Raw genomic sequence first — 115343 nt, forward strand, 5'->3', positions numbered from 1 at the left:
TTCCAGCTCCACATATCCTCCCTGATGAGGCCCATTCACAGAGGAAGATCCCTGATGCATCACAATTCGATCCTCATATGGCCCAAATACCTGTTGGGAACGCAAAACCGTCTGCCACCCCGGCTTTACACCACCAGCCGGAGCAAAGATATAATAATACCCATTGCGCTTGTAGAACTTAGGTCCTTCAATGGTCGGATGATGTTCGGTCCCATCGAAGACGATCATGCCTTCGTCCAGAAGCTTCCTGCCATTCGTAGCCATCCGGCACACTTGGATTTTGCTCTTGATTCCACTGCGACTATGGGCAAAAGCATGCACAAGATAGGCTTGGCCATCCTCATCCCATAAGGGACAAGGGTCGATCCAGCCCTTCACTTCATGAACCAGATGCAGCGGTGACCACTCGGCTTCAGGGTGATCCGCCGTAGTCATGAAGATGCCCTCATCCGGTGTGCTGAAGAAAATCCAATACTTTCCGTCATGATACCGAATGCTGGGTGCCCATACGCCTTTGCCATGAAGAGGTACATCGTATCCTGGCAGTTCAAGCCGTTCTATGGCATATCGGACAAGTTTCCAATTCACCAGATCCTTCGAATGTAGAATAGGTAGGCCCGGTGTATGCGAGAAACTGGAGGCCGTCATATAGAAGTCATCTCCTACACGAATCACATCCGGGTCCGAATAATCTGCATGCAGAATCGGATTGCGGTATGTACCGTCACCCTGATCTGCGACCCAGACCGGGTCCAGTCTTTGTTGGTCAGATTGAGCTGTATTCATACTTCCACTCCTTCATCTGAATTCTTCAACAGGTACATGACCTGCATCCTGTAATCGATGATGTTCCGAATCAAAATACGTACCTTCCAGCAGGCCGATCAATGTGTTGGTAATCCGCACTTCAATGTCGTTGTCTCCCAGACGCAACCAGGAGGGCTCTCCCTTCCAGCGATACGGAGACCAGCATCTTACACCCAGGCTATGTCCGTTTACCCGCACTTCCACCACATCCTGCACACGCCAATCGCCAAATTCCAGTTCAAACGAGGCAACACCTTCCTCTGGTTCATCCAGCCAGAACGTGCGTTTATAACTCATTTCCCCGGCATAATGGGGATACAGAGGCTGAGGTTCAGGCCCGATACGAAGGGCCGTATCCGACTCTCGCACAAGCGAAACCATGCCTTCATGATGGAATTCCACACCGAATCTTCCCTGTAGATACAAGGGATCCACGATGCCATCCTCATCTTTCGTCACCTGCACAATCACCGTCATTTCGTTGAGACCGCTGTGCAGCAACTCCGTGATATCACAAGCGATGTTATTGTGGTCGGTTATTTCGATTGGATCGAATTGTTCTTTTTCAAGCAAATGCCCATTAATCTCCATCGACCAAATGCCTGAGATCGCCGCTCTGTCCATGAATAGAAGGCATGCAGGCAATACCGTTCTCAGCTCAAATGTGGTCGTATATCGGCATTCGATGGGATAGGCTACGGATGCTTTCTTGGGTGTGCCAAATACCTGATTAAACTGGACTGGCAGATGCTGCTGCTCCGATAATTCTGCCGCCTGATCAATAAACGGTTTTACAGCTACATGCTGACTCTCCAGAATCACTCCATTAGCATTGGAAGCCTGAAGATGGAATTGTCCCATTCGCAAAATGTTAGACTGCACCGTTTCCAGTCGCCATGGCCCTTCCGAAGGAACTTTGATCTTACAGGCTTGATTCGCCCCTGCCGAAACATCCGCTCTGAACGTCGAACCCGTTTTGTCTGCTACATCCACCTTCGTTGGTACTGCCTCTTTCTTCGCAGCTTGTAAAGTAAGGCGTACAGCATGCGCTTCATAAGGCGCCAGCGTTAGTGAAATGCACCATTCCCCGCCACTGCTCGTATACGGTAATGCCTGAAGCTGCCCTGTCTCCAGATCGAGTCGTTCTGCCACGAGACAAGTGTTCTCTGTCAGCTCCGTTCCATCCCACAGCTGTCTGGCGACCAGCTTTAATTGGCCCTTTAGGTCCTGCCCCTCCTGATTGGTCAAAAAAACCATACGCTCCCCATCGGACAATTGACGGGTGTGCATCAGCAGGGATGCACTTTCTTCCTCCATGATCCAGCAGATGGGTTCCGGCAATACCTGATCGAGCAGGAGGGAGATTAGCTCCAGCGAAAAGTCATCTCCCTGCCCCGTTCCTGCGGGTAGAAAATAGGCATTCCCCTCACCCTGATGCCACATGGTTTCACGGTTATCATGATCTGTTGACCCGCTACGGCCCCAGTACACCTCTTGCGGCTGCTCGCCTGCACCAAAGAACTGGGCAGCTTCATCCCCCTCCGGACTTCCCGGCTGGATCGCAATATACGGAGGCATCCCAACAGAGATGACAGTTCCTCCCTGCCGAACAAATCGCTTCACCTGTTCCCAGGCCGCGGCCTCCAGATTCAGCATCGGTGGCAGAATCAGTACGTCATAACGGGCAACGCCGATCTGAATGATGCCATCCGTTAAGTCAGCTTCAGCCAACAATTCGGGGTCAAGGTGATCATAGTCACGTCTGTTTTCGAGCAGATGTGTCGTAATCCTCATCCAGTCCTTCGTTAGACGATCCAATTGTCCCCGTTCTGCTTCGTCTTCGCCGCTATATTCAAATCCATGCAGCGGATTACCCATCAGACTCCAGAATGTCGTCGTTGGGTCAAGCACGGCAATACGAATGTCTGCTGCTCCGGTGCTCATGAGATAGCTCAAACGTCCGGTGTAATCCCCCAACTGCCCGAAATGCTTCCAATAGGGATTCTGCAAAAATTGAGATGGCGGTGCATCATGCTTTGCCAGCCCACCAATCGTATAGAAAAAGGCGTGAAAGTTATAAAAATTGGTACCCATGGCGGCCATTCGATCGATCATCCACTTGGCATCCTGTAGCGTCATCGACCAGCCCACACTGTGAAAACATTCAATCAGATTGCGGCTTCGGCCCAATTGCCGGGCAAGCGAACTGACCATCTTGGGATTGTCACGCATCTTTTGACCGTATCGTTCCAGAATCCACGATAAGGATCGTCCGATTTTCTCATGTGCCGAATCCCCCCCTGGCATATGGCTGAACAACTGGGTCGTCATCCGTACGCCAGGCACTTCAGCCGCATATTGGATTCCTGCTTCCTCACACCAATCATGCACCTGTTTGTGATAGGACTCCCGGAGAAGCAGGTGCAGCGACTGGTAATAGTCATACCGAATTCGATGCGCGTCCGGAACATCACCATACAGCAGGGCCGGTAGCGAATCGATCAGACTATAACCACAACGCTCATTGAAATAACGGGGAAGCTGTCGTGACCAGGGGATACGGCCCAGCGGTGCGATCTCATCCGAAAACATACCTTTGATTACGCTTTCAAATCGATCTCCAACCGCTGACTTATAACGCTCATGTGTCAGTTCAATAAAACGGCTCATCGCTTCCTTGTGGCAAGGATCAACAAAGTTGCCGTAATATTTGAAATCATCGATCTCTTTTTCCTGAAATATAATCAACTCCCAATCACCTGCCGGAACTTCCCACAACATATGGAACGCTGTGCGATAGGTGAAGAAACGCTTACGATTATACGAAGTGAGTCCGGTCTCCTGATAGACTTGATCGGTCTGGATATTGCCGATTTTACTGCGCAAGTCAATGGATTCATGCCATAACCGTTTGCCCTGCGCATCCTTGGGAATCGCCTTGGCAACCAACACTCGTCCCCATGGCAACTGCAGATCCACAGCTTCTCCACCCTGAACCACCAGTTGATGATGCACGAGCTGTCGCTGCTTCGCTTCAGGGAAATCAAGGGTCACTTCTCCGCCAGCCATCCCGCTTGGATATGGATATTCGTCATATAACCATACCTGCATGCCGTGAGCAGCCGCCGCTTCCACTGCAATCCGCACCTTATCAAACCATGCTTCAGAGAGATAGGGAATCTGTAGTCCCTGACGCGGACAGATGAAGAATCCGCCTACACCTTGCGTGGCCATCTCAGCCACCTGCCGCTTAACCTGCTCTTCTTCCATATCCCCGTTCCAGAACCAAAAGGGATGGACCCTGTACTGCGCCTCGGGATTTTCAAAAGCATCCCCGTTCCACATATTGCCTTCCTCCCTGCATGTTCAAGAGTGGTCGTTTAACTTTACCAATAACGTTCATTTCAGTTCATATAGGTTTGTTTCGTTATGATTATACATCAAAAACCATATTCAGGAAGTCATAATTTCCAACTACTTCAGTGCTGCGTACAGTTCATTGACTTCTTTCACATAATCGTCTCCGCCGTTGTTCTTCCACAGAGCAACAGCATCTTCAAATCCTTTCTCATCAATCTGACCTACGATATATTTGATTCGTGCATCGTTAATGATATTGTCCAGCTGCGGTCCTTTCTGAGCATAAACATCAGAGATCAGCGGTTCGCCAGGATTGGCGATGACAATCTCTTCGTTGGCTTTCTGCACTTGTGCAACCTTTTCACGGACAGGTGTCTGTTGTACACGAAGCGTTCTGTCTTCCGGCACAAACATCAAAATCTGATTTAAGCCCTGCAGGTCGCGGAGCGCAAGCTTGTCAGTGCTCGGTACGATGTAGTCTTCTTTTTTCTCGTATTGCTTACCTTCCAGTCCGTTGTACAACAATGCCTGCAATTCCGGTTCATTCAGCTGATCCAGGAAGCTCAGTACCTTCTTTAGGTCTTCTTCCGTTTTGACACTGCTTTTGGAGATCGCAATCAGGCCGGAGTAGCCAGACGTTGGCATATCACGCAATCCCTTTGGACCTTCCATCGCTTGCAGCACGTCTACACGTCCTGTCGCATTTGGGTCTTTATCGAGTATTTTCTGATCCATGCGCTGGGCATTATCTGCTACATCCACCATGACACCGGCTTGCCCATTCACAAATGGATCAGGCAGTTTGGTCGCATCCATCACGGCAAAGTCCTTGTTGACCAGACCCTCACTATAAATTTGACGGAAAAATTTCAGGGCTTCCATGTATTCTGGTGTCTCATGCGCCGGGATCAGGCCTCCACTGCCATCATCTCCCCATTTGTTCGGTGCACCGAACCATACCTGCATGTTATCCCACGGGCCTGTGAATTTGCTGGCAACCAGACCATAGGTATCATCCTTGCCGTTACCGTCTGGATCATCCTTCGTGAACGCTTTCAATACATTGTAAAATTCGTCAATCGTCTTTGGCTCTTCCAGCCCCAACTTCTCCAGCCAATCTTTGCGGATTGTGACCCCATTACGTCCTAAGGCGCGTGCCCGATAGATCCCATAGGTTTTGCCATCGATTGACGCATTGTTGGTGATGATCTCATTCATTTGACTCAGATTCGGATAGTCTTTCAGATAAGGACCAAGCTCCCAGAATGCTCCGGTTCGTGCCGCATTAATGAAACTTGGGGACTTCCCTAACACCACCATAATCTGAGGCAGCTTTCCCGAGGCCAGTGTAATGTTGAATTTGTCTTCGTACGAGCTGCTCGGCACCCATTGCAGATTCACATCCACCTTGGTCAATTCCTCAAGCTTCTGGATGACTGGGCTATTCTCCGGCGGATTCTCCGCTTCAAAGTTCGGCAGCATGATTGTAATCTGATCAGTGCCACCCGCAGCGGTTCCTGAACCTTCTTTGTCGGTGGAGCATGCGCCCAGAATTGTACTTAGTACCAGTGAAGCAGAGAGTAGCAGTGCACCTTTTTTGAATCCCGTTTTTTGTCCCATACGTTCTCCCCCTTGGCTTTAGCCTTTGATTGAACCTAACATGACACCTTTGGCAAAATGCTTCTGCAAAAACGGATACACTAGCAAAATCGGAATGGTACCCACAACGATCACCGCCATTTTGATCGACTGCTCTGGTGGCTGTACAAAATTGGGGTCCATGTTAGCCATATCTCCGACACTGGCCTGCGAGAGTAATACGATCTGTCTCAACATGACTTGCAGCGGCCATTTGTCACTGTCGGAAATGTACAGCAGTGCCGAGAAAAAGTTGTTCCAGTGTCCTACGGCGTAAAACAAGGCAAATGTGGCGATGACCGGCTTCGATAAAGGCAGAACGATTCGCCACAGCACCCCAAGATCCGAACAGCCGTCGATGCGGGCCGCTTCCTCCAGCCCGGGCGGCATTTGCTGAAAAAAGTTTTTGACAACTATTAAGTTAAAAGCGCTGATCGCGCCAGGAAGCATAAGGGCCCAGTAAGAATCGAGCAGTCCCAGTCCACGAATAACGAGATACGTTGGAATCATGCCACCACCGAATAACATCGAGAAAATCACCATGTTCATCATGACATTACGGCCCCAGAAGTCACTTCTGGATAGTGGATAGGCCATCGTTAGTGTGAAGAACAGATTAACCAATGTACCTGCCACCGTGATGAAAATGGAAACACCAATGCTGCGAAAGATCGTGGACGAGGAGAAAATATACTCATACGCACTGAAGGAGAACACCTTCGGAATGAGGAAAAAACTGCGTTCGGTGATCTCGGCTTCCGTTGCGAAAGAATTCCCTATAATATACAGGAACGGAAGGACGGTTAATATGCCCAGAATCCCCAGCATGACGTAATTGAAGATATCAAATACCTTGCCGGCAGGGCTGTTGTATAGACGGCTGTTCATGGGCGCTCCTCCTTAATAAATTCCGGGATGGCCGAATTTTTTCGCAAGTTTATTACTGCCAAGCACCAGAATGATCCCCACCACAGACTTGAATAGTCCCACAGCGGTACTGTAACTGAATGCACCTTGCGTAATCCCTACCGTGTACACATACGTATCAAATACGTCGGCCACATCCCGGTTGAGGGAGTTGGTCATCAGATAGATCTGTTCAAAGCCGGTATCGAGGAAGTTCCCCAGTCTGAGAATGAGCAAAATGACTATCGTCGTACGAATGGCTGGAAGCGTGATATGCCACATCCGCCGTAATCGTCCAGCGCCATCCACAATGGAGGCTTCATATTGTTCCGTATCGACACCTGCGAGGGCTGCCAAGAAAATGATTGTGCCCCAACCCATCTCCTTCCACATCATCTGAACAATAATGAGCGGGCGGAACGAACCCGGGCTGGAGAGTACATCAATAGGCTTGCCTGTAATCCAGGCGATCAGGTCGTATAACACCCCGCCCTGCGGGGTCAGGAACACGTACGTGATACTCGCGATAATAACCATCGATACAAAATGGGGTACATAGACCAGCGTTTGAATCGTTCTTTTGAAGAAAGCGACCCGAATTTCATTTAATAACAAAGCGATAATGATTGGTGCCGGGAAAAAGAAGATAAGATCATACAGGGCAAGGACCAGCGTATTGCGTAATAGTCGATAGAAGTCTGGATTGGAGAAAAAGTTCGTAAAGTTCTCTAGCCCTACCCAGTTACTCTCCCGGATGCCCAGGAAAGGCTGGTAGTCCTGAAAGGCAATGATGATCCCCCACATGGGCAAGTATTTAAAGATGACAAAGTACAAAAAGCCGGGAAGCACAAGCACATATAACCACTTGTTTCGTTTAATCTGCCTTTTCCAATTGGACTCCTGTTTTAATGGTCTTGTTGCCATATCCGCTTGAGCAGTTGCAGTGCCGTTGGTATTCCAGTCCGTCTTCCCGTTCATCATGTCTCCCCTCCCTCAATGATGTAAGCGTTATCAATTAACCTGATACTCAGACTATACAGCCGATCTTTTTCCGGCAACCTTCATTTTTTGCATTGCTGTGGCATGATGACCGAAAATCCCGCTATAACGCCATTTTCACAAGAAATTGCACATAACGTAGCAGGTAGAATTGCACATTTTTGCGGGTTTATCCTTCTTTGTATCACGGTAAAAAAAGAAAAAACCGGACATCCATTAAAGCTGAATGCCGGTCTGCAAATGACAAAGATATAAACGGTTATTGTCCAAACCATTGATCGCGATACTGACTCGGTGTAACTCCCTCCTGTTTCTTGAAAATCCGATTAAAATAACTATGCTGATATCCCACAGCCGCCGCAACATCATTGATTTTCATCGTTGTCTCCCGTAACAATTGCTTCGCCGCATCCATTCTCACACGTGTCAGATAATCAATAAAATTGATGCCCGATACCTGTTTGAAAGCCTTACTCAGTGCATAGGGTGTCATCTGTTCCTCGTCAGCACAGTTTTCCAGCGAAATGTCGCTGCGGTAATGTGTATCGATATACAACATCGTTCGTTCCACCACCAGTTTCAGCGGTTCCTGCGATCGGACTTCAACCTCTTGTATATAAGGTATGAATACCTCATTCATCATCCATTGCCTCATCTGTACAGGTTCACGAATACCGGATAGTTGCTCATACATGTTGTAACCACCAAACAGTTTATAAGGTGTGACACCCGTTTGCAGCATCATGTGCTGAATACTGCCGAGCAATTGAAGCATCATTTGCTGAACTTGGAATTCGGTACTGCCCGTCCGTGTAATCTCACTCATGAATTGTTCCAGCACACGTTCCGCTTCGGCTTGTTTGCCCAGCCTGACCGCCTGTAACAACTCCCGTTCCAGCCCAAGCGGATAGGAAGCTGCTTCATTTCTGCGGAAACACTCCTCATCCTCCAGATCGAGGATCTGACTTCCTTCCTCCACACTGCGATAAGCCACGGCCTGTTCCATCTCGAAGAATCGTCCGGGCAGTTCCTGAAGTGAAGCTGCCGGGCGACTGACCATCAAGGTCACCTTCATTTTGAGCGTACGTCCAATGACTTCCACCAGTTCCTGTCCCCATAACAGCGCTTGTGACTTCACAGGTTCGTCCTGAGGAGCGATCACAAGCATGGCGGAAGACAGGTCATGAAAGTTCATGACACTGATCTGCCTGAAATAATTTTTCGCCACTTCCTGAGTGATATTCACGGCTGCAAAGGTGACTAATCCTGTGTCCTGGCTTCCAAATCTGCCTTGCAGCTGCTCGTACCCCGTAAAATACATCTGCACCAGCAGATACTGCTGACCCTCCAGCTCAAATCCGAGATGACGCATCCGCTGCTGAAGATCCTGCTCGTTATAGGCATATAGATGCCCCTGCACAAGTTGTAAGACAAAACTGTCACGCAGATGGGGAAGCTGCTCCTGCAATTGGCGATGTGCCGTAACACTGCGGGAGGTCAGTTCGTTCCACTGTTGCTCCAGCAGCTCAAACTCGTCCAGTTTGGCATCCGTTGGTGTTGTTTCGTTTCTGCCAGGCGTAAGCAGATGCAGCATCCGCGCTACAGGCGAATAGATTCGGCGTGAAGCAAACCAGGATAACAATAATCCCAGGATGAGACTGCCTGCACTGGCAATGACGATGATTTTGGATACCAGTTTTACTGGCGAAGTGACTGAGGTCAAAGGTGCTGCGGAGACGTAAGTCCAGTCTGAATCGATCCGACTCAATGAGCCGTATGAGACAGAATAGGTCTGATCCTCATATCGGAACAGGAATGAGCGGCTGCCCGCATGCAGGGCTACTTCTTCTTTTAGCTGCTGCTCAAAAGCAGAAGTCTCTCCCGCCGTTCCCGGATTCCCGGTAACCAGTGTGTTTCCTTCCTGATCCATAAGGAACGTTAAACCTTCGTCATACGGAGTAAGCGTTTTCAATAAACTGGCGACTTTCTCGTTATCCAGCGTGATGATCAGTGCACCAAACGGATTAATGCTCTCCCCCGGTATCTTATGTACTAGAACAAGTGCATTGCCTGCATCCGTATGCAGTGGACTATCGTTGGTCGAAGGTTCGGTATCACTGTTGATGCTGGAAACCCAGTCTGTCCAGTACACGTGGTTCCCCATGGAAAGGTAACGATCATAGGCTTGTACTTTCGCTTCATCGTTCAATTCGGTATAATCCCGATTAAACAAGATTGGCTTCGGTTCCTGCAAATACAGCTGTGCTGACTTGATCAGTGGATGGGAACCTTGTAACACGTATAAGGTAGTCACAATCTCCTGTGTTTCATTAAAATAATACACAAAATCCAGCGTTCGTAGTGCATTGCCAAACCTCGGCTCAAAAGCCCAATGGGATAAGTTCATCTCCAGATAAGCCAGCTGGTCATCCACATTGCGTGCCCGGTTCTCGATCTGGTTCTGATGCATCTGATTGAACTCGGTTTCCATCCGGCCAACAACCTGTTGATACATGACGATACCTGTGATTAGTCCGGGAATGCTGGCAATGAGTAAAATAAGCATGAGGCTGTTTCGATAAAATCGTCCTTTATGCCTTCCAGCCTTCAAATCGGATAACCGCTTGAATCTGCCAAATATTCGATCGCTCCTAGTCGGTTCCATCGCTGCTCACCTGCCTGCTTGCATCGGGTCTGACTGTCATGGAAACTTCCTCAACTCCCCTGAGAATATATGGATGAAATCCTTTTCTTGTATTATACGCACAATCCTCAGGTGAATGAAACGATCTGTAACCGATCATTTTTTTAACCAATGTTTTATTAACATGACAAAATGGATTACAATGAGATATAGCAAACATGAAGGAGGCCTTTTTAATGAAAGAACAGACTTATTTTGAACAAAATAGAGAAAAACACCTGGCAGAACTGAATGAATGGTTGTCCATTCCAAGTATCTCTGCCATTTCAGAGCATAAAGAGGATATTAATCGTGCAGCACAATGGGCAGCAGATGCGCTCACACGTGCAGGCATGGAAAACGTTGAGGTCATTCAAACGGCTGGACATCCGATTGTCTATGCAGATCACCTGCATGCACCCGGCAAACCAACGGCTCTGATCTATGGACACTATGATGTACAACCTGTTGATCCGCTTAACCTGTGGGAGACGCCTCCGTTCGAACCTACCGTTCGTGATGGCAAGCTGTATGCCCGCGGCGCGACGGATGACAAAGGACAGATCTTCCTACATATCAAGGCAGTTGAAGCCATTCTCGCCGAAAACAAGGAACTTCCAGTTAATATCAAGTTCTGTATCGAAGGTGAAGAGGAAATCTCCAGCCCGAACCTGCCCATCTATCTGAATGAACATACAGACAAGCTGCGTGCAGACATGGTACTGATCTCGGATACGTCCCTGCTTGAAAAAGGAAAACCGGCAATCTCCACTGGCCTGCGCGGCCTATGTTCCATGCATGTGGATCTGAACACAGCCAATACCGACTTGCACTCCGGTTCATTTGGTGGCGGTGTACCCAACGCACTGCATGCACTCGTGTCCCTGCTCGCTTCGTTGCATGATGAGCAAGGCCGTGTAAGTGTAGATGGTTTCTACGACGGCGTACTGCCACTGTCTCCTGAGATGAGAGAAGAATTTGTAAAACAGGGCTTCAATGAAGAACAGCTTCGTCAAGACCTCGGGCTGGAGCAATTGTACGGCGAAGAAGGTTACTCGTTCGTGGAACGTGTTGGCGCTCGTCCAACATTGGAATTGAACGGCGTATGGGGTGGTTTCCAAGGCGAAGGTAGCAAAACGGTTATTCCAAAGGAAGCTCATGCCAAAATCACCTGCCGCCTCGTGGCGGATCAAGATCCACAACATGTATTGGATCGTATCGAAGCACATCTGCGCGCTCACGTTCAACCGGGTGCAACGCTGCATGTGAAACAGATCGAGAAAGCTTTCGCTTTCAATACCGATCCTTCGAATCCAATTCTGCAAAAAGCGGCAGATGCGTATGAGCACGTGTATGGCGTTCGTGCCCTCTTTACCAAAGATGGCGGCTCCATTCCGATTGTTGAGAAGCTCTCCCGTGTACTCGAAATCCCTGCTGTTATGATGGGCTTTGGTTTACCGGATGAGAACCTGCATGCACCGAACGAGCACTTCAACCTGGAGAACTTTGATAAAGGGTTGTTGACGATTGTTCAGTTCTTGAAGAGTTTGTAATCATCGTGTTTAAAACCAGTTCATGAGAGCGTGCTGAGTGGACGTTCCGGGGCCGAATCGTTCTTTAGATCGCTGTTATCGTCGGATTTTTTGGATTCCCCTTCTCAAAGGGTAAAATCCGACGATAAAGGCGAACGCTCCGCTTCTTCAGAATCGATTTCGTCCCCTCCACTACGTTGCAGCTTCTCGCATGACTGATTTTAAAGATTGAGCCTAACTATTGATTGGTTAGTGTAATGGGGAAAACAAAGAACGGCCTTCGGGTCGTTTTTTTGTTATTTATTTTGTTTCTTTATTCTTTGTTCTTTGGTTCTTTGGTGAAATTGTAGTTTTTTTTCATGGTCTCTTTTTATGATGGAGACGATGGAGACTTACTTTTAAATGGGTTAGTGTATTAGTGATAACAACATGGCAGCCCTATAGGACGTTTCTTGATTTTGTCTCGATCATTACGTACAGCTTGCTTTATCATGGCTGCTTCGAAGGATTGAGTCTCACTTTGATGGGTTAGTGTGATAGATTACCTTAACGATGGGCTACTGAACACTTTTTCGATTTTTTTCTCGATAACTTCGTTATCGTTGTTCCTATGACTGATTTTATAGACGGGGTCTCGGTTTTAATGGTTTAGTATATTAGAGATAACATAAGCGACCTTATAGTCCTTTTTTTTTGATTCGGTCTCCTTCACTAGGTTTCAGGCTCTTACCGTGGTTGCTTTATTGTGACTGGTTTTTGACGACGATTAATTTTTAAGGATTTGTGATAGAGATAACTCAAGCGGTGCTCTTCCGCTGTTTGGTTGAATCGATTGATACTCAATATTTAGAATGCACCCTTATGGAGTATGATGTGGATCGGGTACGAAGATGTTGATAGCTACAAGGGTATATCTGGATGGGGGGTCTTTCGGGATTCCTGCGTTTTGACTTGTTTGTGCTTAGCGACTTCGGCGCAGGGCTTTTGCCATGAGTGTTTACGTGCTGTTGCGCCCCGGCAAGCTAATCCAAAATGATGAGGTGAATGTTGTGTCTGCTTCTCACCTGACCAAAAATGCGCTGGCTCACTCGCTTAAATTACTAATGGAGCATACTCCACTGAACAAGATTACGGTCAAACATCTGGTTGACCATTGCGGCGTGAACCGGCAAACCTTTTATTATCATTTTCAGGATATTTACGCGCTGCTTGGGTGGATCTATCAGACTGAAGCGGTGGAGAGTCTTACGGAGTACCGAAGCTACAGCACATGGACGGACGGATTCTATAAAATCTTTTGTTACATCGAGAACAACAAAACGTTCTGCTGCAACACGCTCAACTCGCTCGGGCGCACCCACTTGGATGTATACCTCTATGAAGTAACTCATGATCTGATCATGGGTGTTATTGATGAGCTGGCCTGTGGGATTAAGGTCCGCAGTGAAGACAAAGAGTTTGTCGCCAACTTCTATACCCTGGCCTTTACTGGGCTGATCATTCAGTGGATGAGAGGCGACATGCAAGAACCGCCAAAACAGATTATTGAGAAGCTCAGCGAGCTGATCGAAGGCAATGTCCTGAGGGCACTGCACAAGTATGAGAATAAGCTGCCATCTGATTAGGATGCGCGGCTTTTTTCGTATGTGATCTAAGCCTAGGTTTTAGACACTTTTCCAAAAGTGACCAAAAACTGGACACTCCCTTTCTTTTGATCATACCTTACGGGACCTGCAAGGTTTACATTAGGGATGTGATTACAGTAACTTTTGGAGGCGAATGATCGTGAAGAAAGAACATGGTAATAAACAGGTCTATTTTGTAGGCGGCGGCATTGCATCTTTGGCGGGTGCAGCTTATCTGGTTAGAGATTGTGACTTTCCCGGAGAACATATTCACATTATCGAAGAAATGCCGATTCTTGGCGGCAGCAATGACGGAGCTGGTAATCCCGATCAAGGATATATCATCCGTGGCGGACGGATGCTCAATGACGAGGCCTATGAGAATCTGTGGGAGTTGCTGGCTTCCATCCCTTCCATCGACCGTCCGGGCATATCTGTCCGACAGGAAATTACCGAATTTGACGATGCCAATCCCACACATTCCAATGCGCGGCTCATTAACCGTGACGGTAAGGTCGAAGATGTGCTCTCCATGGGTTTTGATATGGCGGACAGGTTGGCGATGGGCAAACTGATTATTACTCCTGAAGACACGCTGGGGAAATTGCGAATTAACGACTGGTTTGGCCCTCATTTTTTCAAAACGAACTTCTGGTATATGTGGGCGACCACCTTCGCCTTCCAACCTTGGCATAGCGCCGTGGAATTCAAAAGATACATGCTTCGCTTTTTTCACGAATTCCCGAGAATCCAAACGCTGGAAGGTGTTACCCGCACGCCCTTCAACCAATATGACTCAATCATCCTCCCATTGCATAACTACCTTGAGCCGTTTGGCGTAGATTTCACGCTGAAATGCACGGTTACTGATCTGGATTTCAAAGACGGCGAGGGCATTACGGTAAGTCGGATGCATGTAAGACGTGACGGTACCGAGGAGATCATCGACATTCATGAAGGCGATCTGGTCATTGTCACGAACGGTTCGATGACCGAAGGTGCCGACCTCGGCTCCATGACTTCAGCTCCACAACTGAAAGGCAAGGGCAGCTCATGGAAGCTGTGGGAGAACATTGCCGCCAAGAAACCGTTGCTAGGCAACCCTTCTTCTTTTAATGATCATGTGGATGAGTCCAAATGGGAATCGTTTACGGTCACCTTCCAGGATTCGGTTTTCTTTGATCTGATGGAGAAATTCACACGCAACCGGGCAGGTACTGGTGCTCTGGTTACTTTCAAGGATTCCAGCTGGTTCATGTCTGTCGTTCTGGCCTTTCAACCGCACTTCCGCGGTCAGCCTGAGCATGTCAACGTATTCTGGGGATACGGATTATTCCCGGATAACGTGGGCGACTACGTGAAAAAAAGAATGTGCGATTGTACCGGGGAAGAGATTATGCAGGAGTTGATCGGCCATCTTCATTTCCAGGAACATCAAGAGGCCATCATGGCTACCGCCAACTGTATTCCATGCATGATGCCTTACATTACAGCGCAATTCATGCCAAGACTGAACAGCGATCGACCAAAGGTTGTGCCTGATGGCTCCACTAACCTGGCCTTCATTAGCCAATTCTGCGAAATTCCCGATGACGTGGTATTCACCGAAGAATATTCAGTCCGGGCAGCACGGATCGCCGTCTACACTCTTCTCGGAGAGAACCGGCCGATTGAGCCGATCAACAAGTATCAGTATGATGTTCGGACGCTGTTCAGCAGTTTTGTAACTTCGTTTAGATAACTGCTTTTAATGACGATTCAGACATAAGATGAATGAAGGAATGTTGGATGGATCTGTGGATGCGGATAGATCTTTGGAGATATCTGTAGGATTCGGTGAGTAACTTTGTGATCTTTTAGGAAGCTTTGTTATCATAATTCTATTGATTGTGCCAAACTAGTAAGATAAGAGTTAATACATGAGTTAGCTTCAGAAGCTTGCATCCCCGTTGAACGATTCCATGAGTGAATATGGTTGTTGCTGAACTGAAGAGTCGTTGTATAAAGAAAATAAAGAGAGTTCCGTCAGCGATGACAGGACTCTCTCTTTCATTTACTGTTTACTATCTAGGACTGACACATAACACACATAACCTTAATCGAGAATGCACAACAGTCGTCTAAAAAACCTCACAAGCCTTATTACTTGAAATTTCGCAGGTTTGAAAATCTAACGAATCATAGACACTTTATTTGTGCTGTAAGCATGTTTGGGTAGCAGAATATCACTAAATTGTACTAAATGCGTATCTGAGATTCGTTACATTTTGTATGACAGCAAAATCATTGGAAATAAGGCTTCACAGGTTCGTTAGCGCTACTCACGCCACTTATGTGCGGAAACTCGTAAATTTCAGCATGTGCACAAGCTTGGATAAATGCGCGATCTCCTGCTGGACTCCAGAGGTGTCCGTGCCCGCCATTGCCTGGTTCGCTCGCAGAATTCTGCGCGTGTTCAGCATACCTTCGATCAGTTTCATGACCGTGTTGCGTCCACGATGGTCCACAATCATATACTTTTTGCGTGCATCCAGCTCTACCCATACGATGTTGCTGAATGATGTGAACAGATGCCTGCGGTACTGCTCCATATCGGTCTCATTGTAATGCTCGCCATAAAAGGCATAATATCCGTGTATGTGCAACTTCTCCGCCAACACTGTGATGAACGGATCATGTTCGAGCATAGCGTTACGTTCCATGTTTCACGCCTCCGTTATGCGTGATCCGCAGATCCCGTCTTTTTGAGATCTATTTTAACATATTGTGCAAGGGGTTGTCTGTTATCAGCAGTATGTTCAGAGTCAAGTCTACACAATAATAAGCTACTTGTTCTTCTTACCAATTCTATTAAAACATACATCAATGATAATTATTTAAAATAGTTCAACGCTCTAGTGACGATCCCACTCAGCTAGAACAGATTGAGCTTGCATGGAATACAACTCCATTAAATTATCGAAAGTATCCATTGCTCGATTCTGAAGTTCTTCATCAGATAATGGATCAGTATAAATATTTAAAACTGCATACACCAAGTCTTTAATATTCATAATTCCTCTTTCCTCTTTATTTCGAACATGTTCATTCATTAACAACTTTTTAATGACGGTCAATGCCCACTCTGGATAATCAAGTGCACTCTCCCATATAATTTTACCCAATTGATATCCGATGTGAGTCACGGATTTTGATTGAACCAAGACCAAAATCAAATCACGAAGAGTTTTACTAAGATTTCGATTTTTCTTCTTAATGTCATACAAGAAAAAAGTTGCCTGACGACGTACCTCTTCGTCTTCATCATTCATAAACTTGTATAACCCATTTATAAGAAACTCATCTGGTGAATCATCTAGTACATTATAAGAAAATATCCTAGCAACCCCTCGACGGTGAGCAACATTCCCAACGATTACTTGTTTCAATAATTTTTCCATTTGTTTATTAATCAATTGACTCTCGAACAAATCATTTGAAATATAAGATAAAGCAACGAGTTCCGCTCCTCGTTGTTGGCTATCCTCATTCTCTTCAACTAGGAATCCATTCAGAAACGGAATCAAACGTTCAAACGGTTTTCCCATTGCCCAGTAAACGAATTCGTGTGTATCTGACATCTGATATAATTGAGTGTATCCATCAACAGTTTGCTCAAATAAATCTATTGTACGCTCACGATCATAACGAATCATATAGGGTAATTCTTCAATAGCACCAGCCCTTAAAGATATATCGCTACTACGAGCTGCATAATTAAGGATACCCCACTTCTCACATTCCTGATCTTTGTAAATCTTCATTAAAGCATACATTGCAGAACCTCGAACTGTATTAAGATATGCTGATGAAGGTTTTTTAATATATTCAGTTTCTGTTAATGTCTCATCATACAAATATTTGTTCATCAGTTTTATGGTTAAACTCGGCACATTTTGATTTGTGTGTTTTTGGACAGCCCATGCAATGGTGCGTTGTACATTTCTATCATTATGATCTTCAAAACGAACAATTGCTTGAAATAACAAGTTAGAGGAACTACTTGATTCTGCAAAACCATTTATGAAGGCAATTACATAGTGCTGGTCAAGATCAATTTCTATCAAATTAAATAATTCAAAAAATCGCTGAGGTTCCTCTTTCACAAACTCTTGTAGCACTGATGACAAGGACCCTGCCCCACCTTTTAACCATTCCGAGTGTCTAACCTTTCCTTGATATTTAGACATTGCTCTCATCCATTGTAGGTCAGTCATTTTCCGAGCCGACTCTCTGTTAATTGGAGAACCTATTGCTCCACTTCTCATTCGACGAGGGTTATCGTTTATAGAGTAATCAGGAAATTTCCTTCCCAGTTCCTGAAATCGTTTTTTACCTTTAGAACTAAGTTTCTCCCAAGACATAGCCTCCAGTAATCCCAATTGGCTACGATCATGAAACCGATATCCATCTCGTTTCCATTCCTTTATTATAGGCAATCTGGTTAATATAAAATTCTCTAAAGCTCGACACTCAGATTCTTTTAAATACGGAACTATAGCTATAATTAAATGTCTACTCTCAAAATCCTCATGACCAATGCTTAACCTACGAGGATCACCTAACAGAAATTGCAGTGAAAGAGCTAGATATTGACCTGGTACTTGACGCAATATATGAGCAACTAAAAACTGTATTGATTCATAAGGCATTTCGGACAAGGATTCGATTCTTTCAATAAATGCTTGAGGCGCATCATGTGCTACTTTTAATAACGCTTTTACACATACATCCTGCAGTACACTATCGAATTCGACTAAAACCCTATCATACCAATGCCTAAATAGTGAATCTGAAATGAAAGTTTCATTGAATACCGGACGATCATAGTAATCTACTTTAACCGCTTCATTAAGCCAAGGAATGAAGCTGTCTAAAAAATATAACGCCTCCTTATTCACTACAACTTGAAAAGCCTCCTCAAGTGTCGTTGAAACCAGTTTGTTCATTTCTCCCTTTAGAGAAATAAAACTGAACTCATGAGTGGAACTCTGCGCTTGCTTACGTTCGTGTCTCTTCTTTTTATAAGCTTCTAAAGCCCCAAACATAAAATTGCGAATAATCCGGCATACTGCTTTTGGATCATAATGTACAAGTTCCTCCCAACCAAAGTATGAATAATTGTTATCCAGCTCTATCTTTTTCATGATTACAGTTTCCAAAAATTTCACAGCTTCAGGACTCTTCCATACGCGAATTTGTAGGATAATATCACAAACAATCTTCTCCAAATGCTGACACTTTGTATAATAAGGATGTAGAAACTTCATGACCTCTTCTTGTCTTATGTTCACCATCGAACATAGATAATGGAAGGCTTCAATTTCTTTATCTTCTTCATTACTATCCAATAACTCCGATAGTACGTCGACCCTCCAATAATCAAACCATCCTGGGTTTCCATATGAAAATTGTAATAATTGGGAGCGTATGCTCAAATCAACAGACATTCGCTTGAGTAATCTCCATTCCTGTTCCGTTGGATTAGAAATACTTGCAAACCATCGATACAAATGATTTTTTAGATGATAGCGTAAATTATCAGTCTTCAGAAGCTCGTTAAGTTGTAAAAGGTAAGGGCGTTGGTTCTGCTGTCCTCGTAGGTACGATAACACTTGTACCAACTGAGGGCGCTGAAACAAGCCTTGAGGGGATGCTATTAAAGTGTCCACCAACGAACAACCCTGCTGATTAAAATCTCTTGCATAGCAGTAATCAAAGAAAGTTTGATGAAAAAAACTAAGTAGGTTTCCTTCGCTAAATATTATGCCTTCACTTAGCAACCAGTTGAGAGCGCCTTCCAACTCATTTGTCTCCCTCTGAGTGAAAAAAGATTTGGGCATAGTAATCTTCTGTTCACGATCCATATATTGTGCCATATGAGTTAGAACTTGTTCTCGCTCCCAAGAACGTGGTGAATCAGATTGTTGCTTCATAATAACCTGTTCCCACAATAGCTGATACAGCTCTTGAAGACTTGACAAGCCTCTATCTTGTAGTACTAATTTATCTTCTACAGTTTCATAGGCCATAAGAAAAAGATTTAAATGTAACGGGATCTTTAACAACTTTTGGGTTGAAGGCAGCAATAAAGTGTACTCTAAACCTACTTTGCCGAGAGCTACCTTGACCTCATTTTCGGAAAATTCTCCAATAGAGAATACTTTGTTATTCTCTATATTTTTCAATCTAGGATCACTCTCAAAATCGAATTTTCGACAACTAATGAGAATTCGTACGTTTGGAATCGAACGCAATCTTGAAATTAGGTCTAACGTCATATTTAATGCCTGCTGATCATGAGCAATGGACAAAGAAAGGGCATCAATTTGGTCTATCAACACAACAAATGGTTTACTGACCGATAGATTACTTACAAGCCGTTCTACACGAAAAGGGAGATCAAGCTTGGTCTGTATATCTTCCATACTTTTTACACCTGAGAGCTGCTGGTCTGCTTTAATTGCGAGAACATTTACTTCTTGATTTTGCATTTCCATAAGGATTTCTTGAAGGAGTACGCTTTTTCCAGTACCGGCCAGATCCAGAAGAACCCCGAGAGGATTCTCATCAGTTGTTTTAAGAAGCCATTCAGAAATATCTTTGTGAATCTCCCTCGAAACAGTTATACCCGTTTTCCCTAACGTGTTTTTTTGATATCTCAAAATAGAACTACATGAATAAATGGAAGAACGTAACTCTGCATGAGACACTGGTTCTGATATTAAAATATTGTTTTCTCCAAGCCAATCCTTCAGGTTTTCAGATGTGTGTGTACCGCGAATTCGAGCAACATCTCCCACTCTGTCTCGTAAGAGTGAGAACAATACAGAAGCCGTATGGTTAGACTCTGGCATCCGAAGCAATATTAAATCGGCTTCTACAACCTCTCTAGTGTAAATGCTTACATCTATACTCGAAAAGAACAGAAGTAAGAGGTCGTTGTTATTGTTTAATTCAGTTGACAGAAAGGCTCTCAAGTGGTCAAGTAATGCTACATCTGCTCCGTTAAGTCTACCTTGCCACTCCTCAAAGCTTTTGCATGAGCATGCTCGTTTAGCCAGATGCTGAGTTAAAACAATCTCATCCTTGTGTAAACCACAGTATAGAATTAATTTGTCTCTTCCTTTTGAAAAAGAACTACTATTAAATTGGGCTTCAAAATCAGTCCACATCTTACCCCAAGGGCTATCTATTTTATTACTCTTCTTTACTGACTCTTTTACTTGAATATATCTCTTTGTACCATTCGCATAGGTAATAACAATATCATCCACATGTTCAGGAGCTTCTACTCTAACTTCGACAATTTTTTTAGACGTTTTACCCCGTCTTGAATCAAGCATTTTCCCAATGTACAAAGCAGCTATTCCATTTTGATACAAAATTCCAGATTGGGTTGTTGGACCTCCCGATTCAGCGATAGCCATATAGATTTCCCCCATAAAATTTCTACTGTTTATTCCTAATACAGTCTCTACATAATTTGATTATACTATGTGGGAAACAATGCTGAAATTATAAATAGCCCATGTACGCATTCATTTATAATGAAAGTTCGTAGATAACAAACATTCATACAAAATAAAGCACCATGAGCTTTTAACATCTTAGCATGAGTACACGTCCAATGGAAAAATTTAAGCCTAACAACAAATATTATTCTAACACTAAAAAATTATCTTTTCCTTATTCCTCACATCTTAAACAAATTAGCTTACTCACTAATCCGTCTGCCCTTCACCCACACACCTTCAATATCCAGCTCCGCATTCAGCAAAATAATATCTGCCTGCTTTCCTTGAGCCAGGGAACCTGTCCGGTGATCAATACCCAGCAGTCGTGCCGGGGTCAGACTTGCTGCGCGTGATGCAGCGTTCAGACTCAAGCCCACTTCCTGCACCAGGTAACGGAAACCGCGAATCATCGTCAGTGTACTTCCCGCCAGTGCGCCGCCGTCCTTCAGTCTGGCTTCGCCATGCTTGACGATGACGGGTAGATCGCCGATTTTGTACTCCCCATTATCCAATCCCGCAGCAGACATGGCATCTGTGATCAACACGAGCTGATGGTCATGTTGCTTCAACTGAGCGAGGATCGAGATCGCCGCAGGGTGTACGTGAATACCATCGGCAATCACCTCGGCACTGATGCGTGGATCACTCAGCACGGCTCCCGTAGCCCCGGGTAACCGGTGATGCAGCGGTGTCATGGCATTGAACGTATGTACCGCATGATGCAGTCCGGCTTCCACTGCCCGCTCCACTTCTTCATAGGTCGCATCGGTGTGGCCGAGTGCCGCTGTAATCCGCTGTTCCCGCAGCCATGAGATGACTTCCAGTGCTCCCTCACGTTCCGGTGCCAACGTAACTTGACGGATTAGGCCCGGATATTGCTTTTCCCATGCTTCAAGCCAGGATACATCAGGCAGCATGATATGTTCCGGATTTTGCGCACCAGGCCATTTCGGACTGAAAAAGGGACCTTCCAGGTGCACACCCTCAAGCTGTGCATATGGCATGTCAACAGAACGGTAGCGGTTAACCTCAGCAAGTACGTTATCCAGTCTCTCTTTCGGAGCCGTCATCGAAGTCGCAAGCATCGCTGTCGTGCCCTGCGTACTATGAAAAGATGTGATCTTGTCCAGCACCTCCGGGCTTGCATCCATAAAGTCTTCTCCGTTCCCACCATGCACATGGATATCGATGAATCCAGGCACAATGAGGCCGCGTTCCGGTACAGGTATAGACACTGCCTCTCTCCGAATCTGTTCGGGCAGACCTTCTGGTACTCCAGCATAGAGGATTTTGCCATCCCTCCAGGCTAATAAACCGTCTTCCAATATCTCATCTGCAAGGAGCAGTCTGCCTCGGAGAAGCGAAATATTTTCATCATGCTGGCTCACAGGTTCACGGCTATTCGTTCCGATCATCTCACCAGCCTCCCAGCGGCACGATCCAGCAATACCACCACATTCGGATGACATTGCAAAAGTGATGCAGGACAGGCCGTTGTGATTGGACCCATAAACGCCTCGCGAATAATCTCGGCTTTTTCCTCGCCACGGGCAATGAGCAGAATCTGTTTGGCTTTCAAAATGGTACCGACGCCCATCGTGATCGCCTGAGCCGGAACCTCATCGATGCTATCGAAGAAACGTGCATTTGCTTTTCGCGTTTCTTCTTTCAGGTCCACAACATGTGTGCGTCCAGTTAATTCAGTTCCCGGTTCATTGAAACCAATATGACCATTATGTCCAATGCCCAATAGTTGTAAGTCTACCGGTCCACGATCGTCCAGCCGCTGTTCATAGGATTTACATTCCTGTTCCAGATCGGCAGCCTGACCATCAGGCACATGCGTTCTGGCCAGATCCATATCAATATGATGGAATAATTGTTCGTTCATAAAACTGCGGTAACTTTCGCGATGCTCTGTTGGAAGCCCTACATACTCATCCAGATTGAATGAAGAAGCCTGCGAGAAGCTGACCAGTCCCTTTTGATACAACGTTATAAGCTGTTTATATATGCCTACAGGCGAACTTCCCGTTGCAAGTCCGAGGACTGCACGTGGTTTGGTCTGCAATAAACTGGCGATGACTCCTGCACCCGTGGCATTCAAATCTTCTTCATTTTCAAAAATACGTATATTCATCTGTTTAAGCACCTCCGTTGTGTTGTACGCGATAGGACTGCACGTTGTGATAGGATTGTTCCAATCTGGGGATAAAACGGTCGAAGTCGGCACTTACCATGCCTGTGAACAAAATATCGACTACATGCAGCAGTGCAATGCGTGAAGCCATATCTCCACGTCTCATGCCTTCCTCCAGAGAAGAGGTGAACAGTGGAATGTCGGATTCCGTTGCGAGCGTGTTACTGCCATAGGAAGTCAGTGAAATCGTAGAAGCTCCGGCCTGTTTGGCACAATGCAGAGCATCGATGGTTTCGGGTGTTTCGCCTGAATAGGATACGGCCATCGCCACATCTCCCTCGGCGAGCGAAGATGCGGATGTAATCTGCATATGGGAGTCTGAGAAAGCAGTACAATTTTTTCCAATCCGCACCAATTTCTGATAGAAATCCTGTGTAACAATCGACGAGGTAGCCACACCGTACAGATCAATGCGGCGAGCCTGGCACAATAATTGCACTGCGTGCTCCAATCTGCCCAGATCCAGCAAACGGGTCGTATCTGCAATAGACGCGAGGTGATTGGCTTCAATAGCTTCGACAATTTTGGAGAGCGGGTTGCCCGCGACAATATCCTGATACGCCGTTTCCTCTGAAGCGTGGGACAATTCTGCCGCGAGCTTCATTTTGAAATCGGGAAAACCTTTGAAATGAAACGACTTGCAAAAGCGGGTAACCGTCGCCGCACTCGTTCCACTCTGCTCTGCCAGATGACTAATCGTCCAGCCGGGAATATCCGATGGAGATTGCATAATGACTTCCGCAATACGGCGCTCCTGAGACGGAAGATTATTCAGTTCTTGCTGCAACGCACGTAATATAGCTGCCATAAGGACCTCACTTGCATGAAAATTATTTTTATTTATTTTAAATAAATCAAGAAAATTATTTTTATATCTTCATTTTAATGAAGACGATCCTGCAAATCAAGAGGAATTTCACACGACTTTTTGCAATTATGCTGAACGTGTATAGACACTCAACCTGCTTGATACATATAGTGGGTATCCTTTATATTAAGAATCGAGATATGATCGTGTTCAAAGAAGGAGCCATTCGATGAATCGAAGACAACGGGAAAAGCTTATTCCTTCCATCTGGATTATTGCTACCAAACAAACAGAAGCACATGCTTATTATGCCCTCTATGCCATCGACTGGAAACGCGGAGGTAGGCTCAGTTGGGAAGGCTGGAATCAGCTCGAAGATCTGCTGCAATTTCATATTCCAATCAAACGAAAAGCTGGAGGACGGAAATCTTCTTCCACGCCTGCCGCCAAAATAGCGAAAAGAGCGCTCCATCTCCATCTGAATGAAGCACAGTTCGAGGAATTGGAGCAGCTCTTTTATCAGCCATTTTCGAAAAAAAGATGGAGGACGTTCCTTCAAATGCATAGGAATCCACAAGTGATAAAGTGATAGGAATTCGTTATTTCATTTTTTCACGCTAAAAAAAGCCTCTTCTCTTCTTTGGATAAAGAAAAGGAACGACTTCCGCGGTATTAAAATTCAATTCGTTTTCATTCAATTTGCAATTAACTCAAATCTCAACTCAAGTTAACTCGTTCTTATTCATGTCATCATATCGTGTTAAAAACTTGCTGGCCAAGCTGGGAACAGTCATTTGATGAACCGATTGATTTTCGATCTCCTCCGCCAGATCGTCATCTGTGAGAGAAACGAAGAACGTAATGTCTGCTTTGGATAGTCCATACCGGGCAAAAACGTCATCTGTTGTCTCATTCACAACTTTGGCGATGATTCGAATGATCTCATCTTTATACTCCCGGACCTCTTCTGTTGCATACAACAATCGGCTGATGTGGTTAAAGTGTGTATCCTCGCCATATTGATATTCGGAGCAGCCCCATCTGTAATAGATCTCATCCTCCTCACTATCACACAGTCCTTGCTCTTTCATATTCGAAATATGCCTCGCCAGGGATTCTTCTGTATTTACCGCCATAAACAGCGTTACCCAATCACTGTCCGTTCCAAATGCACAAGCATATACTTTTTCATGCTGAACCTTAGTCAGCGTTTGTTCCAAATCGGGGAGAAATCCTGCTCTAAAGTGTTCTTCGAATTCATTTAAGAAACGGTCCATTCAGTTCGTCCTTTCATTATTAATGCAGATTTAATTGGTTGGTACTATGTAGTCTCTCAATAACTATAAGGTACCACATAATTACAATTAATGCGCTTACTTCCTACATTCTTAAACAACTATGCTATAATAAAAATACGACTATCCAAGCGAGGTGATGCCGATGAAATGGGAAGAGATTACTGAATTACACCCAGATCGTTTTGTACTTGTGGAAGCAATCAAGGCAAGCTCCAGCAACCATGTACGTCAACTAGAGGATATCGCTGTAATTCAAAATTATGATAATCCTCAAGAAGCCTGGAGCGGTTATAAAGAATTGCACAAGCTCCATCCGACACGCGAGTTATACGTATTTCATACGAGCAGAAACGATGTTGAGGTAGTAGAGGAATTTTTCTCAGGAGCCCCATGCAAAATTGACTTTGAATTAATGAATGTTCAATTCTCAACATAAGCCATGTCATGATAACCTTTGGATGGTTGTCATTACGTGGCTTATTTTTGTACAAGATGGTTAGGTGACTCAATCCCGTAACAGCAGATCATTTGATGTAATAAACTATAAATCAACAACAAAAAAGCCTTGCCCCATTCTTCATGACAAAGAATAGAGAAAGGCTTTCATGCTGTTACTTCATCCTAACTGCAATTCGCAACTAAATCTTCAGTTCTCCAAGCTTAATCAGCTCGACAACTGCCTGCGAACGACCCTTAACATTGAGTTTCTGCATCACATTGGAGATGTGGTTTGAAGTACGTCGGTTTTATACTTATTGTACTTCAGTGTTCATCATATCAATCAGTCCTTAGCTTCCTAAACGTACTTTATCTGTTTCAATTTCAGTGATTACATTGTTCATGTTTAGTTTGTCTTTAATTAAATCCTTTACAGATTCAATGATACAGTTTAATAAGGCTGATGCGTGTTCTAGATCAAACTGTTTATTTTTAAAATACGTATAATATATTGTACCTTGTTCAGAAAACTTAATCGTTTCTTTACAAGCATTTTCATAATAGATTCTAGGTATTCGTTTTTTCGTAACCCCACTGCTCCAAAAATTATAAGCATCCCACTTAGACAATAACCCCAAAGTATCATAAAACACATTCTTTAGTATAAACAAATATTCAGATAGATTAATATCTGATAAATTATTTCTATTCTCCCGAACCTCTGTGATTGCATCTTCAATCAAGTTAGCAGCTTCGTAAGTCACAATATTACAAATGTATTCGTTCTCTATCCAATCCGAGGAATTCGAGTAAAAAAACAAGTTCTCAATATGACTAGTTATTTTACCGCTTTGAGGCTTTGGTGTTAAGTGACCCCCTGCTCCTAACACAGCGTTATAACATCTTTCACCATATTTTTTGAAGAGATTTAAATCTCTACCTAAAACAACTGAATCAATTAATGTTTTCTTATAATCAGGGTTTTTACTTTGTTCAATAATATATTTAATTGATTCTTCCTCTTTACTTTTCAAGTCAAGCACTTTGTTAAAAAGCATAAAAATAATATCATCGTATTTATCATTATTATTTTTATCTTCCTCAACTGTAAGCTCATTATCTTCTCTAATAGGTATTTCAGGCAAAATTGTACCTATGTTTTCACGTAATCTTATATTAAACGGAGTTTCACCTTCAAGAACATTCTTAGAATTTAACTGTTCCAAAATTGTTTGAAATTTACTTGAGAATGATTTATGTTGACTCGGGTTAATACAATTTTCAACTGTCGCACTTTTTGCACCTACATGTGTTGCGGTCCGGATACAAATTTCAAATGATTTACCAAACATAGGTCCTATTTCTTTAAAAACTTGCTCAAATAAGTGATCTGTCATACCCTTTTCATTAAACATCAAAATATTAATATCAGGTATGTAATCTTCTGTAAATGTTCGTTTTAGCTTATCGGTATTATCAAATACCCCTCTTGTATCTATTAAAATCAAATAATCCAAATTATATTTAGCTAGGACCTTCTTAATTTTATCAGAACCATCTAGTTCAATATATAAATCAAATAGATCATTATAACTTAGATCACTCTCAAATTTATTACAAATATCTATGAGTATATCTGTATTTGTTTTTCCAACTGATTCTTCTAAATTAGAAATTATATCTTTCTTAACTTCTATTTGAAATCTACTTACCCACTCTTTTAAATCACTAATTTTATCCATTTCCTGATTAAAAGAGTAAATACCATCAAAACCAATTGTTGCAGCAATCGATTTAAAATGGTTTTGAAACTCAATAAAATTGAAAATATATTTTATTTCTCCATCAATTTCTTTCTTTTTCAAAAAAGTGGATAAAAAGTCTTTTTCTTTCAATGAATAACTGTTTCCTTGATGTGCGTTTATTCGATATATAATATTTGTTTTTGTTTTCCCAATTTTGTTACCATGATGGATGTAATTTGCAAGTTCTTCACTAGCAATACATGCACTTATTAATCGCGATTTCCCAATTGTCGATGGTCCCATAAATCCAATGTTATAATGATTTTTCTCCACACTCAATTTCTCCTCTATCCATATATTTTCAATATAAACCACCTGAATAGAATAAGAATAATTCTACTAAGTAACGTCCATTCTTTTTCTAAGCAGATTCTCTAGAAAATAGTTTGTCGATATTTTTAACTCTAACCTTAAAGGAAGTATCTTGTCCATTTGATTTATCATCCCTTGCAGTACCATAAACACTAAAATCCCATTCACCCTTTACATACTTAATTTTTATGCTTTGCGTTTTATACTTGCGTTCCCTATGAATATCTATACACCGTAATGCAATATCTGCGGGAATAACTGCTATTTTACTGTTTTTCAACTCAGATTGCCCGCATACAAAGGCAAAGTACAGCTGCTTATTTGTAACATAAAGTGTTCTCAATTCATCTATTTGAGCATCTGTGAATGGAAAATTCCATATGGAACTGTTTTTCATATCACTTTTACTTGCTGGATTTTCACTACTTTTAACATACACACGAAAGTCACCCTTATCAGTGGTAAAATCATATACTTTTCTGTTTAATGCTGCTCGGTCTTCAAATAATGCTGGTACGATACCATTGTTAAGAAGATATGAGAGAAAAGCACCACAATAGAAATCTTCTTGAGTTAGTTTCATTTTAATTTTACCTCCTGTAGAAATTTTTGTATAAATGATGCTTTCGACATTTTCTCTTAATTTTCCTCCATTTTCAATCTCAAGTTGTTACTTGCACATGTTTAAGAGCTAAGATTAAGTAAAGAAGTTTCTTATTTTTAGACTTCCATAAGAAAATAACTCTTGGCTTGGTTCATTTGGTCAACTGTTATTTTTATTTATTATTTTTATGCACAGTAAAAAGCTTGATCATTGCTAATGAAATAGAAACTAATTGGCATCTGTGCATTAAAGCGATAAACCAAACTTTCTGTATCGTACTATAAGTTATTCATCATGCTCTTTGCTTGTTGTTTCCAACTCCTGCAACGACAACCCAAATGTAACGGTATTCTCTGCCTTCACGGTCTGTCTTCTTACTTTTCAATAACTCCAGATTGTAGTGCTTGACTTTACGTTTAATTTCTCTTGAGCCTTCAGTTTGAACTTGTAAGTATTCCTTACAAGTTGATTCAGATGCTAGCTCACTTTCCTGATAAATGTTTCTGATATGAAGAGTGATATTCTGAGGGGTTGTCTGGAACAACTCAGCAATAGCTTTCTGACTCATCCATACCGTTCCATTCTCCAGCTTAACGTCAATTTTGGTATTCCCATCCTGAGTTTGATACATTAAGATATCTGTAAGATTATCCATTTTATCATATCTCGATCCTTCTCCTTAGTCTTTCCAGGCTTATCAAATGCCATATAAACCACAGCAAAAAAGCCTTGCCCCATTCTTTATCACAAAGAATAGAGAAAGGCTTTCATGCTGCTACTTAATCCTAACTGTAATTCGCAACTAAATCTTCAGTTCTCCAAGCTTAATCAGCTCGACAACTGCCTGCGAACGACCCTTAACATTGAGTTTCTGCATCACATTCGAAATATGGTTACGCACCGTTTTCTCGCTGATGAATAACTGCCCTGCGATGTCACGCGTTGTTTTGTCTTGAACCAGTAATTCGAATACTTCGCGTTCACGGTGGGTCAACAAAAATTTGCTTTTATGATCGATACCCTTCAATGTTCACCCCTCCTTGCTCGGGTTGTGTTGGTGTAACAAGGTTAAGGGGATACAGTCAACTCATCTTATGTCAGGTCAAGGGCGTTGGTTCAGTTTTATAAGAAAAATGGGCAGGATATTATGTGATTCATTGTCCAAATAGAACTTGTGCAGTTGTATATGTAATAGATCATGTAAAACAAACACGCCTTTGCAGCTGGTGTTGCCACCCGCGCAAAGGCACATTGGTTCATTTGTTGATTCTAAACTACCGATTCATTCGGTTCATCATGCCATCGTTATTATTACGGTTCATCAGGCCATCGTCAAGGATTCCATCACGGTGATTCGTATCTGTTCCGTTCGTTGGGAAAATGCGCTCCACCATCGATTGGAACGTGTCGATCATGCCACTAACCGGCTTACCGTTACGAATATCTGTGGCATAGTTCTCGACATGCTCCACAAACTCCGGATTGGCTGATACATATACATTCTCGATGTTTGGTGCAAACTGCTTGATTTTGGCTGAAATCTTACCCTTTATCTCAGCTGATGTGTTATCGTCCGTGCTATCTACACGTTGTCCTTCACTTTTCATACCATAATGCCCATCGTCCGTCCCACGTGCTTTGCCGCTATTTGTCAGACCACGCATCATGCCAATCGTGCCTGTGCCCATGGTTCCATAAATGCTACGGTCATTCCCCATATGGCTGCGATCCGTTGCTGAATTTGTGTTCAATCCTGGAGCAATTCCGCTAGTGCTGTACGGAGACATTGTGCCCGTACCGCCATTCACACGCATACCACCCATATCGTGATTCATGTTGCCCCCACGCATGGTATCACTGGCATGATTACGCATCGTTCCATTCAGCATGCTCGTACGACCATTGGACTTGCTTTCCAACTTACCTGCATGACCATCTGCCAAACGAACCGCCACATAAGCATTACGATCCGTTAACATGACACGGGCGGATTTAACTTCCTTCATCTCCGTGATGCGTTTTGCCAGTTCTTCACTGGATTTCAGGTCAGTGACATTATGCATGCGATAACTTTTCGCACGGATGCCATCCATGCCATTTGTTTCCACACCATAACGGTTAATCCCGTTGGCTTGCTGACGAACACTTTGCGTATGCATATTGTTGGTATCCCGATTCGTGCCACAACCTGTCAAACCGGCCATTACAAAGATTGCAGTAGATAATGATAACGTAATAGCTGTTGCCTTTTTGACTGCTGGCATGTACTCATCCTCCAATGTTTGTTGGTTTTGGTCACAAAGATAGGATGCGCTTCTATACGTACCGATATGCTGAAAGGATATGGTACCTTACCCTGTAAATTTGGGTTTTCTTGTTTTGTTCTTGGGCTTGCTTATTGATCTTTGGTTTTGATCAGTGGACCGAGTTTCTTCGCTATTTAAAATAAAAAAAAACAGTGCTGCTTGTTCACAGCACTGCCTCGAAATAATATTTGCATCTCAACACAATAATATCACTTATCTTGCGCCCCGCTCATTTCCCGTCTGTTGATGAGGTTGTCGTTGCGTCATTTGCAGAACTCGATGACTCTTCCGAAGAAGTTGTGGATGCTTTAATTGTATCCGGCAATTTCTCTGTTTCCGTTAAACTGGTTGCATCCATGCTATATGCCCATTGACCATCCGGGGTAATGACCCAGATCTGATCCGGTTCGGATGGCACCGTAATTCCTCGATACACATCTCGAACTTGTTGCCCATTGACCGTCTGTTCAACAGACAGGGTGAATCGGGGAACGGAATTCTTCAGCTCGGACGCTTTACGAACATCATCTGCTGTCGACAGGTTTTTGATTTTGCCGATAAGAGATATGGCATCTGTGGCTTCAATCGTTTTTCCATTCAATGTCCAAGTCTGCTCTGCCGCATCGTTCTTCGATGTCGATGTTAACATCCAGGTAGCTGCTTCACCTTCCCACTCCAGAGACCCAACATTTGTCTCATCCATGTTAAAAGGTGTAGTGTCCAACAAATCACGACGAGACAAAGCTATGCTGGTAATCGCCTCTGTTTGCACAGCAACCACAGGACCCGAATCCACACGCACATAACGTGCATCATCTGCTGGAAGCTGGCCGCCAATAGCCAGTTTGATCTCCCGATTATCTTTGAGTTTGATATCCATACGTGTAGCATCTGTTCCCAATCCGTACTTATCCAGATCCGTCGGCGCTTCTTCCACTACCAGTTCCTGATTCGCACCACTCAGAGCATCCAGCCAACTGCTAACACTGTAACCGTTCAGGGGATAGGCTTTTGGCTCAACCATCTGCCATACACCATTTTCAAGCGTCAGGGTTGAAGATGCTGCTGTACCGGATGTCTCCTCCGTTGTGTCATGAATTGTAATAGATTGGATATCCCCGGATTGAATACCGAGCAATTTGGCTTGTACCGCTTCTTCTTCTCGAAAATAATTTTGACTGGCCGCGTACACCCAGCCCACAATCAGTACGATGACCACCAGAATTGTTGGGACCCATTTTCTCATACTCGTCTGCGCCTCCACCATAAGAGTACACCAATGATAACAAAGAGAAGTGGGAATGCTACAATAGCCATGAAGAAAATCGTTCTGGCCTGTTCACCATTCAGGTATGCCATCTCATACCCGGCTTGTACCCTTGGGCGAATCGTCAATCCATTTTCTTTCTCACTCAGATAGTTTACCGTATTCAAAATAAAGTCCCGATTTCCACCATTTGCAATTTCCGAATCCTGCATGAAAATGGACGAGCCCAGAATAACCGCCTTCGGTTTACCATCCGTCGTATCGGCTGCATACCCTAATTCAACGGGTCCCTGAATGTCCTCTTCGGCATCATTGGTTGTTTCATTCTGCAATAAGCCGCCGATATTCGTCTCCCCATAACTGTCATTCGAAGAATGAATTAACGGTGAAAGGGTATATTTATCCTGTTCTTTGCTGGTCAACGCAATCGATAACGACAACATCGGATACAATTGGCTCGCAGCGAGTTTGTCCGTAATTGCATGTGTACCATACTCCGGCACCACCCAGAGTGGCCCCATCGTACTGGCTTGCTGATTATCCACCATGACCGCATGCTCATCAACGACGCCATAATCAGCCATGAGGGCATCGATGTTTTTCCAACTGGATTTCATATCTTCTACAAATCCGAGGGATAATAAAAGCTTGCCTCCATTACTAAGATATGTGCGAATGGCTTTCATTTCCGTATCACTGAGGTCGCGTTGTGGGCCAATAATGGCGAGCACATCTGCATCTTCCGGAACCTTCCCTGCTTGATTCAGCTGCAACTCTTCTGTCTGCACATTATTTTGTTCCAAGGAGGATTGCAGCGTAGTCATCTGATCGAGACTCAGCTCTTCATGTCCAGTCAAAAACACCATTTTGTGCATCTCCGTGGATGACATATTCATGAGCGCCTGCGTAAGCTTTTCCTCACCTGTGAACTGGTATGATCCGTCACTGCCGTCACCTGTCGCGGTGAACAAACTGGCGATATCAATCACTTTGTGTTGATCTCCCTGCTCCAGCACAATGGAGCTGCCTGTTATGCCGTATTTGGATGCAAGCGCAGGTTCCTGCGTCAGATTATACTGTTTTATTTTCAACTTGCTATTGCGTTTCGTATATTCCTCGACCATATCCGTGACCTCACGGTTCAGGACGGTGTTGTTAGCATTTTCGACGGTTAACACCAGAATGTTGACGTCATCCTTCACATTTTTGATCGCAGTAAGGGACTGGTCAGATAACGTGTATTGTTTGTTCGAGGTCAGATCCAGCTGGAAGCCGCCAAGTGAATTCAGGAACAGTGTTAGCAAAATAAAGATGCCAATCACCGCTACGGACAGCACGGTACTGTTGGTATGACTTAACCATTTTTTCATCTTCTCACCTCCACCGCTTCCGTTCCACAATTTGAATGCTTAACAGCAGAAACACACCCGAAAGGGTGACATAATACAAGATATCCGGCCCACTAAGCACACCTTTCATGAAGCTGTCGAACCGGTTGGTCAGAGCAAACGGATCCAACCACTGTTGCAAAGCAGATCCTGTATTGCCTGCGAATGAATCAAGCATCCACAAAACGAGCAAAATAATAAAGCCCGCCACCGCAGACACCATCTGATGCTGGGATAATGTAGAAGCGAACAGTCCAATCGCCATCATGCTTCCGCCCAGGAAAAATAACCCCAGCGCAGACATCCATACCGTCGTCATATCCAGTGTCCCATAGAACGACATGATGAATGGATACACCAGACTACACAGGATGAGCACGACCAGAATGGCCAGAGAAGCAAGATATTTGCCAAAAATAATTTCTGTTACTCGTGCCGGAGAAGTCAGCAACAATTCATCCGTTCCTTGTCTGAATTCCTCTGCAACCAGTCGCATCGTTAACAATGGCACAACAAATAGCAGCATGGACAACGTATCGCCCAACACGAGACGATAATCGACAATACTCGGCTGGTAATACACAAAGCTTGAATAGAACAGCAAACTGGTCATCAGTACATATACGGCAAAAGCAAAATAGGACGTTGGTGACAGAAAATAAGCTTGCAGCTCTTTATTGCATACCGCCATCATTCGTCTCATTTGGACTCCTCCCCTTTGCGAGCTTGGGGCAAAGCATCGGCTGCTGTATTAACTGATGTTCCCGATATACTCGACGAGTCGATGTCCGAAGTTACGTCGTGATCCATCTCTGCCCCAGCAACCTTATCCACATCTTCGGAATTTGCGTCTGTGTCTGTTGCCTCGGTTGTGGTCAGCTTCAGGAAGATTTGCTCCAGACTCAGGTTCTCCTTCTTCATCTCCAGTATCGGTAATCCTGCACCTGACAAAAGGTAGAACAGCTCCTCCCGGAAATCTTCCGAGTTTTCTCCAGTGAGCAACATTTTAACCGTATCCGCTGAATCTGACGGAAGTGAATTGTCTTTGGCGGTAGTGGCATCCGAAGCATGAATGACTTCACTCCGTACCTTCTCCCATGGTGTCAGCACATTATGTAATTGCTCCGCAGTGGCCTTCACTTCAATCGACACCTTGAACTGATCCCCCATTGCTGATCCGAAATGCTGAGGTGAACCATCCAGCACGAGCTGTCCCTGATTGATGATCAACATTCGATTACAGAGCGTGCTCACTTCAGGCAAAATATGCGTACTGAGCAGCACCGTATGATTCTCCCCGAGTTCCCGAATCAGATCCCTAATCTCGATAATCTGATTTGGATCAAGGCCCGATGTTGGCTCATCCAGGACCAGCAGATCCGGCTTGTGAATAATGGCTCCTGCCAGCCCAAGGCGTTGCTTGTATCCTTTGGATAACCCACGTACCATTTGCCTTTCCCGACTCTGAAGTCCCAGTCTGCTAACCATCTCACTGACCCGCAGTTTAACCTCACGTGCCGGCACATCTCGCAAATTGGCCACGAATTTAAGATAAGACTGCACCGTCATATCCGGATAGAGCGGCGGCGTTTCAGGCAGATACCCAATCTTGGAACGAACACGCTGACCCTGCTCATGCACCGATACCCCATCCACCATAATGGAACCTGCGGTTGGATGCACATAACCCGTAATCATACGCATCGTTGTTGTTTTCCCGGCACCATTGGGTCCGAGAAAGCCAACAATCTCACCACGTTCCATGGTGAAATCCAGTTGATGTACGCCGCGTTGCCCTTCGTAAACTTTGCTGACCTGTTTCACTTCGAGCACATCATTCATCCTTTCCCGTTAAAATACCCGTGCACCATCGTTCGTTATATAAATCCAACTGAAAATATTACACTTACACTCCGATGACAGAATAACCTTCCGATCACTGTTATCCCCAGATTTTTTTGATTCCTTCTCAGAAGGAAAAATCCGGGGATAAAGGCGAACGCTTCGCTTCTTCAAGTTATTTCTGCCCTCTGCGTTATCGTGTAAATGTTATGTTGAACTTATGTAATAGATGATAGACACGGGAAGTTCCTTGTATCTTACGTGAGCTATCCTAGCCTCAGCTTAATGACACTTAAAAGGCAGCTTAAAAATATTTGTCTAAAATGTGAACATTCTGACCAACACCCACACCCTGCGCTTAAAGCCAACGTAACATAGAGTACAGGAGAATGTGCTCCTGACCAAAAGTCAGAGGGTGAATCGTGTGAAAGTATTATTCACGTTTTATGTTCCGAGCGGTGGCGTGGATACGTTAAATCGACTGCGCACCGCTGTTCTGAAACGCCATGGCATTGAAGCGCACCTATTGTATCTCAACACAGGCTCGGGATTGCAGAACAACAGTGATACGCCCATTTTCACCGCGTCCAGTGACGAGGATATCCATCATATCATCCATACTCATCATTATGATGCCATCATTGCCACTTCAGACATCGCTATGCCCGGCCGCTTGAGAGGACTTGGGTATACAGGTCGAATCATTTTTGAAGCGCAGGGACTCGGAACACGCGATCAGGCTCTGGAAACGATACAGATGGGTGTCCCTTACCTTCAAGCTCATTGTGATGCTGCCGTTATACCTCCCACAGACCACCTGCTGGATATGTTCATTCATATCTGTCCCTGGCTTCATCGGTTTGTTATTCCCAATATGCTGGATACCGACACCTTCGCACCAATCTTGGTGGATACCCCACCCTATCCGGTGCTGGCTTGGGTAGGACGACTTGAACACAACAAAAACTGGCGTGAATATCTAATCATATCAAGTGAAATCGTCAAAAAAAATCCAAAAGCCAGACTATGGTTGTTCCACGATCCAACTTTGGCTAATCCAGAAGATGAAGTCATGTTCCGGCACACGCTGGCAGAATACGGGCTTCAAGATAAGATTGGCATCTTTATCAATGTTCCCCATTCTCAGATGCCTACCTACTATTCCATGATCGCGGCTTCAGGAGGTATCATGTTGTCCACTTCCCTGCTTGAAGGATTCGGTTATGCCGTCGCTGAAGCCATCTCTTGTGGCTGCCCGGTGCTCAGCACGGATTCGGATGGTGTGCGTTCATTTATCACACATAATAAGACTGGTAAGTTTTATCCAATTGGAAATGTAGAGGCCGCTGTAGCCGAAGCAAGGGACCTTATGAAAAACAAGAAACTGCGTGAGTATATTCGCATTCAGGGCAGACAGCATATGAGCTTGTCTTTTTCACCAGATCGATATGCCATTTCTTTTCGTGAAATGATGACAGCACTGCGAATTTTCCATTGATCATAGCAAAAAAGGCAGTTCAGCAAAATTTCTCTGAACTGCCCTATTATGGTTTTTATAGAATGTTAGTGTCCCATCATCATCGCAGGATCAGGCTTGTCGCCATTCTGAAGTTCTTCTTCCTGCATCGGCTTAGGTTTGCGCAGAATCAGACTGAGCAAACATCCGAACAATGCAATACAAGCGGCCAGGAAGAACGTATCATTAAAACCAGCCACCAAACCATGAACGATAGCGGTCGGCTCTGTACTCGTTGTATTGTCTGCGATTCTTGATGTAAGGAAGCCTGTAAGCCCTGCAACTGCAAAGGACACGACCACTTGCTGTGCAGCGGCCGTGAGCGGTGTAACCCGTCCGACCAACTTACGCGGAGCAGCATTCAATACATGCGTATTGAGTGGCATCATGGACAAGCCCATACCCAGACCCATCATGACCAGAGCCGTTATAATCAGGCCAAGACCTGTCTCTGCCGTGATAGAGGACAGAATAAACAATGCTCCCGAGATAATACCCAGACCCACGAAGGCCAGAGGTCTAGCACCGATTTTATCAAACAACCGACCACCAAGCGGCATACCCACTCCGGAAGCCAACGCCTGTGGCAGCAGAATCAATCCAGTTTCCAGTGCAGTGTATCCTTTGATCTGCTGCAAATAAAGCGGGATCAGGATCATCGCACCGAACAGCGCCACTTGAGACACCCATGCGAGAATAATTCCCCGTGAGAAATCAGATGATTTGAATACCCGGAGTTCGAGCAATGGATTTTGATGACGAAGCTCTACAATAATGAACAGAATGAGCGCTACACCACCCACAATGACACCCGTCAAGGTTGTTGCAGATGTCCAGCTCGTTCCACCCTCACTCACACCGTAAGCCAGCATCGAGAACGCAATTGGCGCCAGAATCATGCCGAGCAGATCCAGTGCAGGTGTGCGTCCACGATCTGTATCAGGCAAAAACTTGATACATAGAATGAAAGCTGCAATACCAATGGGCAAGTTAATCAGGAAGATCCAGTGCCAGCTCAGTGATTCAATAAACCACCCGGACAACACCGGACCCAATGCAGGGGCAAGCAGCATCGGAATTCCCAGCATCCCCATGATGGAACCTCTTCGCTCAGGCGGAGCCAGACGAAAGACCATTGCCATACCAATAGGAGCAACCATGCCTCCACCAAGGCCTTGAATGATACGGTAAATGATTAATTGCTCAGGTGATTGAGCGATCGAGCATAACACAGAACCCAAGGTAAACATGGCAATCGTGAACAGGAACACTCTTTTGGCACCAAAACGGTCCGTTAACCAGCCTGCCAGTGGAATAACCGCAGACAAAGCCAGAGTGTAACCCGTAACCGTCCATTGAATGGTCTTCAGGTCGGTCTCGAAATATTGAACGAGATTCGGAATGGCCACGTTCACCACCGTGCTGTCCAGTATAACCATGATCATACCGACGATAATAGCCAGGAGTGGCAGTATAATCGTTTTGATTGAAAACTCTGCGGGCTCCTGAAGTCCTGCTGTTTGTTCTTTCACGTTCTCCACACTCTTTTCCGGCAGGAGATCGCAGGCGTATTCATGCGTCTCACTCAGCCTATATTGACGACTAAATTCAAACTATCGTTTTAAATCTTCGTTTTAAACTTTCGTTTAATACTGATCTAATTCTAATGAAAATACCTTTGCTGTCAAGCTATTTTTTAAGCATTTCTACTATGGATGCTCACAAAAAAATGGAACAGGCACCTTCCCTGCTCCACACGTTGGTTAATCATGACTATGCAATGATGTCCATATCAATCTGCAAGCTTCATCATCTGATATTCTGACAGTATGCCCAATGTCTGACCGTGAATACTTCTGCAATATATTCGAATAACCAGATGATTCGGTGAAGAACTGTTGCTGATAACCCTCAGTTCATAAGGCTCGGATGTGACATCCAGATTATGAATGACCTGATTACCGCCCGCCCCCCCTGAATTTGACGTTAGGTGAAAAAGGTGCCGGTACAGTTCTCCGTGAATACTGGCTCCACCAACATATACATCCGTCCCTTCCTCGCCGCCCACATAGGCCAACTCCACATCCATGTACTTGACGGGAACAAATGTCTGTAACAGATTCTCATGAATCTCAAGTAAATATACCGCCACTGTAGATCCCTCCTTCGGAGCACATGAACCTTCCTGTACATAGGATATGCTTCCTCTCGTCCATTGCCATTTGCATTCACCCATTTTCGACCAATTACACGGAAATGCCCGACCTTCCGGTCCTCTTTTTTCATAGAATAAAAGGATCGAAGCTCGGCCGGTGCAGGCCGTGACAAGGAGGTAGCTATGAAAGTTCTGCTCGTTACGTATTGGGAGCTTACACATATGGGAGGCATATGGACATATGTTAAACAACTGGCCGACAGGTTAATCGCACTTGGTGTAGAGGTTGATATCATGGGCACAAATGGTGCCAATAACGAAGTATATATTCGTAATCTGAACCGCGCTTTCTCCAAGGATAAGGTGTGGCCCATGCTGCAAGCCAAACTCAATCCGACTGATCTGCCACAATTCACTGCCGATCCTCTTCTCGCTTATTATGAACTGAATAGATATGCCTTCGAGATGGCAGCCGCTTATCTGGGGGTGGACCACTATGATGTTATTCATGCGCAAGATCCGGTAGCTGCGGTAGCCATAAAACGCATCTTGAACCGCAATATCCCACTGGTTACAAGCTATCATGGCGCTCTTGCACGCGAAGCCTTTTACGATGCTCAAAATTCCAACCCACAGCTTACTCTCCCTTCATATTTGCAATCCAAGCGTGGACGTTATTTCCTCTCATTGGAAGAGCGAAGTGCAGCACAGTCCGAGCTCATTCTCGTGTCAAGCCACTGGATCAAGAGTACGCTTACAGAACTTGCCGTTCCTGAATCAAAGTTCAGACAAATTCCCTATGCTGTAGATCTCCCAGCCTACCGTGCCTCAGCAGCTGTGAAGTTCCGCCAGCGACCACCTGCAGGCAAGAAAGTCATTGCCTTTACCGGACGACTTGAATACATCAAGGGCGTTCATGTGTTAATCAAGGCCTTAGCCAGTCTGAAAAACAAACGTTCCGATTGGGTCTGCTGGATCGCAGGAGAAGGCAATCTAACCGATGAATTGCGGTCACAAGCCGCGTCAACGGGTATTGGAGCCGATGTTGTGTTCTGGGGCAAGTTGGACAATATTCCTTCCTTCCTGCGCCATGCAGATATCTATGTCCAGCCCAGCCTGCAGGACACCCAGCCGTTCTCCGTTACCGAAGCGCAACTTGCGGGTGTACCTGTTATCGTCAGTGGCACAGCCGGCATGCCCGAGATGGTTGAACCTGGACGTACGGGATGGGTTGTTCCTCCGCAGGATGTCGACTCGCTCCGTGAACTGTTGGATGCACTACTTGAGGATCATGTTACCCGGAGAACAGTGGGTGCGGCGGCGAAAGCCTGGACTGAACAATACCGTTCACTGGAAGTGATGGGGTTTCGCACATTTCAAGTCTACCAAGAAGCCATTTATAGAGGAGGACATACAATATGACGTTACTTGTACCGAGTGATCTATACAATCGCTGGTTTTCGACTCCAGTTTCCACACCTCACATCGACGTGGATTACACTGTAATGAATGAATTGATGAAAAAGCTGCCTAAAGGATATGTATTTCCCGATCCTGCATCGATGGCGATCATGAATTCAAAAGATTGAGTTGTCCAATGATATGCCGTCTTCATATAACATGCCGAAATATCAAACAAGGGGTGTCCCATCTGTCATATGAATGACTGAGGACACCCCTTGCTCGCTTCATATGTGTTCTAACGGACCGAGAACACGCTATTACAGATCGTTTTAATCTGTCAACAACTTGGAATACATATTCAGATCACTGAACGTTTCGCCTACCGTCTCGTATGCTCTGAGAGTGCCTTCATATGTGAAATTGAGCTTTTGTAATAGCCTGATAGAATTCACATTACCGGGATCAACCTTTGCTTCCATTCGATTCAGCTTCATAGTCGAGAATGCATGAGCTAACAAAGAAGAGATCGCTTCCGTAGCATATCCTTTCCCCCAGTGTGATCTGGCAATGTCATACCCAATTTCTGCTTTAAGATTGTCAAAATCCAGTGAATTATAACCACAGGAACCTATGATTTCGTTGGACTCTTGCGCAAAGATAGAGAACCGAATGGCCTTGTTTTCCTGAGAAAGATCATTCAGAAGATTAATCATGGCTATAGCTTGATTTTCATCCGTAAAATGAGTGATATTCATAAATCTAGTTACATCCGGATCAGACCAAATTTTAAACAAGCTGGCCGCATCCGATACGTTCATTTTTCGCAAATATAACCGTTCTGTGTATAACTCTGTAATCAATACTCTTACCTCCATTAGTTTATTAATAGTTGGGTTTAAGATATTGATATCTGCGCATAGTCCAGTCCCTTCCGTGTATGAATCATTTCATTATACAGAGACTTCAGCAATCGTTCACCCTTTCTGTCCACGAATCTGTCCATAGAGCAAAAAAAGAGCTTACCACTTATAACACTTCAAAAGTGCTTCATAAGGGTGCTCTCCTGTCCATTTAACATCTATTCCATTCAACCATCATTCCAAATCCATCTACTTCCAGTACCCGCCAACCTGAAGCAAGTTGAACAGAATCGGCCGATGCTTCGCCTGAACCCGTTCCATCTCGGCAACGAGTGCCTTGAAGTGACGTTTGGTTCCCATTGACTCATGCAATCGGTAACACATCAGAGGTTCATTGTAGTAGAACAGCTCATACATTGGAAACAGCCTCATCCACATCTCATAGTCATGGGTGTAGCGAAAATCAGTGTCGAACAGTCCAAACCGCTCAAATGCTTCCATCTCTAACATGACAGTACAGCCGTTGATCGGACAACCTTCCAGCAGTACCTGCAACATCTCCAGACGACTTCCCACTTCCGGATGCACCGTATCCAACCATTCACTCTTCTCATTCACATAATGGTAGGCACCATGGCAGAATGAAGCCTTGACCTCTCGCATAAACTTTAGTTGTTTCTCCACCCGATCCAGCAGCATCACATCATCCGAGCTGAGCCAGACAAAGTAATCCCCTGTTGCATGTTTGATGCCCTCATTTAATGCTGTCGCGGTTCCACCGTTTTCTTTGTGAATATAGCGGATGGAATCCATGAATGGTTGTAGCTTCTCCACGTGCTCGGTTGACCCATCATCCACCACGATGACTTCGATATGCGGATACGTCTGGTGAATGGCACTGTGAACAGCCTGCTCGATATAAGCACAATTGTAAAAAGGAATGACGATCGATACTTTTGGCTCCATTCGGGCCTTCCCCTCCTCTTACTGTCTTAGATAAAATGCTGCGCAAAGAGGGCGTTAATCAGCCATCTTTTGGCTTTCTTAACTGCCCTCCCTACGCTACCCGCCAAGCGTCGCTATTCGATGCAACAGCGGTTCGCGATATCTGGACCATACCATGGATGCCTCTCTACCGATGACATCCGCATGACGTACCGATCCCATTCCCCCATGCCACCGATAGGCAGTAAGTGGTTCATTCAGGTATGGGAACCGATGACCGTTTAGCAAAATCCGCATCCAGAGATCCAGATCATGGGTGTAGGGCAGAAGCTCATCAAACAATCCCACTCCGCTGAACAGATCCTTGCGGATCATGACAGTACAACCGTTGACCGGATTGCTGTTAACGAACACTCTCAGCCAATCCAGATCGGCCATTGGTTCAGGCCCACCATGCATTCTGGTAACTGCCGAATGCTCGTTGATATAATGAAAGTTCGTATGGGAGACGAGCACATTCTCGCGTTGCATAAACTCCAGCTGATAACGAATTTTATCCGGGTACAGATAATCATCCGAACTGAGCCAGGCCACATAATCACCAGAAGCATGGCGGATGCCATGATTAAGTGCCGAAGCCGTCCCGCCATTGCTTTTGCCAAGCACATTAATATAAGGAAGATAGGGTTGAAGCAACTCTGCATGTCGGGTTGAACCGTCATTCACAACAACGATCTCCACATGGGGATACGTCTGGTTCAGTGCACTATGAATTGCCTGAGGCACATAAGGGCAGTTGTAGAATGGAATGACAATGGATACTCTTGGATTCAACTTGTCGTCCTCCCTTGCTGGACACGAACATCACTCAGGATATCCTGAAGTGATGTGGCAAATGGAATCATCGGCTGCCAGCCAAGCTTGCGCAGCAGTGATAATTCCTCCTGTTTCCCCGAACCATCCGGACCAGAAGATGCCCCATCCCAGCGAACAGGGACTTCCGCTTCTGTCATGGACAACAGCAGATCTGCAATTTCACCAAGACTGCGCTCGACTCCAGACACCACCGGGTATACTGTACCGCTGGACCCGTGTACCAGGAGGGTCGCATACGCTCTGACCACATCCCGCACATCCAGAAAGTCACGCGTATTGTCCCGTCCGGACAGACGGAATGCCTCGGTTTTGCCCGCCTGCTCACAGGCAACAACATGGCGTGCAAGCAGTGAACATATGCCTGTGGAAGGACCCGCACCAATCAGATTGCCTGGCTCCGCCAGCATGATCTGTTGTCCGAAGAGCGACATCCACGACAAGGACACCATCTCTTCCAGCGCTTTACTGAGGCTGTATGGATGCGGAGGCTGGGGAATACGGCCAGGTTCCGGCGTATATTTTAACCGCGATCCTACAATAACGGTTCGTGCTGTCGGACAACTGCGAAGCGCATCCAGCAGATACAGCACGGCCATCACATTGGTCTCCAGGACCAGTAGCGGATCAGACCACGAATCAGGCACTGAATTTTTGCCAGCGAGATGCAGCACATAGTCGGGCTGCACCTCGCCGATCAGATGACGCACTTGCTGTTTATCATTCAGATCACAGACATGGACCTGAGTACCTTTACCAAATGAAAACACATTCGGCCTCCGGACTACCGCCGCAACCACTGCACCAACTTCCCGAAAATAAGATACGGCATGTCGCCCGGTAAAACCGGATGCGCCTGTAATCAGCACTTTCTTACCTCTCAGCTCTGCTCCATCCATAATGCCAACTCCTTCAGCATTGTAGAATAATCCGGCAGGTCTGTTTTCACATCCTCGCGAGTGGACACCAGCGTACGGTCCTGCACGACACTGTCATCACGAACAATCGTCACATCCTGCTTATCCCAGGTCTGCTTGAACAATACAAGCAGGTCATGCTTGCTGACAGGTGCCGGATGAGCTAAGTGAATCAGGCCACTAACCGATGAGGCCAGGTAATGGTCTACCCATTTGGCCAGCTCAAGTGTGGTCACACCGTTCCAGAATACGCGGGTATACCCTCCGACTTCACCTGTGCTGGACGTAAACCATTGCATCAGACCAATGCCGCCCTGGCGAATCTCGGGTCCAATGATGGACGTACGGATCGTCAGATGACCTTCATCCTGAACTTCGCCAAGTGCTTTGGTGATGGCGTAAGCTGAAGTCCCATCCGTAACATCATCTTCCCGATATGCTCCCCTTTCTCCGCTGAACACACAGTCTGTGCTGATATGAATCAGGCGTGCACCAATCGTATCTGCAACCCGACGCAGACGATGTGGCAGGAAACCGTTAATATGATATGCAGTAATTTTGTCCTCATCTGCGAAGTTGTTCAACACACCTACAGCATTAATAATCACATCCGGGTGCACAGCTTCTACCAATCGATCAACCATGAAGCTGTCGTTCACATCCAGGAGCAGACCATTGGGGTCCGTTACATCCCGAGATGTGTAGAAGACGCTGTGTACACCTTGACGGCGGAAATAGTCGACCAAAATATGGCCGGCCATTCCGTTTCCACCAAGTATCAGCAGTTTCATGACAGGAATCCTCCGCGTTTCAGAATTTCACGAATCTCCTCTTTGCTCATGAGTTGGTGTTCAGAACTGAAACTGTTAAAGGAGACCGGGGGACAATTGGTATAATGTTCACGCAGACCCGGTATACCCAGGGTAGGAAGAATAACCAGGTACTGCTCATCGTAGACAACGGTGGTCATGCTCTCGAATTCACTCATCAATATTTCATGAATTTTCTCCCCTGGACGAATGCCACGTTCCACAATGCTCACATTCTCCACACCGGAATCCTCAATCAGCACTTCCGCGAGATCAACAATTTTGCAGGTAGGCATCGTCATGACAAAGATCTCTCCACCGACACTTTCCACCGAAGCTTTGAACAGCAAGGTAATTGCATCTTTCAGCGTAAGAAAGAATCGAGTCATACTCATATCCGTGATGGAGACCTGCCCTTTCTGGCGGATCTGATTCTTGAACAGATGTACCACACTGCCGTTTGTTCCCAGTACATTCCCACCCCGTACCGTAACAAACTTGGTATCACTGTGTAACAAGTTTGCATATACAATTAATTTCTCGCCGATCGCTTTTGTCATGCCATAGAAGTTGGACGGATTGGCAGCCTTGTCAGTTGAGATATAGATTACTTTTTCCACCTTGTTCTCAATAGCGGCCTCGATCACGTTCTGTGTACCAATCACATTGGTTTTGAGTGCTTCGTACGGTTGGTCTTCACACACCGGAACATGCTTGAGCGCAGCCAGATGAAATACATAGTCCACATGCTGGCAAGCCGCCGTCAAGGCGTCCTTGTCACGAATATCTCCAATCCGGAAATGAAGACGTGGGTCTTCAAATTCACGACTCATAGCCACTTGGCTGGACTCGTTCCGGGAATATACAATAATTTCTTTGGGCTGCTGGGGCAGTAGTTGAGCCACAAGTTCATAACCCCATGATCCCGTACCGCCAGTCACGAGTATACGCTTATTTTCAAACATGCATTTTCCCTCCAAGCAGAAATTTAACCACTTTACTGGATACATCTGTGGCTTTGTAACCTTGCGGGCAATCCCAGTCGCTAGACATCTTTGTCATGACTTTCACGCAATCAGCGATGCGCGCGGCATCCAGACCGGAGACTACATTACTGCCACAATCGACCGTTTCCGGCCGCTCGGTAGTTCGACGCATCGTTACGGTCGGTACGCCCATAATGCAACACTCCTCCTGCACGGTACCGCTATCCGTAAGTGCACAGCGTGCATGACGTTCAAGCATTACAAAGTCGAAGAATCCAAACGGCTCGTGAAACTCCACCAGCGGGTTCATCTCCAGTTGCAGATGCTCCGCAATCCGGATCGCGGTACGCGGATGAATACTGCAGATCACACGCAACCCGTGTTCCTCTGCGACCTGGTTCAGTCCTTTCATAATCTCCAGCAAATGAGGGGCATGATCCACATTCTCGGCTCGATGGGCAGTAACCAGGAAGTATTGCCCAGACTTCAGCTTGAGCTTTTTCAGTATTTTGCTGGAACTTACTTGCGCGTCGTAGTGCTGCATTACTTCATAGATGGGATTGCCCGTGAGCACGATGCGCCTGCTTGGTACCCCTTCACTGACCAAATGTTTCTTGCTCTGTTCCGTGTAAGGCATATTAACGGTGGAGATGGCATCAATAACCTTACGATTTTTCTCTTCAGGCACATCCAGGTCGAAGCAACGATTGCCTGCTTCCATATGAATAACAGGAACACCCATGCGCTCAGCCAATATTGCACATAATGCGCTATTGGTATCGCCGAGCAGCAGCAATTTATCGGGCTTCTCCTGCAATATCAGATCTTCCATCTGCGTAAACATCGAGGATAGCTGTCGTCCCAGAGTGGCCGCTTCATCCTGAAGAACGTAATCCGGTGCGCGCAGGCCCATTTCCTTGAAAAAGAGACCGCTGAGACTTTCCGTGAAGTTCTGTCCCGTGTGCACCAGAATATGTTTGGACGCATACTGGTCCAGCTTGGAGATGATCAGGCTGAGCCGTATGATCTCAGGTCTCGTACCCAGCACCGTCATGATCTTCATCGTGATCCCTGCCTTCATCTTGTATTGGAACCCTTGCGCCCTGCTCGGCTACGTCCTGCCTTGGCAGATTTGCGTCTGCGACTAGCCGATTTCCCCATATGTGGACGCGGTCCCTTCGTTGTACGGAGTCTCCCCTTACGTTTGCCAGTTCCGGAAGTACGTTTCAGTCCCTCACGGTCTCGGCGAGAATGAGGTGCAAGTGGCTTGCGACGACGCTTCCGTGTTTTGCCCCTCCGTGGAATCAGCTTTGCAGCTGGGACAGTACCTGAGGCAACAGGAGCATCGTGACCCAATGCGATTGGAGGTAATGAAGAATGTGGCAACGCCTGGATGACGGTCAGCGGGAATAACAGTGCCCGAACCGTAGCCGGCTCCAGAACCAGTACAGTGCGTAGTCCGCCCTCTCCATGGGCATACACAGGTCCATTCGGAGGTTGGATATAAGCAAACCATCCGGGAAAACGCAATAACCACTGTGTCACCATCGTATGCAATTTTGTTCGGTAGGTTTCAACGCCGTAGAGCCTTTCCGCTTCTGTCCGATTGCGCCATCCTGTAGTGGAGGCCAGCTCTGCATCATTCAGCAAGGTTGTTGCCAAGGTGACAAGCGCTTCGGTATCGCCCGGCGGGGCCAGAAATGCATCACTGCCTACAGATTCCATTAATTCCTTCAGTCCACCCTGAGCAAAAGCGATGACCGGTTTGGCAAAATAGAGACCCTCCAGTGCGGTCATGCCAAATCCTTCTTTGACCATGCTTGGGATGACCAGGATATCCATCGCGGTATATGCCAGAGATACGTTCTCTTCAAACGTAGTGAAGGTAAACCGGCGTGAATACCCGGATTTTTTCACCCGTGATACACACTCGTCGTAATACTTTTTATCCGATGGTGCCCCGATGATCCAGAAGCGACAACGCGAATGCGTTTCACAGATCCTCAAGGCCATATCCACAAAAGGTTTCAACCCTTTGGCATCATATATAAATGAAGAAATATAACCGATACAGGTCTGTGATGATTTGAAACCGAGCTCCTTACGCTTGCGTTCGCGCAGATGAACCCAGCGGTCCGGGGCTGGTAGCGCGGGTTCCCAAGTTGGGGAGATAATGGTCACTTTGTCACCTATGCCGGCTTCTTGGAATGGAGCTACAGCTGTCTCGGATATACCGATAATCCAATCCGCGTAACGGCCAATCATCTGGATCGCCTCGGTTGTATGTTCATTCGTATGAATGATCTCGGTAATCTTCCAGATGACCGGAATCTGAAGGGACTTTGCCGCTACAGCCGGCAGCACATTAACGCAGGTGTTCGTTAACACCATATCGGGAGCAGTCTCCCGTATGAGGGAGACCGCTTCCTGATACGCTGGTGTATGACGAAGATGCTCCGCATCATCTGCAATGCCCAGATAAGGTGTGTACACACCGTGAAGCATCGGCAGAGTGCATATTTTGACCTGAATGCCGAATCTTCGCGCAAGCCCCGCAAGCTTCCCCTCCTGAGGAGCTACGAGCACACATTCAAAGATCGCACCGATCTCTCTCATAAAATGAAGCAGCAGCTTCTCGGCGCCTGTAATGCTGCGAGTATTACACACATGTGAAAATAACATCATCTTTGGTTTCGTTGCCATGGCCGCACGGACCCTGTACACGGGTATCCGATACAGGGTACTGTGCACACCTCCTCCCGGCCAGAATTAAGGGAATATGATGGTTAACATTTCATTAATTCTTTTGCCATACGTGTGGTCTTTCAGTGTACGTTCGAGTCCACGAAGTGCAATCTCACGGCGTTCCTTTTCATGAGTAAGATAATATTCCACTTTGTCGAGTAACTCCTGCGGCGAGGAATATGTCTCAATCTCCACACCCGGTTTGTAGAAACGCGCAATGTCATCCCGGGCGTCGGTCAGCTGCAGCGTCGTGGACGCGGCAATTTCAAACGTTCTCGGGTTCGGTGAGGCTGGCGGGATTTTGAGGTGATTATTATTAACGGAATCATCTTCGTGGGATCGATGCAGGTTGATGACAATTTTGGTGCCATTGTACACATCATTGGTCTCCGGCGGACTCATCCAGCGACCGAGTTCAATCTTCTCGCCATAGGCAGTATAGTCAGGCAGGCGATCCCACCAGATTCCGTTAAATACCGTATTGTGTGACATCAACTGAGGCATGATCGGATTGAAGAAGTATACCCGGTTCCAGTAGGCCGAGCCGATAAAGCTGACATCCCGTTTTAACGGGGAAGGGGTTGTAATTGGAAAGTAATGATTAGTGAATGCGGCAAAAGGGAGGTAGTGTACTGACGCGCAGCCGATTTGTCGATATAGATCGATACAGTTCAGTTCCAGCGTGAAGACATGGTCAAAATGTGTCACAATATCCAGCGTCATATCTGTATAGTACGGGTCATCCGTCAGCCAGATCGCCGTCTGAATGCCCGCTTGGCGAATCGCATCGATATGCTCGATGGGGATATCCATTCCATCCAGCACCAGCACAAGATCAGGACGCGTCTGCAGCGCAATTTCAGAAACCGGTTGACGCGGATCAGAGAGGGTTACTTGAGCTACCATACCCTGTAACGTGGCCATAATGGCCTCATCCAACGGGGAATAAGGGAAGCCTTTACCCGAGGATACATACAGCACATGAAGCTGTCGGAAAGGCAACGGTTCCTGTGCACAATTCACAATATAGTTGGCGCGACCGCGCAGATATCCTTCTTCCTTACCTGCGTCATATCCGGCATGTTGCCCATTTTTGCGCGCTTGATCAGCCAGGCTCAGTACGGGTGCATGAACCTTTTTGGTTTTACGGTGTTTGAGAGACATACCGCCACTCCTTTATTTTTTGGGATAGGGTTCTTGTTGATGCTGCACTTCAGACGTGGATTACAAATGTTCCAGCAACTGACCGATCCGGCGAGTGAATGTATGCTGGTTCATCGTGGTGAGAAGTCCACGCCACGCCATCGCCTGTCGTTCTTCTTCATGCTTCAGATAATAGTGGATCTTGCGCTGAAGTTCCGCTGCGTTGGTGAACGTCTCGATGTCATATCCCGGCTTATAATAACGGGGTAAATCTGCACGTGCATCCGTAATCTGCATTGTGCCGCATGCGCTAATCTCATACGTGCGTGGATTAATCGAGTGACCTTCAAGATGATGTGTGTTGCGATTGTCTTCCCCATTCTCGCAAGTCCGGTGAATGTTAATGACAATCTTGGCGCCATTGTAATAATCTACTGTCTCTCCAGGAGCAATCCATCCTTCGTGGATGAAACGGCCTAGTACATCATAGCGTGTCAATCGGTTCCACTGGCTACCCGCAATGAATACCTTTTTGTCCGCAAGAAAAGGGGCCAGCTCATCAAACAAGGCAATCCGGTTCCAGAATCCGGTACCGATAAAACAAATGTCGTGCTGATGCTGCGGTGCGGCGCGCCGCGGTTGAAACATGCCTGGATTCACCGCGAGTGGCATATAGATGACCTGGTTCGCTCCATGTCCCAGATAGAAGGGTACGGCGGCCTCTTCATGCGTGAACACGACATCATAATGCTGGCAAAGGGACGTTGTATCTTCGGTGAAATACGGATCATCCACAAACCACACGGCAGTTCGGATACCGAGTGCACGTATGCCTTTCACCTGCTCCACATGATCTGCGGGAAATACATGCAGACCATTCATGACGAGCACAACATCGGGCCGATGATGAGTGGCTTCCTGCAACATCGCTGCTGGCGATCCAACAACGCATTCACGTACAGATTGCTGCAGAGCCAAGGTGACACCTTCATCGATGGCATCGAATCCTTGCGGGATATATAACACCTTCATGTCCCGCAGGGTCGGTTCAAACATCTGCACCCGCTCCATCATGGCTTGACAGCCGCCGAATCTGCGGCCTTCTGCATATCCGCCGCGGTAAGCCGTTTCCGCTTCGGTCAGCGGACGGTGCCTTCGTTTTGCCACATTCTTCACCCTGTCTTCCTTCAGGAGATCTCACTTCCAGACTCTCCCCGAGATTGGTCTTCCCTCTAAAGGATATGCCTCGGGGTCAGATGCATCATGGACGGGTGTCCTGCAAGGCGCAAAATTGGCGCATGCCCTCCACATCCGCCTGTACGGGCATGTCCGCTTTTGCGGCGATGCAAATAGCCCGGAGGGATCTGTCCCCCGGGCTAACTGCTAGACAGGTATCATTCGATGCAGGAATAATCGTGTCTACTCGGTTACTGTGCTTTGTACGCCAGCTGATGTCCGTCCTCGAATCCCTTGGCGAAACCCGCGTTGAATCCCTCGTTGTACGCCTCGTTGTATCCCTGGCTGTACGCACCGTCCGGGTTCGGATCGGTAGGGGTAGCCGGGACGACTGGTTGTACGGGCTTTGGACTCCGGTGCCGCCGTACCGCACGTTTCTTTTTTTTGAGCCACGCACTGCGTCCTTTAAGTGGGCGTTTGTGAAGAACACGTTTGGCTCTGAGCGCACGCAGTTTGCGAATTTTGCGCAGACGGGCTCCACGGATTAACAAAGCTCTTTTGGTTCTCAGTCGTATTTTCTTCTTCTTTAACATGTCAACATTCCTCCTGTATGTCCCGAACGATACGAATTGCACATCCGGGGTCTTTGAGCCACGGCAAGCCAGGCTCCCCTTGCTGGATTCGGGCCAGCCTGATTCCCGTAACCATACGAGACATTTCTTCCTGATAGCGACTCAGCAAACGAATGTTCTCGGCCAGACTGCGGGCGGATACTTCCGAATGAGCAGTTACACTGGCTACACTGTCCAGAATGCGTGCCAGCGCCTGCTGACTGTGTGCAATGGATTCGATAAGCGCCAGTTTGGCTTCCTGCTCACGCCGCATCAGACTCATTTTCCCATGTCTCCCAGATCCATGCCGCCAAACATGCCCCCGTCCATACCGCCGCCATCTTCGCTATCGTTCTGCACCATCACCGCTTTGAGATTGTTGCACAGTCCGGTCTCCATCCGGGTTAATCCTTCCAGCAATTCCACCAGCTGATCATGCATTTTGAGCGGCTCGCCTACCTGATCCCCATGCGTCAGAAAGGTATCCCCATTCAAATGATTCAGCGTCCAGTTCCGTACCTTCTCGGCCTCAATCGCTTTTGCCTCCAGGATCAGGGCAATATTCCACTGCATTTTGGCTGCTGCGTCCAGCATCAGAATGAGGCTCTGTTCTCTACTCATGTTCCTTCACCCGCCTTCCGGGCTTATTCTTCTTCTTGAACCGCGATCTCCCGCATGACTTGGATCAGCGTTTCGGCTACAGCCTCTTCCAGATCTGCAAGGCCCCCCAAGTAAGAGATAATGCTTTTGTTGATTTGCCCAGAGCTATCCAGCAGACCGTCAACGCCATCCAACTCCGGTTCGATATCTGGCAAATGATTGATGATTTCAGACATGCGTACAGCGACTTGGCGTTTGGCATCCAGCACACGTGCGATCTGCTGGTGAGAGTGTGCAATATGTGTGATGATTTCATCGATTTTGCTCTGCATGGTCCTCCTCCTTACCGTCACGGCCTGCTTCACCCATAGAAAAACCCGGCCTATCAGCATTTGCCTGTTACAGCATATGCCGGGCCGGGATCGTCAGTTACTACAGCTTGCGCCTATATCGTCAGATGACATAACTCCAGTCGGAAGAATATCGACTGAGGAATTGGCGAGTACGTTCCTGCTTGGGACGTACAAACACCTCCTCCGGGGTTCCTTCCTCCACAACGGAACCTCCATCCATGAATACAACCCGATTTGCCACCTCACGGGCAAACCCCATTTCATGGGTAACTACAATCATGGTAATCCCCTTTTGAGCAATGGAGCGGATGACAGACAACACCTCACCCACAAGCTCGGGGTCCAGCGCCGAGGTCGGTTCATCAAACAAAATCACTTCGGGATTCAGTGCCAGTGCTCTGGCGATGCCCACCCGTTGTTGTTGTCCACCTGACAACATACTTGGATACTCATTGATTTTGGCAGACAGTCCAACTTGTTCAAGCACATGCAGGGCACGAGTGCGGGCATCGGCTTTGGACATTTTCTGGGCAATAATTAATCCCTCGGTGACGTTATCCAGCACTGTCTTGTGTTTGAACAGATTATAATGCTGGAACACCATCGCTGTTTTTCGTCTCAACTGCACAATGTCATGTTTGCGTGCATGCTTGCAATCGACGGTTAATCCACTGATCTGAACCTCGCCCTCATCGGCACGTTCCAGAAAATTGACGCAGCGCAGCAGCGTTGTTTTACCTGATCCGCTCGGTCCAAGGATCGCTACGACATCACCCTGTTCCACGGTCAGATCAATTCCCTTCAATACTTCCTGCTTGCCAAAAGTTTTGTGTATGTTGGTTAGTGTAATCATGACACGCCTCCTTTGCTGTACACGGCAACCCGACGCTCAAGCAGAGCAGTGATCCGCTCGGCAATGATGGTCAGCCCCCAATAGATGAACGCTGCGGCGATAAAGGCCTCCAGAAACTTCAGACTGACGGATGCCACCACATCCGCTTTACCGAGGATATCCATCTGAGACACGGTAAAAGCGAGTGTTGATCCATGCAGGAACCCAACAAACATACTGCACAGGTTAGGCAATACAGCCCCGATTGCTTGAGGGATGATGATACGTCTTAAAGCCTGGAATGTGCTCATGCCTACAGCGTGAGCCGCCTCCATCTGGCCGATATCCACAGCAAGAATGCCTGAACGGATAATCTCGGACATATAGGCGCCCGCAGTGAGCGAGAAAGCAATCAGTACAAATACGAGAATAGGAATCGACGAGGATTGAAAAGCCCAACCGTAACGTTCCGCCAGCTTATCGATAATCATCGGAATACCGTAATAGATGAGGAATAGATGCATCAGCATCGGTGTTCCACGCAGGAATGAAACGTAGAAGTCAGCAATGCGGTGAATCCACCGCACGCGATAAATACGGATCAGAGCCGTAGCCAGACCGATTCCGAAGCCTGCAATCAACGGAACAATCGTAATGACAAGTGTCAGTGGCAATGCCTTCAGGATTTGAAAAAAAGATGTATAGATAAACTGGAGATCAATCGACATATGCTCACCCCGCTATTCGTTTCAGTGAGAGTTCAAAAAGTCTGGTTTTCAGTACCGAGAAGATGCCGCCAGGCATGATTCGTAATCAAAAGCGGACTTTTTGAACAATCTCTTTCAGGCGTTTGGCTCGAATTGCCGGTTTGTGTACAACCCTCTTGCGTTCATGACGCTGGAGTCTGCGTTCTGCAAAGGCAAATCCTTTTTCAAGCATAATGACAATGACATAATAGACCACAGACAGACTGATATACACCTCAAGTGCGTGCGACGTGGCCGAAATTAACGTCTGCCCTCTGCCCACCATATCCATGACACCAATGGAGAAGGCCAAAGAAGTATCCTTCAATGAACCAATTAACGTATTGGCCATGTTCGGAAAAGCAACAATCAGCGCCTGCGGAACAACAATCCGTCGAAAAGACTGGAATGTGGTCATACCCGCAGCATAGGCTGCTTCCGTCTGGCCTTTATCCACACTGCGCACCGCTCCGCGAAAGATCTCGGCAAAAGATGCCGCGTCACTAAGCGCATAGGTCACAATGACAAATAACAACGGGTCGGTTCTCGACAGGTCGATGCCAGTGGGTTTGAGCAACTCGGGAAGTCCGTAATACACCAGGAATAATTTGATCAGGATCGGTGTGCCCCGCATGAATGAGACGTACAGGGTAGCCAACTGGCTTAGTACCGGAATCCGATACAGCCGGGGAACGGCCAGAAGCACGCCGCCCACCAGTCCGAGCACGATGGAACCCCCCAGTACAATCAGTGTTATATGCAAATATCGTAGCAGTTCCGGGATGAAATCCAGAACCAATGACAGATCAAATGATTTTCCCATTACCGCTGCACACCTTTCTCAGACTACTCTTCAACCGTATAGTCAGCTCCAAGCCACTCTGTGCTCAGTTTGCCTAACGTTCCGTCTTCTTTGATCGCTTTGAGCGCTTCGTCCACTTTGGTTTTGAGTTCCTGCTCATCTTTGTTCAGAATGAAGTACACTTTGGAGTTGGAGAGGGCATCGCCTACCGTTTTCAGCTGAGCATCAACCGCATTATTCTGATAATCAATGGCAAACTGAGTGCTGATGGTGGCATCCACCCGGCCTGTTTTGATCTGGGTATTGGTATCCTCACCCGCTCCGGAATAGACGATATCAATCCCGTTACCGTTCGCTGCATTCCATTTCTCAGCAAGTACAGCCGCATTACTTGTAGCACCAACAATCAGTTTTTTCCCTTTGAGATCCTCAATCGATTTTACTTCCTCATTTTTCTGACTTACGACAATTTTATTTGGAAAAATATTATAGGCTTCATCATTAAACAGGAACTTGGCCTGTCTCTCATCATTCACTTCCATCTGGTGAGCGATCAGGTCAATTTTTTTCGTTTCCAGACTCAGCAGCAGGTTTTTGAAATCCATCGTGCTGAATTCGAATTCATACTCAGGCAAACGTTTGTCGATCTCCCTGATCAGTTCCACATCATAACCTGTTAACTTGCCATTCTCATCAATGAAGCAGACATTTGGGAACTGTGTGCCTGTTCCTACAATGATCTTTTTCACTTTGGTGTCACCTGCTGCCGAAGCAGATTCTGAATCATTGCTTGCAGTTCCAGTGCTGCATCCAGCCAGTACCGCCAGCATTGTAATGAACAGCAGTGCTGTCCGGAATTTTTGAATCCCCCGTTTTTTAACCATTCCCAATCTCCTCCACAGGCTGTTATCACAGCGAATATGATGTGTACTCCCCATCCTCAAATCTCTTAACAAACCATTCTTACTTGTATACTCGGAATTAGGTTGAACAAAGAATATCATTACAAGTCATCTTTGGGCAATAACTAAACTAATAGGACATCCTGATAAGGTTATAGAACTTCTCTATAGGACAAGAAAAAGCCATCCTCCATATCAATTGGTGGATGGCTTCTTCTTGTATGACTCTCACTGATTATACCATTTTGGCGGTGCATCACCTGGTGTATACACTACTCATCTATCTGCGACTCGCCCATTTAATTTTACGTGCAACTTCCACTCGCTGTAATTGTAAGAGACCGATCCGTTCCTCGAACTTCTTGCGTTCGTCCATGGAATGAGCGGCATGAATCTGGTGGCACAGACCTGTCAGTTTGCTGTTGATGTAATCAAACCGTGTCCATAACTCCTCTTCAGGTGTGCGCTGCTGCTCCGTCGCCGTCTGAAATATTTTGAGTTGGCGGATAAGGGATTGTTGCCATTCCTGATCCTGAATTTGGATGGCAAAATGCAAAAGATCCAGATAGTCATCAATTTGCAACGAAACGCCGCAATCAGATTTAGTGTTCATCGTCGTCTCTCCTTATTTCAGTACTTGGCTGGAATCCATTACTTCTATCTTACAGGAACAAGCCCACTGAAAGCGAGTACTGAACGATTAAATTTCGGGAAAATTTTTATTTTTTTATGTTAAAACAGCTTTACATTTCCATTAAGACCAATTTGGCAGGATATTGATATTGGTACATATGAAATTGGTAATAAAAACCCGCGTTAAGGAAAAAAGTTTGTTCCTCAAAACGGGTTTTTCATCATTTTATATATAATATTAACACATACTAAATTAGTCATTTTTTCCATCTCGCTGCTGTCTGGTCATCAGTAACATGAGAAATGAGATGATAATAATGGAAACAGTCCATGCCCAAGCCATGGTCTGATTGCCCGAATCTACAGCGACATAGATTGCGGTGGGTACCGTTTGTGTTTTGCCCGGAATATTGCCTGCAATCATCAGTGTCGCACCGAATTCACCGAGTGCCCGGGCAAAGCCCAGGATGAAGGCGGTCATCAATGCTCTGCCTGCGAGCGGCAAGGAAATGTAACGAAAGACCTGCCACTCATTCGCTCCAATCGAACGACCCGCATCCTCCAGATCACGATCCACACCACTGAATCCCGATTTCATCGTCTGATACACGAGTGGAAAAGCAACCACCACCGAAGCAATCACCGCAGCCCACCAGGTGAAAATAACCGGTGCGGAGAATAGGGCTTCGATCCATTGTCCAAACAGACTTTTACGCCCCAGTATGACAAGTAACAGAAATCCAACCACCGTCGGAGGAAGGACTAGCGGCAGCATAAATGCCGTTTCCAGCAGAATCTTTCCCCGAAATGAAGAACGTGACATCTTCCAGGCTATCGCAATTCCGAGCACCGTGGCCACTACGCTGGATAATAACGCAACCTGAAGCGATAAGCGCACCGGTGACCAGAATACGGACCAGTCTATGGCGTTCACATTCATTCCGGAATTGTGAATCCGTATTTCTTGAAGATATCGAGCACTTCAGGGGTTTGTAAATACGCATAGAATTGTTCGGCTTCCGTACGGTGTTTCGTTCCTTCAATAATACCTACCGGATAATTGGCTGGTGTGTAGCTATTCTTGTCCACCTCAAACGCAATTTTCACCTGATCCGAAGTAAGAGCATCCGTTTTATATACAAATCCTGCATCTGCATTACCTGTCTCTACATATTGAAGAACCTGTCTAACGTCTTTCCCCTGCACAAGTTTGCTTTCCAGTTCATCCCACAGCTTGGCATTGGTCAGAGCTTCCTTGGCATAGGTTCCCGCAGGCACACTTTCCGGAATCCCAATCGCTACCGTCCTGATGGAGTCGCTGGTGAGATCCGTTTCACTGGTTACTGTGTGGGTCCCATCTGCTGGCACAATCGCCACCAGTGAATTCTGTAGCAAGTTCTTCTGATCGCCCGATGCAATCAGGTTTTCATCCACTAGCGCATTCATATTTTTTGTTGCCGCCGATACAAAGACATCAGCCGGGGCACCCTGTTCAATCTGCTGTTGCAAGGCACCCGAGGCGCCAAAGTTAAAATTAAGTTCTATATAAGGATTAGCTAGCTCATAATTGTTTTCAATCTCTTTCATCGCATCGGTCAGACTTGCCGCCGCAGAGATTGTCAGATCTACCGTTTCCTGCGGATCGGTATTTTCTGCTGATGAACTTTCACCTGATGCCGCTGGTGTTGAGGTCGTTTGTTCTGCACCCGTGGATGTATCCGTAGTGCCCGTGTTTGCGCCGCAACCAGCCAATACAAGAGCCAGTCCCAGTGACATACTTCCCAACACATATCCAATTCTCTTTCTCATTCATTTCTCCCCCAACGTTATCTTTAGATATAACTAGTTATAATTGATTATATCTAATTATACACAAGACAAAAAAAATGGGAAGGTGATTAAGATCACATTTGGCTTTTGTTATCTGTCCTATGCGTGTATTGCGTGTTCTCAGGTTTATGGCATCCCTCAATTAATGATATAGTACAAGAAACATTCATAACAAAACCATCATTGCTCTATACCTTTGAAGGAGGATCTTCACTTATGACGGAGGAGCAATCCTACACAACCGAAGAAATATCCAAGCTACTCAAAATATCGAAACTGACAGTTTATGACCTGATCAAAAAAGGAGACCTCGTCGCATACCGTGTAGGTAAACAAATGCGGATTGATGCTACCGATCTGGAGGCATATAAACGTCGCTCCAAGCAACTTCAGTCCTCAGGTCAGCGTATCCCGACTCCTCATCAGACCTCGGCATCAGGAACTCACCCAGGTCAGGGTGATTTTCAGGGAACTTCCTTACAATCGACTGTACCCGTTGGGTCTGCGCATACAATTACTCCAGCGAGTTCTACCCATACAATGACCTCTGCACCACGGCATCTGGTCATAACAGGTCAGGATGTCAGTCTGGATATTCTAATGCGCCATATGGAAAAACAAACTCGGGATATTCGTCCGCTACGCTCGTTCATGGGTAGTCTGGATGGGCTTATCTCGATGTATCGTGGGGAGTCCGATCTGGTCAGCACCCATCTGCTCGACGGAGATACGGGTGAATATAACTTGCCGTATATTCGCAAAATTCTGACGGGGCGGTCCTATGTTGTGGTAAACCTGCTGTCACGTCCTGCCGGACTATATGTACAGCGTGGTAATCCGCAGAACTTACAGAATTGGACCGATCTGAGCAAGCCTGAACTGAGACTAGCTAATCGGGAGAAAGGTTCTGGCGCGAGAGTATTGCTGGATGAGCAACTTCGGCTGCATGGAATTCCTGCCGCAGGTCTGATCGGATATGAAACCGAGGAAACCAGTCACATGGGCGTGGCTGCCAAAGTCAGTTCAGGTGAAGCTGATGTCGGAGTTGGCATTGAAAAAGCTGCACGACTTGTGGGTCAGGTTGATTTTGTCCCGCTCACTCAGGAGCGCTATGATCTGGTCATGCTGAGGAAGCAAGGTAATGAAGCCTGGACTGAATCAGTACTGCGAATTCTCCAATCGCCGGAGTTTAGGCAGGAACTGCAATCATTCGAGGGATATGATGTATCCCGGACAGGTGAGATTTTGTACGAAGCATAGGTTTACGAAAAAAACACCCCATTACAGCCCATGCTAAACGGATGCTACACCAGATGCATATACAAAACGCCTTGCAATGGCTGCAAGGCGTTTTTGGTGTTTCTTTATATATAACTCATTATATTGAAGAACAGGCTCCTCATTGCGGTAAATCGATCTCCAGGATGAATACACCATACGCGGGCATGTTGATCTCATTCTGAAGTGTTGTACCGGACAGTAACTCTTTTGCTTGCTTCTTAAGCTTAATGGGTACTTGTTGATCCGAGTAGTTGAGTAAAAATACATAAGCTTTATCCTTACCGGAACGGATACCAAGCTCAACTTCGGACGGTACCTCTACCAGGTCACCCACAGGTGAAGATAGCCCTATTTCATCCAGAATAGCATCAACGACCGGTTCATTGTAAGCCGCTCCATAATACCATACTTGCCCCTGACCTACCGTACGTTTGGTCAATGCAGGACTACCTGCATAATATTCGGATGTATACTCAGCCATGACCTGCACCTCAGGATGCTCCACATGAAGAACTTCGTTAAATCCGGCCGTTGACGTTCCCTCCTGAAGCCGCTCACTCGTCCCATTCCATTGCAGTTTGGCTGCTGGAACGGTTCCTTTTATTAAAGTAAAGTCCTCTACGGTTACACCACACAACTCAGCGACAGCCCCAGGGAACGGTCTCATATAACAATGCCCCTTGAGATCCTTATATCCGGTGCGAGCACCGAAAAACAGAGTGCCTCCTTGACTGACATAGGCTTGGAGAAGTTCTGCTGTCTCGTCTGTCATGATGGCCGGGTGAGCATAGATGATCACCTTATATTCGGATAACTCCTCCAGTGTTGTCGTTGGTTGCAGTGTAACCATGTCCGTCGGAATATGACGATACTGGAGCTGCTTATACCAGGAGCGTACACTCTGTTGCTGAAGCGGACCGTGCCACTCGTCCAACTCCCCGTCCCACAGGTTATCGTAATCCTGTAGGATCGCAACATCGGCTTGATATGTAGTACCTGCAATAACACGCCCGATCTTGGCAAACTCTTCCCCTACTTGCGCAACCTCGCGTACCCTTCTGTTGGGTTGATTATGGTAATCATTGATGCCATGCCAGTACATCTCAGTGCCAAATGTTGCTGTCCGCCAGCGGAAGTAGACGAGTAGATCTGTTCCGTGAAGAACAGATTGATACGACCATAATCGGATCTGGCCCGGTCTTGGCGTACCCATGCCTATACTGTCAACCCAGCCTCCTGGCCCAGACTGTTGTTCCATGACGCAGAAGTTCGGTGACATGTTACGTACGTTCGACAGTTTCATGCTCCAGGCCCGATCTTGTAATGAGTTATCGTCTGTCCCTGGGAAGATCGTAGCAAACTGCGGATACGAATCATAGGAGAAGAAATCTAATAGCTCCTCTGTCATTTCATGATTATCCAAATGTCCAAACGTACCGTTTGTTGTGATCCAATGTTCCGGGTCCAGTTCCCGAATGATGTCCACCTGAAGCTTGGCAAATGAAATCGTATTGGCTGATATGAATCTCTTTTCATCCAATGCCAAGTGAGGATTGGGCGATGGACTAACCATATTTCGGGTAAGGTGAACTTGAGCCCAGTCGGTATAGGTCTGACTCCAAAAAACGGTTCCCCATGCCTGGTTCAGATTCTCCAACGATTCATAACGATTCTTAAGCCATTCACGGAAGGCGACATGATCTGCCTCAGCGTAGAAAACATCCATATGACAATTGAATTCGTTATCGATCTGCCAGCCAATAAGAGCCGGATGATCTTTATAGGCAATCACCATATTGCGCACGATTTTTTCACATTGCTGTCTGAAGATTGGGCTGCTGTAGTTGGTATGACGCCGCATTCCGTGTTGATACAACACCCCGTCCTTATTTGCGTTTAATACTTCAGGATATTGGGATGTTAACCACGCTGGTGGAGTTGCAGTAGGTGTTCCCAAAATAACACTTAAACCATATTGATGCGCCAGATCCAGTGCCTTCTGGAAAAAACTAAAATCGAACTGGCCTTCTTCCGGTTCAAAGATGGACCATGCAAATTCAGCCATCCGAATAACTGTGATATTCATCTCTTTCATTCTACGGAAATCGTCCTCCCACAACGCTTCCGACCAGTGCTCAGGGTAATAACAGACCCCCATTTTTAATTCATCCATTTGGATTGATTTTGCCACCTTTAATTGCCCCCTTAACCTGCCATATTGCCTCCATTCTATTGGAACCTTCACATATAATAAATGACAAGATTATGCGACTTATAATAAAATATTGTCATTGTCCAAGATTCGAATAACAGTAGGCTGAATCGATTTCAGTTCACTACATAAAAATATTGCGTTCAAATGGAGGATACACGTGAAAGAACACATCTTTCTCCCCAAGCCGGTTTTCCCCAGACATGTATGCTTTCCCGATTTTATTGGAGGGTACAGTGATTTTCCGAAACATCATGTGCATCGAGAATATGGCACCACTGAAATTAACTTGGATCAATGTTATAACCTGCACCTTGTCCTGGACGGTAAAGGATTTCTGGACACGGGAACCGCTTGTTATGAGCTAATGCGTGGGCAAGGATTCCTCTATGGTCCCGGTCTCAGACAAACGTACTACTCAGATTTAGATGATCCTTGGAGCATTCGTTGGATTCATTTTTACGGTGTTCGTCTCGAAGAACTGTTAAATGGGAAAGGCGTTGACGAGCCCTGGTTGTTTCAGTGTTCCAACTTTCCGGTGGTTACCGCGCTCATGGATCGATTACTGGAGCTAGGCAGAGGCTATCAAGTGGAGGACGAGCATAGTGTGGCAGCTACACTCTATGAGCTTCTGACCCGATTGCAATCCGCAGCGAGTCAAATCAATGTTTCTTTAAATCACACTTCAGAGCGAATTCGTGAAGCAGGGAATTATATTCGCTCTCATAGTAATGAGCACATCACACTTGACCATGCTGCCGGGATTGCCGGATACAGTACAACATACTTTAGCCGCAAATTCAGTCAGACGTTTGGCATCTCCTTCCCGGAATTCCTCTTGGAATCCAGGTTATTACATGCGAAACAGCTGCTCGCAACAACCAACCTTTCCATTAAACAAATTACGCTGGAAACGGGATTTTCACAGTCAAGCTACTTCATCCGCTGTTTTAAAACCCAGGAAAACGTAACACCTATGCAATTCCGTATGATGCACAATCATTCGTTATAGGGCACGGGACGTATTCCTTGATCAAGACGACGTAAAAGAAGACTCTGCATACAACATGCAGAGTCTTCGTCGGTCATTTTTATAAATGCTCATTCGTATCTTCGTCCTCGTCAGCCTTATATTCCAATATATCTCCAGGCTGACAATCCAGTGCTTTACAGATCGCATCCAGAGTGGATAAACGGATCGCTTTTGCTTTTCCTGTTTTTAATATGGAAATATTGGCGATCGTGATCTCAACTCTCTCTGCAAGCTCGGTAACCGTCATTTTCCGCTTTGCCAACATCACATCAATATTGATTATAATGGCCATATATTCACCTCAGACCACTAGGTCATTTTCTGATTTGATATCAATCGCTTCCTGTAACAATCTTTGGAGCACAGCGGAAAATACTGCAATGACCAATGAAGCAAAAACAGGAACCATCCCCATAAGAATGAGGCCTGGGGCATCATCTTTCTCTGCGACAACATAAACAAATGGCAACATCACAAAATAGAGACTACTGATTACAATAGCACAATATTTTATTGTTTTTAAGGATTTCACTGACATTAGAGAGAACGCTTCATTTTTGTCGATGTAGCTCAGCAGACGAAATGCCTGGTACAGTGCAACAATAAACGGAATAACGGACACATACATAATAATCACTATGGGGTATAGTGCACCTGCATAATTCGGATTCACCGGGTTATTTGCTAACCAGGGTATGCCGAATATACATAAGGCAAGAATGGGAGCACCAATAAGAAACACAGCCAATTTTAAAAAGATGGTTGTACCTCGCTTCACAAAAAGCACCTCACTTGTTTTAAGTGATATGAATTTATCATAATATTTATCGTTTTACAATAAATTTTTATTGCAAAACAGATTTTATTTATTCTTTTGCCCATTAAGGAAGAAAGACCAAAAGAATAGCCCTCTCTTTGCTTCAATGTTTCTTGGACACAAAAAAAGTCCAAAGATAGCCACTGCATGTGGTTATCTTTGAACTCGCTCATGTACGCCAGAACAGTCCAGCCTCATCCCGTTCCACCTGCTCGAGAACATTCTCAAAATCGGAACAAGGTGTAATAACATCTACCGGATTCCAGCTGCTCTGTTCATCTCTGGCATACACTTTCCACTGATTTTCTTCCCAGTAAAATCGGGCAATATGCATCTTGTCCCATTGATACCGTTCCTCGGCGGGTCTTTCTTCGGTCAAGATCAATTCATTGTCATTCATCTCATATGTCAACTTCACCATCGTACGTAGTGGCGCAGGAACCTTCTCGTGAATATATCCGTTCATTACGGACTGAATTCTTCGTAACGTAAACGAGTCCAGCATGAAGATGCACATCCTTTCAGCCAAATACACCCTTGATCATTTTACCAACTGGATTTCGTTACACCAGGAATCTGTCCTTGATGAGCCAATTCACGGAATTTAATCCGAGACACCTTGAACTTACGTAGATAACCCCGCGGGCGGCCTGTCACTTCACAACGGTTCTTTAGTCTGGTCGGAGATGCATTACGCGGCAATTTCTGCAATGCTTCATAATCCCCTTTTTCCTTCAACTCCCGGCGCAGGTCCGCATATTTTGCCACGATTGCCTGACGTTGCTTCTCACGTACCACTTTAGATTTTTTAGCCATGAATGACAGCTCCTTTATCCATTGAATTTATGTTTATTTATCTATATAAATTGAACTAAAGAATATTTACACTGCACACTCCGATGACAGAACAACCTTCCGATCGCTGTTATCCCCAGATTTTTTTGATTCCTTTTACAAAGGGTAAATCCGGGGATAAAGGCGAACGCTCCGCTTCTTCAGGTTCTTTCTGTCCTCTCCGTTTTGTGTAAATGTTTATTTCAATTTATATAGATGTGCTTATACAACGCTACTCCCAATGCAAACATCATCTTCCGAGTTATACGACTTCCACAGGCCATGGCAGCGGATTGTCGAAATGGCCCCAGTCAGCCAGCATTTCTTCATCACTAAGCAGGCACTGGTCCAGCTCGTCTTCAATGCTCTCACGCTCCATTTCGATCCCAATCATGACAAGTTCCGTCTGACGATCTCCCCACTGGGCATCCCATTTCTCCAGAACATCCGGTTCGTTACGTAAAATCTCTTCTTTGTCCGCTTCTGGCAACGCCGCGACCCAATGTCCCGCAGGACCGAACTGAATGGATGGCCCTGCCTGACTGAGGCTTGCAGCAACGTCCCCTTCAGCCGCGAGCCATACCAAACCTTTGGCACGTACCACTTCTTCCGGCCAGTAACTCATGAACTCAGCCAGACGGGAAGGATGGAATGGCTTTCTGCGGCGATATACGAAGGAACCAATGCCATATTCCTCGGTTTCCGGTGTGTGCGACTCCTTCTCCAGTTCCTGAATCCATCCAGCGGACATGCTCACCTTCTCGAAATCAAAGCGGCCTGTATTCAGAATCTCAGACGGATTCACCTGTCCATTCTCGGTCCGAATGATCTTGGCGTTAGGCTGTAACTTGCGGATGATACCTTCGAGCTTGTTCAGCTCGGTGTCATCGACCAGATCACATTTGTTCAGCAGCAGTACATCACAGGTTTCGATCTGATCGATCAACAAGTCTACGACGTCACGGGTGTCCTCATCTCCGGTCGCCTGGTTACGATCCAGAAGACTCTGTCCTGATCCAAAATCATGCCAGAATCGATTGGCATCCACCACCGTTACCAGACAATCCAATCGGGCCAGGCGAGTCAGATCAATACCCGACTCCTCATCGGCGTATGTAAAGGTCTGTGCAACTGGAACAGGTTCACTGATTCCGGTGGATTCGATCAAAATATAGTCATACTTGCCTTCGTTCACCAGCTTCTCAATCTCTTGCATCAGATCATCCCGCAAGGTGCAGCAGATACAGCCGTTGGACAGTTCCACCAACTTCTCTTCAGTACGAGACAAGGTTGCCTCCCCCTTGACCAGCGCAGCATCAATGTTCACCTCACTCATGTCGTTGACGATTACGGCAACCTTAAGCCCCTGTCTGTTGTTCAACACATGATTCAAAACCGTCGTTTTCCCTGAACCGAGGTAACCACTCAGTACGGTTACCGGAACTTGCTTTTGTGTCATAGATCTCTACTCCTTATATGTGCAGTCTGTGTAATTCAGATCTTAATAGTAATTATTACGATTAATAATAATGACTATAATCCTGTTGGACGGTCGTTGTCAAACTATTTTTGATTCAAGCTGCAAAAAAACAAAAAAAAGGCTCATGACCGGCCCTTGCACTTTCGCATCCTGAGGATACGTTTTGGCAAGAAGTGAGTCATAAACCTCCTCTGTAAATGTTCGCAATACATGCGGGATAGGCTAGACAGCGGACTATATCAATATAAATTAGAAATTGAAGTGATCCGTGTAAATGTTCTTTAGTTCAATTTATACAGACACCACAGATGTAGCCTTATTCCCCGCTTCCATCCGTTGCCTGAACATCAACACCAGAAGCATAGCCGCAATAGAGAGCAACGTGCAGATCATAAACATGGTCGAATAAGAACTCACCTGTACAATAAGTCCCATCGCCAGTCCACCCAGAGAGAATCCGAGGTCATACGAGGACATGAAGATCCCCATGAGTACATATCTGGAATCCGCAGGCAGCACAAAGGACAGATATGTGGTTAATGTCGGGTACAACAGTGCCAGGGCAAAACCGCTGAACACCGCGGAGAGATACACCAATGGCCCGATGATTTCCATTAAGCTGAGTAACTGGGTTCCCAGTGCTGCACACAGCATTAACCCTGCCATGAGCCAGGTATTCCAGCTACCGTCGGACGGAATTTTTTTGCGTAAAATAAACCTGCACATGATCACAACCAATCCCTGTATCGTCAGAAATACCCCTGCACTCGCCATTCCGGTGGATACCATATACAGGGGAAGAAAGGTCGCTGTTGCCCCAAAGACGCAGGATGCAAACAGCATCACCACACTGCTGATCAGCAGTGGCGTGCTGCGCCAGATGCCGCCAAATGAACGAAACATGTCGCCCAAGGTGTACGATTTGTTCTGCACGGTACTCCGCGGCAGATCCACATTATATCCAATCAGAAGTGGCAGCGCCGCCAGTCCAATCATCAGCAGCGTAAACGCCAGATCACTGGCATTTTCCCAGATTTGTATAGCAAGGATCGGAATGACCAGAGAAGGAACCATTGTAAAAAGGGTGTACATGGACAACCCTTGTGCCCGGTCTTTGTCCTCCAGCTTTTCCACAATGCCTGCCTGCATCGTCATGGAGAAAAAGGCCGTAGCCACGCCTTGCAGGGCTCGCAACCACAGATACGTCTCCACACCAAAAACAACAAACAGCAACAGCGTCCCGGCATGTAAAAGCAATAACCATTGCATCACTCGAAGCGGCCCATGCTTACCCAGCAGTTGTGCTGCAAAAGGTCTCAAGAGCATACAGGTGAACATATATGCCCCCATCATCAGACCAATCTCAGCCTGGTTCAATCCGGCGGCTTCGCTTCGCAAAGGCAGAATAATCGTCAAAGCTGAATTCGCTGCAAAAAATAAAAAGGCCAGCATATAAAACCGGATAAACGAAAAGGATACCGGATTTAATTTCCCATTGGATGTTGCACTCATCGAAGACTTCAAACGTTCGTCACCACTTTCTCTTCTGGCAGTCAACTCACAGATGTACCTGTCACGGGTCTTCGCCGTTCATAGGCAAAAACGATCATTACCGCTCCTAGGATAGCACAGATCATGTACATAAATGAATAGGAAGAGAAGTCAGCGACGGGTCCCATAATCACACCACCCAGAGAAATACCCAGATCAGCCATCGCGATAAATAACCCGATCAGGACGTTCCGGTTCAGCTTAGGCAACACAAAAGACAAATAGGTCGTGAGCGTCGGATACAGAATGGCTTGAGCAATGCCCATGAATATAGCCCCCACATAGAAAAAGACTACGCCTCCTGTCACCGAAAAACTCACACATTGGGCAGCAACGGCCAAAAGAAACAGGGTACCCATGATAAAAGGAGAATGCCATCTCCCATCAGAAGGAATCCTTTTCCGGAGCATGATTCGAGCCAGCACAACCGTCCCGGCCTGAAGCATCAGATACACACCCGCATTCCCATTTGGTACTTGGCTCGCATACAGCGGAATAAAGGTTGTAATTGCACCAAATACAACGGAAGCCGCAAGCATCAATACACTGCATCGAAACAGAAACGGATTTTTCACCAACTGAGCAAAGGATTCCCACATACTCACGTTCTGCTCCGAAAGATTCTCAGCAGATTGCTCTTTGCTTGGTTCCATTTTGGCGGTATATCCGAAGACGCCCGTACAGACGGCAATGCCGATCAGAACCACTGTAAAATAATCCATACCACCCGTCTGCCAGATTCCTAACGCGATTACAGGCCCCACGATCCCCGGTATATAACTGAACAACGAATAATACGAAATTCCCTGTGACCGATCTTTCTCCGGAAGAGCATCAATAATGCCAATCTGCAAGGCCATGGAGAAGAACGCTGTTGATACACCTTGTAAAATACGAGCAACCAAATAACCTCCGAGTCCCGTAAAGGTATATAAAATCAGCGCAAATCCATTGATGATCAGAATCAAACGCAATATTTTGATCGGACCGTGCTTTTGAATAATCCGACCTGCCCAGGGTCTGAAAAACATGGTTGTGAACATATAAGCGCCCATGATCAGTCCAATCGTTGTACCGCTCGCGCCCAAAGACGCCCCTTGCAATGGGATGATCACGTTAAGAATGGCATTGGCACTAAAATACAGAAGAACCAGTATGTACAAGCGTAGAAAAGGCCAAGACATCGCTCCACTCACAATGGGTGTTCCCCCTAAAATGTAATTAAATGCTTCAATAATTTCTTCGCATAGTCTGACTGAACATCCTTTAGCTGCTCAATAGGAACGATCTCTTCAATCTGACCCTCTCTGAAAATGATAACCCTGTCACAGATATAAGCTGCCGCCTGTATATCATGCGTGATAAAGACATAGCTCAGCTTGTAGATTTCCTTAAGCTCTTTCAACAATTGCAGTACCTGAATCTGAACAGACACGTCCAGTGAGCTGATCGCTTCATCGAACACGATGCATTTGGGAGCGGTGGAGATGGCCCTGGCTATGCACACTCTCTGAGCCTCCCCGCCGGATAGTTCATGCGGATATTTGGATCTATAGGAAGGGTCCAGTCCAACTTGATTCAGCAACAGATCTACCTTTTCTGAGTTGCCCTGATCCTTCCGTAGCTTCTGCTGCGCTTGCATAGGTTCCATAATGGCAGCTTCCACATTAAGAAATGGATTGATGGATGACGTATAATTTTGAAAAACGGCGCTGAGGTTACCCATCCGTACACGTCGATCCTGTACGTCTTTACCATCCAGCGAGATCGTTCCACGATCCGCCCGTTCAATGCCCAGGATCAGACGGCCCAACGTCGATTTGCCGCTTCCGCTTTCACCGATGATGCCCAGACATTCGCCATGCCGGCATTCAAAGGTAACTTGTTTCAAAACTTGTTGTCTGTGCTTGGAGAACAGTCCGCCTTGGTTATATGATTTTTCAATACCTTCCACCTTTAGCATCTATAAGTCCTCCTGCATCAACGCCTTAAAATGATTGCTCAGCTCCAATCGGGTAGAGACCAGATACTTCGTATAGGCATGCTCCGGCTCTGTCAAAACAGAATGCATGCTACCACGCTCGACGATCTTGCCGTCTTTCATGACCATCACGTCATCTGCAATCTTCTGAACGACGCCGAGATCATGGGAGATGAACATCATGGAACAGCCCATGCGTTCGCGTAATTGAATCAATTGCTCCACCACTTCATATTGGGAGATCGTATCCAGCGCCGTTGTCGGCTCATCCGCAATAATCAGATCGGGCTCAAGCACCAATGCCAGTGCAATCATGATTCGTTGCAGCATCCCACCGGACAGCTGATGTGGATATTGATTCAGAATCTCGCGCGGATGTCTGAGCATGACGCTTTCCATGGCATTGATGATTTTCCGCTCAATCTCGCGGGTATTCCAGCCAAAATGCTGCTGAAGCGTCTCCCGAATATGGACACCAATAACACAGGAGGGATCAAATGCACTCATGCCATTCTGCAAAATCATACACAGATGCTTGCCCCGCTTACGCCGCATCTCCGGTTCCGAAAGCTGGTTCAGGTCTTCGCCCTGAAATAACATTGTGCCCGATTGGCGAATCCATGGCTTGTTCAGTCGCATGATAGCCCTGCACGTAACGGACTTCCCGCTACCACTTTCCCCCACGATGGCCATACAGCTTCCCTGCTTAACTTCGAATGAACTGTTATGAATGATCACTTTACCTGTATTGGTATCCCATACTTTCAAATGTTCAACCTCGACTATATTCATAAGCCGTCTTTCTCACCTCACTTTCGTAAGACTTGTCAGACTTACCTTGAGAGGTCATCAATTTGGGGTCCAGAGCTACTTGAAGGGCATCCGATAAAAAATTAAAAGCAGACACCACCACCACAATGGCCAGGCCTGGTGCCAACATCAATTCAGGTCTGGAGAACATAACTTCCCTCGCCTCATTGAGCATCATCCCCCACTCCGCATGCGGAGCCTGGATTCCAAGCCCCAGAAAGGAAAGGCCGGAGATCTGCAACATCATCGAACACATGGAACCACTGGCAATGACAGCAATATCGGCAAAGGTAACTGGAACAATATGTTTGGTTATAATTCTCAGATTGGGTGTGCCGGAGGCTTTGGCGAATTTTACATAATCCATATCGGAGAATTGCATCACAGATGTTCGAATAACACGAGCAAACCAGGCCCATTTCATCCACACAAAGGCAATCAAAATATTCTCCAGTCCTGCACCCAGAATACCGACCACCGCCAGTGTCATCACGTATCCGGGGAAAGACAGCATAATGTCACAGACTCTCATGATCCACGCATCCACTTTCCCCTTGAAGTACCCTGCGATGAATCCAACAATGGCCCCGATCAGAACAGACAGACTTAACGCAACCAAAACCCATAACACACTTGGACGGATACCATAGATAAGCCGGGATAATACACATCTGCCCAGATGATCATTGCCTAATAGATAATCCCAGGATGAGGAGGCATAACGAAGCTTCATATTCACTTGTCCAGGATCATGCGGCGCAATAAGAGGGGCGAAAATGCCCGCTATAATCATGACGATAATTACCATCAAAGAGGTCATGGCCAGCTTGTCTTTGCTCAGATTTTTCAATATTCGCATCAGAATTCCTTTCTCAAACGAGGATTCATCGCCGCATTAATGATGTCGGATAACGTGTTAAATAAGACAAAGGTTACAGCCAACATCAGAACATACGCCTGAATAATCGGAAAATCCCTGCTTAAAATGGATTTTACACTGAGCCTACCGAGTCCCGGCCAGGCAAATACATTTTCGATGACTACCGTACTGCCTAGTACAATCGGGATCGCCATGCAAAAGATGGACACAGCCACCTGTAATGAATTTCTTAGAATATGCAGAGTAACTTTCTTCTCACTCAGACCACTTGCCCGTGCATATAACACATAGTCCTCATTCATATTGCTCAGCATGGAACTTCGAACCGTTCGGAAGTAAATGCCCGTATAACTCACCGTGATTACAATCACCGGCAGAATGTAGCTTCGATACGAGTCCATGCCACTAGTAGGTAACAGGTCCAGCTTGACGGAAAAATACCAGATCATCATGGCTGCAAGCCAGTAGGATGGCATGGCGGTAAGGAAAAATGATACACCTCTGACCGATCGATCCAGCAGCTTGCCTTCTCTCATGGCACAGATCACACCCAGCAGGATGGACAGCGCAATAATGAATACCGATGAGACAAGCGTTAACTTCAATGTGTTCATAAAAGCCGGCCCCATCAATGACCATACGGGTTCACCAGATACATAAGAGTTACCAAAGTCCAACTGCACAACAGCCATGATCCAGTTCACATACTGGATCATGAACGGCTGATCGAACCCCAATGCCTTGTTCGTCTGGGCAATTAATTCCTCTGTGATCTGCGGAACTTCCTGTGCCTGTAACACCACAACCGCCGGGTCCAAGGGAGATAGATTAATCAGAACAAACGTTATAAATGAAATGATAATCAGTAAAGGGATGGTTAACAGAATCCTTTTGACGATATAACTTCCCATAGCCATCTCCGCTCTATTTAAAATTCATTTTTTCAAAAGGTAGTTCATATTGGGTCTGTTTGAATGAGATTCCATCAAGATTCTCAGGAGCGACTACGGTGACACGCCCGTTGGTAATCGGGATGAAGACTGCTTCATCATGGACGATCTTCATAATGTCAGCATACAGGGATTGGCGTGAAGCCTCATCCGTGGAGACCATAACCGCATCGATTTTCTGATATAGTTCATCTGCTTCGGCAATTCCGCTTGTCGTATGTTTGTATGCTGAATCAGACGTAAATGCAGCAATGGTACTCTGTGGATCATAGGCCAGCCCCCAGGTTTGATTAAAGAGCAGGTCATATTCCCCGGTGGCTCTCCGATTCGCAATGGAAGTGGACTCTTCGCCCAAGATTTCAAGCTGAATTCCCAATTCTTTCATGGAGTACTGGATCAATTCGGCCTGTATTTTCTGTGAAGACGAGTTGCTGTCATAGTATAATTTCATGGCTAAAGGCTGACCGTTCTTCGTTCTCACCCCTCCACCATCTGCCAATGTCCAGCCAGCTTGGTCCAGAAGATTTTTAGCCAATTCCGGATCATACTCCCGTTTCTTCAGGTCTACCTTGGCGTAATTGACATTGGCTGAAAATAGCGTGTCCGCTACAGTCTGCGTTCCGTTGAAAATATCTTTACTGATCGTTTCCCGATCAATGCCCACCCATAACGCTTCCCGCACTGCCGTTTCCTGAACCGGACTATTCTGGCGACTGCTATTGGCTACGATCATATTCGTATTCATTGCTTCACTTCGGACCACTTGATAACCACTAGATTCAGCCAATTGATCCATGGCTTCGACATCGATACTATCTGCTCCCCGGTCATCGGTGAACACAAAGTTGATCTCTCCCTTTTGTAGTGCCAGGAATGTCGTTTCACCTGCGGGAAGAACCTTGGATGTGATTTTCTTGATTGCAGGTGCACCATCCCAATAGTCTTCATTGGCTTCAAACGTGGCATTCTCTTCGACTTTATGAGCAGTAAGCTTGTATGGTCCTGTGCCGTGGAAACCACTTACTCCGTCTTTGGTTCCACCATCCTTGAAATCCTTGGGTGATATGAAGACGTAAGGTCTTGTCATGGACAATTCCACCAGTGCCGGATAATAGGCTTCCGACAGCCTCAGCTCCACCGTATGCTCATCGATAACTTTTACACTCGTGATTTTGGTAGACAGCTTGATCCAAGCATGTTTTTCGGCATTTGCCTGTACTGCATCGATATTTTGTTTAACCGCCTCTGCGTTGAACGGCTCCCCATCATGGAATTTCACATCTTGTCGCAGATGAAAGGTATAAGTCTTGCCATCCTCGGAAATATCCCATGATTCAGCCAGCAATGGCTTGATTCCGTCAGGGGTGTTTTCCACCAGAGACTCATATACCATCCCTTGCGCAGGCATGGAGCCTGTATACAGATGAGGGTTCATATCATTAATATCTTTGGCAGAAGCATAGATAAGTTCCGTTTGTACTTGGCTATTGGCAGGCTCCGTTTGGGCGCTCTCTTTCTCTTTTGGGCTCTGTCCGCATCCGGCGAGCAGCGCAATAGCAGACACCAACAATAGTATGGATGTAAAAGTAAGACCCTTTTTCACAACATTTCCTCCTGATGATTAAGTTACAAGCAGACCTTGTAGGTTACATCGGACCACTCCGATTGCAGTACCATCTTCCGATCGCTGTTATCCCCAGATTTTTTTTGATTCTCTTTTCCATAGAGAAAATCTGGGGATAAAGGCGACCGCTTCGCTTCTTCAGATTGGTTCTACACTCTCCGTTATGATGTAAACATCAGGTTCAACTTGATTAATTTGAGATGTAATTAACCCTATTACTCAAAGTCAAAGTCCGGTGCAGATCATGCGGATATCCTCGTCAAAGGATTGGATCGCAAAGGCTTCGGACAAGTGCTGATCCGGGTTTGCATCAGCCACTTCCTGAATTTTCGCCTCATACCTGGCGATAAATTGATCAATGGTTGGACAGCTCACATCGAGATGTCTGGCTATGCCCTGAATGATTTTGATGCGGTAGTAATCTTCCTTGGGCATACGGGGGATGTCCAGTTCCCCTTCGTGGTTCATGAACGTTTGACGGAATGGGACTGCTGAAAAGTCGAAATATTTCCCTTCCGAGTCGGGTTCCGAGAATGGATCAATCAATAATGAGGTGTACCGTATGTATAATAAATACTCTTGATGAATGACCTGCAGCTGATTGAAATTCTCGATATCCTGGCGTGATATACTCTCTAATCGAACCGGATAGTTGTCATCCGTCATGAACTGAAGCAGGTTGACTCCCTGAATATCAAGTCGGTCCGTAATATTCATAATCTCCTGCCACTGTGCCCGCATTTCCCGTATCAAAACTTGTGTAATCGGACCTTCAGGATACATCTTGTATACGTATTTTTGAGTATCTGGAGCTCCAAAGATGGCTTCTAATGAGAAGTCATTCATGAACAAGGGTGGATGCACGTACAACGAGATATTTCTCGTTTCCGCCTCCAGTGGGGATCGCATCACTTCCAGCACAATACCCAAACGATCATACACTTGGCGTAGCTTGCTGACCTGTTCAGACGGGTAACGAGTGGAACCGATATAGACCTTTTTCTTAACCCCTGTTGTAATCACATGATTGGACGGATGTTCGTGCATCCAACGGGTATCTCCAAGGTAGGTGGAGAAGCTGATCACTTCCGGCTCTGCATTCCGCTCTCTCATGTAATGGGTCACGAGTCGATTCGACCCAAACGTTGGAGAAATCAAAATGATACATTTCAGTTGTTTAATGAATTCATTTTTCATTTGTTCCAATACATCGATATAAGCATCGGTGGTAACCGCCAAAATGAGTGTATCCCATTCACCCTCAATGGTGTCATATCCCTTGAACACATGATCAACGTAACACTCACCTGCGAGCGATTGATGTTTCTCATTTTGAATGCTGACCTGAATACGTTGATTGTTCTCTTCAAGGGCTGAGAATACGGATGCTGAACGAACCGATTGTCTCCCCGCAATGCCTATACTGCAGTTGAGATGATCTTTGAGCGTTGCCGCAAGCTGAATGGATGCAGGTCCGGTTCCGAGTATCAGAATTCGCTGAAGATTACTCATATATGCCTCCTATATTCAAAGTTCAATCTGGACTCCATCGGGATTGACTTGGATGGTTATGCTTTTTGATACAACGCAATATCGAACACATCATCCGGGCGCAGGATCGTATCCACCAGCTTCCACTTGTTGCTGTCCGTCTCTCTCATGGGATAATTGAACAAGGACTTCAACTGATCACCGTATCTCATGGCTACAACCACCTGCGCATTCGTCAGGGCATGCAGTTGATCAAGCAGCTCATATTTAGGGGCCACCGTAGAGCTGAAAATGATATGGGTTGCTTCCCTGGTATAATCCAGATCCTCCAGCAATGTTGACTCCAAACGAATCTTCAAACCCGTACCCAGTGTATCCACCACTTTTCGCCCGAGTGTAATGGACTCTTCATCAATATCGATCCCGACAACCTGTGCACCTGTTCGCTTGGCAATGAGTAATGGTGTCATGGGGAATGAACCGGAGCCTACCAGCAATACGTTGGAATCGGAGGTGACATGGAAACTACCAAATTCTTTATCGATACACTCTTCTATATTTTTGAAATAATCGGCAATCTGCACATCCCCGTTCTCTAACTTCAATGCACGATATTTCTCCATGATCGCCACACACTGGGCGGATTTATTTCTTAACTGCCATACAAGCGAATCCAGTTCTTCCAACTCCGAATGCTCCAACTGTTCCCAGGCTGCCTTATTGTTCTGATCAGTCACAAAGCGGGAGTAGTCATTGATCACAGCCTCAAGCTCTGCACTATGCTGAATCGTATGATCATACTTGTTCGCAAGCTTATCGAATTTCTCTGCAAATTCACTCAAACATGTCTGAAAATGGACCAATGTGATCATTTCTTTTCCCCCTATACGTTGTCTCGATCATGTATCATGTCCCTCATGCGTTTACAACGCTCCATTCTGCTGGAGCATCTATGAAGGCTTTGCCCTGAGCCACGATGCCAACAGATCCCTCAATCGTAATGCTCCCAAGTTCTGCGCCATCCCACTCGGCCACCACTTTGATTGCACCACCGGGCTGCTTGATGTACTGAGTAATTCCTCTCTGCTGGCTCCATGCGAGATACGCTCCTACGGAGGCCGTACCCGAACCACACCCTCTTTCCCAGATCAGACTGTCCAGCTCCGGAACATAGATGAGTGGGGCCATTTCTTCCAAGTGTGATTGATATAACAAGATACCAATCAGCTTATCTCCCAGGGTTAGTCCCAGTAATCTTGCAAGGGTCTGTGCCCTCTTCTTCATCGTATCGTCGAAGTCATCAACTTCGATCACGATATGGATGAACTCAGCGTACCGGATGATCACCATATCGAGCTCAATGCCTTCATATCGGATTGTTCGTTGTTCGATCTGCTTCGGAATCGGCATGGTTACCTGGCAGTCGTATTCGTTCTGCTGCTTCTTCACATGGCACATGATCAATTGGTCAGTTCCGGAAACCTCCAACATGATATCCATAGATTCCTGATGTGCCAGTCCTGCTTCAGATGCGAGGTGTGCTGCAAGTGCCATACAGGCATTGCCACAGAACTCTCCTCCGGCCATTTCCAGATGAGAAGCAGCTTCCGGTCTCCTCGTTGGTTCAATGAATCCCACTTGCTCAGCGTAAACGTTGTCATACGACATTAGGCGGGTAGCAATATGACTGTATTGCTCGGCTGCATGATCTGTTTTAACCAGAATCGTCATGTTTTGGGTGGGACTGAACTTGATAAAATCGATCTCCTGTTTCATCGCAGCGACTACTCCTGTTCTCCTTTTTTATCTAATAGTAATTATTACGATTAAACGTCGAGAAAAATATAGCACATCTTTTTGGGAAGCGTCAACAAATATTTCCATTAAAAAAATAAAATTTAACAATACCTTTAGCTGCTCTTCCTGTAAGAAAACTCAAACAGAGCTGACGCTTCTGCGCCAGCCCTAGCCATAATTACACCGTCTGATAAGATTCAACAAATACGAAAAACGGTTGCCGCAGAACGGAACCGTTTCGATCTGGATATGATCCAGGGATAAACTGCGTCCCTCACTCCTGATGTGCTTGCACATTGTGCAATGCCCGTTCAGCCAGTGCTGCCAGAAGATGTGCTCCCAGCGGCAGAGCCCGTTCATCCACATCAAAGCCAGGGTGATGCCACTCATGCGGGCCAGAGGTGCCCAGGAAGAGGAATAGGCCCGGAACTTCTTTTTGATAAAAAGAGAAGTCCTCACCTGCTGGAGAAGGTAGCGGTCTAACACTATTCAATCCAATCTCACTTGCAACTTGCTCCGCCGCAGATGCGAGAGACTCATCGTTGACCACGGCAGGTGGTCCCTGAATCCAGCGAACCGTAGCCCGTGTGCCATAAGCTGCTGCCACACCGGCGACTACCTGATTGAAACGCTCGCGAATCCGTGCACGCACTTTCTCATCAAAGGTACGCACTGTGCCATCAAGGATCGCTTCATCCGGAATAACGTTCCAGGCTGTACCGCTGTGGAGCTTGGTGACGCTTATTACAGCACTCTCCTGTGCTCCTACATTGCGACTCACAATGGCCTGTAATGCCGTAACAATATGTGCGGCAACCACGATTGGATCAATGCCGGCTTCAGGCACGGCTGCATGGGTGCCCACACCTTCCACTTTGACTACAAAACCGTCTGCCGCTGCCATCAATGCGCCTTCTCGAATGCCCACCGTACCTACCTGGAGATTAGGCTTGTTATGCAAACCAAATACGGCCCGAACATCGGATAATGCGCCGCTCTGGATCACTTGCCGAGCACCCGTTGCTTTTTCCTCCGATGGCTGGAATATCAACCGTACTTTTCCCGGTAGATTGGACTCGCGCTGTTTCAGTAATCGTGCAGCACCAATCAGAATTGCCGTGTGTGCGTCATGTCCGCAAGCGTGCATCTTTCCATCTACCTGGGAGGCAAATTCCAGCTTTGTCTCTTCCTGAATGGGCAGTGCATCAATATCGGCTCTTAGGGCAACAACAGGGCCGTCCCCTTGACCCACTTCAGCGACAAGCCCTGTCCGCAGCGCATATTCGTCTGCAATACGAATGCCTTCCTCTTCCAGCCAACTGCGGATGGCTACCGTCGTCTCCCTTTCCTCACCGGACAATTCCGGGTTACGATGCAGGTGTCGCCGAATGGTGATTAAACGTTCCGCGAATTCTTCCGCCCGTTCACCGTCAAGTTCATGCCCGGGGCCCTGTACTTGTTGCTCAGAATGCTGCTTGGGCTGTTCCAGATCACTTTTCATCACATGGCCTCCCATTCGTATATATTCACTGCTATATTCACTGCCTAATTCATCCGATTGCAGCTTCCTGTTCCTTGGATTCCAGTGCAAACTCACTGAGTCCCTGCTCTGCCAGAATCTCACGCAACAATTCGAATGAACGAATTCGCTTGGTAAAGTCCCGTGTAGCTGTAGTCACAATGAACTCTTCCACAGCAAACTCCTGCTGGAACTTCAGCAGCGCCTGACCTACGCTTTCCTTCGTACCCCGGGTCACACTTGGCTCCAGAATCTCGATCCGATAGGTTTCGTTTGATTGACGGCCGAATTCTTCCGCCTGTTCCACAGAACCAACCGTCAGCACCTTACCGCTCTCCAGATGAATCTTCACCAGCATATGCTCGCTCGCAAGTCCTTCCGCTTCTTCCTCACTTTCGGTCACAATTAACGATATGGCCAGTGCAGCATAAGGTTCTCGTCCCTGGGAACGATCAAATTGTTCACGATATACACGGATCGCTTGAAGCGCTACCTCTATATTACTGTTAATGAACAGTGAAAAGACATATGGGAGTCCCAGTTCCGCAGCCATCCCTGCACTATCAACACTTGCTCCAAGTACGTACAGCTCCGCTGGAATGTCGGACACAGGCGAAGCGCTGAGACCTGCAAGTGGATGCGACTGATCTTCAAGCGGCTCATTGTGGATGTATCGTTTCACCTGAACGATTTTCTCTTGAAGAGATGCGGCTTCCTGAATACCTTCCTGCAACGCCTGTGTCGAACGTGGTAACCCGCCTGGTGCACGGCCGATTCCCAGGTCAACTCTTCCTGGTCCAAGCGCTGCGAGGATATTGAAATTCTCGGCGACTTTGTATGGACTGTAATGCTGGAGCATTACTCCGCCGGACCCCAGCCGAATCCGCTTTGTATGCGCAAGCAAGTGGGAGATGAGTACCTCCGGGGAGGAACCTGCAACATGCCCTGAATCATGGTGCTCCGATACCCAGAACCGATGGAATCCAAGCTGCTCTGCCCGCTGTGCCAGCTCAATCGTATGTCGAAAAGCATCCACTGCCGTTTCCCCTTCATAGATCGGGGTCTGATCCAAAATGCCAACACGAATACTCATATCCTTCTCCTCCTTGATTGCGCTGAACCACTATTCTTGAATCACTATTAAGTTGAACTGGAGATGTTACACTTTATCACTCCGATTGCAGTACCATCTTCCGATCACTCTTATCCCCAGATTTTCTTTACTCCCTTGGTTCAAGGGAAAAATCTGTTGATAAATGCGCACGCTTCGCTTCTTCAGATTGGTTCTGCACTCTCCGTTTTGGTGTAAAAGTCAGATTCATCGTTAGACGCTCTATAACTTTCGCAGCAGTTCCCCGAAGGGCTCTGCCAATGGCGAATATTCTTCCTTTAACGTGACAACGCTGATCTGCAAAGATACACCTGCTACCTCATGTACCTGAATGGGGAACAACTCCTGATTCTGCACTTCCTTCTTCACCGTGAGTCCCGGGAGAAAGGCAATGCCTGCCCCTTGCATAACCAGTTTCTTCGCCGTCTCCGAATTATCGACATGATATGTAATATTCGGCGGATGTTCCAGCGAGTCGAAAGCCCGGTGAATGCGAAGCCAGTCCAGTGAACCACATTCAAAAAAGACCAGTTGCTCATTCCGGATGGCTTCCATGCTGACATGCCCGCTCTCAATGAATGGATGCCCTTTGTACACATAGAGCTGGATCGGATCTTCATAAAAAGCAACCGTACGGATCGCAGGATGCATGACCTTGCGCACAAAAGCAAGATCGATCTCCTGACCAAGCAGTTTGGCAATCAGCTGATCCGTCGTTGCGGTCGTCAATTTGATATTAATTTCGGGGTAAGCTTCCTTGATCTTGGGTAAAAAATCGGGAATGACATAGTTGGATACCGATACTGTACTACCGAGTCGAAGAGCATCCGGTGTTGATCGCCGTTGCTGAATCTTCTGCTTGCCCTTCTGGATCACTTGCAGCACTTGCTGCGCATATGGCAGGAATTTTCGACCTTCCTCTGTCAGCACAATTTGCTTGCCAAGCCGATCAAACAACTTGCAGCCCAGCTCCCTTTCCAGTGACTGAATGCGAGCTGTGACCGAAGGTTGGGACAAGAAGAGTACTTCGGCAGCCTTATTGAAGCTTCCATAATGATTGATATATACAAATGCTTCAATATTCTCGATATTCATGAGCGCCTCCGTATCCACGTCCGCAGACGTTTGATCTTATATTGATTTATCCAATATATTTACTTGGTTTTACGATATCGTAATCCCATCCTTTTCCAGTGTCAATATCAATTCATCCAGCGACCGATCCAGACGTGTAGTAATATCCGCAGAGAGCACAAATTTCTCATCATCCAGTCGTTCGATTCCCTGATCCACAGCATACACGCCACCCAGAATATGTCTTCCACCAAGGGCTGCCAGTACAGGCTTCAATGCATAATCAATGGCGAGCAGATGAGCAATGGAGCCACCGATGACAAGTGGGAGTATCAACTTACCCCGTAACCCTTCTTGCGGAATCAGATCCAGGAACAGCTTGAGCACTCCCGAGTACGATGCCTTATATACCGGCGTAGCCACAATAACTGCATCCGCGGCTTCCACGACAGCAAGTGCATCACGAATGAATGAGCTGTCAAACCGGGCTTGCACCAGATCCTCAGCGGGTAGATCCACAACATGAATGACTTCAACGGTAATGCCTGCCTCCGTTAATTTTTGGCTGCTGTAATCCGTCAGACCTGTCAAACGCGAACGCTTGGAAGGTGATCCGGCAATAATGACAACATGTGACATGAATTTCTCCTCCTCAAGCGTAAACGGCTGTCGCTGTCCTCTGGTGGCACAGCTACCGTTTCGCAGTGAAATATAAAAATGGATAGGGTGAAACTTATAAATTCTTATATTTTGGAATAGCGGTCAAGCCGCTCCTTTTACTTTGGGGTCCAGCCGATCGCGAATGTCGTCTCCAATCAGATTAACCGCCAGTACAAACAACGTGATCGCCAGCCCCGGGAACGTACAGATCCACCAGGCAACCGTCAGATACCCTCTACCTTGCGAGAGCAATGCGCCCCAATCCGGGATTTCCTTCAACACCCCAAGTCCCAGAAAACTGAGTCCGGAACCCGTAAGAATTGATGTCCCTACGCCAAGCGTAGCCATGACCAGCAGTGGTGACAACGAATGTGGCAGTACATGTTTCCAGAAAATACGCGTATTGGAACCGCCCAGTGAACGTGTCGCTGTAATGAAAGGAAGACCTTTAACTGATATGACCTGCCCACGCATCACCCGTGCGTACCCCGGAATGGAGGAAACCGCAACAGCCAGTGCAATATTCATCAGTCCTGGCCCGAGAGCAGCTGCAACAGACAATGCCAGGAGCACACCAGGTACAGCCATCAGAATATCGACAGCCCGCATCGTGATGGTATCAACAAATCCTCCGGCATATCCGGAGATAATACCCAGAGCACTACCGACAATACCGCCCACAAGAACGGAAGCAAATCCAATGAGCAGCGAATCCCTGCTTCCATGCACAACCACACTGAAGATATCCCTGCCAAAATAGTCCGTCCCGAACAGATGCGCAGCAGAAGGAGCCTGCAGGATAACATCAGTCATCATCTGAGTTGGATCATAGGGCGCAATCCAGCCCGGTACAATCGCACATGCCACGGTAAATACCACCACCAGCAATGCTGCATAAAAGAATAATCGGGATACCGCGAATGAGACGCGATAACGCCAAGGGCGGCGATTCCACAGACGGATACGTCCTACACTGCCCGCCCATGCTTTTTTGTCACCAGCCAAAGGTTTCATGCTCATGAGCAACAACTCCTCCTTTCATAACTCCGCGTCAGGACACATCTGACTGTTCTATCCATGATCATGTGCGGACTGCACGCCGAACCCGGGGATCAATGTACGAATACGAGATATCCACCAGCAGGTTCAAGACCACATAGATAATGGATGTAAAGAAGACAACCCCTTGCACCACTGGCAGATCCTTGGCCATTAGCGCATCCGCAATAATTCGGCCGATTCCTTGTCTGGAGAAGACAGTTTCCACCACAACGGTGCCCGCAAGCAGATCACCGATCAGCATGCCGATTACCGTTACTGCAGGAATAAGCGCATTACGTAGTGCATGACCATACATGATGGCACGTTCCGAAAGTCCTTTGGCCCGTAATGCCACGATAAACGGTTCATTGATCACTTCCAGCATGCTGTTCCGTACCATCCGTACAATAAATCCTGCACCCACAAGACCCAGCGTAGCTGCCGGAAGAACCAGTGAACTGAATCCATCGGAACCCATCGCCGGGAACCAGCCAAGCTGTACTGAAAATAACAGGATGAGCAGTATCCCCGTCCAGAAGGTTGGCATGGAGATGCCAAAAAGTCCAACTAGCCGAGCGACAAAATCAATCACGCCATTGCGATGAATCGCAGACAATACACCAAGTGTAATTCCAATCGTGATGGCAATGATTGAGCTGAGTGCGGTCAAAGCCAGTGTCGCTGGGAAATGTTCCAGTATTTTCGGCAGAACCGGATCCGAATTGATCATTGATTTACCGAAATCCCCACGCAGCATATCACCGAAATAGTTCGCAAACTGGATGTAAAACGGTTGATCCAGTCCTAGCTGGACCCGCAGATTCTCGATCATCTCCGGGGTAGCCGAGGACGGGTCCAGCATGAGCAGAACCGGATCACCCGGCAGAAGATACATGATGCAGTACACCAGCACCGAAGCTCCGAAAATAACCAGAAGCGATGTTGCGAGTCGTGACAGTATCGTTTGAACCATACCGGGATATCTCCTTCCTCAATCTGGATTGGCCGTTCATGTTAGGGCTGAATGCGGACGTCGTTAAAGAGTGGATACCCCAATGAATCAAACTTGATGCCTTCGACCTTTTTCGATGCTGCGACGGTATACGGGAATACATAGATCGGCAAAATTACCGCTTGCTCAATCAGGTATTGCTGGATCTGATTGTAGATCTCGACACGTTTATCGGGATCTGTCTCGACCGCTCCCTGCTCTAACAGTTCATCGATCTTTGGATCAGACAAACCGGACAATGTCGGACGCTCGCCCTCTGCACTCGTATGATAGAAAGCGTACAAGGCATTAGGATCAGAATTGACCTGACTGTTGCCATAGAGATCATAATCCCAGTTCTGATAAATGACTGTTGCGATATCTTTTGTAATCTCGACTTCAACGGCAATGCCAATCTGTTTCAACTGTTGTTGGATAATGGCGGCAATGTCATTGCGTTTCTCCCGATTGGGCGAACCATCAACATACCGCAGGGTCAGCTTCTGCCCGTCTTTGGCACGAATACCATCAGCGCCTTTCACCCAGCCTTGTTCGTCCAGCAGCTGATTGGCTTTGTTAATGTCCGGGTTGATGCTTCCTTCCAGCGATGCATTATAACCCAGGATTCCAGGAGACAGTGCGGACCACGCACGTTCGTAGTTGCCCAGATACAATGTTTTGACAATCGATTCCACATCTACGGCGGATTGTACCGCCTGCCTTACTTTCACATCATCCCAAGGCGCTTTGCGCAGATTGAAAAAGAGTGTGTATGGTAACCCAACTGTGTTGGCCTGCAACAGTTGCTGGTTCGGATCGTTTTTCAATGCAGCAACATTTTGCGGTGGAACCGTCTCGGCAGCGAGTACCTGACTACTCTGTACACTTCCGATCCGCGTTGCTTCTTCCGGTACAATTTTGAATGTGATCGTATCCACATGTGGTGCAGCTTTATTTTCAACCGTCTCAGGCCCCCAGTTGTAATCCTTGTTTTTGGCAACGACGATATCCGCATTTTCATCCCATTTCACAAAGGTATACGGACCTGTGCCCACCGGATTTTTACCCAGCTGGTCGCCATATTTTTGGGCAGCTGTAGGGGATACGATCCCCAGCAGTGCCTGGCTCAAGTTGCCAAGAAAGGCTTGCGATGGTGATTCCAGATTTACCTTGATGGTATATTCATCAATAACTTCGGAGGAGCTATACGGTCTAATCAGGGCAAGGGAATTGGCAGCTTTGGTGGCCGGATCAATCACCCGGTCCAGATTGTATTTCACGGCTTCCGCATTAAACGGTGTACCATCATGGAACTTCACGCCTTCACGCAGCTTGAATGTATAACTCTTGCCGTCCTCGGATACGCTCCATTCCGTGGCAAGCCACGGTTTGATGGAACCATCCGGCAGCTGCACGACCAGATTGTCGTAGATCGTTCGGATGGCGCGTACAGTTACAGCAAGCCCACTGCGATGAGGGTCCAGTGTATCCGGTGAAGTTGCAAGTGCAAAAGTCAGGTTACCTCCTTCGGCTTGCCCGGCCTGCCCCCCGCCTGATGCCTGTGCCGTACTGTTCGTGCTGCCTCCCGCCGATCCGCAACCGGATAATACCATCACCAATACTGCTGCCAATGCCATATATTTCATCCATGAGATAGACCTGTTCATATCGCTTCCCCCTCTGTGTATACAGGTGTCATTTAATTGATGTTTATACCCAATACTCTATATATCCTATGAGTTAAGTCGGTTTTAAAGTAGTACAAAACGTAGTAATTGATTTCATTACCGGTTGGAGAAAACAGCCAGACAACATCAGATGCTCGTTCGCTCCCTATCAGTTATGCCAAATCAGATACAACTTGCTTCTTCGCAGCCGTATAACGGTTAACCGGAATCTGTACCCCAAGGTTACCTCGCAATGTATCGTGTTCATAGTCCGTACGATACAGGCCGCGTTCTTGCAGAATCGGCACAACGAGTTCCACAAAATCAGACAATCCACTCGGCAGTTCCGAAGCAATAATGAAACCATCCGCTGCTTCCGTCTCAAACCATTTCTGAATCTTGTCAGCGACCTGCTCCGGTGTTCCCAGGAATTTGCTGCGCGGTGTTGCTGCCCGCAGAGCCACTTCACGCAAGGTCAATCCCTGCTCTTTGGCATCCTTCTTGATCTTGTCGGTTCCACTGCGGAAACTGTTGCTTCCAATGCCATTCAGCTCCGGGAACGGTTCATCCAGCGGATATTGGGAGAAATCATGGTGTTCGAAGAAACGTCCCAGATAATCCAGCGCTTTATCAATGGTAACCAGGCTCGCGATCTCCTGATATTTCTGTTCAGCTTCCTCTTCCGTCCGTCCAACAATAGGATTGATGCCTGGCAGAATAACAATATCCTGTGCAGAACGTCCATAGGAAGCCGCACGTGTTTTGACATCCTTATAGAATGCCTGTGCATCTTCAATCGTATCGTGTCCGGTAAAGACAGCATCCGCTTCTTGCGCCGCCAGCGTTTTGCCATCTTCCGATGAACCTGCCTGGAAAATCACCGGCTGTCCTTGCCGTGAACGGGCAATGTTGAGCGGCCCCTGTACGGAGAAGAATTCTCCTTCATGATTAAGCGTGTGCAGTTTGGATGGGTCGAAGAATACACCGCTCTCTTTGTCTCTTACAAAGGCATCATCTTCCCAAGAGTCCCACAACCCTTTGGTTACCTGTAAATATTCCGCGGCAATGCGATAACGTTCCGGATGTGAAGGGTGACTGCTCTTGCTATAGTTCTTCGCTGTACCTTCCAGCGGAGAAGTCACGACGTTCCAGCCTGCACGGCCATCACTGATCTGATCGAGGGAACCGAACTGTCTGGCTACGGTGAACGGATCACTATAGGATGTCGAGAGGGTACCCACCAGTCCAATACGTGAAGTAACGGCAGCCAAAGCGGAGAGGATACTGATTGGCTCGAAGCGATTCAGGAAATGCGGAATGGATTTCTCGGTAATATACAGACCGTCTGCGATAAAGACCAGATCAAACTTGCCTTCCTCCGCTTTCAGTGCCTGACGTTTGTAGAATCCAAAGTTAACGCTGGCATCCGACAGAACCTCCGGGTGTCTCCATGTGGTGTTGCTTCCTCCAACCCCATGAATAATGGCTCCAAATTTCAAACTGCGTTTCGCTGTCATATGCACTCCGCCTTCCTTGGATTAGAATCTTCAAAAGAATGATCAAGGGCCAACTGAACTGATTACGTATGCAAAATAACTTAAAAGTTAACTATTCCTATGAGTTTGGTTTGTTTTAATTTCACAAATCTTATCACTGCCCCGTAAAAGGGTCAACAGCGCGACTAATAGATTTTTTCTATATGAACATTGAAGATGTAAATATGACCATTTACATCCCAAGTGAGCCATAGCTTTTGAACGTTCCAGCTGCTGTACAAATGCGATCTTGCATCATGCAGCAGCCGGAACGGCTTGCTCCAAAGGTATATATCAACTCCCGTTAGACTGCTGCCGCTTCGTCCGCTCGTGCCAGAAGTTCAGCCAGCTTCTCCAGATCAGGTTCCAGCAAGGCTTCAAACTTGCCGTCCCCTCCCACTTCAATGACGGGTACATGCCGAATACCATATTTTGCTTCAAGCACATCACGCAGCACGTCATTGCCCTGCACTTCAATGTTCTCAAAAGGCTGGTTTCGCTCTTTCAGAAATGCTTTCACTTCCCCGCAGAAATGACAGCCTGTTTTGCTCCACAGCACGACTTTTTTGGTTGATGATGACATCGACATACCTCCTGATTAGTTTTAAGATCAAGATCTGGGCGATTGAATATGAACGCCCTAGACCTTCAATTCCCATCTGTTAAATAAGAATTATGGCTCTAAATGTACTCCTGTGCCCTACCTGCGTCAATGGATCTGCTAATAGAATAAACCTATAACCAAATAGAAAGATTAAATTATAAATTTGAAAGATGGCTTATTTTACAGGATTGAATCGCTATTGGCCCCTCCTAACCTGGTTAAAAGCTTGTTTTGCTAAATCAGTGTAGAACTCGATCTGATCCGGACTTCGATCTATAGCCCACCTCAGGGTATCAAAAGCTTTCAATAACAACACACGGCTCGCTTGATTCAGTTCGCGCTCTTGCTCTTGTGTGCCTGTCCCATATCCTTCTAAAAACGCTTTCAATTCTTCCTTGTCAGGACCTTCACCCCGTAGCTGGCATTGCATGAGTTGAATGATATCGCCATACGGCACGACGGTGACCTCCGCATTCCCCCAGTCCAGAAGGGTAATCTCACCCGTTGAACTTACGATTGTATTCTTCAAGGAGAGATCGCCATGGCATAAACCAAAGCGGAACTTTTGCAATTTCAATTGTTCGAACCATTGCCTTACGAGCTGTGATTCCTTCATCGTAATGACACCAAGCTCAATCAATGAATCTTGCTCCGTGAGACTATTGATATTGTATTGCACATATCCTTGCCAACTGCCATCTGATCCTGCATGAGGAGGAGAGTAAAATTGGTTTTGTACGGGATCATGCATTTCCCTTCCGAAACCTGCCACCGGGATGGATTGCATACGTTGTGTGTACTCACCGAGTTTCCTCCAAATCACAGACGTGGGCACTGTCGTGTCCAACCCGTTATCCCCTTCCACAACCGTTTGAATCATATAGGCATGTTCAGCGTTGACCCCAACGGACAATGTCTCTGGCCCAGGAATACTGGCACTCGCCGCTTGTTCGATGCACCATTTTTCTTTCACAAAGGTAGAATATGTATCTGGATCGTTCATGCGTACAACCACTTTATGACTTGCCGTCTCCACTAGGCAGACCTGATTAACAAAACCTTTACCGATGATATGATGTGAGCATGTTACTTTTTCCAGCAAAAAATCACTGGCAATCTGTTCGGCTTGTCTGACTACAGAATTCTTCATCCCGCTTCCTCCCTCAATCGCTTTACTTTAAGTGGTCTATATAAGTTGAACTAATCATTTATACGATAACGGAGAGGACAGAAAAAACCTGAAAAAGCGAAGCGTTCGCCTTTATCCCCGGATTTTCCCTTGAGAAAGGGGAATCGAAAAAATCTGGGGATAACAGCGATTGGAAGGTTATTCTGTCATCGTAGTGTCAGTATAAATAATCTTTAGTTCAAATTATATAGTTACCATCTCATATGTAATATTCGGATGCGGAATGAATCAGAGCGATTACACAGGACACCGCTACATTTTCCATTCCGCATCATGCTGCTGATTCGCATAACTAGATTGCCTGACATTACAGATCTGGGTTCAAGAGCTGAGGTGGGGCGATAATGGGCCAGCCTTCTTCCATCGCATTCAGTTGGTCCGCAGACACGCTGACAATATGCCCGGAACGTACACCCCAGCGTTCTGCGGCATAGACCGATACAAATCGTCTCCGCTTGTCTCCGCTGATCTGATATCGAATCTCGGGTGCATCCACTGCGGCAACAATACTTCCTTCTGCCCATCCATTGTGAGAACCATGAACCGCTGTCGTATGCACCTGTTGTGATTCCCTCGGCCATCCTTGCACGTCCCCCGCTGATATCAGTGCTTCTCCGGCAGGAATGGCGAGCAGATCCGGTTTGACAACCTGAACAGGAGATATTCCACGAGGTACAGGGATGTTCAGCTTACGCCGCCGACCGCCAGTTAGAGTATAGACATCTCCTTTGGCATCGGACAGAAACGAACCTTCCGGGTAGAAGACATAACTGTGTCTGAACTGTAATGCTGGATCTTGGCTGCCCTGCGTTGAGATTCGCTGACGCGGATCCATTGGGGTTGTGTCACCATCCTCTTGTTGACCGGATGGGGTACCAGAGGTTAGTTGTCTAGCCAAGCGAGAGGTTTCGGCAACCAGCGCATGAGGATCTCCCCACTTTTGGCTATAAAACTGCTCGTTATCCTTATTCACTACAGCAAAGTCCTGCTCACCCAAGGCTTTCATACTGACACTTCCGAAGTGGTGGATAAAAGCATCCCCGGCTACCGCAAGCTGGTATCCTGCCAGCTTCACCCGGATGATCCAGTCATCATCTTCGAAATTGCCCACCGCGTACCCTTCGTCCAGATAACCTACCCGTTCCAGCAGCTCCCGTGAGAACAGCCAGCAGAATCCGACCAGGCGATCGGTTATTCGATGTTTGTCTGCATCCGGACGATTATGTGTGGTGGCAAAAGACCACATCTCTTCTACCTCACGGTACGGAACCTCAATCTGCTGATCCCCGCCAATATAGTTGGTCACCGGACCCACCACACCAATCTTCGGATCACTGGCAAGACAAGTCATCATGTTATCCAGCCAGCCTGGAGTAACGAGCGTATCGTTGTTCAGCACGATGATATGTCGTCCTCTCGCCATCATCAGCCCATGATTGACACCTCCGGCAAACCCCCGGTTCTGATCCAGGGCAGCCACCCTCACCATGCCGCCTTTGCGGAGCATGGCCTCGGCAGTTCCATCCTTGGAGGCATTATCCACAACAATGATCTCGAAGGGGGCAGGGGTATGCTTTTCGATACTGGACACACATTTCAGCACATAGTCTCGCTGATTGTACGTGGGGATAATGATGCTAACTCCTTCAAAAACAAGCCCAAACGAGCTCTGTCCCTGGCGAACACCTTCGTTGTATCCTCTGGTATACCCCTGTTTGTAGAGTCTGGCGCCTTTGGCTGTGCGCCTGCCTTTGCCTTTACGTCTGGATTTCCGTATTGAGCGACGACCTGCTGCATGCAGGACTGCCATGTCAGGTCGCGAGACATCGTGCTGTGTGGTACATCGGTTTGCTTTTTTTTCGCTGCTTATGCTGCCATTCCGGTTGTTTTCACTGCGGCTCTTGTCACTGTGAGTGCTGATATTTGGAATGATGTTCAGATGACTATGACCCTTTCGACAGACGACGTTTCGAGCATTAACCTTGTTGTAACGACCATGACGTCCTTCCCCGCGCTGTTGATCGGGTGTGCTCATGTTGCTCCCTCCATTTCCACTTGTCCGTGAGGCTAACACGCACATGACCAGCCTCCGGACGGTCCACTAGAGTTGAAGCTCTCCTGTTACCAGTTTGTCAGCCAAATGTCCAAAATCCAGAGCGACCTTGCCGAGTTCACCTGCAATTCGCCAACACAGAATGACCGCCGGAATTCCCGCCGCCACCAAAGCGATATCAAAAGCATGTTCTGCGGTTTGCTGCATCACCCTCGGAATATCCATAACTCCTGCCACAGAACCAATGATGCCTGTGACATGAATCCCTCGGCTATGCAGCAGTGCCGCAAGCTCTGGTGCCTGGCTGCCTATGAGCAGAACCCGCCGTCCTTGCAGCAGGGGCAACACCAGGCCGGACTGATGCAGACTGTAATTGATCGTGGAACTGGTCAATTTCAGCCGGGACCAGTCGATCCCGAAGTGGCGTAATACCGGGAATAACAGCCCCTGGAAGGTCGGCGCCCGCGAGATCGGCACGCCAACCCAGTCGGCGGCCTGTATGGCTTCCGCAAGCATCGCGCGGATGTCGGGGGTTGAGCATGGCACCCCTGCATAGGGCAGAAACGGTGCCAGCTCCTGCACTTCCTGGCCTGGCAGCACCGTATCGGCTGCCAGCGTGAGCAGTTCGCCATCTCCGAGGCGAACGACAGACAAGGGGCGCTGCGCATCCAGCGCCGCCGTGATGTGTCCAGCCATCTCATGAGGGCTGGACAGCCGGGCCAGGCTGGGCGCGTATTGGCGGAATCCCGCCGCGATCAGATCTGCCGCCGCCACGGCAGGCAGAATGTGATCCGGCGGGATGTGCTGCGCCACCAGCGCCTCCCCGCCGGCGAATACGCCGTCGCGGTAGCCCTCGGCGTAGCCGCCGGGCACGGCCTCAGCCTGCACTGCGTGCTCCGCAGGCGGAGGCGGCAAGCCCTTCGCGCTGCCCGCATTCGCGCCGGCAGCGCCTCCCCGCCCCGCGGGGGCGACACCCTTCGGGTGTGTCGCCTGGCGCGGGGCGGAGCCAGCACCGCTGGCAGGCATCGCCTGTGGCGTGCTGGCTTGCGGTGCTGGCAAGGGCGCACGGCGCATCGCCGTGCGCTGCTTGGCGCGGGCAGCGGCACGCCGGCCCTGCGCTGATGCATGCCTGCGCCCAGCAGTGGCCCGGCGCAGGCCGGCTTTGCCTTTGCCGGTGCGGCTGGCTCTTGCCGCTTTGCTCGCGCGCGCAGAGCCAGCTTTGCCTGCTCTGCCAACAACACTGCCTGTGCTGCTCGCTTTCCTTGCAGCAGCCTTATGCGCTGCGCCGGCAGATGTACCCGCTTTGGTCAGGGTACTACGTTTCCCTGACTTCAGACCTTTGACTCCAGCAGACCCTGTACCTGCTGCTGCCGGAGTGCCACTGCCCATAAATACGGCCGGGTGGATGCCCCGGGGTTTACCCGACACGGAGACCCTAGCGGCCCCGGTGCGTGTCACTACTCTCACGCCATTCCCTCCTTTGGCATGCACGAGGATTGTCGCTGCGCAAAGCGCCGGAGCATCCTTCCAGCTCCGGCGCAGAGTGTTCTGCTCCCATGGGGCACCGCACAGCGGCAGCATCAGTCGCATATATTTTAGGGCAATTGTCCTTTCATACGGACAGCTGCTTCCTGGAGCGAATCAAATGTACCTGCATCACTCCAGTATTTCTGCAAAATGTCGTATTCCAGTCCGCCAGCAGATGCGTAGTGATTATTCACATCCGTAATTTCAAGTTCTCCGCGCGCAGACGGCGCAATGTTGCGAATCAGGTTAAATACATGATCATCATACATGTATATGCCCGTCACACAATAAGAGGTTTTCGGCTGGCTTGGCTTCTCCTCAATGTATGAGATTCGCTCTGGATGCTTTGGATCAAAAACAGGCACCCCGTAACGTCGTGCATCATCCACCTCTTTGAGCAGAACTCGCGCTGTACCAGCAGGTTGCTGCATGTAACGGTCCACATAAGGCTTCAGATCATCGCTGAAGAGATTATCACCGAGAAGCACAACGAATTTTTCGCCAGGAAGAATAAAGGAAGTTGCCAGGTCCAATGCTTCCGCAATCCCGCCTGCCTTTTCCTGAATGCGATAAGTCAACTTCACCCCATGATCCGCTCCGCCACCAAGATACTCTGTATATAACCCGGCGGAATGTTTGTTGATCACAATCAATAGTTCATCAATGCCTGCCTGGCGGAGCCTGTCGATGCCATACATAATCATCGGATGTTTACCGACTGGAAGCAGATGTTTGTTAATGAGCCGGGTCAGCGGATACAGTCTAGTTCCTGTTCCGCCGGCAAGAATTACACCTTTCATTCCACGTTCCCTCCTTCATCGGATATGTCCATATATTCAAGCGGATCGACATGCCATTTGTTCATAAAAATCGAACGATTACGCTCAAGCAGCTGTTTCCATGCTACCGGATCTGTCTTCTGGAAGCTGGCACTTCCCTGATGATGCACGAGAACATCTCCACATACCAGCAGGCGATATCCCTGCAATCTTGCTCTATAACAATAATCGTCATCCTCATAGTGTCCCGGAGAATATGCCTCGTCAAGCAGTCCAACCGATTCCACGACATCTCGTTTCATCAGCATGCACAGACCGACAATCCGACGTACTTCCCTCCACCTTGAAGAATCCGCAACATTATTGGAATGGGCCAACTCCTGAAAATGTTCCATGTCCCGAAACGCCAATTCAATCTGCTGGATGCCGCTTGCATAATTCGTAACAGGACCCGTGATCCCAATGCTTGCGTCACTGTACAGCGCCGTTCGCAGGTTCTCCAGCCAACGGGGCGTGACCGTAACATCATTGTTCAACAGCAACAGCTCATCCCCGCAGGCTGCACGAAGTCCAGCGTTACACGCTGCCGGAAACCCCCGATTGTCCGGGAACCTTACAAATCGAATTCGCTCCAGCGCACAATATTCAGCCGTTCCATCCGTCGAACCGTTATCTACCACGATAATTTCATATGACGCAGGATCGCCCGAGTATTGACGTATGGCATCGATGCAGGGCCTGATCAGATCCAGACCATTGTACGTTGGGATAATCATACTCGTCAGTGTCATTAGGCGTTCCTCCTGTAAGCCACTTCTACACGGGAGAGTGTATGTGCCTGGGCTGGATTCCAACCTGTACCCAGCAATGTAGCCAGTGCCTCCAGATGATCTCCGATGATCAATTTGGCGACGTCATTCCCACTTCCCGTGTTACCAGGACGCAACCGATTGGAACGAATAACATCCACCTGACTTGGTGCCGAGACGTTCATTCCATGCTGAATAGCTAGACTTTGTGCCTTAGGTGGAACGGCCAGTGATGCTGGTTTCACGGTCTGAATCATACGACGAGACAATGCATGGGGCACGGCTGTCATGGAATTGGAACCCAGATCTGCCCTGCCTAATGTTCGGTTCAGATATGCTTTGATCCGGCTTACCTCATCCTGCCCTGCAAACGCAGGAAGCAAAGACGTCAGATTATTCAACGCCACATCCTGTCCCCGATCAACTGCGAACAGAAAGGGTGCAAGCTGTTCAGCCGAGACGACCATATCTCCATCCACAAAAAGTACCGTCTCCGCATCCGTCATCTTGGCTCCAAGTGCCCTGCCGACATCATGTCCTGCCCGATCAGGTTCATAGATTACTGTAAGTCCCGACTGCCTTAGTACCTGCTTCAAACTGTCATCTGTCGTTCCATTCAGTACCACAATAATATCCGTCAGAGGCAACCGCTTGAGTTGCAATAACACCTGCCCCAGTGTGTGTTCTTCATTACAGGCACAGACAATGGCAGCAGCCGAATGACGAAGAGGTAGCGGCACGATCTGGAATGAATGTCCCGAGGCCTGAGCATAACCCTGCATAAATGCCTTACCTGCCTTCAGAGCTAGCTCGAAATTGCTTAGCTCCGCAACGTTCGCCGCGTGTGCATTCCATTCGAGACGTGCGTGTTTTTCTGATACTGTGTTGTTCGCCTTTGCCTCGCTTCCTGCAACTTGCCCCGCTTTCCACATCAAGTGCAGATCTACTTGGCCCGACTTTGCTCGGCTTCTTCTTTTTTTTTGAATATCTACATGCTTCTTGTTCCTAAGACGCTTGTTCATTACTGTTCTTTCTGCTGTCGTTTGTCTATTTGTTGTCCGCCTGCGGCGGACAACCCCTGAACGTCCCTTCATTTCCTCACCTCCAGCATGCTGCATCATCCGATGCGACATGCTTACCTCGCCAGGTTGCGAACACGTTTCAGATCGGTATAACCTCCGCGGGGACCGAGCGTATCCGTAATCCACTTGATCGCTGCCATATGATCATTCAGTACCACTTGACTTAGCGGATCAGGTCCGCTTCGCTTCTTGTTTCGAACTGCATTCATTCTACCCACAGGTACGTGATGAACAGCGCGTACCCGAAGACCACCGATCACGGCCTTGGCTTGTGCGAGTGGCGGAACTTCCAGTGAGGATATGCCCATGACCTCAAGTCCTTTTCGGCTTATTGCATGTGGAATAGCTGTCATGGATGCCCCCCGGAGATCGGATCTTGCGAGTATGCTGTTCAACATGTGTTTGGCCTCCACTACCGGATGAACGGGATGATGAGTGACCGGCCCATGGTAGTCGTTAAGCGCCACATCCGTTCCCTTCAGCACAGCCTTCACGTAAGGCGCAAGGTGCTCTGCGGGAATTGCGATATCTGCATCAGTAAATAGCAACACCTGACCATAGGCCGCTGCCGCGCCTACTTTTCGTCCTCCATCATGCCCCAGCGCTTCTGCATATGTGAGCACTCGTGCTCCAGCCCGTTTGGCTGCGTTAGCCGTACCGTCTGTTGAACCATTCACAACGACCAGCACTTCAGCATCACGGCATATCCTCCGCGCTTCACGGACAACTGCACCAATCCTTTTCTCCTCATTCATGGCAGGAATAATGACCGAGAGCATCGGTCGCCGAGAAACATCCCTGTGTGAAGGAGCATCACTCATGCCATTTTCCGCTCCATTCTCTACTCCATCCTCAGCCTGTGACATCAGCTGTTTGGATGGAATAACGAACGTATAGGCCTTTGTACCCTTTTTGTGTCCAGACTTCCATTTTCGTTTCTTCAGTACTGTTTTTCTTCGTGTCACATTGGATCGACTTGCATAACGTGCTGTGGCACGGGTTTTACGCAACAGTTTCACCTCCCGCATTCGATCATCGGCATGCCAAGGGAGTACACGTTATTCTATGTATTCGTGGAGCAGTGGAAACGGCGTTTGTCCTTGCACTAAGCAGGTTCTCCCTGTGAACACGAGGGTACAGGCCTTGCTTTTAGACAAAATACGTCAAAATATGTGGAAAACGCTACCTCTCCCCTACTTCAGACACAATTTTAACAAAAATCTAAAATTGTATCTTTTCCAAAGTTTTACATTGTGATAATATACGTTCCAAGCAGTTTTATTTACAAAAATAACCTTATGGTGAACATAAGTTCCCCTATATTTTTTAAATCAATTTATTGACCTTAGGTTGATTAGATGATGACCTCATTCACAGAACCTGTTAAGCAGATACATTTTACTCTTGAGAGGAGTGATGCCGTTCAGAACACACTGCATTTGTCATTTACGCAAACCCGGATTGAACACCCCAGTTTTCCGTGAACGTATCTTCTACCTGCGCAATTGGACAACCCCCGGCTTTGCTGAAAGAGGAACACAATAGACGATTAAACCTTCGGGTTGAACTGAATAAACGGTTATCCTTTTTGTTTGGTGTCGTGCCTAACACTTCCCGAGCTAAGGCCAAGCCGATTTTGTTCCAATCGTTTCTTGTCTCATTCCACGCTTCAGGTCTAGCCCCACGCTCCGCGCTGCCCAAGTTGCAGACGGAATTCCAACCGAGACTGGCATGAACATTTTCCAACCAAAAAATAAGTATAAGAATGGGAGAGTTTACTATGAAATTCGCCAAAGTTATGCCAACAATTCTTGGAGGAGCTCTTTTGCTCGCTTCCGTATCCTCTGCTACTGCAGCTCCAGTGTCTGATCAATCCATTCCACTTCAGGCCCCTTATGCCTCTGAGGAGGGTATTCCATTGAACAGTGGAACAGATGATACCATCTTTAATTATCTTGGACAGCAGGAACAATTCCTGAATTCCGATGTGAAATCCCAGCTCAAAATTGTCAAAAGAAACACAGACACATCAGGCGTAAGACACTTCCGCCTGAAACAGTATATTAAAGGTATCCCGGTTTATGGTGCCGAACAGACAGTCCACCTGGATAAAACCGGAGCCGTGAGCTCCGCACTTGGCGATCTTCCACCGATTGAAGAGCAGGCCATTCCGAATGATGGTGTAGCCGAGATCAGCGGAGAAGACGCGATCCGTATTGCAACCGAAGAAGCAACCTCCCGGATCGGAGAGCTTGGTGCAGCGGAAATCACACCTCAAGCTGAATTGAACATCTACCATCATGAAGAAGATGGTCAGACGTATCTGGTTTACATTACGGAAGTAAACGTACTGGAACCTGCCCCTCTACGGACCAAATATTTCATTAACGCAGTGGATGGCAGTATCGTATCCCAGTTTGACCTCATTAACTTTGCCACTGGAACAGGTACAGGTGTGCTTGGAGATACCAAAACCCTGACAACCACCCAATCCGGCAGCACCTTCCAACTGAAAGACACCACTCGCGGCAATGGCATCCAAACGTACACGGCGAACAATGGCTCCTCACTGCCTGGTAGCTTGCTCACGGATTCGGATAATGTATGGACCGATCGTGCAGGTGTAGATGCTCATGCTCATGCTGCTGCTACGTATGATTTCTACAAAACCAAATTCAACCGTAACGGTATTAATGGTAACGGATTGTTGATCAGATCAACCGTGCACTACGGCTCCAATTACAATAACGCCTTCTGGAACGGGGCACAGATTGTCTTTGGTGACGGAGATGGAACGACGTTCCGATCCCTGTCTGGTGACCTTGATGTTGTGGGTCATGAATTGACGCATGGTGTCATTGAATATACAGCCAATCTGGAATATCGCAATGAACCAGGTGCACTCAATGAAGCTTTTGCCGATATTTTCGGTAATACGATCCAAAGCAAAAACTGGCTGCTCGGTGATGATATCTACACACCTAACACTCCAGGAGATGCGCTGCGCTCCCTCTCCAACCCTACATTGTACGGTCAACCTGACAAATACAGCGATCGCTACACAGGCTCACAGGACAACGGCGGTGTCCATATCAACAGTGGTATCATCAATAAAGCCTATTTCCTTGCTGCTCAAGGCGGAACACATAATGGTGTGACTGTTACCGGAATCGGTCGGGATAAAGCGATCCAGATTTTCTACAGCACACTGGTGAACTACCTGACACCAACGTCCAAATTTGCCGCTGCCAAAACAGCTACCATTCAAGCAGCCAAAGATCTGTACGGAGCAACTTCCGCTGAAGCTACTGCCATTACCAAAGCGTATCAAGCTGTAGGCCTGTAAAATCTTATTTTATTGTGGTTGAACTTATAATGTACTCATCATAATGGTAACAAAACGTTCAGACACCCCTCACCGTCCGAACGGATTAAGCTTAGATCAACCAAAAGCGGTGTCCCGGACAACTCTGGACACCGCTTTTGTCATTTGTTTATTACGGATACAATCCTGCACTATCCTTGCGAAGGTCCCGCAGCAATCCATGACAACAACCCGTACGTATGCTTGCAATCTGCTGTACGTGACACTTCAAGTACCGCTTCATCCTCACTCTGCGACAGCAGGGAAATCTGGAATCCCCGATCATTACTCATGCCCACAATCACATAATGTTCTGAAGCAAATGATTCTTCAAAAACAACAGTTACCTCTGTGGATGCTTCACTCTCTGGCAGTACAAAAGCTTCCATCCCGAATTGTTGTACAACCGGTTGTTTGCTTACGCTGCGAACGGGCTGGAAGGCCAGATGTTTGGCTTGAACTGCCCCCGATTGCAACTGGCTGCTGCCCACGGCATCATCACACAGATGCTCCTGTGTAATCGATTGTTCACTTAACATAAACTCCGTAGTTCCAGCGATCTCCTGTGACCGTTCAAGCTGTGGTTGCTGAGCCTGATCTGCCTGCTCCGTCGTGAACAAAGCTGCCGATGGTTCGCCAAGCTGATCTGTTTGGGATATCAGCTCTTGTTGTTGATCCTGACCAGCAATTGGTAATGCCTCGACAATGACCTGCTGTTGCTGTACACCTTTATTTTCTGGTTGAAGCAATCCCTCTTGTCTTTTGATAGCTGCCAGTTGCTCCAGCGTTTCTCCACTGAACTGACGAATCGCATTCCATATCTCTTCGCTCAAATGCGCCGGACCTACAATCCCCACATTCAAGTGATTAGAGGTAATACTCTGCTCACTCAGTTTGCTGCCGTTCACGCTGCCATCGGCCAATTTGGCACTTGTGACGGACCCATTTTGCAGATGAACCCCGCTTACTGATTCCTCTTCCAGATGAGTTGTGCGAATACTGCGTTCTTGAATATGATCAGCAAGAATGGTTCCATCCTGAATATGACGAGATTGCACACTTTTGTCTGCTATGTGAATAGCCGATACCGCACCTTCAAGCAATTTATTACCGTTCACACTGCCGTCAGCCATTTTGGCACTTGTTATGGAACCATTGTGCAGGTGAATCGCACTTACCGATTCCGCTTTGAGGTGGGAGATCCCAATGCTTCGCTCTTGAATATGGTCAGCATGTATGGCTCTCTCTTGGATATGACGGGATTGCACACTTCCATTGGCAATATGAACATCCGACACCGCATCTTCAAGCAGTTTGCTGCTGCTCACACTGCCATCCGCCAGTTTGGCACCCGTTACGGATTCATTTTGCAGATGAACCGCACTTATTGCTTCCTCCTCCAGATGGGACGTACCAATGCTATGCTCCTGAATATGATCAGCAAGGATCGCTCCTGTCTGGATATGGTGAGTTTGCACACTTTCCGATGCGATATGGCTCCCCAATACAGCATCTTCGAGCAATTTGCTGCCGCTAATGCTACCATCAGCCAATTTGGCACTTGTGACGGACCCATTTTGCAGATGAACCGCACTTACTGATTCCTCTTCCAGATGGGCGGTGCCGATGCTTCGTTCCTGAATATGACCAGCATGAATAGCTCCTGCCTGAATATGCCCGGATTGCACACTTTCCGATGCGATATGAATCCCGGATACCATACCTTCGAGTAACTTGCTGCCAGTTATACTGCCATCCGCCAGTTTGGCACTCGTTACAGATCCATTTTGCAAATGAATGGCACTTACCGACTCCTCTTCCAAATGTGCTGTGCCGATGCTCCGCTCTTGAATATGATCAGCAAGGATTGTTCCCTCTTGAATATGACGGGATTGCACACTATCGTCTGCAATGTGGATATCTGATACTGCTCCTTCAAGCAACTTGCTGCCGGTTACACTGCCGTCGGCCAACTTGGTACTTGTTACAGATCCATTTTGCAGATGAATGGCACTTACTGCTTCCTGTTCCAAGTGAAGCATGCCGATGCTGTGCTCCTGAATGTGATCAGCAAGGATTACTCCTGCCTGGATATGGCGGGATTGCACACTTTCCGAGGCGATATGGATTCCTGACACCGCATCTTCGATCAACTTACTGCCGGTTACACTGCCGTCGGCCAGTTTGGCACTGATGACAGACCCATTTTGCAGGTGAATCGCACTTACTGCTTCCTCCTCCAGATGGGTTGTGCCGATGCTCCGCTCCTGAATATGGTCAGCATGAATGGCCCCTGCCTGAATATGCCCGGTTTGCACACTTTCGGACGCAATATGAACCCCCGATACGGCTCCTTCAAGCAATTTGTTGCCGTTTATACTGCCATCCGCCAGTTTGGCACTTGTTACAGATCTATTTTGCAAATGAACCGAACTTACAGACTCCTCATCCAGATGAACTGAGCCAATACTGCACTCTTGAATATGATCAGCAAGGATTGCGCCTTCTTGGATATGACGGGTTTGCACACTTTCATTGGCAATGTGAGTAGCCGATACGGTTCCTGCAGCTAATTTGCTGCCATCCACACTACCCGTTGCTAATTTGGAGCGTGTTACAGATTCATCCTGCAAAATAATCGTACTTACCGCTTCTTCTTCCAGATGAGATGTTCCGATGCTGCGTTCATGGATATGATGAGGAAGAATCTCACCATCTTGAATATGACGGGAATGCACAGCTCCTTGCTGCAGATGAACAGCACTTGTCGACTCTGCCTGAAGATGCAAACCACTGATCAAACCTGGCTGAAGGTGAGCTGCTGTAATGGATAAAGGTGCCAGATGGTCTGTTTCGACAGATCCGGGTGCCAAGTGATGCGATGTAACCACCTGTTCAGCAATATGCTCCTCATGAATAATGTCTGGCTTCAGATGCTGTGAGCTCACTACTTGAGTCCCCAAATGATCAGACTTCACGCTGCCTTCAGCCAGATGAACGGATTGTACAACGGATGGCTGCAAGTGCTCGCTACCTACAGCAGCCTGTTGCAGTTCTGTCCCGGATACCGAGTCTGCTGTCAAATGGTCCGCACTTATGCAGCCATGCCGAAGTTTGTTGCCGGTAATACTGCCATCAGCAAATAATTCCGGTGAGCGTATTTCTTCCGATAAATGTTCCAGGGATACGGAATGCTGCTTCAGGTGATAGCCGCGTATGGTTCCTGCTGGAATATGTTTGGCATTTATGCTTTCAGCCATGATCTTGGAAGAAGTCACGCTGCCGTCGGCCAGTTTGGCTGACGTGACAGCAAAATCCGCCAGTTTATCCGTGGCCACACTCTCTGGTGAGAGCTTGGGGGAGGTAACCGCATGATCCGTCAGATGAGGCGGAAAAACGGACCCGCCCGCCAGTTGGGTTGATGTTACACTACCAGGAGCCAATTTGTCTGTTGTGACCGCCGCCCGTGCAATCGCATCTGTTTCAACACTGCCCGGCTGAAGATGAGGTACACCTACGGCATGTTCTGTCAGATGCTCCGATTTCACGGCATAAGGTCTCAGGGCCTCGGACCCCACGCTGCCTGGAGCCAGATGCGTACCCGTAACACCACCACCCGCAAGATGCGAGGATGCGACACTTCCCGGAGCGAGTGCTCTGCTACTTACCGATGCCGTTCCAAGTTTTTCTTCTGTCACACTTCCGTCTGCGAGCTTGACGTCTGTCACTGCAGCATCCTGTAACTCAAACGTACCCACCGCCGCCTCAGCCAGATGCCGCTCGGATACTACGCCATCCGCAAGCGCTTCTCCGGATACACTACCGGTTGACAGATGTGTTGCATCGATGCTTCCACTTGCAATGTGAATGGAGTGAATTGCAGCATTGTCTACATGTACCGGCGTAATTCCCCGATTGACAATATGTTCCGCACGAATGGATCCTTTGGCAAGATGTTTCCCCTGCACAGCTTCATCTGCAATTTTGGAAGAAATGACGCTCTGATCAGAAATCTTGGAGGCCGTAATGGACTGTTCCAGCAATTTTGCTGTTCCCACAGACTGGTCTGCCAGTTTGCTGCTGGTTACTGCACCTTCCATCAAATGTTCACTGCCCACTTCTCCATTGCCGATCTGCTCCTTGCCAACTGCATGAGCGCGAATCTGGCTTGAGCCGATTGAACCGTCCAGTAGATGTCTTCCAGTTAGCGAACCCTCGGCTAAATGTCTTGTTTGTATGGATCCATCCTCAATTTGGTCACTTCCAATACTGCCATTAGATAGTTGTGAACGACCGACGGCCCCTTCTGCCAGATGTGTCTGTTTAACAGCACCTGCCTGAATATGGTGAGACTCGATGGATTGTTCTTCGATTTTGCTGCCTGAGACAGCACCTTCACGAATTTTGGATGTAGTCACCGCATCGTCGGCCAATTTGGACGTGTGCACAGCCCCTCCCGTGAGATGCCGTGTATCCACGCCGCTAATCGCAATTTTGTCTCCGGTCACGGCATGATTCTGAATTAAATCTTCCGTGACCAGCATGCGGCTGAGATGCCTTGTGCCGATGGAACCGTCGGCAATTTTGGATGAATCGATTACCTGGTTGCCCAGCTTCTGCGAGGTAATGCTGCCATCTCTGATTTTCTCACCAGCAATAGAAGCGTTGCGTAATTTATGACCGGACACGGAGCCGTCAATGAGATGCTCATCGGATACAGACGCTTCTGCCAGTTTGGCAGAAACAATTGCCCCATCTGCAATGTGAATGCTGGTCACTGCATAATCCTGCAATGCTTCACTACCAACCGCATCCGGTTTCAGCTTGGAGGCATCCACAGAGAAAGGAGCCAACTTGCTCTCCGTAACAGCAAATTCACTCAAATCGTCCGTGTAGATGTATTGTCCGGTATGACCCGGCATCTGGTTTTGGTTCAGGATCTGCAGCCGGTCCTTGCTTGTTATCTCCTGTTTGTTGATATCCTGCTCTTCTTCCAGAGCAAGCGGAGCCAGGCTGCTAACCTGAATCTGCTTTTCCGAGCTATCTTGTGTCTCGACTTCCTTGCGATCAGACTCTACGGGTTCCGGCTTGATTTTGGCTTCGATCCCTAGCTCTTCCAGCTCGTTTGTTGAAGCAGGTAGCTCCGTTGATTCGAATAGGAGTTCTTCCGACTCCTGAACAGCTCTCGAATCCCTTTTATTCATATTCAAGCGTTCTTCCCTATTCACAGTGAAACCTGAGTTCATCTTGTCTGCCCGGCGATCAGTCAGTTCCAATTCCTTAAATTTCGGGCTCACATGCCGCAGTTTCGGCGTTGGAACCTTTTTTTTGCCATTTTTACTCATGCAGCTTGCTCCTTCCTCTAACGTTCATCTCCGGCATCATATGCTCCCATATGGGCATCTGCCACTTCATTTATGACTTTTGCGGATCCCAGAGCACGAATGATACAGGCGTCAAGACAGGAAGGTTCGATGATCTTCGTGGAAATAGGCGTGTCAGGACAGCAGAGGAAAGGCGGCTGTCCACGCCCCCGTCCCAGTCATGTCATAGGATATTATGTCTAGGTCATGTCTGAAAACGCGCTGAGCAAGCACCAGTGCATGGCTATGCATATATACACCGGTCTGCGTTATCGCGATGTCTGAGCCATGCGGTGACAGGCCGGCATTCCATGAATGGACGATCCATGGTCGCGATAACATCGAAGGAGGAACGGTCATGCTCCAAGAAACGATCGGCATTATGTTCGATTCACGCATGTACCGGGGGATACCGGCCGGAAGGACCGGTCAGGAATCACTCGCGAATTATGAACAGGCAGCGGCCAGTTATGGATTAACCCCCTGCTTTTTGAGGCTGGAAGATATCGACTCGGATCAAAAAACATGTCTTGCCTATGTAAAAAAAGAAGGCAGATATGTTCGCGAGCGCATGCCACTGCCCTCCGTCATTCATAACCGATCACTCCAGCTTCGCCGGACGGAACAGCATCAGATTACCAAGCTGATGTTGCAGGGTATTCAGGTATTTAACGTTCGCAACCGGTACCGTAAAGATCACATTCATGACATGCTTCATCAGGACCTCGCCTTGCGAGAACACCTGCCCCATGCAGTTAAAGCTACGCCAGAATCTCTGGCCTATATGATGGAACAATATGATGACCTCGTCATCAAACCATGCAGCGGTAGCATCGGTCATGGTATTATGCGAGTCTTCGAGCGAGATGGACAGTGGAAATTAACCTGTGAGACGAAGGCTTCACGCAAAGGGTGGGCTACCTTCCGATTGAGCAAAGGACAGCTTCCTTCCGCCACCCTAAGGCGGATCTTTCGCCATGCCTACCTCATTGAAGAGCGTATCCCACTGGTACGTTATGAGGGCAGGCCGGTCGATTTGCGGGTATCTGTACAACGTGGCAGCGATGGTCTTTGGGGAATAACAGGCATGTTTGCCAAAGCGGCTCCTGCCCATACGTTTGTCAGCAATATCGCACAGGGCGGTAAAGTCATGAAGCTCGCAGAGGCCCTTGGATTAGGAGAACCTGGCTTCGACCTGGCTCGACTGGAATACAGAATCGGACTTGTTGCACTTCGAATTGCCCAGAACCTGGCGGCCAGTCTGCCACATCTGGCTGATCTGGGCCTTGATCTCGGAATAACGCGCAGCGGCCAGATCTATTTTATTGAATGCAATGGACGGGATCAGCGTTACGGTTTTCGCAGGGCGGGAATGTCGGAACACTGGAAGGCCACGTATAGCAAACCAATGGCTTATGGGCGTCTGCTGCTGGAACAGAATTCGAGGATTCCGAGACAACCGCAGACATACGATAGGAGACTATATTGATTTCGTGTGCATTCTGTGTCAATATTATGCAGAACGGCCGGTCTTGCCGGCCTTGAAGTTCGCATTAACCCTAAGGGGGATATTCATGGCAAAAACGCTGTTGCGATTAATGACCGAGCTTTCTTCGCGCAAATGGATCTCCCGGACTGTGGGAGCCTTCTCCAAAAGCCGGGGAAGTAAGGCATTTATCCCTTATTTTGTCCGGACCTACGACATCCCTGTTCAGGAGGCCGAGAAAGACTGGAAGGAATACCGTTCACTGAACGATTTCTTTACCCGCAAATTAAAGCCGGGCATGCGCCCGTTGGAACTTTCAGAGCATGCACTGATCAGCCCGGTAGATGCCAAGATTACGGCAGCCGGTCCAATATCTGCAGGGACACTCCTGAATGTTAAGGGACAAAATTATACACTTGCTGAATTATTAAACCATTCTCCCCATCTGGAGAAGTACAAGCACGGGTACGGGTTCGTCCTCTATCTCAGCCCTCGCGACTATCACCGCATTCATGCACCAGTCAGCGGCCGCAAAATAGAGAGCGAACACATCAAGGGCAAAGTTTATCCCGTGAATGACTTTGGCCTGACCCATATGAGATCCGTGCTTAGTCGAAACGAACGGCTCATTACGTATATCGCACATGATTACGGTGAAGTGGCGGTTGTCAAAGTAGGTGCGATGAACGTGAGTAGCATACAGTATGCTGATACGGACACAAGTACCTGGGCACAAGGCGATGATCTGGCCTATTTTGAATTCGGTTCCACCGTTGTTCTGCTGACGCAGAGTGGCACATTCGAACCAAACCCGGGCTTACAGCCAGGCGATTCGGTCAAAATGGGCGCATTGCTTGGTCGTTTGAAACCGAAGAACTAATGAGTCCATACGCAAATAAAGAGGATGGCGCAGCACCTGTAACCAGGTATTGCGCCATCCTCTTTATGCATTCATATTCATCCATGTATACATGCAATACGAAGCTTCGCTCCGTCGTTATTGGTCTGCTGAGTTCTCCTCAAAACCACACATCTTGCAAGTCCTCTGCCGGTTTGAAGCGACGCAGACGGTTCCGGAAAATATTGCATCCCTTCGTAGAGCATCCCCGGTTGCGGACCCGACGTTTTCCGTTCATCACAAGTTCCCCCTTTTGGTCATCTGGAATGCTAGATCATTACCCTTGCGTTCCAGACTTGAAACGGTTTCCTGTTATTCTCATCAGAATTTCAACGAATCTCAGACGGGCTTTTGCCGGTATACTGCTTGAACTGACGACTGAAGAAGAAAATATCCCGGTAGCCCAGAGCATCCGCCACTTCGGTCACATTCATGCCGGTATGCACCAGCAGATGTTCCGCCCGTTCAATACGCATGCGGATAATATAAGATTGCACCGATGATCCCACCAGTTCCTTGAACTTGATCGAGAAGTATCGGGGCGATAAGCCAGCCCGCGCAGCCAGATCTTCCACCCGATGCGTAATCCCCGGATGCTGACGCACATAATTGGCGACCTCCTGGATCACATCGGACAACTGGTTGCTCACCTTTTTCTCCACAGGTTCTTCCGTATCGGCGCGCAGCAAATGAATCATCAATTGTTTCAGAATCAATCGGCTCTCTTCATCACGTCCGTACACATCCGATAAGAACAGTCTTACATAACGTGCCAGCAGGTGCTCAAACTCCACCGTTTCCTGTACCTCGCGATAGGACTGGGGAACATCAGCAACAGGCACGTCCACATCAAAATGAATATACGTAAGTACCAGCGGTTTTTGCTTATTATGTGTTGCAGTAGGATGATCTCCTGGCCTGAACAGAAAACAACTCCCCTTGCCAACTTCATACGACTGGTCATTCAGTACAAGCGTTCCTTCACCACTCCATACATAAAATAAATCATAGTTTTGCATCGGTTTTTCGCGCTTCTGCCACTTCCAGCCCGGTTCACAGACAATTTTGGCGACAGCGGGCAAAATAACAAATGATGACGGCGATGCCTGCAGCATGTCGCCACTCCCCCTTGATAGTTAATCTCTCTGCATATGGCATCATTCTGATCTGAATCTCACTTCTTCAATCCAGGCCATATGTATTTCAGTATCTATAGAAATTGAACTAAAGAACATTTACACTTGCCACTTCGATGACAGAACAACCTTCCGATCGCTGTTATCCCCAGATTTTTTGATTCACTTTTACAAAGGTGAAAATCTGACGATAAAGGCGAACGCTCCGCTTCTTCAGGTTATTTCTGCCCTCTACGTTTTCGTGTAAATAATTAGTTCAACTTGTATAGCATGATTAAATACAACTTGCTCATATATGATCTCTGCTCCTACAGGAGCGAAATGTCTTATCCCATTATACAGCGGAATTCACCGAAACGAAAATGTGCACTTCTCCCAGGCTAGCCGCATTCGCCGGATTCCCTCTGTCATCTCTTCTTTCTCCAGATGTGCAAAAGCAAAACAGGCCGCCGGATGACCTGAAGTCAGCCGATATCGCTCTGCATCACGAAACAGTATGCCATCCTCCTCAGCAAGCTTTTTAAACCGCTGATAACTGTCCACATCACCATTCCAGGTAGCGTAGATATGCAGTCCTGCATCACCAAGCTGCATCTTGAATGCCTCCGGCAACTGTAGCTGCATCTCTCGGACAAAAAAATCATGCCGTTCCCCGTATAATCGGGTTAACCGCCGTAAGTGCCTCAGGTAACCCCCTCTGGTCATAAATTTTGCCAGTGCACGCTGCTCTAACAGCGCCGGAGGTACCGGTTCATACAACGCCTTGGCGGCAAGGAGAGGTTCTACCAGACCAGGTGGCAGTACGGCATAGCCAAGTCGGAACGAAGCAACCATCGTTTGTGAGAATGAACCGACATAGATGACGCGCTGTTCACGATCAAGCACTTTGAGGGGTTCAATCGGCCTTCCACCCCATCGGAATTCACTGTCATAATCATCTTCAATGATGACTGCATTCCGCTTTGAGGCCCACGCAAGCAAGGCACGTCTTCTATCCAATCCCAATACGGCCCCTGTTGGAAACTGCCGGGTAGGGGTGACAAATAACGTCTGTGCCTCCCAAGGCAGAGGAATAATGCCTGCGGCATCCACCTCTGCCGGGATGATATGCCCACCACAGGACTTGACGGCATGGGCGATGCCCGGATAACCCGGATTCTCCAATACAACTGCTGTATTCTCCGTAATCAGCAATTGAGATAACAAGGTGATGCCTTGCATTGAACCACTGAACAATACAATCTGAGATGGTTCAGCCTGGATACCACGTGTCCATCTGAGATGGGAGGCGATGGCCTCACGCAGTTCCGGATCACCGGCTGCACCGCTCGATTCTCGCCAACCACTACGATGAACCGCTGCGAGTGCACTCTTCCACTCCCCTAACGGGAAATGTTCTGCAGGCATGCGCTGCATTTGAAAATTAATGACGGATGGCTTCGGTGAAAACATCTGAGTCCGCAGGACTTCATGTTGCGTATTCAACATCTGTACTCGTTCGCCCCAGGCAGACAGCTTGAGAACGGCTTCCTGTTTCTCATTTTCCTGATTGGATAATGTTTCGGTGACAAATGTACCTCTTCCCCGATGTGCATGGACATAACCATCCGCAAGCAGCATGTCGTATACCTGAGCTACCGAACCACGTGACATCTCATATTGCTTTGCCAACTCACGGGTGGAAGGAAGCCGCGTGCCTCCCACCAATGTGCCTGCATGAATGGCATCACGTAACGCATGGTACAGTGCCTCATACTTGTATCGATGCTGAAGTTCATAGGTATCCATCGGCAGCCACAATTCCATCATGCACCTCTCCTCATTTGTCTTCATTATGTGATCCCCGACTAATTGGCCTACTAAAGTGAATGTAAATTGGATCTATTTCATTGTCAATGTATGAATTATTGTTATCCATAAGATATGGCGTTCTATTATACATTTCAATAATGGGGGAATACACATGAGACGGAAAGAATTCACAGTAGATGAAGAACAGGAAATTACCGCATTTCTGGATCAGTGCTCCTTCGGGTTTCTGGGGACGGTCAGTCCGGACGGACAACCACGGGTTACACCGCTGAATTTCGTATATATGGACGGTTGCTTTTATTTTCACGGCAGTCTGGCTGGTGAGAAGATGAAACAGATCAAGCAGGATTCGTCGGTCAGTTTCACGGTAGCTGAAGAGTTCTCCCTGATTCCATCTTATTTCAGTGATCCTGAGCTGGCTTGTCCGGCGACTTCTTTCTTCAAAAGTGTTATGGCCTTTGGTCAGGCTGAACCGGTTAAAGATCTGGACATCAAAGGTAAGGTACTGCAACGATTCATGGAGAAACTCCAGCCGCAAGGCGGATATGTACCCATTGACGCTACTGACTCGCGTTACACAGGAAACCTCAAAGCTGTAGCCGTAGTGCGAATTAGTCCTGAACGGATCAGCGCCAAGTTTAAATTTGGACAAAACCTCTCGAGTGAACGATTCGATCATATCAGTGGTGAACTGGAACAGCGCAATGAAGGAAGAGATGCCGAAACTGCTGAAATGATGCGGAAATACTGTCCATTTCATCAGCAATAAGTTTCATTTCTTGAGGATTACTCCAAGGTCGAATACAACGATAACCCACCCCAAAACCCTCTGCAACAACGCGGTAAAGTGATATAACTGTCATATTGCGTAATTTCCGTGACGGGGGCATGTCAAGGTGATATAATGTTAGGCAGTTGAATCACAAAGACTTGGAAGGATGAAAAGAATGAATCCACTGGCTGAACAGTTGAACGAAAGTATTCAGACAGGCAGCAGTCACGTCTACTCCATGCTGTCACAGCTTGGCAAAGAAATTTATTTTCCTAAAGAGGGGATTTTGAGTCAATCTGCTGAAGCAGCAAGCTTGGCCAAGACCCATAATGCCACGATTGGTATCGCCCTGGAGGGTGGTGTGCCGATGCATCTTCAGGTTATTCAGGAGAAGCTGTCTGCATTCCAACCAAAGGATCTGTATCCTTACGCTCCACCTGCAGGCAAACCTGAATTGCGGACCGTTTGGAGAGACAAGATGCTGAAGGAAACGCCTTCTCTAGAAGGCAAAACGTTTGGCAATCCGATTGTAACCAATGCATTAACCCATGGACTTAGTATCGTAGCCGACCTGTTCGCCGATGAAGGGGACGCTGTCATATATCCAGATAAAAACTGGGAAAATTACGAGCTGACCTTCGGAATTCGTCGTCATGGCCAGTTGGTTCATTATCCCCTGTTCGATGATCAGTTGAACTTCAACAGTGATGGTCTGCTTCAGGCTTTGCTTGATCAAAAGGACAAAGGTAAAGCCATCGTTCTGCTCAACTTCCCGAATAACCCTACAGGTTATACGCCTGGAGCCGAAGAAGCAGATGCCATTGTTAACACGATTCTTCAGGCAGCTGAAGCCGGTGTTAACGTGGTTGCTGTAACAGATGATGCCTACTTTGGACTGTTCTTCGAAGATTCCATTCATGAATCCCTGTTTGGCAAACTTGCCAACATTCATCCACGTGTGTTGACCGTAAAAGTGGATGGTGCAACCAAGGAAGAATTCGTATGGGGCTTCCGCGTTGGATTCATTACGTATGCTCATGAAGATGCAGCCGTTCTGCATGCATTGGAACAAAAAACACTCGGTATTATCCGGGCAACGATCTCCAGTGGCCCGCATCCTTCCCAGACTTTTGTACTGGATGCGCTCAAAGCACCGGAGTTTGAAGCACAGAAACAGGAGAAGTTCGAGATTATGAAAGGCCGCGCCAACAAGGTAAAAGCCATTCTCGATAGCGGCAAGTATGGAGATGCATGGGACTATTATCCGTTCAACTCCGGTTACTTCATGTGCCTGAAGCTGAAAGAAGTTGGCGCTGAAGAACTTCGAAGCCATTTGCTGCACCAATATGGTGTGGGTACAATCGCGCTGGGTGAATCGGATCTGCGAATCGCCTTCTCCTGTATTGAAGAATCCGGATTGGAAGATCTGTATGAAACCATCTATCGTGGAGTTCAGGATCTGCGGACGACTTAGTTAACACAGACCTGTACCCTGAATGATATAAGAACCCTTTGTATAACGGCGACGCTTCATGTCACTAAACATACGAAGGGTTCTTTTGTGTTTTATCTGCCCAAAAGCTTTAATTTCTGGCTTTACCGGGCATCGGCCCAATCAGCCTACCCCCACGGCACATAATATACGATGTACGCAAGGGCGTGCCAAACAACCACTTGAAAGGGGAATGACCATGTCTGGAGTTGAAGATACAAGAGGCGGTTATGGATGCGGCGGTTACGGAGGATTTACTAACACAGGTGCCATTCTCGTTCTGTTCATCTTGCTCGTAATTATCACTAAATCGTTCCTCTGTTAGTACCAATACACACTTGCGCAAGAACCAAGTGATCTGATTGCATGATTCCATTACAGCACAAAGAAGGGTATACCGGGATACAGCCCGGCATACCCTTCTTTTGTTATCTTTTGTACCTCTCACTGATGAACCCAATGTAATAATCCGAGTTGGTCAGGTGTCCGATCGTTTACTCGTCCTCTTCTTCCTTCAACCACTTGTTACCTTGCGAACGCCGCATGATCACAATCACCAGTATACCCAAAATAAGTGCTACTCCTGTGACAGTCAGTCCGCTTGCTCCGGCAGCCAGCATAGGCAACCACATGAGTAATGCAACCAGTGCATGTAGATGGAATATGAATCCCAACACCTGAGAACGACGACTCTCACCCGAGATTGGATAGATCATAATCCAGAACGATTCACTATGACTGCGACGCAGTGCACCAAGCTGTACACCTGCAAGCAACAGGAAGAACAGATACACCCCGACACCAAAGTAGCTGCCTGCTGTCCACCAGGATAGTAACACGCCCAGTACAACTAGGCGTAACACGATTGAGAACACTTCGGTTCGAACAAACGTTTTGGTGATCAAGTAACGGTAAGCTTTCCCTGCATTCCAGGGAAGACCACTCCCCAATTTGCTAAGCCAGCGACGCGAACTTACTTTCTGTCCGGATGAAGGTACATCCACAAACCAGCCAAGCGTCCGCATAACCCTGCCAGCCTGACCCTGCTCTACCTGAATCAGTCGTTCCCACGCTACACGATGTTTCACCGGTATACGCAGGGCGACGATGTAGACAACAGCCAGCAACAGCAGGAACCAGACGCTGCGCTGCGGTTGTTGCCATAACCAGGCGCCAACCGCCAGCACTGCCAGAGCCCATCGCAAGAGACGATATCCTCTTGCTGCCCCAACCTGAACCATTCTTAGCTCTTGCCATGCTCCATAACTGGACAACCCTTTCCACAGCAGCAGGAATACGATGAACCAGCCAAATGGCCGTGCATCCAGATCTGCTCTGACATAGAGCGGCCACAGTGTAACAAACACAAGCAGCAATCCCAGAGTTTTATAGATGATGCCCCGGGCAAAGCTGTTCTTCAAATATTCCTGCATCCGGTATTCCTGTGGTCGCAGGAACACGATATCTGCCGGAAGCAGATATGTACGATAACTGCTAAACAACACTAGTGGTGCCAGCAGCAGCAATGCAATCCAGCGAATCGGAAATTCCGCGGGAATGTTCTGGACAAATGATGTATACCAGGCGGAGAACGCAATGACGAGAAATAAAAAGACCATAGCTACACCGCTCTGGATCACATAACCCAGATAAGGAAGAATTCCGTTCCAGAATCCTGTGCGTCTTTGCTTCCATAGCAGCTTGAGATCCATGCTCAATCCCTGCCTTGTACGAGGGAATAGAACATGTGCTCCAGCGTGGCATCCGATTCCCCGAATTGGGAGCGCAGTTCATTCAGCGTCCCTTGAGCAATAACCTGCCCACGGTGCAGAACGATAAAACGGTCACAGTAATTTTCAATCGTGGACAGAATGTGTGAACTGAGTAGAATGGATGATCCCGAAGCTTTCATCTCAAGCATAAAATCAAGCAAGGAGCGGATTCCCAGCGGGTCCAACCCCAGGAAAGGCTCATCAATGATGTACAGTGGTGGTCCTGCCACAAAAGCACACATGATCATGACCTTTTGCCTCATCCCCTTAGACAGGTGAGTCGACAGACTTGTACTTTTCTCATTCATACGGAACAGTTCCAGCAGTTTCTCCGTACGTTGTTTGAAATCAGCCTCCGACACATTGTACGCTCTTGCCGTAAACTCCAGGTGCTCCATCACCGTCATCTCATCATACAGTTCGGGTGATTCCGGTACAAATGCCATAGCCGATTGGTAGATCTGCGCATCCTCGTCCCGTTTCTTGCCCATCACTCGCACTTCGCCCTGTTGAGGTGTCATCAAGCCGAGGATGTGTTTCATGGTTGTGCTTTTGCCAGCACCGTTTAAGCCGATTAGTCCGACCATCTCTCCACGTCCAACTTCCAGATCGATGCCGTGAAGGACTGGCCGTTTGGCACTATAACCTCCGCTTAACCCGCTAATTTGCAGAACAGGCGATTGAACGTTTTCCATCTATCCCTGCACCCCTTTCGTCAGATTCTATTCTTCGGAGCGTGGCGTTTTGTCTTTACTCCACTTGGGTGCTCCTTTGTTTTTACGATCCTGGTCGCGCTCCGTGCGGCCTGTATTACTCGTTGGTTTGTTACCTGCTGGACGCGAATTGGAGATTGTAGCTCTAGTTCCCCCATCACGATTGCCCTGCCCTGGTTTGCGATCTCTGGATTGTCCTGGTTTTCTGGAGAACGAATGTCCCTCAGGCCGCGTGTCCGGACGCGGGTCAGCCTCCAGTACTTTACCACCAAAGAGTACACGTTCTGACAGTTCAATTCCGAGTTCGCGTGCGAATTTACGCATAATAAAGATCTGTGTTTCATCCACAATGGACAAAACGATACCCGAACGTCCCATCCGGCCTGTACGACCTGCACGGTGAACATAGTGCTCCGAGTCAAAGGCAGGGTCATAGTTAATGACCATTGGCAAGCCTTCGATATCCAGTCCTCTGGCAGCGACTTCGCTGGCAATCAGCAACTGGAGTTTTCCATTACGGAAGGCAGACAATACGTTACTGCGGGTCACTTTGTCAGCATCCCCATACAGCGCAGCAGCGGACAAGCCCAGATGATTCATTTTTGCTTCAACTTCACCAATATCTTCGGTTGCATTCACAAATACGATTGCCCGATCCGGATTGTACTGTCTAACCAGACGACGCAGCATGTCAATTTTGTTCCGGTTTTCTTCTACAAAATAATAATGCTCAAGGCCCGCAGCCGTAGCTCGATCCGGTTCAATTCCGATCTGAACAGGCTCTTTCATCTCACGCTTGGCGAGTCCAGCCGTATGCTCATCAATGGTTGCTGACAGGAAGATCAACTGACGGTCCCGCAATGCGCTCTTGAGTACAAAGTTTACGTCACTTACGCCGCCAAGTTGGAACACTTGGTCCGCTTCATCGATAACAATGGTGGAAACATTGTGCATTTTCAGTTTTTTGAGTGTAATCAATTCCTTCAGTCGTCCCGGTGTACCCACAACCAATTGTGGATGCTCACGCAGCTTCTCGATCTGACGTTTAGCCGCTGCACCACCAATTAGACCCAATACACCGATCTTACGTTCTTCCGCATAACGCTGCGCTTCACGTACAATTTGCATCGCCAGCTCTTGCGTAGGTGCAATAATGAGTTTCTGCGTACCTTTGATATCCATTTTGATGGATTGTAACAGTGGCAGCAGATATGCCAGCGTTTTTCCTGTTCCCGTCTGGGATTTGGATACGACATCACGGCCTTCCAAAATAACCGGGATCGTCTGAGCCTGTACAGGTGAAGGTTCGTTAATGCCATGTTTCGCCAAAATGGCCTCCAGATCCTGTTCCACGCCAATTGAAGCAAATGTTTGATTCGTCATGTATGTCCATCCTTTTAATTTATTCATTTTGATGTTATATAAGTTCAACTAATGAGTAATTACACTGACACTACGAGGACAGAACAACCTTCCGATCACTGTTATCCCCAGATTTCTTTGATTCCTTTTTTCCAAAAGGAAAAATCCGGGGATAAAGGTGCACGCTTCACTTCTTCAGGTTATTTCTGTCCTCTCCGCTATTGTGTAAAAAGTTTAGTTGAACATATAAGTTGCTTGTATAAAACCGAAGCCTGTCATCACATTACCTTTCATTATATGCGAAAAAAGCCCGTGTACCAAATCTTATTCCAGAATTGTATATATACACGCCAAAAAAAAGAAAAGCCCCTCGGCGGAGCCTTTCTTTCATTCCGTATATGATGCCTCGTATCACATTTACTTCTGATTCATTACACCGTGCGACAATCGATCTGCAAGACGAGGAAATAGCTGGTACAGCCATATGCCAGCAGAAGCAAGTCTTGGCAGGTTCACTTCTTCCTTGCGTTTTTTCATCGCCCGAATCATATGACCCGCAACGTCTTCCGGTTTCAACAT

Annotated in this window: 101 protein-coding genes and 1 pseudogene (2 of these 102 cut by a window edge); 17 read left to right on the top strand and 85 right to left on the bottom strand. The window is 47.2% G+C overall.

Annotation, left to right across the window (positions count from 1 at the left end; all coding sequences use genetic code 11):
* From NST33_RS24905 to NST33_RS24925, 5 genes are all read right to left on the bottom strand, one after another.
* On the bottom strand, positions 1-786 hold the start of the coding sequence (locus NST33_RS24905; RefSeq protein WP_221820891.1) for a glycoside hydrolase 43 family protein. Its footprint begins 831 nt before the window's first position; only the first 786 of its 1617 coding nucleotides appear in the window; the start codon lies at positions 784-786; the stop codon falls past the left edge of the window.
* Between the two features lie 12 nt (positions 787-798).
* Positions 799-4152 (bottom strand): glycosyl hydrolase, encoded by a 3354-nt coding sequence (locus NST33_RS24910; protein WP_221820892.1) that lies wholly within the window; start codon positions 4150-4152, stop codon positions 799-801.
* 129 nt (positions 4153-4281) lie between these two features.
* Positions 4282-5787 (bottom strand): extracellular solute-binding protein, encoded by a 1506-nt coding sequence (locus tag NST33_RS24915; protein WP_221820893.1) that lies wholly within the window; start codon positions 5785-5787, stop codon positions 4282-4284.
* A gap of 18 nt (positions 5788-5805) precedes the next feature.
* Positions 5806-6693 carry a carbohydrate ABC transporter permease gene (locus tag NST33_RS24920; protein WP_017692544.1) on the bottom strand — a complete coding sequence of 296 codons (888 nt, stop codon included), beginning with the start codon at positions 6691-6693 and terminating at the stop codon, positions 5806-5808.
* 12 nt (positions 6694-6705) lie between these two features.
* Positions 6706-7635 carry a sugar ABC transporter permease gene (locus NST33_RS24925; RefSeq protein WP_221821028.1) on the bottom strand — a complete coding sequence of 310 codons (930 nt, stop codon included), beginning with the start codon at positions 7633-7635 and terminating at the stop codon, positions 6706-6708.
* Between the two features lie 159 nt (positions 7636-7794).
* On the opposite strand from NST33_RS24925, the gene NST33_RS24930 reads away from it, so the two are divergent.
* Positions 7795-7965 (top strand): hypothetical protein, encoded by a 171-nt coding sequence (locus tag NST33_RS24930; RefSeq protein WP_339305493.1) that lies wholly within the window; start codon positions 7795-7797, stop codon positions 7963-7965.
* 4 nt (positions 7966-7969) lie between these two features.
* On the opposite strand, the gene NST33_RS24935 is transcribed toward NST33_RS24930, so the two are convergent.
* Positions 7970-10375 carry an AraC family transcriptional regulator gene (locus NST33_RS24935; protein ID WP_221820894.1) on the bottom strand — a complete coding sequence of 802 codons (2406 nt, stop codon included), beginning with the start codon at positions 10373-10375 and terminating at the stop codon, positions 7970-7972.
* 215 nt (positions 10376-10590) lie between these two features.
* On the opposite strand from NST33_RS24935, the gene NST33_RS24940 reads away from it, so the two are divergent.
* The 3 genes from NST33_RS24940 to NST33_RS24950 all read left to right on the top strand — a co-directional run bounded on the left by NST33_RS24940 (position 10591) and on the right by NST33_RS24950 (position 15291).
* Positions 10591-11946, top strand: coding sequence for a dipeptidase (locus NST33_RS24940; protein WP_076319745.1), 1356 nt, complete (start codon positions 10591-10593; stop codon positions 11944-11946).
* Between the two features lie 968 nt (positions 11947-12914).
* On the top strand, positions 12915-13550 hold the full coding sequence (locus tag NST33_RS24945; protein WP_260632723.1) for a TetR/AcrR family transcriptional regulator: 636 nt from the start codon (positions 12915-12917) through the stop codon (positions 13548-13550).
* 154 nt (positions 13551-13704) lie between these two features.
* On the top strand, positions 13705-15291 hold the full coding sequence (locus tag NST33_RS24950) for an oleate hydratase (RefSeq protein ID WP_260632724.1): 1587 nt from the start codon (positions 13705-13707) through the stop codon (positions 15289-15291).
* Between the two features lie 589 nt (positions 15292-15880).
* Here the strand turns inward: NST33_RS24950 and NST33_RS24955 are convergent.
* The 5 genes from NST33_RS24955 to NST33_RS24975 all read right to left on the bottom strand — a co-directional run bounded on the left by NST33_RS24955 (position 15881) and on the right by NST33_RS24975 (position 24114).
* Positions 15881-16252 (bottom strand): hypothetical protein, encoded by a 372-nt coding sequence (locus NST33_RS24955; protein WP_221820896.1) that lies wholly within the window; start codon positions 16250-16252, stop codon positions 15881-15883.
* A 192-nt stretch (positions 16253-16444) separates the two neighbouring features.
* Positions 16445-21019 carry a hypothetical protein gene (locus tag NST33_RS24960; protein WP_339305497.1) on the bottom strand — a complete coding sequence of 1525 codons (4575 nt, stop codon included), beginning with the start codon at positions 21017-21019 and terminating at the stop codon, positions 16445-16447.
* A gap of 287 nt (positions 21020-21306) precedes the next feature.
* Entirely contained in the window at positions 21307-22521 is a 1215-nt protein-coding gene (nagA, locus tag NST33_RS24965) for an N-acetylglucosamine-6-phosphate deacetylase (RefSeq protein ID WP_221820900.1), read from the bottom strand.
* A complete protein-coding gene (nagB, locus tag NST33_RS24970) occupies positions 22518-23246 on the bottom strand; it encodes a glucosamine-6-phosphate deaminase (protein WP_221820902.1) in 729 nt (242 codons plus the stop codon). Before nagB ends, nagA begins: the two co-directional genes overlap by 4 nt.
* Positions 23247-23250: 4 nt before the next feature.
* Positions 23251-24114 (bottom strand): MurR/RpiR family transcriptional regulator, encoded by an 864-nt coding sequence (locus NST33_RS24975; RefSeq protein ID WP_221820904.1) that lies wholly within the window; start codon positions 24112-24114, stop codon positions 23251-23253.
* Between the two features lie 229 nt (positions 24115-24343).
* On the opposite strand from NST33_RS24975, the gene NST33_RS24980 reads away from it, so the two are divergent.
* Positions 24344-24703: a hypothetical protein gene (locus NST33_RS24980; RefSeq protein WP_221820906.1), complete on the top strand. Its 360-nt coding sequence runs from the start codon at positions 24344-24346 to the stop codon at positions 24701-24703.
* 133 nt (positions 24704-24836) lie between these two features.
* Here NST33_RS24980 and NST33_RS24985 read toward each other — a convergent pair whose 3' ends face one another.
* Positions 24837-25391 (bottom strand): DUF4303 domain-containing protein, encoded by a 555-nt coding sequence (locus tag NST33_RS24985; RefSeq protein WP_221820908.1) that lies wholly within the window; start codon positions 25389-25391, stop codon positions 24837-24839.
* A 163-nt stretch (positions 25392-25554) separates the two neighbouring features.
* Here NST33_RS24985 and NST33_RS24990 point away from each other — a divergent pair, with 163 nt between their 5' ends.
* Positions 25555-25848, top strand: coding sequence for a hypothetical protein (locus NST33_RS24990; protein WP_221820909.1), 294 nt, complete (start codon positions 25555-25557; stop codon positions 25846-25848).
* Positions 25849-26050: 202 nt separating this feature from the next.
* Here the strand turns inward: NST33_RS24990 and NST33_RS24995 are convergent.
* The 10 genes and pseudogenes from NST33_RS24995 to NST33_RS25040 all read right to left on the bottom strand — a co-directional run.
* A pseudogene (locus tag NST33_RS24995) lies at positions 26051-26143 on the bottom strand (LuxR C-terminal-related transcriptional regulator); the annotation flags it as partial.
* A 57-nt stretch (positions 26144-26200) separates the two neighbouring features.
* Positions 26201-27928, bottom strand: a complete 1728-nt coding sequence (locus tag NST33_RS25000; RefSeq protein ID WP_221820911.1) for a hypothetical protein — start codon at positions 27926-27928, stop codon at positions 26201-26203.
* An 88-nt stretch (positions 27929-28016) separates the two neighbouring features.
* Positions 28017-28550: a hypothetical protein gene (locus tag NST33_RS25005; protein WP_221820914.1), complete on the bottom strand. Its 534-nt coding sequence runs from the start codon at positions 28548-28550 to the stop codon at positions 28017-28019.
* Positions 28551-28863: 313 nt separating this feature from the next.
* Complete coding sequence (locus NST33_RS25010) at positions 28864-29226, bottom strand: hypothetical protein (protein ID WP_221820916.1); 363 nt, start codon at positions 29224-29226, stop codon at positions 28864-28866.
* Positions 29227-29373: 147 nt separating this feature from the next.
* Positions 29374-29598: a helix-turn-helix transcriptional regulator gene (locus NST33_RS25015; protein ID WP_017692532.1), complete on the bottom strand. Its 225-nt coding sequence runs from the start codon at positions 29596-29598 to the stop codon at positions 29374-29376.
* Between the two features lie 247 nt (positions 29599-29845).
* A complete protein-coding gene (locus NST33_RS25020) occupies positions 29846-30835 on the bottom strand; it encodes a YhcN/YlaJ family sporulation lipoprotein (RefSeq protein WP_221820917.1) in 990 nt (329 codons plus the stop codon).
* A gap of 271 nt (positions 30836-31106) precedes the next feature.
* A complete protein-coding gene (locus NST33_RS25025) occupies positions 31107-32123 on the bottom strand; it encodes a DUF4340 domain-containing protein (protein ID WP_221820918.1) in 1017 nt (338 codons plus the stop codon).
* Positions 32120-33514: a GldG family protein gene (locus tag NST33_RS25030; protein WP_221820920.1), complete on the bottom strand. Its 1395-nt coding sequence runs from the start codon at positions 33512-33514 to the stop codon at positions 32120-32122. Before NST33_RS25030 ends, NST33_RS25025 begins: the two co-directional genes overlap by 4 nt.
* 4 nt (positions 33515-33518) lie before the next feature.
* A complete protein-coding gene (locus tag NST33_RS25035) occupies positions 33519-34235 on the bottom strand; it encodes an ABC transporter permease subunit (RefSeq protein ID WP_017692528.1) in 717 nt (238 codons plus the stop codon).
* Entirely contained in the window at positions 34232-35365 is a 1134-nt protein-coding gene (locus NST33_RS25040; protein ID WP_339305502.1) for an ATP-binding cassette domain-containing protein, read from the bottom strand. Before NST33_RS25040 ends, NST33_RS25035 begins: the two co-directional genes overlap by 4 nt.
* A 433-nt stretch (positions 35366-35798) precedes the next feature.
* Here NST33_RS25040 and NST33_RS25045 point away from each other — a divergent pair, with 433 nt between their 5' ends.
* Positions 35799-36872, top strand: a complete 1074-nt coding sequence (locus NST33_RS25045) for a glycosyltransferase family 4 protein (RefSeq protein ID WP_237177817.1) — start codon at positions 35799-35801, stop codon at positions 36870-36872.
* A gap of 65 nt (positions 36873-36937) precedes the next feature.
* Here NST33_RS25045 and NST33_RS25050 read toward each other — a convergent pair whose 3' ends face one another.
* Together NST33_RS25050 and NST33_RS25055 are read right to left on the bottom strand one after the other, a co-directional pair.
* The gene (locus NST33_RS25050) at positions 36938-38422 is read right to left on the bottom strand and encodes a DHA2 family efflux MFS transporter permease subunit (RefSeq protein WP_339305504.1); all 1485 of its coding nucleotides are present in this window, start codon (positions 38420-38422) and stop codon (positions 36938-36940) included.
* Between the two features lie 260 nt (positions 38423-38682).
* Complete coding sequence (locus tag NST33_RS25055) at positions 38683-39042, bottom strand: hypothetical protein (RefSeq protein ID WP_339305506.1); 360 nt, start codon at positions 39040-39042, stop codon at positions 38683-38685.
* 186 nt (positions 39043-39228) lie between these two features.
* On the opposite strand from NST33_RS25055, the gene NST33_RS25060 reads away from it, so the two are divergent.
* Together NST33_RS25060 and NST33_RS25065 are read left to right on the top strand one after the other, a co-directional pair.
* Positions 39229-40467, top strand: a complete 1239-nt coding sequence (locus NST33_RS25060; protein ID WP_339305508.1) for a glycosyltransferase family 4 protein — start codon at positions 39229-39231, stop codon at positions 40465-40467.
* Entirely contained in the window at positions 40464-40634 is a 171-nt protein-coding gene (locus tag NST33_RS25065) for a hypothetical protein (RefSeq protein WP_176873013.1), read from the top strand. Before NST33_RS25060 ends, NST33_RS25065 begins: the two co-directional genes overlap by 4 nt.
* Before the next feature lie 144 nt (positions 40635-40778).
* Here the strand turns inward: NST33_RS25065 and NST33_RS25070 are convergent, their stop codons facing one another.
* The 21 genes from NST33_RS25070 to modA form a co-directional block, all read right to left on the bottom strand.
* Entirely contained in the window at positions 40779-41309 is a 531-nt protein-coding gene (locus NST33_RS25070) for a GNAT family protein (protein ID WP_339305511.1), read from the bottom strand.
* A 249-nt stretch (positions 41310-41558) separates the two neighbouring features.
* Entirely contained in the window at positions 41559-42275 is a 717-nt protein-coding gene (locus NST33_RS25075; RefSeq protein WP_307542467.1) for a glycosyltransferase, read from the bottom strand.
* A gap of 96 nt (positions 42276-42371) precedes the next feature.
* Positions 42372-43088: a glycosyltransferase gene (locus NST33_RS25080; RefSeq protein ID WP_339305513.1), complete on the bottom strand. Its 717-nt coding sequence runs from the start codon at positions 43086-43088 to the stop codon at positions 42372-42374.
* Positions 43085-44026, bottom strand: coding sequence for an NAD-dependent epimerase/dehydratase family protein (locus NST33_RS25085; RefSeq protein WP_339305515.1), 942 nt, complete (start codon positions 44024-44026; stop codon positions 43085-43087). The genes NST33_RS25080 and NST33_RS25085 overlap by 4 nt, the downstream gene beginning before the upstream one ends.
* Positions 44008-44835, bottom strand: a complete 828-nt coding sequence (locus NST33_RS25090) for an SDR family oxidoreductase (RefSeq protein ID WP_339305517.1) — start codon at positions 44833-44835, stop codon at positions 44008-44010. Before NST33_RS25090 ends, NST33_RS25085 begins: the two co-directional genes overlap by 19 nt.
* Entirely contained in the window at positions 44832-45818 is a 987-nt protein-coding gene (locus tag NST33_RS25095; RefSeq protein ID WP_221820943.1) for a polysaccharide biosynthesis protein, read from the bottom strand. Before NST33_RS25095 ends, NST33_RS25090 begins: the two co-directional genes overlap by 4 nt.
* Positions 45811-46902, bottom strand: a complete 1092-nt coding sequence (gene wecB / locus NST33_RS25100) for a UDP-N-acetylglucosamine 2-epimerase (non-hydrolyzing) (protein ID WP_339185449.1) — start codon at positions 46900-46902, stop codon at positions 45811-45813. Before wecB ends, NST33_RS25095 begins: the two co-directional genes overlap by 8 nt.
* A 14-nt stretch (positions 46903-46916) precedes the next feature.
* Entirely contained in the window at positions 46917-48542 is a 1626-nt protein-coding gene (locus tag NST33_RS25105; protein ID WP_339305519.1) for a glycosyltransferase family 4 protein, read from the bottom strand.
* A 66-nt stretch (positions 48543-48608) separates the two neighbouring features.
* A complete protein-coding gene (locus NST33_RS25110; RefSeq protein WP_091020900.1) occupies positions 48609-49748 on the bottom strand; it encodes a glycosyltransferase in 1140 nt (379 codons plus the stop codon).
* A gap of 60 nt (positions 49749-49808) precedes the next feature.
* A complete protein-coding gene (locus NST33_RS25115; protein ID WP_339178996.1) occupies positions 49809-50903 on the bottom strand; it encodes a glycosyltransferase in 1095 nt (364 codons plus the stop codon).
* A gap of 251 nt (positions 50904-51154) precedes the next feature.
* On the bottom strand, positions 51155-51496 hold the full coding sequence (locus NST33_RS25120) for a hypothetical protein (RefSeq protein WP_051446920.1): 342 nt from the start codon (positions 51494-51496) through the stop codon (positions 51155-51157).
* A 1-nt stretch (position 51497) separates the two neighbouring features.
* Positions 51498-51797: a hypothetical protein gene (locus tag NST33_RS25125; RefSeq protein ID WP_237177808.1), complete on the bottom strand. Its 300-nt coding sequence runs from the start codon at positions 51795-51797 to the stop codon at positions 51498-51500.
* Entirely contained in the window at positions 51794-52135 is a 342-nt protein-coding gene (locus NST33_RS25130; RefSeq protein ID WP_017692510.1) for a hypothetical protein, read from the bottom strand. The genes NST33_RS25125 and NST33_RS25130 overlap by 4 nt, the downstream gene beginning before the upstream one ends.
* Before the next feature lie 23 nt (positions 52136-52158).
* A complete protein-coding gene (locus tag NST33_RS25135; protein ID WP_339179001.1) occupies positions 52159-52446 on the bottom strand; it encodes a nucleoside-diphosphate sugar epimerase in 288 nt (95 codons plus the stop codon).
* Positions 52447-52567: 121 nt separating this feature from the next.
* Positions 52568-53320, bottom strand: a complete 753-nt coding sequence (locus NST33_RS25140; protein WP_339179004.1) for an amino acid ABC transporter ATP-binding protein — start codon at positions 53318-53320, stop codon at positions 52568-52570.
* The gene (locus NST33_RS25145) at positions 53317-54027 is read right to left on the bottom strand and encodes an amino acid ABC transporter permease (protein WP_036673453.1); all 711 of its coding nucleotides are present in this window, start codon (positions 54025-54027) and stop codon (positions 53317-53319) included. Before NST33_RS25145 ends, NST33_RS25140 begins: the two co-directional genes overlap by 4 nt.
* 85 nt (positions 54028-54112) lie before the next feature.
* The gene (locus NST33_RS25150) at positions 54113-54868 is read right to left on the bottom strand and encodes an amino acid ABC transporter permease (protein WP_339179006.1); all 756 of its coding nucleotides are present in this window, start codon (positions 54866-54868) and stop codon (positions 54113-54115) included.
* Positions 54869-54891: 23 nt separating this feature from the next.
* Entirely contained in the window at positions 54892-55731 is an 840-nt protein-coding gene (locus NST33_RS25155; RefSeq protein WP_339179008.1) for a transporter substrate-binding domain-containing protein, read from the bottom strand.
* 298 nt (positions 55732-56029) lie between these two features.
* On the bottom strand, positions 56030-56362 hold the full coding sequence (locus NST33_RS25160; RefSeq protein ID WP_017692504.1) for a hypothetical protein: 333 nt from the start codon (positions 56360-56362) through the stop codon (positions 56030-56032).
* A gap of 273 nt (positions 56363-56635) precedes the next feature.
* On the bottom strand, positions 56636-57322 hold the full coding sequence (modB, locus tag NST33_RS25165) for a molybdate ABC transporter permease subunit (RefSeq protein WP_221820951.1): 687 nt from the start codon (positions 57320-57322) through the stop codon (positions 56636-56638).
* A complete protein-coding gene (gene modA / locus NST33_RS25170) occupies positions 57319-58191 on the bottom strand; it encodes a molybdate ABC transporter substrate-binding protein (RefSeq protein WP_221820952.1) in 873 nt (290 codons plus the stop codon). Before modA ends, modB begins: the two co-directional genes overlap by 4 nt.
* 237 nt (positions 58192-58428) lie before the next feature.
* On the opposite strand from modA, the gene NST33_RS25175 reads away from it, so the two are divergent.
* Entirely contained in the window at positions 58429-59472 is a 1044-nt protein-coding gene (locus NST33_RS25175; protein ID WP_221820953.1) for a helix-turn-helix transcriptional regulator, read from the top strand.
* 139 nt (positions 59473-59611) lie between these two features.
* Here the strand turns inward: NST33_RS25175 and NST33_RS25180 are convergent, their stop codons facing one another.
* On the bottom strand, positions 59612-61684 hold the full coding sequence (locus NST33_RS25180) for a beta-galactosidase (protein ID WP_339305522.1): 2073 nt from the start codon (positions 61682-61684) through the stop codon (positions 59612-59614).
* Between the two features lie 181 nt (positions 61685-61865).
* Here NST33_RS25180 and NST33_RS25185 point away from each other — a divergent pair, with 181 nt between their 5' ends.
* Complete coding sequence (locus tag NST33_RS25185; RefSeq protein ID WP_221820955.1) at positions 61866-62717, top strand: AraC family transcriptional regulator; 852 nt, start codon at positions 61866-61868, stop codon at positions 62715-62717.
* Positions 62718-62796: 79 nt separating this feature from the next.
* On the opposite strand, the gene NST33_RS25190 is transcribed toward NST33_RS25185, so the two are convergent.
* From NST33_RS25190 to NST33_RS25345, 32 genes are all read right to left on the bottom strand, one after another.
* Positions 62797-63030 (bottom strand): helix-turn-helix transcriptional regulator, encoded by a 234-nt coding sequence (locus NST33_RS25190; protein ID WP_076211193.1) that lies wholly within the window; start codon positions 63028-63030, stop codon positions 62797-62799.
* Between the two features lie 9 nt (positions 63031-63039).
* On the bottom strand, positions 63040-63516 hold the full coding sequence (locus tag NST33_RS25195; RefSeq protein WP_221820956.1) for a DUF2975 domain-containing protein: 477 nt from the start codon (positions 63514-63516) through the stop codon (positions 63040-63042).
* Positions 63517-63724: 208 nt separating this feature from the next.
* Positions 63725-64060 carry a DUF3024 domain-containing protein gene (locus tag NST33_RS25200; protein ID WP_169480557.1) on the bottom strand — a complete coding sequence of 112 codons (336 nt, stop codon included), beginning with the start codon at positions 64058-64060 and terminating at the stop codon, positions 63725-63727.
* 41 nt (positions 64061-64101) lie between these two features.
* Complete coding sequence (rpsN, locus tag NST33_RS25205) at positions 64102-64371, bottom strand: 30S ribosomal protein S14 (protein WP_036605831.1); 270 nt, start codon at positions 64369-64371, stop codon at positions 64102-64104.
* A 280-nt stretch (positions 64372-64651) separates the two neighbouring features.
* The gene (locus NST33_RS25210) at positions 64652-65848 is read right to left on the bottom strand and encodes a GTP-binding protein (RefSeq protein ID WP_221820957.1); all 1197 of its coding nucleotides are present in this window, start codon (positions 65846-65848) and stop codon (positions 64652-64654) included.
* A gap of 312 nt (positions 65849-66160) precedes the next feature.
* A complete protein-coding gene (locus NST33_RS25215) occupies positions 66161-67426 on the bottom strand; it encodes an MFS transporter (RefSeq protein WP_313771446.1) in 1266 nt (421 codons plus the stop codon).
* The gene (locus NST33_RS25220; RefSeq protein WP_221820958.1) at positions 67423-68616 is read right to left on the bottom strand and encodes an MFS transporter; all 1194 of its coding nucleotides are present in this window, start codon (positions 68614-68616) and stop codon (positions 67423-67425) included. The genes NST33_RS25215 and NST33_RS25220 overlap by 4 nt, the downstream gene beginning before the upstream one ends.
* A 14-nt stretch (positions 68617-68630) precedes the next feature.
* Positions 68631-69383: an ABC transporter ATP-binding protein gene (locus NST33_RS25225; protein WP_221820959.1), complete on the bottom strand. Its 753-nt coding sequence runs from the start codon at positions 69381-69383 to the stop codon at positions 68631-68633.
* Complete coding sequence (locus NST33_RS25230; RefSeq protein ID WP_221820960.1) at positions 69384-70193, bottom strand: ABC transporter ATP-binding protein; 810 nt, start codon at positions 70191-70193, stop codon at positions 69384-69386.
* Positions 70174-71070, bottom strand: coding sequence for a nickel/cobalt ABC transporter permease (gene opp1C / locus NST33_RS25235; RefSeq protein WP_145325175.1), 897 nt, complete (start codon positions 71068-71070; stop codon positions 70174-70176). Before opp1C ends, NST33_RS25230 begins: the two co-directional genes overlap by 20 nt.
* A complete protein-coding gene (gene opp1B, locus NST33_RS25240; RefSeq protein WP_133387061.1) occupies positions 71070-72002 on the bottom strand; it encodes a nickel/cobalt ABC transporter permease in 933 nt (310 codons plus the stop codon). The genes opp1C and opp1B overlap by 1 nt, the downstream gene beginning before the upstream one ends.
* Positions 72003-72015: 13 nt before the next feature.
* Complete coding sequence (gene nikA / locus NST33_RS25245) at positions 72016-73644, bottom strand: nickel ABC transporter substrate-binding protein (protein ID WP_221820961.1); 1629 nt, start codon at positions 73642-73644, stop codon at positions 72016-72018.
* 246 nt (positions 73645-73890) lie between these two features.
* Entirely contained in the window at positions 73891-75177 is a 1287-nt protein-coding gene (locus NST33_RS25250; RefSeq protein WP_221820962.1) for an opine metallophore biosynthesis dehydrogenase, read from the bottom strand.
* A 56-nt stretch (positions 75178-75233) separates the two neighbouring features.
* Positions 75234-76028, bottom strand: coding sequence for an SAM-dependent methyltransferase (locus tag NST33_RS25255; RefSeq protein ID WP_221820963.1), 795 nt, complete (start codon positions 76026-76028; stop codon positions 75234-75236).
* A gap of 43 nt (positions 76029-76071) precedes the next feature.
* A complete protein-coding gene (locus NST33_RS25260; RefSeq protein WP_221820964.1) occupies positions 76072-76932 on the bottom strand; it encodes a diaminopimelate epimerase in 861 nt (286 codons plus the stop codon).
* A 295-nt stretch (positions 76933-77227) separates the two neighbouring features.
* The gene (locus NST33_RS25265; protein ID WP_260632726.1) at positions 77228-78454 is read right to left on the bottom strand and encodes an amidohydrolase; all 1227 of its coding nucleotides are present in this window, start codon (positions 78452-78454) and stop codon (positions 77228-77230) included.
* Positions 78455-78503: 49 nt separating this feature from the next.
* Positions 78504-79565 carry an LLM class flavin-dependent oxidoreductase gene (locus NST33_RS25270; RefSeq protein WP_221820965.1) on the bottom strand — a complete coding sequence of 354 codons (1062 nt, stop codon included), beginning with the start codon at positions 79563-79565 and terminating at the stop codon, positions 78504-78506.
* A gap of 240 nt (positions 79566-79805) precedes the next feature.
* Entirely contained in the window at positions 79806-80678 is an 873-nt protein-coding gene (locus tag NST33_RS25275; RefSeq protein ID WP_076253264.1) for a LysR family transcriptional regulator, read from the bottom strand.
* A 69-nt stretch (positions 80679-80747) separates the two neighbouring features.
* On the bottom strand, positions 80748-81296 hold the full coding sequence (ssuE, locus tag NST33_RS25280; RefSeq protein WP_221820966.1) for an NADPH-dependent FMN reductase: 549 nt from the start codon (positions 81294-81296) through the stop codon (positions 80748-80750).
* A 123-nt stretch (positions 81297-81419) separates the two neighbouring features.
* On the bottom strand, positions 81420-82337 hold the full coding sequence (locus NST33_RS25285; protein WP_221820967.1) for an ABC transporter permease: 918 nt from the start codon (positions 82335-82337) through the stop codon (positions 81420-81422).
* Between the two features lie 61 nt (positions 82338-82398).
* Positions 82399-83331: an ABC transporter permease gene (locus NST33_RS25290; protein ID WP_036605816.1), complete on the bottom strand. Its 933-nt coding sequence runs from the start codon at positions 83329-83331 to the stop codon at positions 82399-82401.
* A gap of 41 nt (positions 83332-83372) precedes the next feature.
* Positions 83373-85016, bottom strand: a complete 1644-nt coding sequence (locus NST33_RS25295; RefSeq protein ID WP_221820969.1) for an ABC transporter substrate-binding protein — start codon at positions 85014-85016, stop codon at positions 83373-83375.
* A 173-nt stretch (positions 85017-85189) separates the two neighbouring features.
* Positions 85190-86533 (bottom strand): LLM class flavin-dependent oxidoreductase, encoded by a 1344-nt coding sequence (locus tag NST33_RS25300; protein ID WP_221820972.1) that lies wholly within the window; start codon positions 86531-86533, stop codon positions 85190-85192.
* 322 nt (positions 86534-86855) lie between these two features.
* Positions 86856-87134: a glutaredoxin family protein gene (locus NST33_RS25305; protein ID WP_221820974.1), complete on the bottom strand. Its 279-nt coding sequence runs from the start codon at positions 87132-87134 to the stop codon at positions 86856-86858.
* Positions 87135-87351: 217 nt separating this feature from the next.
* Positions 87352-88305 (bottom strand): aminoglycoside phosphotransferase family protein, encoded by a 954-nt coding sequence (locus NST33_RS25310; protein WP_221820975.1) that lies wholly within the window; start codon positions 88303-88305, stop codon positions 87352-87354.
* A gap of 346 nt (positions 88306-88651) precedes the next feature.
* The gene (locus tag NST33_RS25315; protein ID WP_221820977.1) at positions 88652-90379 is read right to left on the bottom strand and encodes a glycosyltransferase family 2 protein; all 1728 of its coding nucleotides are present in this window, start codon (positions 90377-90379) and stop codon (positions 88652-88654) included.
* A 66-nt stretch (positions 90380-90445) separates the two neighbouring features.
* Positions 90446-91285 carry a GT-D fold domain-containing glycosyltransferase gene (locus NST33_RS25320; protein ID WP_313771447.1) on the bottom strand — a complete coding sequence of 280 codons (840 nt, stop codon included), beginning with the start codon at positions 91283-91285 and terminating at the stop codon, positions 90446-90448.
* A gap of 707 nt (positions 91286-91992) precedes the next feature.
* Positions 91993-92724 carry a sugar phosphate nucleotidyltransferase gene (locus NST33_RS25325; RefSeq protein WP_133387054.1) on the bottom strand — a complete coding sequence of 244 codons (732 nt, stop codon included), beginning with the start codon at positions 92722-92724 and terminating at the stop codon, positions 91993-91995.
* Positions 92721-93494, bottom strand: coding sequence for a glycosyltransferase family 2 protein (locus NST33_RS25330; protein ID WP_221820979.1), 774 nt, complete (start codon positions 93492-93494; stop codon positions 92721-92723). Before NST33_RS25330 ends, NST33_RS25325 begins: the two co-directional genes overlap by 4 nt.
* Positions 93494-94606 carry a glycosyltransferase family A protein gene (locus tag NST33_RS25335; protein ID WP_221820982.1) on the bottom strand — a complete coding sequence of 371 codons (1113 nt, stop codon included), beginning with the start codon at positions 94604-94606 and terminating at the stop codon, positions 93494-93496. The genes NST33_RS25330 and NST33_RS25335 overlap by 1 nt, the downstream gene beginning before the upstream one ends.
* A gap of 41 nt (positions 94607-94647) precedes the next feature.
* On the bottom strand, positions 94648-95604 hold the full coding sequence (locus NST33_RS25340) for a glycosyltransferase (protein WP_221820984.1): 957 nt from the start codon (positions 95602-95604) through the stop codon (positions 94648-94650).
* Positions 95605-96040: 436 nt separating this feature from the next.
* Positions 96041-96340, bottom strand: a complete 300-nt coding sequence (locus NST33_RS25345; protein ID WP_339305530.1) for a hypothetical protein — start codon at positions 96338-96340, stop codon at positions 96041-96043.
* A gap of 34 nt (positions 96341-96374) precedes the next feature.
* Between NST33_RS25345 and NST33_RS25350 the strand changes: the two genes are divergently transcribed.
* Positions 96375-97940, top strand: coding sequence for a M4 family metallopeptidase (locus NST33_RS25350; protein ID WP_339305532.1), 1566 nt, complete (start codon positions 96375-96377; stop codon positions 97938-97940).
* A gap of 170 nt (positions 97941-98110) precedes the next feature.
* Here NST33_RS25350 and NST33_RS25355 read toward each other — a convergent pair whose 3' ends face one another.
* Positions 98111-103303 (bottom strand): WIAG-tail domain, encoded by a 5193-nt coding sequence (locus NST33_RS25355; RefSeq protein WP_221820990.1) that lies wholly within the window; start codon positions 103301-103303, stop codon positions 98111-98113.
* Positions 103304-103679: 376 nt separating this feature from the next.
* On the opposite strand from NST33_RS25355, the gene NST33_RS25360 reads away from it, so the two are divergent.
* Together NST33_RS25360 and asd are read left to right on the top strand one after the other, a co-directional pair.
* Complete coding sequence (locus NST33_RS25360) at positions 103680-104810, top strand: YheC/YheD family protein (RefSeq protein WP_221820991.1); 1131 nt, start codon at positions 103680-103682, stop codon at positions 104808-104810.
* 85 nt (positions 104811-104895) lie between these two features.
* Positions 104896-105687: an archaetidylserine decarboxylase gene (asd, locus tag NST33_RS25365; RefSeq protein ID WP_047841263.1), complete on the top strand. Its 792-nt coding sequence runs from the start codon at positions 104896-104898 to the stop codon at positions 105685-105687.
* 347 nt (positions 105688-106034) lie between these two features.
* Here the strand turns inward: asd and NST33_RS25370 are convergent, their stop codons facing one another.
* Both NST33_RS25370 and NST33_RS25375 read right to left on the bottom strand, forming a co-directional pair.
* Positions 106035-106820: an AraC family transcriptional regulator gene (locus NST33_RS25370; protein WP_036605807.1), complete on the bottom strand. Its 786-nt coding sequence runs from the start codon at positions 106818-106820 to the stop codon at positions 106035-106037.
* Between the two features lie 369 nt (positions 106821-107189).
* Positions 107190-108650, bottom strand: a complete 1461-nt coding sequence (locus tag NST33_RS25375) for a PLP-dependent aminotransferase family protein (protein ID WP_313771448.1) — start codon at positions 108648-108650, stop codon at positions 107190-107192.
* Between the two features lie 154 nt (positions 108651-108804).
* Here NST33_RS25375 and NST33_RS25380 point away from each other — a divergent pair, with 154 nt between their 5' ends.
* The 3 genes from NST33_RS25380 (at position 108805) to NST33_RS25390 (ending at position 111242) form a co-directional block, all read left to right on the top strand.
* Positions 108805-109422 (top strand): pyridoxamine 5'-phosphate oxidase family protein, encoded by a 618-nt coding sequence (locus tag NST33_RS25380; RefSeq protein ID WP_221820993.1) that lies wholly within the window; start codon positions 108805-108807, stop codon positions 109420-109422.
* A 178-nt stretch (positions 109423-109600) separates the two neighbouring features.
* Complete coding sequence (locus tag NST33_RS25385; RefSeq protein ID WP_221820994.1) at positions 109601-110899, top strand: aminotransferase class I/II-fold pyridoxal phosphate-dependent enzyme; 1299 nt, start codon at positions 109601-109603, stop codon at positions 110897-110899.
* 217 nt (positions 110900-111116) lie between these two features.
* A complete protein-coding gene (locus NST33_RS25390) occupies positions 111117-111242 on the top strand; it encodes a YjcZ family sporulation protein (RefSeq protein ID WP_206759599.1) in 126 nt (41 codons plus the stop codon).
* Between the two features lie 169 nt (positions 111243-111411).
* Here NST33_RS25390 and NST33_RS25395 read toward each other — a convergent pair whose 3' ends face one another.
* The 4 genes from NST33_RS25395 to NST33_RS25410 all read right to left on the bottom strand — a co-directional run.
* Positions 111412-112629 (bottom strand): ABC transporter permease, encoded by a 1218-nt coding sequence (locus NST33_RS25395; protein WP_221820995.1) that lies wholly within the window; start codon positions 112627-112629, stop codon positions 111412-111414.
* Positions 112630-112631: 2 nt separating this feature from the next.
* Entirely contained in the window at positions 112632-113384 is a 753-nt protein-coding gene (locus NST33_RS25400) for an ABC transporter ATP-binding protein (protein WP_036605802.1), read from the bottom strand.
* 27 nt (positions 113385-113411) lie between these two features.
* Positions 113412-114785, bottom strand: a complete 1374-nt coding sequence (locus tag NST33_RS25405; RefSeq protein WP_221820996.1) for a DEAD/DEAH box helicase — start codon at positions 114783-114785, stop codon at positions 113412-113414.
* 396 nt (positions 114786-115181) lie between these two features.
* On the bottom strand, positions 115182-115343 hold the 3' portion of the coding sequence (locus NST33_RS25410) for an SDR family oxidoreductase (RefSeq protein ID WP_221820997.1). The gene runs 612 nt beyond the window's last position; only the last 162 of its 774 coding nucleotides appear in the window; the start codon falls outside the window, past its right edge; the stop codon is at positions 115182-115184.

This window comes from Paenibacillus sp. FSL L8-0435, from assembly GCF_037965655.1.
GTDB lineage: Bacteria > Bacillota > Bacilli > Paenibacillales > Paenibacillaceae > Paenibacillus.

Coding starts and splice junctions, on each gene's coding strand:
- NST33_RS25405 (WP_221820996.1), bottom strand. CDS start 114,785: ATGACGAATCAAACATTTGCTTCAATTGGCGTGGAACAGGATCTGGAG.
- NST33_RS24925 (WP_221821028.1), bottom strand. CDS start 7,635: ATGGCAACAAGACCATTAAAACAGGAGTCCAATTGGAAAAGGCAGATT.
- NST33_RS24985 (WP_221820908.1), bottom strand. CDS start 25,391: ATGGACCGTTTCTTAAATGAATTCGAAGAACACTTTAGAGCAGGATTT.
- NST33_RS25160 (WP_017692504.1), bottom strand. CDS start 56,362: ATGAACACTAAATCTGATTGCGGCGTTTCGTTGCAAATTGATGACTAT.
- NST33_RS24920 (WP_017692544.1), bottom strand. CDS start 6,693: ATGAACAGCCGTCTATACAACAGCCCTGCCGGCAAGGTATTTGATATC.
- modB (WP_221820951.1), bottom strand. CDS start 57,322: ATGAATGTGAACGCCATAGACTGGTCCGTATTCTGGTCACCGGTGCGC.
- NST33_RS25355 (WP_221820990.1), bottom strand. CDS start 103,303: ATGAGTAAAAATGGCAAAAAAAAGGTTCCAACGCCGAAACTGCGGCAT.
- NST33_RS24980 (WP_221820906.1), top strand. CDS start 24,344: ATGAATCGAAGACAACGGGAAAAGCTTATTCCTTCCATCTGGATTATT.
- NST33_RS25325 (WP_133387054.1), bottom strand. CDS start 92,724: ATGAAAGGTGTAATTCTTGCCGGCGGAACAGGAACTAGACTGTATCCG.
- NST33_RS25125 (WP_237177808.1), bottom strand. CDS start 51,797: ATGAGTCTGATGCGGCGTGAGCAGGAAGCCAAACTGGCGCTTATCGAA.
- NST33_RS25110 (WP_091020900.1), bottom strand. CDS start 49,748: ATGTCTCTCAAACACCGTAAAACCAAAAAGGTTCATGCACCCGTACTG.
- nagB (WP_221820902.1), bottom strand. CDS start 23,246: ATGAATATACGTATTTTTGAAAATGAAGAAGATTTGAATGCCACGGGT.
- NST33_RS24990 (WP_221820909.1), top strand. CDS start 25,555: ATGAAATGGGAAGAGATTACTGAATTACACCCAGATCGTTTTGTACTT.
- ssuE (WP_221820966.1), bottom strand. CDS start 81,296: ATGTCACATGTTGTCATTATTGCCGGATCACCTTCCAAGCGTTCGCGT.
- NST33_RS25310 (WP_221820975.1), bottom strand. CDS start 88,305: ATGAAGAATTCTGTAGTCAGACAAGCCGAACAGATTGCCAGTGATTTT.
- NST33_RS25190 (WP_076211193.1), bottom strand. CDS start 63,030: ATGGCCATTATAATCAATATTGATGTGATGTTGGCAAAGCGGAAAATG.
- NST33_RS25285 (WP_221820967.1), bottom strand. CDS start 82,337: ATGAGCATGAAACCTTTGGCTGGTGACAAAAAAGCATGGGCGGGCAGT.
- NST33_RS25270 (WP_221820965.1), bottom strand. CDS start 79,565: ATGAGTATTCGTGTTGGCATTTTGGATCAGACCCCGATCTATGAAGGG.
- NST33_RS24945 (WP_260632723.1), top strand. CDS start 12,915: ATGAGTGTTTACGTGCTGTTGCGCCCCGGCAAGCTAATCCAAAATGAT.
- NST33_RS25255 (WP_221820963.1), bottom strand. CDS start 76,028: ATGATCACATTGGTCCATTTTCAGACATGTTTGAGTGAATTTGCAGAG.
- NST33_RS25075 (WP_307542467.1), bottom strand. CDS start 42,275: ATGGAGCCAAAAGTATCGATCGTCATTCCTTTTTACAATTGTGCTTAT.
- NST33_RS25300 (WP_221820972.1), bottom strand. CDS start 86,533: ATGACAGCGAAACGCAGTTTGAAATTTGGAGCCATTATTCATGGGGTT.
- NST33_RS25350 (WP_339305532.1), top strand. CDS start 96,375: ATGAAATTCGCCAAAGTTATGCCAACAATTCTTGGAGGAGCTCTTTTG.
- NST33_RS25250 (WP_221820962.1), bottom strand. CDS start 75,177: ATGAGTAATCTTCAGCGAATTCTGATACTCGGAACCGGACCTGCATCC.
- NST33_RS25360 (WP_221820991.1), top strand. CDS start 103,680: ATGCTCCAAGAAACGATCGGCATTATGTTCGATTCACGCATGTACCGG.
- NST33_RS24940 (WP_076319745.1), top strand. CDS start 10,591: ATGAAAGAACAGACTTATTTTGAACAAAATAGAGAAAAACACCTGGCA.
- NST33_RS25380 (WP_221820993.1), top strand. CDS start 108,805: ATGAGACGGAAAGAATTCACAGTAGATGAAGAACAGGAAATTACCGCA.
- opp1C (WP_145325175.1), bottom strand. CDS start 71,070: ATGCGAATATTGAAAAATCTGAGCAAAGACAAGCTGGCCATGACCTCT.
- nagA (WP_221820900.1), bottom strand. CDS start 22,521: ATGATCGGAACGAATAGCCGTGAACCTGTGAGCCAGCATGATGAAAAT.
- NST33_RS25400 (WP_036605802.1), bottom strand. CDS start 113,384: ATGGAAAACGTTCAATCGCCTGTTCTGCAAATTAGCGGGTTAAGCGGA.
- NST33_RS24955 (WP_221820896.1), bottom strand. CDS start 16,252: ATGGAACGTAACGCTATGCTCGAACATGATCCGTTCATCACAGTGTTG.
- NST33_RS25225 (WP_221820959.1), bottom strand. CDS start 69,383: ATGCTAAAGGTGGAAGGTATTGAAAAATCATATAACCAAGGCGGACTG.
- NST33_RS24960 (WP_339305497.1), bottom strand. CDS start 21,019: ATGGCTATCGCTGAATCGGGAGGTCCAACAACCCAATCTGGAATTTTG.
- NST33_RS25140 (WP_339179004.1), bottom strand. CDS start 53,320: ATGATTACACTAACCAACATACACAAAACTTTTGGCAAGCAGGAAGTA.
- NST33_RS25090 (WP_339305517.1), bottom strand. CDS start 44,835: ATGAAACTGCTGATACTTGGTGGAAACGGAATGGCCGGCCATATTTTG.
- NST33_RS25105 (WP_339305519.1), bottom strand. CDS start 48,542: ATGGCAACGAAACCAAAGATGATGTTATTTTCACATGTGTGTAATACT.
- NST33_RS25130 (WP_017692510.1), bottom strand. CDS start 52,135: ATGAGTAGAGAACAGAGCCTCATTCTGATGCTGGACGCAGCAGCCAAA.
- NST33_RS24935 (WP_221820894.1), bottom strand. CDS start 10,375: ATGGAACCGACTAGGAGCGATCGAATATTTGGCAGATTCAAGCGGTTA.
- modA (WP_221820952.1), bottom strand. CDS start 58,191: ATGAGAAAGAGAATTGGATATGTGTTGGGAAGTATGTCACTGGGACTG.
- NST33_RS25210 (WP_221820957.1), bottom strand. CDS start 65,848: ATGACACAAAAGCAAGTTCCGGTAACCGTACTGAGTGGTTACCTCGGT.
- NST33_RS25155 (WP_339179008.1), bottom strand. CDS start 55,731: ATGGTTAAAAAACGGGGGATTCAAAAATTCCGGACAGCACTGCTGTTC.
- NST33_RS24910 (WP_221820892.1), bottom strand. CDS start 4,152: ATGTGGAACGGGGATGCTTTTGAAAATCCCGAGGCGCAGTACAGGGTC.
- NST33_RS25230 (WP_221820960.1), bottom strand. CDS start 70,193: ATGAATATAGTCGAGGTTGAACATTTGAAAGTATGGGATACCAATACA.
- NST33_RS25085 (WP_339305515.1), bottom strand. CDS start 44,026: ATGGATGGAGCAGAGCTGAGAGGTAAGAAAGTGCTGATTACAGGCGCA.
- NST33_RS25330 (WP_221820979.1), bottom strand. CDS start 93,494: ATGACACTGACGAGTATGATTATCCCAACGTACAATGGTCTGGATCTG.
- NST33_RS25200 (WP_169480557.1), bottom strand. CDS start 64,060: ATGCTGGACTCGTTTACGTTACGAAGAATTCAGTCCGTAATGAACGGA.
- NST33_RS24950 (WP_260632724.1), top strand. CDS start 13,705: ATGATCGTGAAGAAAGAACATGGTAATAAACAGGTCTATTTTGTAGGC.
- opp1B (WP_133387061.1), bottom strand. CDS start 72,002: ATGGGAAGTTATATCGTCAAAAGGATTCTGTTAACCATCCCTTTACTG.
- NST33_RS25135 (WP_339179001.1), bottom strand. CDS start 52,446: ATGCAGAGCAAAATCGATGAAATCATCACACATATTGCACACTCTCAC.
- NST33_RS25035 (WP_017692528.1), bottom strand. CDS start 34,235: ATGAGACGAATGATGGCGGTATGCAATAAAGAGCTGCAAGCTTATTTT.
- NST33_RS25375 (WP_313771448.1), bottom strand. CDS start 108,650: ATGATGGAATTGTGGCTGCCGATGGATACCTATGAACTTCAGCATCGA.
- NST33_RS25145 (WP_036673453.1), bottom strand. CDS start 54,027: ATGTCGATTGATCTCCAGTTTATCTATACATCTTTTTTTCAAATCCTG.
- NST33_RS25020 (WP_221820917.1), bottom strand. CDS start 30,835: ATGCCAGCAGTCAAAAAGGCAACAGCTATTACGTTATCATTATCTACT.
- NST33_RS25385 (WP_221820994.1), top strand. CDS start 109,601: ATGAATCCACTGGCTGAACAGTTGAACGAAAGTATTCAGACAGGCAGC.
- NST33_RS25265 (WP_260632726.1), bottom strand. CDS start 78,454: ATGAAAAGTGATCTGGAACAGCCCAAGCAGCATTCTGAGCAACAAGTA.
- wecB (WP_339185449.1), bottom strand. CDS start 46,902: ATGAAGATCATGACGGTGCTGGGTACGAGACCTGAGATCATACGGCTC.
- NST33_RS25335 (WP_221820982.1), bottom strand. CDS start 94,606: ATGAAGGGACGTTCAGGGGTTGTCCGCCGCAGGCGGACAACAAATAGA.
- NST33_RS25395 (WP_221820995.1), bottom strand. CDS start 112,629: ATGGATCTCAAGCTGCTATGGAAGCAAAGACGCACAGGATTCTGGAAC.
- NST33_RS25060 (WP_339305508.1), top strand. CDS start 39,229: ATGAAAGTTCTGCTCGTTACGTATTGGGAGCTTACACATATGGGAGGC.
- NST33_RS25370 (WP_036605807.1), bottom strand. CDS start 106,820: ATGCTGCAGGCATCGCCGTCATCATTTGTTATTTTGCCCGCTGTCGCC.
- NST33_RS24975 (WP_221820904.1), bottom strand. CDS start 24,114: ATGGCAGCTATATTACGTGCGTTGCAGCAAGAACTGAATAATCTTCCG.
- asd (WP_047841263.1), top strand. CDS start 104,896: ATGGCAAAAACGCTGTTGCGATTAATGACCGAGCTTTCTTCGCGCAAA.
- NST33_RS24915 (WP_221820893.1), bottom strand. CDS start 5,787: ATGGGACAAAAAACGGGATTCAAAAAAGGTGCACTGCTACTCTCTGCT.
- NST33_RS25010 (WP_221820916.1), bottom strand. CDS start 29,226: ATGGATAATCTTACAGATATCTTAATGTATCAAACTCAGGATGGGAAT.
- NST33_RS25095 (WP_221820943.1), bottom strand. CDS start 45,818: ATGTTTGAAAATAAGCGTATACTCGTGACTGGCGGTACGGGATCATGG.
- NST33_RS25175 (WP_221820953.1), top strand. CDS start 58,429: ATGACGGAGGAGCAATCCTACACAACCGAAGAAATATCCAAGCTACTC.
- rpsN (WP_036605831.1), bottom strand. CDS start 64,371: ATGGCTAAAAAATCTAAAGTGGTACGTGAGAAGCAACGTCAGGCAATC.
- NST33_RS25305 (WP_221820974.1), bottom strand. CDS start 87,134: ATGTCATCATCAACCAAAAAAGTCGTGCTGTGGAGCAAAACAGGCTGT.
- NST33_RS25260 (WP_221820964.1), bottom strand. CDS start 76,932: ATGAAACAGGAGATCGATTTTATCAAGTTCAGTCCCACCCAAAACATG.
- NST33_RS24930 (WP_339305493.1), top strand. CDS start 7,795: ATGATGACCGAAAATCCCGCTATAACGCCATTTTCACAAGAAATTGCA.
- NST33_RS25295 (WP_221820969.1), bottom strand. CDS start 85,016: ATGAACAGGTCTATCTCATGGATGAAATATATGGCATTGGCAGCAGTA.
- NST33_RS25275 (WP_076253264.1), bottom strand. CDS start 80,678: ATGAATATCGAGAATATTGAAGCATTTGTATATATCAATCATTATGGA.
- NST33_RS25315 (WP_221820977.1), bottom strand. CDS start 90,379: ATGAGCACACCCGATCAACAGCGCGGGGAAGGACGTCATGGTCGTTAC.
- NST33_RS25120 (WP_051446920.1), bottom strand. CDS start 51,496: ATGTTAAAGAAGAAGAAAATACGACTGAGAACCAAAAGAGCTTTGTTA.
- NST33_RS25030 (WP_221820920.1), bottom strand. CDS start 33,514: ATGAAAAAATGGTTAAGTCATACCAACAGTACCGTGCTGTCCGTAGCG.
- NST33_RS25390 (WP_206759599.1), top strand. CDS start 111,117: ATGTCTGGAGTTGAAGATACAAGAGGCGGTTATGGATGCGGCGGTTAC.
- NST33_RS25290 (WP_036605816.1), bottom strand. CDS start 83,331: ATGGTTCAAACGATACTGTCACGACTCGCAACATCGCTTCTGGTTATT.
- NST33_RS25065 (WP_176873013.1), top strand. CDS start 40,464: ATGACGTTACTTGTACCGAGTGATCTATACAATCGCTGGTTTTCGACT.
- NST33_RS25005 (WP_221820914.1), bottom strand. CDS start 28,550: ATGAAACTAACTCAAGAAGATTTCTATTGTGGTGCTTTTCTCTCATAT.
- NST33_RS25150 (WP_339179006.1), bottom strand. CDS start 54,868: ATGGGAAAATCATTTGATCTGTCATTGGTTCTGGATTTCATCCCGGAA.
- NST33_RS25025 (WP_221820918.1), bottom strand. CDS start 32,123: ATGAGAAAATGGGTCCCAACAATTCTGGTGGTCATCGTACTGATTGTG.